General features: G+C 43.6%; 95 protein-coding genes, 1 tRNA gene, 1 pseudogene and 1 riboswitch (2 of these 98 only partly in view). Of the genes and pseudogenes, 52 read left to right on the top strand and 45 right to left on the bottom strand.

What is annotated here, in order from left to right; genetic code table 11:
- Positions 1 to 1035 carry the 3' portion of a bifunctional acetaldehyde-CoA/alcohol dehydrogenase gene (gene adhE / locus IQO02_RS10565; RefSeq protein ID WP_016769062.1) on the top strand. It extends 1671 nt beyond the left edge of the window, so the window shows 1035 of its 2706 coding nt (coding positions 1672-2706); its start codon lies off the left edge, out of view; it ends in the stop codon at positions 1033 to 1035.
- Between the two features lie 151 nt (positions 1036 to 1186).
- Here the strand turns inward: adhE and IQO02_RS10570 are convergent, their stop codons facing one another.
- The 3 genes from IQO02_RS10570 to sodB form a co-directional block, all read right to left on the bottom strand.
- Positions 1187 to 1870, bottom strand: a complete 684-nt coding sequence (locus IQO02_RS10570) for an SDR family oxidoreductase (RefSeq protein ID WP_016769061.1) — start codon at positions 1868 to 1870, stop codon at positions 1187 to 1189.
- Positions 1871 to 2136: 266 nt separating this feature from the next.
- Entirely contained in the window at positions 2137 to 2640 is a 504-nt protein-coding gene (locus IQO02_RS10575) for a VC2046/SO_2500 family protein (RefSeq protein WP_261382782.1), read from the bottom strand.
- Positions 2641 to 2905: 265 nt separating this feature from the next.
- Positions 2906 to 3490, bottom strand: coding sequence for a superoxide dismutase [Fe] (gene sodB, locus IQO02_RS10580; RefSeq protein ID WP_016792783.1), 585 nt, complete (start codon positions 3488 to 3490; stop codon positions 2906 to 2908).
- A gap of 269 nt (positions 3491 to 3759) precedes the next feature.
- Here sodB and IQO02_RS10585 point away from each other — a divergent pair, with 269 nt between their 5' ends.
- Together IQO02_RS10585 and IQO02_RS10590 are read left to right on the top strand one after the other, a co-directional pair.
- Positions 3760 to 4098 (top strand): Grx4 family monothiol glutaredoxin, encoded by a 339-nt coding sequence (locus IQO02_RS10585; protein ID WP_009848715.1) that lies wholly within the window; start codon positions 3760 to 3762, stop codon positions 4096 to 4098.
- Positions 4099 to 4197: 99 nt separating this feature from the next.
- Positions 4198 to 4827, top strand: coding sequence for a DsbA family protein (locus IQO02_RS10590; protein ID WP_010437114.1), 630 nt, complete (start codon positions 4198 to 4200; stop codon positions 4825 to 4827).
- Between the two features lie 209 nt (positions 4828 to 5036).
- Here the strand turns inward: IQO02_RS10590 and IQO02_RS10595 are convergent, their stop codons facing one another.
- Together IQO02_RS10595 and rnt are read right to left on the bottom strand one after the other, a co-directional pair.
- Positions 5037 to 6362, bottom strand: coding sequence for a Na+/H+ antiporter family protein (locus tag IQO02_RS10595; RefSeq protein WP_010437117.1), 1326 nt, complete (start codon positions 6360 to 6362; stop codon positions 5037 to 5039).
- Between the two features lie 58 nt (positions 6363 to 6420).
- On the bottom strand, positions 6421 to 7071 hold the full coding sequence (rnt, locus tag IQO02_RS10600) for a ribonuclease T (protein WP_010437118.1): 651 nt from the start codon (positions 7069 to 7071) through the stop codon (positions 6421 to 6423).
- A 188-nt stretch (positions 7072 to 7259) separates the two neighbouring features.
- Between rnt and motY the strand changes: the two genes are divergently transcribed.
- Positions 7260 to 8141 carry a flagellar protein MotY gene (motY, locus tag IQO02_RS10605; protein WP_010437120.1) on the top strand — a complete coding sequence of 294 codons (882 nt, stop codon included), beginning with the start codon at positions 7260 to 7262 and terminating at the stop codon, positions 8139 to 8141.
- A 115-nt stretch (positions 8142 to 8256) separates the two neighbouring features.
- Here the strand turns inward: motY and IQO02_RS10610 are convergent, their stop codons facing one another.
- The 13 genes from IQO02_RS10610 to IQO02_RS10670 all read right to left on the bottom strand — a co-directional run bounded on the left by IQO02_RS10610 (position 8257) and on the right by IQO02_RS10670 (position 23619).
- Positions 8257 to 8691, bottom strand: coding sequence for a DUF2753 domain-containing protein (locus IQO02_RS10610; protein WP_004734047.1), 435 nt, complete (start codon positions 8689 to 8691; stop codon positions 8257 to 8259).
- Between the two features lie 204 nt (positions 8692 to 8895).
- Positions 8896 to 9312: a lactoylglutathione lyase gene (gene gloA / locus IQO02_RS10615; protein WP_016790351.1), complete on the bottom strand. Its 417-nt coding sequence runs from the start codon at positions 9310 to 9312 to the stop codon at positions 8896 to 8898.
- A gap of 126 nt (positions 9313 to 9438) precedes the next feature.
- Positions 9439 to 10074 carry an endonuclease III gene (gene nth, locus IQO02_RS10620; RefSeq protein ID WP_010437137.1) on the bottom strand — a complete coding sequence of 212 codons (636 nt, stop codon included), beginning with the start codon at positions 10072 to 10074 and terminating at the stop codon, positions 9439 to 9441.
- 183 nt (positions 10075 to 10257) lie between these two features.
- Entirely contained in the window at positions 10258 to 10950 is a 693-nt protein-coding gene (locus tag IQO02_RS10625; RefSeq protein WP_010437140.1) for an electron transport complex subunit E, read from the bottom strand.
- The gene (gene rsxG, locus IQO02_RS10630) at positions 10950 to 11579 is read right to left on the bottom strand and encodes an electron transport complex subunit RsxG (RefSeq protein ID WP_010437142.1); all 630 of its coding nucleotides are present in this window, start codon (positions 11577 to 11579) and stop codon (positions 10950 to 10952) included. The genes IQO02_RS10625 and rsxG overlap by 1 nt, the downstream gene beginning before the upstream one ends.
- Before the next feature lie 12 nt (positions 11580 to 11591).
- Complete coding sequence (gene rsxD / locus IQO02_RS10635; protein ID WP_016767677.1) at positions 11592 to 12638, bottom strand: electron transport complex subunit RsxD; 1047 nt, start codon at positions 12636 to 12638, stop codon at positions 11592 to 11594.
- Positions 12638 to 15439, bottom strand: a complete 2802-nt coding sequence (gene rsxC, locus IQO02_RS10640) for an electron transport complex subunit RsxC (protein ID WP_193838536.1) — start codon at positions 15437 to 15439, stop codon at positions 12638 to 12640. The genes rsxD and rsxC overlap by 1 nt, the downstream gene beginning before the upstream one ends.
- A gap of 11 nt (positions 15440 to 15450) precedes the next feature.
- Positions 15451 to 16044, bottom strand: a complete 594-nt coding sequence (rsxB, locus tag IQO02_RS10645; RefSeq protein WP_004734040.1) for an electron transport complex subunit RsxB — start codon at positions 16042 to 16044, stop codon at positions 15451 to 15453.
- A 2-nt stretch (positions 16045 to 16046) separates the two neighbouring features.
- Positions 16047 to 16625 carry an electron transport complex subunit RsxA gene (gene rsxA, locus IQO02_RS10650; RefSeq protein WP_004734039.1) on the bottom strand — a complete coding sequence of 193 codons (579 nt, stop codon included), beginning with the start codon at positions 16623 to 16625 and terminating at the stop codon, positions 16047 to 16049.
- 264 nt (positions 16626 to 16889) lie between these two features.
- Positions 16890 to 17894 carry a substrate-binding domain-containing protein gene (locus IQO02_RS10655; RefSeq protein ID WP_010437150.1) on the bottom strand — a complete coding sequence of 335 codons (1005 nt, stop codon included), beginning with the start codon at positions 17892 to 17894 and terminating at the stop codon, positions 16890 to 16892.
- A gap of 258 nt (positions 17895 to 18152) precedes the next feature.
- Positions 18153 to 21254, bottom strand: a complete 3102-nt coding sequence (locus tag IQO02_RS10660) for a beta-galactosidase (protein ID WP_016792668.1) — start codon at positions 21252 to 21254, stop codon at positions 18153 to 18155.
- Positions 21255 to 21367: 113 nt separating this feature from the next.
- Positions 21368 to 22270, bottom strand: coding sequence for a MalM family protein (locus IQO02_RS10665; protein WP_016799495.1), 903 nt, complete (start codon positions 22268 to 22270; stop codon positions 21368 to 21370).
- 107 nt (positions 22271 to 22377) lie between these two features.
- Positions 22378 to 23619, bottom strand: coding sequence for a carbohydrate porin (locus IQO02_RS10670; protein ID WP_010437160.1), 1242 nt, complete (start codon positions 23617 to 23619; stop codon positions 22378 to 22380).
- Between the two features lie 844 nt (positions 23620 to 24463).
- Here IQO02_RS10670 and IQO02_RS10675 point away from each other — a divergent pair.
- Both IQO02_RS10675 and melB read left to right on the top strand, forming a co-directional pair.
- On the top strand, positions 24464 to 26581 hold the full coding sequence (locus tag IQO02_RS10675) for an alpha-galactosidase (protein ID WP_102282739.1): 2118 nt from the start codon (positions 24464 to 24466) through the stop codon (positions 26579 to 26581).
- A gap of 477 nt (positions 26582 to 27058) precedes the next feature.
- On the top strand, positions 27059 to 28432 hold the full coding sequence (gene melB, locus IQO02_RS10680; protein WP_010437169.1) for a melibiose:sodium transporter MelB: 1374 nt from the start codon (positions 27059 to 27061) through the stop codon (positions 28430 to 28432).
- A 302-nt stretch (positions 28433 to 28734) separates the two neighbouring features.
- On the opposite strand, the gene IQO02_RS10685 is transcribed toward melB, so the two are convergent.
- Positions 28735 to 28810: transfer RNA gene (locus IQO02_RS10685), tRNA-Asn, on the bottom strand.
- A 509-nt stretch (positions 28811 to 29319) separates the two neighbouring features.
- Between IQO02_RS10685 and uvrB the strand changes: the two genes are divergently transcribed.
- From uvrB to luxU, 3 genes are all read left to right on the top strand, one after another.
- A complete protein-coding gene (gene uvrB / locus IQO02_RS10690; RefSeq protein WP_016767675.1) occupies positions 29320 to 31350 on the top strand; it encodes an excinuclease ABC subunit UvrB in 2031 nt (676 codons plus the stop codon).
- Between the two features lie 302 nt (positions 31351 to 31652).
- Positions 31653 to 33041 carry a quorum-sensing sigma-54 dependent transcriptional regulator LuxO gene (gene luxO, locus IQO02_RS10695; RefSeq protein WP_010437172.1) on the top strand — a complete coding sequence of 463 codons (1389 nt, stop codon included), beginning with the start codon at positions 31653 to 31655 and terminating at the stop codon, positions 33039 to 33041.
- Positions 33042 to 33065: 24 nt separating this feature from the next.
- A complete protein-coding gene (luxU, locus tag IQO02_RS10700; RefSeq protein WP_010437174.1) occupies positions 33066 to 33410 on the top strand; it encodes a quorum-sensing phosphorelay protein LuxU in 345 nt (114 codons plus the stop codon).
- Between the two features lie 80 nt (positions 33411 to 33490).
- Here luxU and IQO02_RS10705 read toward each other — a convergent pair whose 3' ends face one another.
- Positions 33491 to 34378, bottom strand: coding sequence for a YvcK family protein (locus IQO02_RS10705; protein ID WP_010437175.1), 888 nt, complete (start codon positions 34376 to 34378; stop codon positions 33491 to 33493).
- Positions 34379 to 34572: 194 nt separating this feature from the next.
- Positions 34573 to 34725: riboswitch (molybdenum cofactor riboswitch) on the top strand.
- Here IQO02_RS10705 and moaA point away from each other — a divergent pair.
- The 11 genes from moaA (at position 34714) to IQO02_RS10760 (ending at position 45059) form a co-directional block, all read left to right on the top strand.
- Positions 34714 to 35703 (top strand): GTP 3',8-cyclase MoaA, encoded by a 990-nt coding sequence (gene moaA, locus IQO02_RS10710; protein WP_010437176.1) that lies wholly within the window; start codon positions 34714 to 34716, stop codon positions 35701 to 35703. Its footprint overlaps the riboswitch before it by 12 nt.
- A gap of 89 nt (positions 35704 to 35792) precedes the next feature.
- The gene (gene moaB, locus IQO02_RS10715; RefSeq protein ID WP_010437177.1) at positions 35793 to 36305 is read left to right on the top strand and encodes a molybdenum cofactor biosynthesis protein B; all 513 of its coding nucleotides are present in this window, start codon (positions 35793 to 35795) and stop codon (positions 36303 to 36305) included.
- 12 nt (positions 36306 to 36317) lie between these two features.
- Complete coding sequence (moaC, locus tag IQO02_RS10720; protein WP_004734026.1) at positions 36318 to 36797, top strand: cyclic pyranopterin monophosphate synthase MoaC; 480 nt, start codon at positions 36318 to 36320, stop codon at positions 36795 to 36797.
- Complete coding sequence (gene moaD, locus IQO02_RS10725) at positions 36794 to 37039, top strand: molybdopterin synthase sulfur carrier subunit (RefSeq protein WP_016783808.1); 246 nt, start codon at positions 36794 to 36796, stop codon at positions 37037 to 37039. Before moaC ends, moaD begins: the two co-directional genes overlap by 4 nt.
- A 2-nt stretch (positions 37040 to 37041) precedes the next feature.
- Entirely contained in the window at positions 37042 to 37515 is a 474-nt protein-coding gene (gene moaE / locus IQO02_RS10730) for a molybdopterin synthase catalytic subunit MoaE (protein WP_016799415.1), read from the top strand.
- Positions 37516 to 38196: 681 nt separating this feature from the next.
- Positions 38197 to 39828 (top strand): ABC transporter substrate-binding protein, encoded by a 1632-nt coding sequence (locus IQO02_RS10735; RefSeq protein ID WP_016767672.1) that lies wholly within the window; start codon positions 38197 to 38199, stop codon positions 39826 to 39828.
- A gap of 103 nt (positions 39829 to 39931) precedes the next feature.
- On the top strand, positions 39932 to 40852 hold the full coding sequence (oppB, locus tag IQO02_RS10740; protein ID WP_010437199.1) for an oligopeptide ABC transporter permease OppB: 921 nt from the start codon (positions 39932 to 39934) through the stop codon (positions 40850 to 40852).
- Between the two features lie 14 nt (positions 40853 to 40866).
- Complete coding sequence (oppC, locus tag IQO02_RS10745; protein WP_010437200.1) at positions 40867 to 41769, top strand: oligopeptide ABC transporter permease OppC; 903 nt, start codon at positions 40867 to 40869, stop codon at positions 41767 to 41769.
- Between the two features lie 42 nt (positions 41770 to 41811).
- Positions 41812 to 42783, top strand: a complete 972-nt coding sequence (locus IQO02_RS10750; RefSeq protein ID WP_010437202.1) for an ABC transporter ATP-binding protein — start codon at positions 41812 to 41814, stop codon at positions 42781 to 42783.
- Entirely contained in the window at positions 42780 to 43766 is a 987-nt protein-coding gene (gene oppF, locus IQO02_RS10755) for a murein tripeptide/oligopeptide ABC transporter ATP binding protein OppF (protein WP_010437204.1), read from the top strand. Before IQO02_RS10750 ends, oppF begins: the two co-directional genes overlap by 4 nt.
- Before the next feature lie 354 nt (positions 43767 to 44120).
- Entirely contained in the window at positions 44121 to 45059 is a 939-nt protein-coding gene (locus IQO02_RS10760; protein ID WP_010437206.1) for a glutathione S-transferase family protein, read from the top strand.
- A 67-nt stretch (positions 45060 to 45126) separates the two neighbouring features.
- On the opposite strand, the gene pta is transcribed toward IQO02_RS10760, so the two are convergent.
- Both pta and IQO02_RS10770 read right to left on the bottom strand, forming a co-directional pair.
- Positions 45127 to 47292, bottom strand: a complete 2166-nt coding sequence (pta, locus tag IQO02_RS10765) for a phosphate acetyltransferase (protein WP_010437208.1) — start codon at positions 47290 to 47292, stop codon at positions 45127 to 45129.
- 147 nt (positions 47293 to 47439) lie between these two features.
- Positions 47440 to 48636 (bottom strand): acetate kinase, encoded by a 1197-nt coding sequence (locus IQO02_RS10770; RefSeq protein WP_010437209.1) that lies wholly within the window; start codon positions 48634 to 48636, stop codon positions 47440 to 47442.
- A 342-nt stretch (positions 48637 to 48978) separates the two neighbouring features.
- On the opposite strand from IQO02_RS10770, the gene yfbV reads away from it, so the two are divergent.
- From yfbV to IQO02_RS10785, 3 genes are all read left to right on the top strand, one after another.
- Positions 48979 to 49431 (top strand): terminus macrodomain insulation protein YfbV, encoded by a 453-nt coding sequence (yfbV, locus tag IQO02_RS10775; protein WP_010437216.1) that lies wholly within the window; start codon positions 48979 to 48981, stop codon positions 49429 to 49431.
- Positions 49432 to 49719: 288 nt separating this feature from the next.
- Positions 49720 to 50685, top strand: a complete 966-nt coding sequence (locus IQO02_RS10780) for an ABC transporter substrate binding protein (RefSeq protein WP_010437219.1) — start codon at positions 49720 to 49722, stop codon at positions 50683 to 50685.
- A gap of 251 nt (positions 50686 to 50936) precedes the next feature.
- Positions 50937 to 52403, top strand: coding sequence for a sensor domain-containing diguanylate cyclase (locus tag IQO02_RS10785; protein WP_010437221.1), 1467 nt, complete (start codon positions 50937 to 50939; stop codon positions 52401 to 52403).
- Positions 52404 to 52477: 74 nt separating this feature from the next.
- On the opposite strand, the gene dusC is transcribed toward IQO02_RS10785, so the two are convergent.
- Entirely contained in the window at positions 52478 to 53434 is a 957-nt protein-coding gene (gene dusC / locus IQO02_RS10790; protein WP_080572729.1) for a tRNA dihydrouridine(16) synthase DusC, read from the bottom strand.
- A 176-nt stretch (positions 53435 to 53610) separates the two neighbouring features.
- On the opposite strand from dusC, the gene IQO02_RS10795 reads away from it, so the two are divergent.
- Complete coding sequence (locus IQO02_RS10795; protein ID WP_010437227.1) at positions 53611 to 54231, top strand: YecA family protein; 621 nt, start codon at positions 53611 to 53613, stop codon at positions 54229 to 54231.
- Between the two features lie 106 nt (positions 54232 to 54337).
- On the opposite strand, the gene dsbB is transcribed toward IQO02_RS10795, so the two are convergent.
- Positions 54338 to 54847: a disulfide bond formation protein DsbB gene (dsbB, locus tag IQO02_RS10800; protein WP_016789286.1), complete on the bottom strand. Its 510-nt coding sequence runs from the start codon at positions 54845 to 54847 to the stop codon at positions 54338 to 54340.
- A 147-nt stretch (positions 54848 to 54994) separates the two neighbouring features.
- Positions 54995 to 56587, bottom strand: coding sequence for a Na(+)/H(+) antiporter NhaB (nhaB, locus tag IQO02_RS10805; protein ID WP_016767668.1), 1593 nt, complete (start codon positions 56585 to 56587; stop codon positions 54995 to 54997).
- A 637-nt stretch (positions 56588 to 57224) separates the two neighbouring features.
- Here nhaB and fadR point away from each other — a divergent pair.
- Positions 57225 to 58064: a fatty acid metabolism transcriptional regulator FadR gene (gene fadR, locus IQO02_RS10810; protein WP_010437230.1), complete on the top strand. Its 840-nt coding sequence runs from the start codon at positions 57225 to 57227 to the stop codon at positions 58062 to 58064.
- 132 nt (positions 58065 to 58196) lie between these two features.
- On the opposite strand, the gene IQO02_RS10815 is transcribed toward fadR, so the two are convergent.
- Together IQO02_RS10815 and metG are read right to left on the bottom strand one after the other, a co-directional pair.
- Positions 58197 to 58676 carry a DUF1456 family protein gene (locus IQO02_RS10815; RefSeq protein ID WP_016767667.1) on the bottom strand — a complete coding sequence of 160 codons (480 nt, stop codon included), beginning with the start codon at positions 58674 to 58676 and terminating at the stop codon, positions 58197 to 58199.
- 199 nt (positions 58677 to 58875) lie between these two features.
- Positions 58876 to 60936 (bottom strand): methionine--tRNA ligase, encoded by a 2061-nt coding sequence (gene metG, locus IQO02_RS10820; RefSeq protein ID WP_016800726.1) that lies wholly within the window; start codon positions 60934 to 60936, stop codon positions 58876 to 58878.
- A gap of 157 nt (positions 60937 to 61093) precedes the next feature.
- Here metG and apbC point away from each other — a divergent pair, with 157 nt between their 5' ends.
- The 3 genes from apbC to IQO02_RS10835 all read left to right on the top strand — a co-directional run bounded on the left by apbC (position 61094) and on the right by IQO02_RS10835 (position 65303).
- A complete protein-coding gene (apbC, locus tag IQO02_RS10825) occupies positions 61094 to 62170 on the top strand; it encodes an iron-sulfur cluster carrier protein ApbC (protein ID WP_016800727.1) in 1077 nt (358 codons plus the stop codon).
- 258 nt (positions 62171 to 62428) lie between these two features.
- Positions 62429 to 63070 (top strand): uridine kinase, encoded by a 642-nt coding sequence (gene udk, locus IQO02_RS10830; RefSeq protein ID WP_004734002.1) that lies wholly within the window; start codon positions 62429 to 62431, stop codon positions 63068 to 63070.
- A gap of 106 nt (positions 63071 to 63176) precedes the next feature.
- Entirely contained in the window at positions 63177 to 65303 is a 2127-nt protein-coding gene (locus tag IQO02_RS10835; protein ID WP_016790355.1) for an AsmA family protein, read from the top strand.
- A 227-nt stretch (positions 65304 to 65530) separates the two neighbouring features.
- Here the strand turns inward: IQO02_RS10835 and cobO are convergent, their stop codons facing one another.
- Entirely contained in the window at positions 65531 to 66136 is a 606-nt protein-coding gene (cobO, locus tag IQO02_RS10840; RefSeq protein ID WP_010437241.1) for a cob(I)yrinic acid a,c-diamide adenosyltransferase, read from the bottom strand.
- Positions 66137 to 66220: 84 nt separating this feature from the next.
- Here cobO and IQO02_RS10845 point away from each other — a divergent pair, with 84 nt between their 5' ends.
- Complete coding sequence (locus tag IQO02_RS10845; RefSeq protein ID WP_016767663.1) at positions 66221 to 66670, top strand: low molecular weight protein-tyrosine-phosphatase; 450 nt, start codon at positions 66221 to 66223, stop codon at positions 66668 to 66670.
- 133 nt (positions 66671 to 66803) lie between these two features.
- Here IQO02_RS10845 and IQO02_RS10850 read toward each other — a convergent pair whose 3' ends face one another.
- Together IQO02_RS10850 and rne are read right to left on the bottom strand one after the other, a co-directional pair.
- Complete coding sequence (locus tag IQO02_RS10850; RefSeq protein ID WP_029203736.1) at positions 66804 to 68351, bottom strand: SulP family inorganic anion transporter; 1548 nt, start codon at positions 68349 to 68351, stop codon at positions 66804 to 66806.
- A gap of 259 nt (positions 68352 to 68610) precedes the next feature.
- Entirely contained in the window at positions 68611 to 71769 is a 3159-nt protein-coding gene (gene rne / locus IQO02_RS10855) for a ribonuclease E (protein WP_016800729.1), read from the bottom strand.
- A 618-nt stretch (positions 71770 to 72387) separates the two neighbouring features.
- Between rne and rluC the strand changes: the two genes are divergently transcribed.
- On the top strand, positions 72388 to 73332 hold the full coding sequence (rluC, locus tag IQO02_RS10860) for a 23S rRNA pseudouridine(955/2504/2580) synthase RluC (protein WP_016783818.1): 945 nt from the start codon (positions 72388 to 72390) through the stop codon (positions 73330 to 73332).
- Between the two features lie 247 nt (positions 73333 to 73579).
- Here the strand turns inward: rluC and IQO02_RS10865 are convergent, their stop codons facing one another.
- Entirely contained in the window at positions 73580 to 74161 is a 582-nt protein-coding gene (locus IQO02_RS10865; protein ID WP_010437248.1) for a Maf family protein, read from the bottom strand.
- 149 nt (positions 74162 to 74310) lie between these two features.
- On the opposite strand from IQO02_RS10865, the gene yceD reads away from it, so the two are divergent.
- From yceD to IQO02_RS10940, 15 genes are all read left to right on the top strand, one after another.
- A complete protein-coding gene (gene yceD, locus IQO02_RS10870) occupies positions 74311 to 74838 on the top strand; it encodes a 23S rRNA accumulation protein YceD (RefSeq protein ID WP_010437250.1) in 528 nt (175 codons plus the stop codon).
- 48 nt (positions 74839 to 74886) lie between these two features.
- On the top strand, positions 74887 to 75057 hold the full coding sequence (gene rpmF, locus IQO02_RS10875) for a 50S ribosomal protein L32 (RefSeq protein ID WP_004737376.1): 171 nt from the start codon (positions 74887 to 74889) through the stop codon (positions 75055 to 75057).
- Between the two features lie 9 nt (positions 75058 to 75066).
- Positions 75067 to 76092: a phosphate acyltransferase PlsX gene (gene plsX, locus IQO02_RS10880; protein ID WP_010437265.1), complete on the top strand. Its 1026-nt coding sequence runs from the start codon at positions 75067 to 75069 to the stop codon at positions 76090 to 76092.
- A gap of 5 nt (positions 76093 to 76097) precedes the next feature.
- Positions 76098 to 77048: a beta-ketoacyl-ACP synthase III gene (locus tag IQO02_RS10885; RefSeq protein ID WP_010437276.1), complete on the top strand. Its 951-nt coding sequence runs from the start codon at positions 76098 to 76100 to the stop codon at positions 77046 to 77048.
- Between the two features lie 79 nt (positions 77049 to 77127).
- Positions 77128 to 78051: an ACP S-malonyltransferase gene (gene fabD, locus IQO02_RS10890; protein WP_010437278.1), complete on the top strand. Its 924-nt coding sequence runs from the start codon at positions 77128 to 77130 to the stop codon at positions 78049 to 78051.
- A gap of 25 nt (positions 78052 to 78076) precedes the next feature.
- Complete coding sequence (fabG, locus tag IQO02_RS10895; protein WP_010437280.1) at positions 78077 to 78811, top strand: 3-oxoacyl-ACP reductase FabG; 735 nt, start codon at positions 78077 to 78079, stop codon at positions 78809 to 78811.
- 166 nt (positions 78812 to 78977) lie between these two features.
- Positions 78978 to 79211 carry an acyl carrier protein gene (gene acpP / locus IQO02_RS10900; protein ID WP_004737381.1) on the top strand — a complete coding sequence of 78 codons (234 nt, stop codon included), beginning with the start codon at positions 78978 to 78980 and terminating at the stop codon, positions 79209 to 79211.
- Positions 79212 to 79304: 93 nt separating this feature from the next.
- The gene (fabF, locus tag IQO02_RS10905) at positions 79305 to 80549 is read left to right on the top strand and encodes a beta-ketoacyl-ACP synthase II (protein WP_010437291.1); all 1245 of its coding nucleotides are present in this window, start codon (positions 79305 to 79307) and stop codon (positions 80547 to 80549) included.
- Positions 80550 to 80653: 104 nt separating this feature from the next.
- Complete coding sequence (pabC, locus tag IQO02_RS10910) at positions 80654 to 81478, top strand: aminodeoxychorismate lyase (protein ID WP_010437294.1); 825 nt, start codon at positions 80654 to 80656, stop codon at positions 81476 to 81478.
- Complete coding sequence (gene mltG, locus IQO02_RS10915) at positions 81475 to 82491, top strand: endolytic transglycosylase MltG (RefSeq protein ID WP_010437296.1); 1017 nt, start codon at positions 81475 to 81477, stop codon at positions 82489 to 82491. Before pabC ends, mltG begins: the two co-directional genes overlap by 4 nt.
- 10 nt (positions 82492 to 82501) lie before the next feature.
- Entirely contained in the window at positions 82502 to 83134 is a 633-nt protein-coding gene (gene tmk, locus IQO02_RS10920) for a dTMP kinase (RefSeq protein ID WP_010437299.1), read from the top strand.
- A gap of 6 nt (positions 83135 to 83140) precedes the next feature.
- Positions 83141 to 84106: a DNA polymerase III subunit delta' gene (locus IQO02_RS10925; RefSeq protein ID WP_010437302.1), complete on the top strand. Its 966-nt coding sequence runs from the start codon at positions 83141 to 83143 to the stop codon at positions 84104 to 84106.
- A complete protein-coding gene (locus tag IQO02_RS10930; protein ID WP_010437305.1) occupies positions 84097 to 84864 on the top strand; it encodes a TatD family hydrolase in 768 nt (255 codons plus the stop codon). The genes IQO02_RS10925 and IQO02_RS10930 overlap by 10 nt, the downstream gene beginning before the upstream one ends.
- Before the next feature lie 444 nt (positions 84865 to 85308).
- Entirely contained in the window at positions 85309 to 86739 is a 1431-nt protein-coding gene (ptsG, locus tag IQO02_RS10935; RefSeq protein ID WP_010437309.1) for a PTS glucose transporter subunit IIBC, read from the top strand.
- 177 nt (positions 86740 to 86916) lie between these two features.
- Positions 86917 to 87321: a hypothetical protein gene (locus IQO02_RS10940; RefSeq protein ID WP_010437311.1), complete on the top strand. Its 405-nt coding sequence runs from the start codon at positions 86917 to 86919 to the stop codon at positions 87319 to 87321.
- A gap of 73 nt (positions 87322 to 87394) precedes the next feature.
- On the opposite strand, the gene IQO02_RS10945 is transcribed toward IQO02_RS10940, so the two are convergent.
- The gene (locus IQO02_RS10945) at positions 87395 to 87988 is read right to left on the bottom strand and encodes a hypothetical protein (RefSeq protein ID WP_010437315.1); all 594 of its coding nucleotides are present in this window, start codon (positions 87986 to 87988) and stop codon (positions 87395 to 87397) included.
- A gap of 145 nt (positions 87989 to 88133) precedes the next feature.
- Here IQO02_RS10945 and IQO02_RS22575 point away from each other — a divergent pair, with 145 nt between their 5' ends.
- Together IQO02_RS22575 and IQO02_RS10955 are read left to right on the top strand one after the other, a co-directional pair.
- On the top strand, positions 88134 to 88223 hold the full coding sequence (locus tag IQO02_RS22575; protein WP_099049783.1) for a YnhF family membrane protein: 90 nt from the start codon (positions 88134 to 88136) through the stop codon (positions 88221 to 88223).
- Positions 88224 to 88265: 42 nt separating this feature from the next.
- Positions 88266 to 89477 carry a patatin-like phospholipase family protein gene (locus tag IQO02_RS10955; protein WP_010437319.1) on the top strand — a complete coding sequence of 404 codons (1212 nt, stop codon included), beginning with the start codon at positions 88266 to 88268 and terminating at the stop codon, positions 89475 to 89477.
- Positions 89478 to 89611: 134 nt separating this feature from the next.
- Here IQO02_RS10955 and pyk read toward each other — a convergent pair whose 3' ends face one another.
- Positions 89612 to 91060, bottom strand: a complete 1449-nt coding sequence (gene pyk / locus IQO02_RS10960) for a pyruvate kinase (protein ID WP_010437321.1) — start codon at positions 91058 to 91060, stop codon at positions 89612 to 89614.
- 319 nt (positions 91061 to 91379) lie between these two features.
- Between pyk and IQO02_RS10965 the strand changes: the two genes are divergently transcribed.
- Together IQO02_RS10965 and IQO02_RS10970 are read left to right on the top strand one after the other, a co-directional pair.
- A complete protein-coding gene (locus IQO02_RS10965; RefSeq protein ID WP_010437323.1) occupies positions 91380 to 92597 on the top strand; it encodes an ROK family protein in 1218 nt (405 codons plus the stop codon).
- A 169-nt stretch (positions 92598 to 92766) separates the two neighbouring features.
- Positions 92767 to 93708 carry a chemotaxis protein CheV gene (locus tag IQO02_RS10970; RefSeq protein WP_010437325.1) on the top strand — a complete coding sequence of 314 codons (942 nt, stop codon included), beginning with the start codon at positions 92767 to 92769 and terminating at the stop codon, positions 93706 to 93708.
- Between the two features lie 342 nt (positions 93709 to 94050).
- On the opposite strand, the gene IQO02_RS10975 is transcribed toward IQO02_RS10970, so the two are convergent.
- The 4 genes from IQO02_RS10975 to IQO02_RS10990 all read right to left on the bottom strand — a co-directional run bounded on the left by IQO02_RS10975 (position 94051) and on the right by IQO02_RS10990 (position 100313).
- The gene (locus tag IQO02_RS10975) at positions 94051 to 97128 is read right to left on the bottom strand and encodes an error-prone DNA polymerase (RefSeq protein ID WP_016800731.1); all 3078 of its coding nucleotides are present in this window, start codon (positions 97126 to 97128) and stop codon (positions 94051 to 94053) included.
- A gap of 109 nt (positions 97129 to 97237) precedes the next feature.
- The gene (locus IQO02_RS10980) at positions 97238 to 98707 is read right to left on the bottom strand and encodes a Y-family DNA polymerase (RefSeq protein ID WP_016788846.1); all 1470 of its coding nucleotides are present in this window, start codon (positions 98705 to 98707) and stop codon (positions 97238 to 97240) included.
- Between the two features lie 3 nt (positions 98708 to 98710).
- Complete coding sequence (gene imuA / locus IQO02_RS10985) at positions 98711 to 99418, bottom strand: translesion DNA synthesis-associated protein ImuA (RefSeq protein WP_016788845.1); 708 nt, start codon at positions 99416 to 99418, stop codon at positions 98711 to 98713.
- 154 nt (positions 99419 to 99572) lie between these two features.
- Positions 99573 to 100313 (bottom strand): YciK family oxidoreductase, encoded by a 741-nt coding sequence (locus IQO02_RS10990; protein ID WP_010437335.1) that lies wholly within the window; start codon positions 100311 to 100313, stop codon positions 99573 to 99575.
- A gap of 143 nt (positions 100314 to 100456) precedes the next feature.
- Here IQO02_RS10990 and sohB point away from each other — a divergent pair, with 143 nt between their 5' ends.
- Complete coding sequence (sohB, locus tag IQO02_RS10995; protein ID WP_022570679.1) at positions 100457 to 101518, top strand: protease SohB; 1062 nt, start codon at positions 100457 to 100459, stop codon at positions 101516 to 101518.
- Positions 101519 to 101743: 225 nt separating this feature from the next.
- On the opposite strand, the gene IQO02_RS11000 is transcribed toward sohB, so the two are convergent.
- The 3 genes from IQO02_RS11000 to IQO02_RS11010 form a co-directional block, all read right to left on the bottom strand.
- On the bottom strand, positions 101744 to 103306 hold the full coding sequence (locus tag IQO02_RS11000; protein ID WP_010437342.1) for a SpoVR family protein: 1563 nt from the start codon (positions 103304 to 103306) through the stop codon (positions 101744 to 101746).
- 11 nt (positions 103307 to 103317) lie between these two features.
- Positions 103318 to 104589, bottom strand: coding sequence for a YeaH/YhbH family protein (locus tag IQO02_RS11005; RefSeq protein ID WP_016783828.1), 1272 nt, complete (start codon positions 104587 to 104589; stop codon positions 103318 to 103320).
- Between the two features lie 126 nt (positions 104590 to 104715).
- Positions 104716 to 106650: a PrkA family serine protein kinase gene (locus IQO02_RS11010; RefSeq protein WP_010437346.1), complete on the bottom strand. Its 1935-nt coding sequence runs from the start codon at positions 106648 to 106650 to the stop codon at positions 104716 to 104718.
- A gap of 516 nt (positions 106651 to 107166) precedes the next feature.
- Between IQO02_RS11010 and IQO02_RS22580 the strand changes: the two are divergent.
- Positions 107167 to 107337: pseudogene (locus tag IQO02_RS22580) on the top strand (MipA/OmpV family protein); the annotation flags it as partial.
- 109 nt (positions 107338 to 107446) lie between these two features.
- Here the strand turns inward: IQO02_RS22580 and IQO02_RS11020 are convergent.
- From IQO02_RS11020 to IQO02_RS11040, 5 genes are all read right to left on the bottom strand, one after another.
- Complete coding sequence (locus IQO02_RS11020; RefSeq protein WP_010437350.1) at positions 107447 to 107947, bottom strand: YfbU family protein; 501 nt, start codon at positions 107945 to 107947, stop codon at positions 107447 to 107449.
- 224 nt (positions 107948 to 108171) lie between these two features.
- Positions 108172 to 108912 carry a pyruvate formate lyase 1-activating protein gene (gene pflA, locus IQO02_RS11025; RefSeq protein ID WP_010437353.1) on the bottom strand — a complete coding sequence of 247 codons (741 nt, stop codon included), beginning with the start codon at positions 108910 to 108912 and terminating at the stop codon, positions 108172 to 108174.
- Positions 108913 to 109076: 164 nt separating this feature from the next.
- Positions 109077 to 110078, bottom strand: coding sequence for a lipid A deacylase LpxR family protein (locus IQO02_RS11030; RefSeq protein WP_010437355.1), 1002 nt, complete (start codon positions 110076 to 110078; stop codon positions 109077 to 109079).
- 208 nt (positions 110079 to 110286) lie between these two features.
- On the bottom strand, positions 110287 to 112563 hold the full coding sequence (pflB, locus tag IQO02_RS11035; RefSeq protein ID WP_010437357.1) for a formate C-acetyltransferase: 2277 nt from the start codon (positions 112561 to 112563) through the stop codon (positions 110287 to 110289).
- A gap of 307 nt (positions 112564 to 112870) precedes the next feature.
- Positions 112871 to 114412 carry a DUF3360 family protein gene (locus IQO02_RS11040; protein WP_016767646.1) on the bottom strand — a complete coding sequence of 514 codons (1542 nt, stop codon included), beginning with the start codon at positions 114410 to 114412 and terminating at the stop codon, positions 112871 to 112873.
- 790 nt (positions 114413 to 115202) lie between these two features.
- Here IQO02_RS11040 and IQO02_RS11045 point away from each other — a divergent pair.
- On the top strand, positions 115203 to 115343 hold the 5' portion of the coding sequence (locus IQO02_RS11045) for an ABC transporter ATP-binding protein (protein ID WP_004736532.1). It continues 630 nt past the right edge of the window; the window shows 141 of its 771 coding nt (coding positions 1-141); it begins with the start codon at positions 115203 to 115205; its stop codon lies off the right edge, out of view.

A 115343-nucleotide genomic window follows, 5' to 3' on the forward strand; every position in this document is an offset into this window, starting at 1 on the left:
TACGAGCACCCAGAAACTCACTTCGCGGAACTAGCAATGCGCTTTATGGATATCCGTAAACGTATCTACAAGTTCCCTAAAATGGGTAAAAAAGCTGAGCTTGTATGTATCACTACGACTTCTGGTACGGGTTCAGAGGTTACTCCATTCGCGGTTGTTACAGACGACAAGACTGGTGCTAAGTACCCACTAGCTGATTACGAAATTACGCCAAACATGGCTGTTGTTGATGCTAACCTAGTAATGAACATGCCTAAGTCTCTAACAGCATTCGGTGGTTACGATGCAGTAACTCACGCTCTTGAAGCTTACGTATCTGTTCTTGCGAACGAATACTCAGACGGCCAAGCTCTTCAAGCTCTTAAGATGCTTAAAGAATACCTACCATCAAGCTACAAAAATGGTGCAGCTGACCCAATCGCTCGTGAGAAAGTACACAACGCAGCAACTATCGCTGGTGTAGCATTTGCGAACGCATTCCTAGGTGTGTGTCACTCAATGGCTCACAAAATTGGTGCTGAGTTCCACCTACCACACGGTCTTGCTAACGCACTGCTTATCTCTAACGTTGTACGTTACAACGCGAACGATAACCCAACTAAGCAGACTGCATTCTCTCAGTACGATCGTCCACAAGCACGTCGTCGTTACGCTGAAGTTGCTGACCACCTAGGCCTAAGCCAAGCTGGTGACCGTACTGCTCAGAAGATTGAACGTCTACTGACTTGGTTAGAAGAGCTTAAAGTTGACCTAGACATCCCACTATCTATCCAAGCTGCGGGTGTTAACGAGTCTGACTTCATCGCTAAACTAGACGAGCTAGCTGTTGAAGCGTTCGATGACCAGTGTACAGGTGCTAACCCACGTTACCCTCTAATCACTGAGCTAAAAGAAGTTCTAACAACTTCTTACTTCGGCCAACCATACGTTGAAGGCGAAACTTTCGAAGGTACTACAGTTATCCTTAAGAAAGCAGATCAAAAGCCAGCTGACGCGAAAGCGCCAAAAGCTAAAAAAGAAAAAGCTAACGCATAATAAGTAAGCATTAGTTTTGAGATAAGTTTTCGCTAGCACGAACCTTATCTAATCGGGAAAAGAACAAAGCCCCAGTCGAGAGACTGGGGCTTTTTTATGTGGTCGGTTAGGTTAAAACTAACAATATAAAAAGTAAGAAAATAAAAAGGATCTACACTTCGGCAGCGACGACACGTCCGCTGAAGTAGTCATTAGAAATGATGTACTCGGTTGTTCTGGTCAGTTCATCTTGTAGTTGAGCCCAATGACATCGGTTGAGTTTTCCGTCTGCATTGTGAACGGCAGGAACGACCCCACCAACTCGTATCCCGAATGGGGTGAGTTCCTTAGCCCAACTATGGGTAAAGCCGGTAATCATTGAGTTAGCACTTTCTAAACCTGATACATCACTGAAATCATCATGAGAGATCACATTGACGATCACGCCTTCTTTATCTTCTTCTCGTAATCGCTCAGCACTTATCTGGCCAAATGCAAAAAGGGTAGAGGCTTTCGAAGACAAATCATCAATATAACTACTGACGGGTTGGTCGCCAATCAAACTTGGCATTGGAACGCTGATCCAGTTGTTAACTAACACATCAGGTGTCGTATTGAAGGTGTGCTGGACAAAATCGAAGACCGCTAGTATGGCTTGGTTATGATTACTTTCGAGCGTATAGCGGTAGACCGAATCAGAGAGTCGAGAGCATTGGGTATAGGTTTCTTGCAGTGCTGTAGGATCTTTATCACAAAGGATAACGGTGGCTCCAAGGTTAACAAAGTGGTTCGCAATCGTTCCTCCCAAGCGCGAGCCTGCTGATGTCACCAATATGATTGAGCTTTTTATTTCCATCCAAACACCTAAGAAAATAATCTATGTCGTTTAAGGATGGGTTAAATTTCATACAACGGGTGTGAATTGGTTCAAACTAAGACGTACCAATTGATAAGTTTGTATGAACTTAGTGGCAGCTCACATTTTGTAGTAACTTCAAGACGTAACCCACAATTTGTATTTTGAGTGTGCCTAAGACTAGTGGTTCATATCACTCACATCAATTGCTTAAGGGATACAATTTAGGAGCTGATGAGCAGGCAGTGAGGTAAGGTTTGTTGTGACTATACTTGGGCCTGAATTTGATACTGACGTTGAGCGGTAGAGAGATCGTTGTAAAGAGTCGCATTAGGTAATTCAGGTAAGTGCTTATTTGCAAGTTTCCGTCGGTCGTGACCTGAAAGGTTTTGGTAGACGTCTTCGGGAAAATCGCCAGTATCTTCAGGCATAAAAGCCAGTGCTTCTGGTTTTAAGTAATGACTTAGTTTTGCACTAGCAAGGCTTGCTTGATGAAAGTAATTCGACTGTTGTGCAGAAATTTCGTATGAGGATTGATCAGAACGCAATTGTTGAGGTTCAGCGACACCAAATTGTTTGCGCAGGCGATCTTCGCTAGTCTCGGTTACCTCGATAGTATTTATAGGAGTACAATCGCGGACATCATTAGAGAACATGGATAGCAGCAACGCGAAATCTGCACGGCGACCTTGTTCAACCGCTTGGCTGATCCCGATGCCGAACTTTAGTTCGTTTATGATTCCTGCTTTGTCTAAAGTGTGTATTTGCATGTTGCCTCTCATTTGATACACCTTTAACGGCACGGAGTCGGCAAACTTTAGTGTTTAATTACAGACAAATACATAATCTATGTAGAGCAGATAAGAGCTTAGTTTCGATTAGGGGTAACTGAAGGAGTCAGTGATAAAACAAGCTCTGTTAACTCATTTCACCTTCCATGTTCAAGCTGAAAATACGACGGATACAAAAAAGCTCACGCCGAGGCATGAGCTTTTAATAAGTCACTCGCTATTAATAGCGCAGCATAAGTAAAAATTACTTAGCTAGGTTCTCTTCTACGAAAGACCAGTTTACTAGGTTCCAGAATGCAGCCATGTAGTCTGGGCGAACATTGCGGAAATCGATGTAGTAAGCGTGTTCCCATAGGTCAACAGTTAGAAGTGGAGTAACACCTTCTTCTGTTAGAGGAGTTGCAGCGTTAGAAGTGTTAACGATGTCTAGAGAACCGTCAGCTTTTTTTACTAACCAAGTCCAAGAAGAACCGAAGTTGTTGATTGCTGAATCAGTGAATTTTGCTTTGAATTCTTCGAAAGAACCGAATGCGGTGTTGATAGCTTCTGCAACAGCGCCAGTTGGTTCGCCGCCTGCTTTAGGAGCAAGACAGTGCCAGTAGAACGTGTGGTTCCAGATTTGAGCAGCGTTATTGAAAACACCACCAGTAGAAGTCTTAATGATTTCTTCTAGTGTTTTGCCTTCAAACTCAGTACCTGGGATAAGACCATTTAGTTTAACAACGTAAGTGTTGTGGTGCTTACCGTGGTGGAAATCTAGCGTTTCTGCTGAGATATGTGGTTCTAGCGCGTCTTTCGCGTAAGGAAGAGCCGGTAGTTCAAATGCCATTGCTCAATTCTCCATTGATATGAAAGAGTTAACTCTTTCGATTGCTTCCAGTGATATTATTATTCATGGCTGGCTATACTGACAACCATGGTCAATTTGCTGACTTGCGATATAGTTTAGCAAGTTTTTACTTTATTAAAAGCTTAATTCATCACTTTTGTGTGAATTGTTAGCTTAACTTGTTAACCATTTTTTTTATATGGTTTTTATTCTTTTGGTTTGGGGTAGAATAAAGGCAATGAAAGCCGTAATCCATTAACGAGGAAGCAATGGAAACTATCGATAAAATCAAACAGCAAATTGAAGAAAACACCATTCTACTTTACATGAAAGGTTCTCCTAAGCTGCCAAGCTGTGGTTTTTCTTCTCAAGCATCTCAAGCTCTAATGGCGTGTGGCGAAAAATTTGCATATGTAGACATTCTACAAAACCCTGATATCCGTGCAGAGCTTCCAGCTTACGCACAATGGCCAACTTTCCCACAACTTTGGGTTGAAGGTGAGCTAATCGGTGGTTGTGACATCATTCTTGAGATGTTCCAAAAAGGTGAACTTCAGCCAATCGTTAAAGAAGCAGCGGCTAAAGTTGCTGGCGATGACGCTGAGTAAGTTCTCGCTTTTTTGCTTGAATAGATAAAATGAGGGGCCTTAATTAGGCTCCTTTTTTGTTTTAATTGATTGAGTCATTGACTCAATAAGGAATGAACAATGGACGTGAAACTTCATTATGTACATGACCCAATGTGCAGCTGGTGTTGGGGATACAAGCCAACACTTGAGTTATTGAAACAACAATTGCCTGCGAGCATTGAGTTTAATTACGTAGTTGGAGGTTTAGCTCCTGATTCTGATGAGCCAATGTCTGAGGAGATGAAAGGCAAGCTTCAGGCTATCTGGAAGCAGATCGAAGCTAAGCTGGGTACTGAGTTTAACCACGAATTTTGGACTGAGTGCAAACCTGTGCGAAGCACCTATCCAGCGTGCCGCGCTGTGATAGCTGCTGGTTTTCAAGACCACTATGAAGCCATGCTTGAAGCGATTCAACATGCTTACTATTTGCGTGCGATGTTGCCACACAGCCAAGATACTCATCTGCAACTCGCTGAAGAGTTGGGTATGAACGTACAACAGTTTGAAAATGATCTTTCTAGCAAACTATTGGAAAGTGAATTGGATGACCAGTTAGGCTTTAAAGAAGCGATAGGCGTACATTCTTACCCAACGTTAATGCTTGAAGTTAACGGTATCTTCACTGAGGTTGCGTTGGATTACCATTCGTCGGAGACGACGCTTAAATCTATTCGTGAAGTACTTGTGAATAGCGCTCCTACTGCTTAGTTCAATGAGAGCTCTAACTCTCAATTAGTTCACACTACTTTGAAGGCTTACTTACAACAGTAAGCCTTTTCTTTTATCTGGCGCAATGAGTTTATTGAGGTGGTAAAGGGTAAGAGAGAATAAAAGAGCAAGATATATCCCAGATACAAAAAAGACCGCACGAGGCGGTCTTTGTAATAATAGCTTAGGTTCTTTACTACAGAACCTAATTACAGAACCATAGCTGCAATCCAACCGAATACGATCAGTGGGATGTTGTAGTGCAAGAATGTTGGTACGACGGTTTCCCATACGTGTTCGTGTTGACCATCAGCATTTAGACCAGATGTTGGACCTAATGTTGAGTCAGAAGCCGGAGAACCAGCATCACCTAGCGCTGCCGCTGTACCCACTAGCGCGATAGTGGCCATTGGTGAGAAACCAAATGCCGCCGCTAGAGGAACGTAGATAGTTGCAAGGATTGGAATCGTCGAGAACGAAGAGCCAATACCCATTGTTACTAATAAGCCGACTACCAGCATAAGCAGAGCTGCTAGAGGCTTGTTGTCACCGATACTTGTTGAAAGTGCTTCAACTAGAGATTCAACACCACCAGTCTGTTTCATCACTGCTGCAAAACCTGCTGCTGCAATCATGATAAAGCCGATCATTGCCATCATGTGAACACCCTTAGTGAAGACATCGTGTGTCTCTTTCCAAGCAATTACGCCACCGAAGGTGAATACCATGAAACCAGCCAGAGCACCGATGATCATAGAGCCCGTCGACAGTTGAACGGTTAATGCAGCAACGATACCAGCTGCCGCTACTAGGATGTGCTTCTTGTTGATCTCTTTTACTTCTGTTGAAACAACAGTGTGAGACGTTTCTTTGTATTGGCGAGGTTTACGGTAAGTAAAGAATACCGCCGTTAGAAGGCCGAAGATCATGCCGGCTGCTGGTAACAACATTGCCATTGGTACTTGGCTTGCTACTACGCTTTCAAGACCGTTGTCATGAAGGTTTTTTAGTAGGATGTTGTTTAAGAAGATACCGCCAAAACCAATCGGTAACACCATGTAAGGTGTGATTAGACCAAAAGTAAGTACACACGCAACTAGACGACGGTCTAGGTTCATTTTTGCGAATACGCCTAATAGAGGTGGGATTAAGATTGGGATAAAGGCGATATGTACAGGAATCACGTTTTGTGAAGACATGGTCACTAAGATCAAAGACGCAAGGATACCGTACTTAAGACCATTAGATGCCGCGCTGTTCTCTTTGCCGTGAATACGCTTGATTACGCTTTGAGCTAGTAGGTCTGTGATACCAGACCTAGAGATAGCAACAGCAAAAGTACCAAGCATTGCGTAGCTAAGTGCGATAGTTGCACCGCCACCTAATCCACTTTCGAAAGCAGCTACAGCATCGTTCAGACCCATACCAGAGGCTACGCCACCGATAATTGCACTGAACGTGAGAGCAACAACTACATTTACGCGCATCAAAGCTAAAACAAGCATGATGCAAACTGAAATTACAACAGGATTCATATTATTCTCGAGATGTTGTGTTTTTTATGAAGGCAATACGAACGAACGTTTACCGATTCTATTTTTGTTGTTCGTCAACAAGAGGCCAACCACCAAGGGCTTTCCATTTGTTTACAATGCCGCAAAATAACTCTGTGGTTTTTTGCGTATCATACAAAGCAGAGTGTGCTTCTTTGTTGTCAAATTCCATCCCAGCAGTGCGGCAAGCTTTAGCCAAAACGGTTTGACCGTAGGCAAGACCACTAAGAGCTGCAGTATCAAAAGTTGCAAATGGATGGAAAGGGACGCGTTTAAGCTTACAACGCTCACTTGCTGCATTTACGAAGTTTAAATCGAATGTAGCATTGTGAGCGACCATGATTGCGCGACTGCAATCTGAAGCTTTTTGTTCTTTTCTCACTAGCTTGTAGATTTCTTTAAGGGCTTCTTGCTCCGACACAGCACCACGTAATGGGCTAAATGGGTCTTTAATTCCGTTAAAGTCTAATGCTGCCTGCTCTATATTTGCGCCTTCAAAAGGCTCAATGTGAAAATGAAGCGTTGATGCAGGTTGCAGATCTCCGTTCTCATCCATTCTTAATGTAATGGCACAGATCTCTAATAATGCATCTGTTTCTGCGTTAAACCCTGCGGTTTCCACGTCGATGACCACGGGAAAATAGCCACGAAAGCGGTTTTTTAGGGTCAGAGCTTCGTTTTCTACAGTCATGTTAGCCCAAATAAGTGTGATTAAGGCTACATTATTGCAGATAATAGCAGTGATAAAAACTAGGGAACGGCAATAATTAATAAATTAGCCACTCTATTGCGGCTTGATATTTGCATATTTAAACTCGATAGAAATATGCGGCAATTGGCTGCATTGTTAAACGAATTGCTTAAGAGATACTCCACTTTATGAAGAAACAACTCATAACAGGTTCAATGTTATTTTCGCTACTTATGTCGTCATCGGTATTGGCACAAGAAAAGCGTTACGGAGCATCTCCTCAACAGTCGGAATGGGAGATGGTGGCCAATACACCACTCGAATGTCGTTTAGTTCATCCGATTCCCAATTTCGGTGATGCTGAGTTTTCATCTCGTGCAAGCAAAAAAATTATTTTGGACTTTGAACTTAAAATGCGTCGTCCAATGGGAGCAACACGTAATGTTAGCTTGATTTCTATGCCGCCACCTTGGCGTCCGGGCGAGAGTGCTGATCGCATGACAACCATCAAGTTCTTCCAACAATTTGACGGCTATGTAGGTGGTCAAACAGCTTGGGGGATATTGAGCGAGTTGGAGAAAGGTCGCTACCCGACATTCAGTTATCAAGAATGGCAGAGCCGAGATCAGCGGATTGAGGTATCTTTATCGTCAGTGCTATTTCAAGAAAAGTACAATGTGTTTAGTGACTGTATTGCCAATTTGTTGCCTTATAGCTTTGAAGATATCTCTTTTACCATTTTGCACTACGATCGTAACAGCGACCAGTTGAACAAATCGTCACGTAACAGGCTAAGCCAGATTGCTGATTACGTTCGCTACAACCAAGATATTGATCTTGTGCTAGTGGCCACGTATACCGATTCTGCTGACAGTAAAGGCATCAGCCAAAACCTTTCAGAACGAAGAGCTGAATCACTAAGAGAGTACTTTAAGTCACTCGGTTTGCCAGAAGACCGTATTCAAGTTCAAGGATATGGTAAGCGTCGCCCGATTGCTGACAACAACTCGCCAATTGGTAAAGATAAAAACCGACGCGTTGTGATCTCTTTAGGCCGTACACAGGTTTAAACTGAATAGCTTGTCTAGATAAAGATAAAGATAAAGATAAAAATGCCTATCTACGTGATGGGCATTTTTTGTTTGGATAACATGTCGATTTGGCTCTAATTATTCGAGGCAACCATTAATTCAAGCGGAACCGAGCAATCATTTCACAGTTGGTCGCAGTATCGATTTTTTCAACCATAGAGGCTATTTTAGGATTTGGATGACGTTTCATGAAATCGATAAGGGCTTTTTTACAACAACCAATAGAATCTATAAAGCTAGAGCATTGCGTATTAGGGCACTGAGGAATCAGTGTCAGGACCTTTTCAGAGGCAAGCTGAAGGTACTTAAGTTCATATTCTGTATCGCCCGCCCATCGCCAAAACTGAGCAAGGTTGTGGCAAGAGATGACCGAAATCAGTAAGCGTTCATCGGCCTGAATATCAGTACGCTCAGTAATTTCTTCGCTTAAATTCAACGCCTGCTGATAGTGAAGAATGCTTCGTACAGGATCGTCGAGTTGCAATGCAGTATCGGCAAGTAACGTGTGTTTTTCCCATTCGCTAATCATTGTATAACCTCACTAATCAAGATGGGTTTAATTTAAATGATAATCATTATCATGTAAAGTTTCATCGATTAGATTGTGAATAATACTGGGTAAAGAATATTGATTATGAATGAATTGATAAAAAAGAAGCGAGCATAGTGCTCGCTTCTCTTGTGCATTAATTTAGCTTTTGCTTTCAAAGCCTAGTATCGCAATGGTTAGTGACTAACCTTCGAGGCCTGCACTTGCTTGTTTGTTCTGAATAAGCTCAATCATGTAGCCGTCAGGGTCTTTTACGAATGCAATGTGAGTAGAACCGCCTTTTACAGGGCCGGCTTCACGAGTCACGTTACCGCCAGCGGCTTTAATCGCGTCACACGTAGTGTAGATATCATCAACACCGATCGCTACGTGACCGAAAGCTGAGCCTAGGTCGTATTCAGTTGTGCCCCAATTGTAAGTTAACTCAATAACAGCACCTTTAGATTCGTCACCAAAGCCAACAAAAGCCAGTGTGTATTCGTACTCTTTATTTTCGTTCTTACGTAATAGTTGCATGCCCATTACGTTGGTGTAGAACTCGATAGATTTATCTAGATCACCAACTCGTAGCATGGTGTGTAAAATACGACCGTTTGACATGATTTGCTCCTAGCGTTAACTATGTTTACGTTTTTTGTAATTCTGTTTTATGCCGCCAGAAAAGTGCGGCACGGTTTAGCTTCTTAGCTTCTTAGCTTCTTAGCTTTGGGCTAACAGCTTATGAGCTTAGACGTCTGTTTTTTCCTTGAACTCACACAAATCCTCAATGATACAGCTGCCACAACGTGGTTTACGCGCGACACAGGTATAACGTCCATGAAGAATGAGCCAATGGTGGACATCCAGTTTGAATTCTTTGGGAATGACTTTGAGCAGCTTAGCTTCAACATCGTCGACCGTTTTGCCCATCGCTAATTTAGTGCGGTTTGATACGCGGTAGATGTGGGTATCAACGGCAATGGTTGGCCAACCGAAAGCAGTATTCAATACCACGTTGGCTGTTTTACGGCCAACACCAGGAAGGGCTTCTAATGCAGCGCGATCTTCCGGTACTTCACCATTATGTAGGTCAAGCAGCATGCGACACGTTTTAATGGTGTTTTCTGCTTTCGAATTAAAGAGGCCGATTGTCTTGATGTACTCTTTTAAGCCATCGACACCTAGGTCGAAAATAGCTTGTGGAGTATTAGCCACTGGGTAAAGCTTATCAGTGGCTTTGTTGACGCTGACATCAGTTGCCTGCGCAGATAAGAGCACGGCGATCAGCAACTCGAAAGGGCTGTTCCAGTTAAGCTCGGTTTCTGGCTTTGGATTGTTTTCTCTTAAACGCTCAAGTATTTCTACTCGTTTTACATTGTTCATAGCGACATTACTTTCAAATAGTTAGGGCTTGAGCTCCGGAGTTGGTATTCAATAAACTCTAAATGCTCAGGCTTTATCATCGGTTACGCGCTCTTATGAGCGTCATTATTATGTGTACTTGGTCAATCTAATTATCTGCTGAGCGGTTGAGCTACTCAGCAGGGTTTAAGCTACTGTAACTTATTAAGCATTGGTAACGCGAGCGCGTTCAATGGCTGGTTTTTCTTGTTTTGGCTGTCTAGATTTTACTTGGTTGTCGATGATGTTTTTCAAAGCAATCAAGAAACCAACACCAATAAAGGCACCTGGTGGAAGCAGGGCTAGCAAGAAGCTGTTATCAAATTGGAATATCTGGATTCGTAACACTGAAGCCCAGTCGCCAAGAAGTAGGTCTGCACCATCAAAAAGGGTTCCGTTACCAATAACCTCACGCATCGCACCCAATACAACCAGTACCGATGTCATGCCAAGACCCATCCAAAAACCATCTTGAGCAGCAGGTAAAACTGCATTTTTTGAAGCAAAGGCTTCCGCTCGGCCAATGATGATACAGTTGGTTACAATCAGTGGTATGAAGATACCCAAAGATAGGTAAAGGCCATACGCGTAAGCATTCATCAGAAGTTGAACACAGGTTACCAGTGAAGCAATGATCATCACGAATACTGGGATTCGAATTTCTTTTGGTACATGGTGACGAACCAAAGATACACAGACGTTCGAACCGACTAATACAAGCAATGTAGCAATGCCTAACCCAAGCGCGTTGGTCACCGTTGACGACACAGCCAGTAATGGACACAGCCCAAGAAGTTGCACTAGGGCAGGGTTGTTGGCCCACATGCCATTTTTAATTAGTGTTTTATGGTCACTCATTATTCACCGCCACAATTTAGAGGTTGAGCAAGCAATGCTTGGTTGTTTTGGTTAACGTACTGAACCGCTTGTTTCACTGATTTTACGACGGCTCTCGGTGTAATGGTTGCGCCGGTAAATTGGTCAAAATCGCCACCATCTTTACGAACTTTCCAACGCTCAAGGTTAGAGTCAGTTACTTGTTTACCCGAAAATGAGAGTATCCAATCAGTCACTCGTAAATCAATTTTATCACCCAGACCTGGAGTTTCTTGGTGTGAAAGAACGCGAGTACCTAAAATAGTACCGTCGATTTTCATTCCAACAATGACCTTAATCGCCCCGTTGTAGCCATCGGGTGCAATCGCTTCGATCGCAATCGCACTTGGCTCACCATTGAGTTTAGCAATGTAAGCAGGCATCGCTTGTTGCGTCCCCAACTCTTCTGCTTGAACCAGAGTGCAGGCTGAAAATAGTTCATTATCATGCAGGTCGTGCGGAATCACCTGGTTAAGCACAGATAATAGTTGAGCCTGTTCTTGTTGCTTAATCTGATCTTTGGTGAGGTAGTGAGTTACCGCCACTAATCCTGTCGAAGCACAAGCAAAAACCGCGAGTACAAGGCCATTTTTTTTAATTGCATTTAGCATGGTATCCGCTCCTTAGTGGCCGTATGTACGAGGTTTGGTGTAGTAGTCAATTAGTGGAACACACATGTTAGCTAACAATACAGCAAACGCCACACCATCAGGGAAGCCACCCCAACTGCGAATAATAAAGACTAACCCGCCAATCAGAGCACCAAATACCAAGCGACCTTTTACTGTCGTCGAGGCTGAAACCGGATCAGTTGCTATGAAGAAAGCACCAAGCATGGTTGCGCCAGACAATAGATGAATGGTTGGAGAAGCGGTTTCACCCGGAGTTAGGATCAAGAAGACCAAACTAAACAACGTAAGGCTGCCGATAAAAGCGACCGGAATATACCATTGAATCACACGTTGTTTAATGAGCACTAAGCCACCTATTAAATAAGCAAGGTTAACCCATTCCCAACCTACGCCAGCTAACCAGCTGAATTGTGGTTGAGACAGAGCTTCAGAAGCTGTGTTACCCGCCGTTAAAGCGGTTTTGAATGCATCGAGCGGCGTTGCCATCGTGGTGCCATCAATACCAAGGCGCGCTTGTTGCAGTGACAAACCTTCATTATTGAAACCGGTAAAGATCATCAAAAATGAGTCAACAAAGCTTGTTGTTTCAGCGGTTAAGCTAGTCGGCGCATTCCAACTCGTCATTTGAACTGGGAATGAGATCAGCAAAACAACGTAAGCCACCATCGCGGGATTAAACGGATTTTGCCCAAGACCACCGTAGAGGTGTTTCGCAATAACAATCGCGAAAAACATACCTATGACTAGAATCCACCATGGAGAGTGTGGGGGAATCGCGACGCTCAGCAGCCAAGCGGTAACAACCGCACTGTAATCACGCAATGCCATCACTGGCGGACGTTTTCTTAGCAACATTACAGCGGTTTCAAAGGTAACAGCAAGTGCAATAGCAAATACTAATTGGATGAGCGTACCCCATCCAAAGAAGTAGGTTTGAGCTAGTAGACCTGGCAACGCACAAATAGCGACCCATTTCATGAGATCAGGGGTGCTTCTACGATTGTGCGCGTGCGGTGAGCTGGCGATAAAGAAGGCCACTACTCTTTCTCCTCATTATTCTTTTTGTCTTGCTCTTGCTGCGCCTTTCTTGCTTTAGCACGAGCTATTGCGGCAGCAACTGCTGCTTTTTTAGGATCGATTGGTTCTGACTGAATATCAGCTTCCACTTCAATTTCAATTTCAATTTCAATTACAGGTTCAGTAGTCGTTGCTTCTGTTTCGATCTGCTTAGCTTGTTGTGCTTTCTTCGCTTTAGCGCGAGCTATTGCGGCAGCAACTGCTGCTTTTTTAGGATCGACTGGTTCTGACTGAATATCAGCTTCAATTTCAATTTCAATTACAGGTTCAGTAGTCGTTGCTTCTGTTTCGATCTGCTTAGCTTGTTGTGCTTTCTTCGCTTTAGCGCGAGCTATTGCAGCAGCAACCGCATCTTTCTTAGCGTCACCTGATTTTTCAACTGGAGCTTCAGAAGCAGACTCTGTTTGTTGTGCTTTCTTGGCTTTAGCGCGAGCTATTGCAGCGGCAACGGCAACTTTTTTAGGATCGACAGATTCTTCTGGAGCCTCGGGCTCAGGAGTTTCAGTTGTCTCTTCCTGTTTAGCTTGTTGTGCTTTCTTCGCTTTAGCGCGAGCTATTGCAGCGGCAACGGCAGCTTTTTTAGGATCGACAGATTCTTCTGGAGCCTCGGGCTCAGGAGTTTCAGTTGTCTCTTCCTGTTTAGCTTGCTGTGCTTTCTTCGCTTTAGCTCGAGCAATCGCTGCAGCGACAGCATCTTTCTTAGCATCGCCACTACTTTCACTTGGAGCGTCAGAAGCTGATTCAGCTTGTTGCGCTTTCTTGGCTTTGGCGCGAGCTATTGCAGCAGCAACCGCATCTTTCTTAGCGTCACCTGATTTTTCAACCGGAGCTTCAGAAGCAGACTCTGTTTGTTGTGCTTTCTTCGCTTTAGCGCGAGCTATTGCAGCAGCGACAGCATCTTTCTTAGCATCGCCAGAGCTTTCAGCTGGAGCTTCAGAAGTAGATTCCGTTTTTTGAGTTTTCTTCGCTTTAGCGCGAGCTATTGCAGCAGCGACAGCATCTTTCTTACCGTCACCAGAGCTTTCTGTTGGATTATCCGTTGCAGCTTGCTGTGCTTTACGTTCTCGTGCTTGACGTTTACGCTCTTCACGTAGCTTAGACATTTCAGAGTTATCTGGTTCTGCGTCATTTGCTTTCTGGGCCGCAGCTTGTTTTGCTTTTGCTCTAGCAATAGCCGCTGCAACCGCAGGTTTTACAGCCGGTTCCGCATTAGGAGCTTGGTCTGCCGCGGCTTTTTGCGCTTTAACGCGAGCAATCGCAGCTGCAATCGCATCATCACCATCCGTAGACTTCATGTCTTTACGACGGTTGTCAGCGGCTTTCTTGAAGCGGTTTTCACGCTCTGCTTTGTCACGCTCCATGCGAGCGTTTTTTTCTTCGAAACGAATCTTGGCGCGTTCTGCAGCTGTTGCTTCGTCTTTTCTTGTTTTGATTTCTGCTTTCGCTTGGCGATAGTACTGAACAAGAGGAATTTCACTTGGGCAGACAAAGGCACAAGCACCACACTCAATGCAGTCTTTAATATTCAGTTCTTCACACTTATCCAACTCGTTGGCTTTCGCATGCCATTGCAGTTGTTGAGGGAGCAATGACGCAGGACATGCTTCGGCACAAGCACTGCATCGAATACATTCCATTTCATAAGTGCTTGGCGAAATTTCACGGCGTGTCGGCGCTAAAATACAGTTGGACGTTTTGGTAATTGGCACATTAGCATGTGGTAAAGTGAAGCCCATCATAGGGCCGCCCAAAATCAATCGCGGCAGCTTTTTATCCGCTTTGTAGCCAAACTCTTCCAGTAACTCGTGTACTGGTGTACCTAATAGTGCCCATACGTTGCGAGGTTGCTTAAAGGTCTTCCCTGTTAAAGTCACAACACGGTTGATAACGGGCTCGCCGTCAACCACTGCTCTTTTAATAGAGTAGAGAGAACCGACGTTTTGAACCAAAACACCAATATCTGCAGGTATACCACCAGCTGGAACCTCTTTATTGGTGAGGATCTTGATGAGCTGTTTCTCACCACCCGAAGGGTATTTAGTTGGGATAACTCGAATGACGATGTCTTTGTTTTTCGCTGCAACCTCAAGTGCTTTTATTGCATCAGGTTTGTTGTCTTCAATACCGATAACGGTCAGCTTTGGTCGAAGGATATGTTCAACCACTTCAATGCCTTTTAAAACTTCGTTGGCATGCTCTTGAAGCAACTTGTCATCTGAGGTGATGTAAGGTTCACACTCAGCAGCGTTGACGATCAAAATGTCAGTACGACCTAAACCTGATTGAAGCTTCTTAGCCGTAGGGAAGCCCGCGCCGCCCATGCCTGAAATACCGGCTTGGCGAATCACATCCAGCAGTTCGTCAGAGGTTTTTTTAGAAAAGTCTTCAACTGGATTTTTTTCAATCCAAGTGTCTAAGCCATCAGGTTTAATAACCACGCATATTTCGCTCAGACCTGAAGGGTGAGCGGTGGTTCTTGGTTCAATAGCGGTAATCACACCCGAAGTTGGTGCATGTACTGGCAAAGTAAAACCCGTATCTAAGGCCGTCAGTTGTTGACCTTTTAGTACGGTGTCACCAACAGCAACCAATAGGTTACCGGGCTTACCGATGTGCTGTTTCACTGGAAGAACGATTTCTTCAGGAAGCCTTGCATGGGTGATATCGGTAGTATTTGACTGTTTTTTGTTTTCAGCAGGATGCACGCCGCCCGGGAAATCCCAAATAGAGCCCGTGCGAATTTGTTCAATTAAAGAGATCATACCAACTAACCCTATGCTTTCGGCTCTGATGCAGTCGCATCAGTGGCTTGGTTAGTGATATCAGTAACAGGAATGATGTTCATCTGCCATTTCCAATTTTCAGTCGTTGTTGCCACTGGAATCATTTCGATACAGTCAGTAGGGCACGGTGCGACACATAGATCACAACCTGTACATTCATCTTTAATTACTGTGTGTAGTGCCTTGGTACCACCAACAATGGCGTCAACAGGGCAGGCTTGAATACACTTAGTACAGCCGATACACATATCTTCATGAATGAAGGCAACGGTTTTTACTTTGTTATCTAAATCATGAGCGGAGTCTTCAACTTCTACGCCCATTAAGTCTGCTAGCTTCTCAATAGTTGCTTGGCCGCCCGGAGGACATTTGTTGATCTTGTCTCCGTTAGCGATCGCCTCTGCGTATGGGCGACAACCTGGGTAGCCACATTGACCACATTGAGTTTGCGGTAAGATGGTGTCGATTTGATCGACGATAGGATCGGCTTCAACTTTAAAGCGGATAGAAGCAAAGCCCAAAATAGCGCCAAAAACAGCGGCTAAAACGGCTAGCGCAATGATCGCAATTAAAATGGTACTCATGCTTATTTCACCAACCCAGTAAAGCCCATAAATGCCAAAGACATTAAGCCTGCTGTGATCATCGCAATCGATGCGCCTTTGAAGGGCATTGGAACATCAGCAACCGCAATACGTTCACGCATCGCAGCAAATAGGATCAATACAAGAGAGAAACCCACCGCAGCGCCAAAACCATAGATGATCGACTGAATGAAGTTGTGGTTTTCATTGATGTTCAAAAGTGCCACACCTAATACCGCACAGTTGGTGGTGATAAGAGGCAGGAAGATACCCAATAGGCGATAAAGAGTCGGGCTGGTTTTGTGAACGACCATTTCCGTAAATTGAACGACCACCGCGATAACCAAAATGAAGCTCATGGTACGCAGGTATTCAATACCCAGAGGGGTAAGGATGTAGGTTTCTACTAGGTATGCAGATACCGACGCTAACGTCAGAACGAAAGTCGTCGCGAGGCCCATGCCAATCGCAGTCTCCAGTTTCTTGGAGACTCCCATGAAAGGACATAGCCCTAAAAACTTCACTAGCACAAAGTTATTGACCAGCACTGTGCCAACCAACAACAAAAGGTATTCGGTCATAATGGATTAATTCTTGAGATTCCGATCCCGATATTATCCTGCTTTGCTCGCCTAATAACAACCAAGGATCACTAGGGATTTAGATGCTTGGTGAAAAAATAACCAGGTAATCGTTTAATTAAGATGGGTCAGGTTAAGTATAGGTGGGTATTTGATCGTAATAAAAAATAAGATTAACTCAATGATAACTCATCTAATCAATCCTATTTTTTGTAAACAGTATTGAGGGGCAAAATTACGTAGTCTTCAAAAGTTTGAGTTTTCTCAATTAATATTTCGGACAGAGGCTCTACGCACCAAAATTGGCATAAATAATTTGTGCTCCGGATGCTCTTTAGGTTCGTCACTTGCGAGTTGAAGAGAGAGCTTAACTGCTTGGTTTGCCATAACTTGAATTGGATAGCGAATAGTGGTTAATCGAGGATAGATGAAACGTGCAATGTGGCCGTCGTCAAACCCAATAACTGACATATCTTCTGGAATATGAACCCCATTTTCTTGTAATAGTGCCAAACAGCCTGCCGCCATATAGTCGTTATACGTTGCAATGGCAGTTATATCAGTGTTTTTTGCCATCAAGTTAACCATGGCTTGCTCGCCGCCGAGCTCATCAGGTTCTCCATACTCGATGTATTCATCGTTCGATTCAATGCCGTATTCTTTGAGCGCGTCTAAGTAGCCACCTAAACGGTCATGAGCATCTTCAATATTGTGACTCGAGCAAATGTAGCCGATGTGTTTGTGGCCATTTTTAATCAAGTGTTCGGTTGCAATGTAAGAGCCTCGGCGATTATCGAGTGCAATACAGCGGTTTTCGATATCGGGCACAATACGATTGATCAACACCATTCCGGGTACTTCGTTTGCCAGTTTTACTAATTCTTCATCATTAATGCCTTTACTATGAACAACGAGTGATTCGCAGCGGCTGTTAATCAGTAGATTAATGGCATTACGCTCTTTGGTGGCGTCATGATAGCCACTGCCAATCAATAACTGTTTTTCTTGCTCGCTTGCCACGGTATCAATGGCTTTGATCATCGAGCCAAAGAACGGAGCAGAGACATCATTAACTAGTACACCAATCGCATTTGAAGATTTGCTGACTAATGCTCGGGCGTTGGCATTTGGGCGATAGCCGAGTTTTTCCATAGCGGCTTTTACTGCTGCAATCGCGGTTTCACTTGTGTGAGGTGCATTGTTGATTACTCGAGAGGTGGTCGCGATTGATACGCCTGCTTCCTTCGCAACATCTTTGATGGTAGCCATTCCGCTCTCTTATTCTAAATATAATGCTGTGTGCTGATGGTTGGACATTTAACAACGGATAGTTAGGCAATTCAAATGCTAAACATCAAATATGACGAGGTTTAATGGTTTATTTCTGATTGACTTATTCGTTTGAAAATAAAAAGCCAAGCTCTAGTCAAGAGCTCGGCTTTGGAATCACATTGGCGTGTGAATCAAGCTAGTCAGAGCATCGCAAAACCAAGCGGCTTAAGGTCGAGCCGTTGGCTTTAATTTTACTTATGATGTGCTTGTTAGCGTAACCTGATAACGATATTGATTGTCGGTGAGTTGAAACTCTTGGTGAACACTTGGGCTCCAAGAATCATCACCACCAACGCCCATATGTTGGTGATCAACGCGTACATAGATTTTATCTTCACGAGTCAGGTTATTGATATGCTTAGCATCCGTTAATTGTTGCTGGCTGTACTGACTCACACTGAATGAAAAATCGCCTTCGATCCCGATACTTCCCACATTCAAGTTTTTGGTTCCACAACGTAACCCGCTATCGGTTGGGAATATATACGGCGTGTGCATCTGATCCAGTGTTTGTTTGTGTAAACCGAATCGCGCAGCGGCTAAGCGGTCAGGGTAGTTTTCAAACGGCCCTAAACCTTGCCATGAAATCGGTGTTTTATTCGCGGTTTCGATTGGTAAAGGCAGCTCCATTTCAAGACCAATACGCGGCATCGGTGGTAAGTGATCGGCTAAAGTGACATCAACCGCGATATTCATTTCACCTAGGTTATTTAAGGTGTATTGCCATTTTGTAATCGCTTGGATTTGGCCATTAAATTGGTAGGCGAATACTGACGCCACTTGTACTGAATCTGCGAGTGCTTGCACGATACAACTTGTACACTGACGTTCCCATTGACCAATACCTGCAAGTTCCCATCGACAAGCCCATGCGTTCGGGTCGATGTTGTCTATTTCACTGATGCCAATGTCGTTATCTAGTGGCGCACGATAGAAATTATCTTCTGGTGCTTTGAGTACCTGAGGTTGTCCATCGACAATCCAATTCGTAAGTAATCCGCTTTGTGTATCCCATTGCCATTGATGTGTTTCATCTAGGCTAGACACCATCACGTGAGTGTCGTTTTGTTTTACTTGAGGTGCGAGGGCGTTCTTCGGCTCAGGAATTTGTAATCCAGCTTGGTTACGCAAGGCAAACTGTTCCGTTGCACAAACATGGCCTTCTTTCGCCCATTGGGTTGAATGAGTCAGAGTGATATCTGTGTCGAGATGATATTGAGCCTCTGTTTTTGGTACGAACATCAGATCTATTTCAAGAGCTTGCGAGCTGTCTGCCGCAATTGCTAAAATTTGTTTGCCCGATTGAATCGCGATGCCGTTTTCGAGCAATTGCCAGTTCAGTGTTTCATTATCAGTCGCACGGAATAGGTTTTCATTGGTCACCGTTAGGCGGACTTGGTTTTCAGTTTGATCATCCAATGTCACGCTGATCATTCTTTGGCAGTACTTCGCTTCTTCCAAGGTTGGATGTATGCTGCGATCTGGGAAGATCAAACCATTGATGCAGAATTGACGGTCGTTGATCGTGTCACCGAAGTCGCCACCGTATGCCCAGAAGTGTTCACCGTTTTCATCCCATTGGCTTAGGCCTTGGTCAACCCAATCCCAGATGAAGCCGCCTTGCAGGCGAGGGTAGTCTCTGAATGCATCCCAGTAATCGTTAAAGCTACCTAAGCTGTTACCCATTGCGTGCGCGTATTCGCAAAGGATCAGCGGGCGTTGCTCATTAGGTAAAGAAACCCATTTTTTGATAGACCACTTCGGAACCGCATCGTCTTCGATAGTGCTGTTAACACGTGCGTACATTGGAGCAATGATGTCAGTTGCTGTGGTGTTCGAACCGCCGCCTTCGTACTGTATAGGGCGAGAAGGGTCGTACTGTTTCGACCAAGCATACATCGCATTGTGGCTGCTGCCGTGCCCTGACTCGTTGCCCAAAGACCAAATGATAATTGAAGCGTGGTTTTTATCACGCATCACCATTTGTGTGTATCGACTCATATAAGCGTGTGCCCATTGCGGGTCGGCAGACAAGCGGTTCATAGGCTGCATGCCGTGTGTCTCGATGTTTGCTTCATCACACACATATAAACCGTATTCATCACACAGTTCATACCATCTAGGGTGGTTAGGATAGTGAGCTGTGCGTACAGCGTTGAAGTTGTACTGCTTCATTAGACAGATATCACGGATCATATCTTCTTCCGTCATCACATGCCCCAACTCTGGGTGATGCTCATGACGGTTTACGCCGCGAATCAATAGCGGTTTGCCGTTTAGCTTTAGCTGACCGTCGGTCATTTCTATTTTTCGGAAACCAACTTGATAAGCTTCACTTTCTAGGTGTTTACCTTGTTCATCAAGCAATGAAACGACAATTCGATAGAGATTAGGAACTTCTGCGCTCCACTTCTTTGGCTCTCGGACATGAAGAGTTTGGAATACCACATCATTGTATGTCCCACGCTCATCAATGCGGCGATTGTGTGGGCGATCGATAATCGGTTCGGTCACCGCGTGGTTGCCTTCAAACAATTGAACCTGAACTTGGAAGATGTCTGGTGCAGTAATTTTTGTCACGATAGATAGCGAACCATCGCGGTAGCACGAGTCTAAGTCTGGTGTAACGAACACATCTTCAATGCACTGCTTTGGTTTTGCTAGCAAGGTTACATCACGGAAAATACCGCTTAGCCACCACATATCTTGGTCTTCAAGATAACTACCATCACACCAACGCATCACCATTACTGAAAGTGTGTTTTCGCCAACTGTTAGGTACTGAGTTAGGTCAAACTCGGCAGGCAAGCGGCTATCTTGGCTGTAGCCAACCCAGTCACCGTTACACCAAAGATGAAAAGCAGAATTTACACCATCAAAGATAATACGTTGTGTGTTCTCTAAATCTTGTTCCGTTAATGTAACTTGAGTACGGTAACAACCGGTTGGGTTGTCTGCTGGAACGAACGGTGGATTGACTTCAAATGGGTATTTTACGTTAGCGTAAATCGGCTTATCGTAGCCTTGAAGTTGCCAGTTAGCAGGAACAGTTATTTCGTCCCATTGTGAGTCATCAAAACTTGTTTCGATGAACTCACCGTTAACGTTTTCCGGTGTGTCAAAGTATTTGAACTTCCATTGTCCATTAAGAGATTTACGTCGTGATTCAATGCCGTCTCGGGCGTGTTCGAGATTGCGGTAGCTTGATAATGGGCTGTGCGCATTTAGGCAGTGGATATTCACAGACTGCGGGTTTTCCCAATCGCGTCTTTGGATGATGTTTGAAAATGCCTTCATGGTATTCCTACTCTTAAAGTGTTCAATATTGGTAATAATTCTATTAAGTCATCAGTTTTTTAAACCGTGATGACCGTTATCAAATAGTTGGTTCTACGTATTGTTCTGTTGGCTTATTCAGCTAGCTGTTTTAATAAATAACCTTTTGCTTCGGGCATGCCCTGTTCGGCCGCTTGATTAGCAATAAATGCGGCTTGTTTGATGTCATTGTTGTTTAGGGCTTGGTCGATGTCCTTTTGGATATTCAGCCATTGCGCCTTTTGATTGGTTTCAACTGCCTGAGTTGATGGTTGAGAAACTTGCTTTGAACCTAAGGTATCGGGCTCATTGTTGGATGAAACGCCAAGCTCAGCCAATAGAGTCAAAACGGCGTTGTTTGTTGATTTGCTCGCCGTGACATCAATGACACCTACGCTGCTCAACGTGGCAGTCAGAGGCAGTTGCTTATTGCCTATGATTTGCTGAGATTCTGAATACAATTCTTCCGGGCGAATACGGCTGATAGTGCTGTCTAATTTTGTGCTATCGGTACTGACAACAACATATTGTGCATTGTCTCGTTGGGGCATAAGTGAAATGGATACCTCAATTCTTTCTAGGCCTTGCATAGAGGTAGGGTGGTAAGTGAAGTCGTTAGCGTTGTAATGACCTAGCAGTTGCCATTGTTTGTCAAAGACATAAACAGACGGAGCGAAAAGCGCGTCATCTTTAATGTATGAGCGAATTAATAAAGACAGCGATTCTGTCGTGTTACTGATTTGATACGCGATAGTTGGAAAGCGCTGCCTACTTGCCTGTGTATTTTGGTTTAACAATGAAGAGGAGAGGGTCGGTAAATGACCGTCCATAATCACTTGTTGGTGAAATGGAATAGGCAATTGAGTCGTTGGCAGCGCATTTAATTGAGAACAGCATGCACTGTTATTGAAATCAGTATTGAGTTCATTTTCTGGTATTCCGCTGCATGCGCTAACGGTGAGTGCAGCGACAATGGTCACCAATGATTTTAATTTCATCTGATTGCTACCTTAGTAAAGGGGAAAACAGCGGCTTTCCCCGTTAAATTGCTATTCCAGTGTAGAGCGTCAATTCGTTAATTGAATAGACGCTCGGAGGTTGTGGTTTACCACCAAGTTTCTACGTTGAAACCAAAGGTAATCTCATCGACGGTCTCTGCGTTTATGCTCGTCGCCGTGCCATACACTTCGTTACCACGATCCCACTCGTTATTTGATTCAGAGTAAGTTGCAAAGATACGGATTGATGGGCGAGCCCATACCCCTTTGCCAGCTTGGAACATTTGAGCCACGGTCACTTTATACATATCGTTGGTGCCGGCTCCGTTTTGAGCTTCTACCGTTTCGTAACCCACCTCTAATGCTGTCGACATGTAATCTGTCCAAGCATATTGAGGGCGCGCACCCACACTGAACCACTTCTCACCATCGTTGTTATCTAGGTTTTTGTCTTGATAAGCGATGGAGTACATCACTTGAACATCTTCACTGATATTCAAGTCACCGTGGTTAAACAGTCGCCAGCTAGAGCCATCGTGTTCAACGCCCGTGCTGTATTTTCTGTTTGAGCCACCTTCAGCACTCATTAATCCGCCTGCCAACGCATCGGTACCATATTGGAAGGCCAAGGTGTTTGAACCGTAGTTCCAAGCTTGACGGTAAAGTGCAGAGAGCATTGCGCCAGAAGTAGTAATGTCTTTATCGTCGTAGCTCGAGTTCTGCGTGGTTACGTAGTTCAAACCAAGAGTAAGATCTGCTGTGTCACTCAATTCAATGCCGCTCAAGCGAGCATCAATGTTATGAAGACTACGCCCATCGTCACTGGAATTTGGTGCCATCCAGGCTAAGTGAGCATCAGCAAAGCCGAGATCCCAATCTTCAATACCAACACCGGTACTAGATGTATCCCAGTACTTCACATCTATCATGTGGACTTCGTGGCGACGGTAAAAACGTTCACCAGCCCAAATTTTTGCGTTGGGTTGGCCGTCGATAAGGCCATGACCTGCCGACCAAAGTTGGATCGTGCTGACATCCCCCCAGCTATCTCCACTACCCAGGTAGATAGTGGTATCAAAATAGGCGTCATTGTCGCGCCATACATCCGCTTTAACACCGGCTTCCCACCAGTTCAATTCATTGCCTAAACGATAGTTACCGTAACCTTGGCTTGCTCGAATAACGTCGTTTCGTTCTCCTTTTCCATCGTTATGTTGGTCATTGTCGGTGTAGATGTTGCCCCATTTCGCATAACCAAAATACGTTACGTTTTCCACTGCAGCGGAGCTGATTAATGGGGTGAGGGCCAGAGTGAATCCTAATGCTTTAACTAGCATTTTTTGTTTCATGAAGTGTCTCCATTATTTTTTTTATGGATATTTTTATGTTTGAGTCCTAACTCGAGCGAGAGTGTAAATAAACAATGGAAACGTTTTCATGATGAGGTTGGCATTTTTGCTCTATTGATGGGTTTGTGACTATTTTGTGTGATTTTGATCTGATTATTGAGCTTGTAGTGGAGGTTTTATAGCGATTTCTGTGGATTTTTAGTGGAATCGTTTTCTATTTAAGGGGTTGTGGAGGTTGACCGTGCGTTAGAGCTGAAGTTGTTCGTTGTGTTCGGACGTAGGTAATAGTGATGCGAGGCTAGGGCTATCAGTGTCTTGGGGATTTTTTGAGGGGAAAAGCAGCCCAGTCAATGATAACTGGGCATGTGAGACAAGGAAGCAAGTATCAAATTCAATGCTGAAGTTAGGCTACAGGCATTGAGTTCTATACCGTCAAGCTGGAATGTAAAAGTTAGGACCCAGGGAGACACTTCATAGTTGTACTCTAAAGGTTAAGAATACGAGTGTGGTGTGGCGAGTTCAAGAGGAAATGTGTCTGAGCTAATTTTCAAATTACAGCTATATCATAACCCATTGAATTTTATGGGTTTGATTGTTGTTAAACTCCTGTTTATTTTAATATTATAACGCTTTATTTAATGTGGAATACCCCTATTTTTTGGGATCTGGAGTATATGTGTTGAGGTGATTGTTGGTATAAATCTTTGAATTAGGAGGTATTATTTGAACCTATTAATCTTATAATATTTAATGGAAACGTTTTCATGATTTTGGGTTTGATCACAGAAACTCTCAGCTCAATAATTATGATACGGGGTAATTAAACGCCTTAAGGTTAAATAAAATGACGAATAAATCCCTAGTAGAAATTACGGGCAAATACTCGCAACTGATCGTTGAACTTGGTGATTTCGCGGAAATTCTGCATTGGGGAGTTCCAGTTCGTGGCGATCTAGCAAACTTTCGTGTTTCTCTTCAAAGGCCTGTTCCTTACGGTCGCCTTGATAATGATGTTGCTATGTCGCTGAGCCCAGAACTCGGGCGCGGTGTGTTCAGCAGTCCGGCATTAGAAGGACACCGAGACGGATTGGACTGGGCGCCTGTGTTCTCTATTACGGATATTCAACAAACACCATCTAACTTAATCATTGAGAGTGAAGATGTACGTGCAGGCTTACGTTTAACAACCGAGTTATGCCTTGATAAACATGATGTTGTGAAATCTCGTCACACCTTAAGCAACGTTAAAGCCGGCCTTTATCAGGTGAGCCGTCTCGCCAATACATTACCATTACCAGCAAGAGCTAATGAGTTGATGACGTACTACGGCCGCTGGGTACATGAGTTCCAAACGGTGCGTCAACCCTTACAGCAAGGGGGCTATCAACAAGAAAATCGCCGCGGACGAACGTCTCATGAACATTATCCAGCGATGGTTGTTGGTACCGCTAACTTTAATGAAATGGCAGGTGATGTGTGGGGTATTCACTTCGCTTGGAGTGGTAATCACAGACTGCGCGCGGATGTAAAAGCAGACGGTCGTCGCTACGTGCAAGCGGAAGTTATTTATCTACCGGGCGAGATTGCATTGGATGAAGGTGAAAGCTTAACGACACCTTGGTTATATGCCAGTTTCAGCTCGGAAGGCCTAAATGGAATGAGCCACCAATTCCACTCCCACGTGAGAGGTTCCATCTTGCCGGAGTCTTTCGTACAAAAGCCTCGACCTATCCATCTTAATACATGGGAAGGCATCTATTTTGACCATGATCCTGATTATATTATGTCGATGGCTAGCCAAGCTGCGGATATGGGAGTAGAGCGCTTTATCATTGATGATGGCTGGTTCAAAGGGCGCTGTGGAGACAAGGCCGCACTAGGGGATTGGTTCTTAGATGAAAAAAAATACCCAAGTGGTTTAGAGCCGATAGTTGAACACGTTAATCAATTAGGTATGGAGTTTGGATTGTGGTTTGAACCTGAGATGATCAATAAGGATTCTGACTTATACCGAACCCACTCAGACTGGTTGCTCGCGGTGGACGGCTATGACCAACCAACTGGTCGCAATCAATATGTTATCAATCTTCAGAATCAACAAGCATTCGACTTTCTGTTTGAACGTCTTGATCATTTCTTAAGTAAGTACAACATTGCTTACATTAAGTGGGATATGAACCGAGAAGTTGTACAACCTGCGCATTTAGGCAGGGCTGCAGCTCATCAACAAACCGTTCGCTATTATGAGTTGGTCGATAAAGTCCGAGATAAGCACCCTATGGTTGATATTGAATCTTGTGCGGCTGGAGGTGGTCGTATCGATTTTGAGGTTCTTAAGCGTACGCAACGTTTTTGGGCTTCAGATAACAATGATGCATTAGAAAGGCAAACTATTCAGCGCGGGATGAGCTACTTCTTCCCTCCTGAGGTAATGGGAAGTCATATAGGTGCGAGCCACTGCCATAGCACCCGTCGTCGTCATAGTATTGAGTTTCGTGGCCTGACAGCACTGTTTGGTCATATGGGGATTGAATTAGACCCTGTAAAAGAAGTTCAAGAAGAGAAACAGGGTTTTGAGCACTACATAAAGCTACATAAGATGCTGCGTCCGTTACTGCATAGCGGGAGAACTTGGCGAGTTCCAACGGACGATAGTGCCCATCAAATCCATGCGGTCGTTTCCGAAGATGTGTCAGAAGCTGTTGTGATGATTGCACAGCTGGCAATGCCAACTAATTCGTTGAGCGGTCATTTGCGCATACCTGGGCTAGATCCACAAAGCTTATACAAAGTTTCTGTGATTGATAAACCGTTAAACTACGACGATATTGTGAATTATCAACCACCATGGACAGAAGCTGGCTGTGAGCTATCAGGTGCTTGGTGTGCTGAGGTTGGTCTAACGATGCCAATACTTGATGCAGAAACAGCGATGCTGATTAAGTTTGAACGTATCGACTAAGTTTTAGCTTCGACTTTTATATTTGACGAACCGCGTAGGTGCACTTACGCGGTTTTTTATTGCCTTCAATAAGTCATCAATAATTATCTAATAGGCTTAAAGCGACCTTACTAGCGTAAGGGGGCTAGGTAATACACAATTTAATATGACGTAGTGTAATCGTTTTCATGCTTAATCTTGCCTTGTTAGCTGTTTTTAGCGCTTTAATTACCGGTATTTCCTAGAAAATGTTTTTTTTTATTGTTCGATCTCTCACTTTAGATAGTTGACTGAAAACGTTTCCATTTGAATGGTTGTTGATCACAGTATCTGTTCGTTGGAATGGTTACATTAGCGTCGGACTTGATACTTGAGTGTTTTAAGAAGCGACCATAGAGTGGCTCTAAAACAGAACTTGAGTGGATAAATTATTATAAATAAAAGGTAAGCGTTTCAACGTCTGTTAGGAGATGAAGTTACGCGCCTGAAGGAAATACTATGTCTGATCAAATTACTCTACAAACCAAATTATCTTATGGACTTGGGGCTTTAGGTAAAGATTTTGCCTGTGCTCCGATCTACATTTTCTTAATGTTTTACTTTACCGACGTTGCTGGGTTGTCAGCGGCATTTGTGGGTACTATTTTTTTGGCCGCGCGCATTGTCGATGCGGTCACCGACCCAATGATGGGCGTTATCGTTGATAACACGCGCTCTAGATTTGGTAAATTTCGTCCTTGGATTGTTATTGGTACCTTATTAAATGCTGTAGTGCTAGTGGGTCTTTTTAGTACGCATATGTTTGAAGGCACTACGTTATACATTTATGCAGCCGCTGCTTATATTCTGTGGGGGCTTACGTACACCATTATGGATATTCCATACTGGTCTATGATTCCTGCGTTATCTAGCTCTCGTCAAGAACGTGAAAAGCTTGTTGTGTGGCCGAGACTGTTTGCTAGCTTAGCGTGGTTTGTCACTGGTACTTATGGTTTACACATTGTTGGTAAGCTTGGTGATGGTGACCAAGGGCAAGGCTTCTTCAACGTAGCTATTTTGATTGCGGTATTGTTCGTGATGAGTGCGTTTTTGATTGCTCGTAACGTGAAAGAAAAATCTGCACCGGCGAATGCTAAACCAGCAGAACGCTTCAGTTTTAAAGATGTACTGGTTATCATTGGTAAGAATGACCAGCTAAAAGCACTTATTGGTACCGTATTGTCGTTCCAAATAGCAAACTTGCTAGTTGGTGGTTTTGCGATTTACTACTTTTCTTATGCCTTAGGCAATGCTGACCTGTTCCCAGTATATATGATGGTCGCAGGTGTCGCTGAAGTCGCTGGTGTTTTCTTGTTCCCTCGTATTGCATCAGTGTTACCACGCAAGCACTTATGGGTTATTGCTTGTGGCTTCCCAGTGCTGTCTTGTATCACGCTACTTATCATGGGCTTTATCGCACCAGGTAGCGCGATTCTAATCGGTATCGCAGGCGCTGCAATCAAGTTTGGTGTCGGTATCGCTAACGCACTGCAAACTGTAATGCTTGCCGATGTCGTGGATTACGGTGAGCACAAAACAGGTCGTCGCAGTGAGAGTGTTATCTTCTCTGTTCAAACGATGCTTGTTAAGTTTGCAGGCGCGGCTGGTGGTTTTATTGTTGGTATGGGGTTGTCGGTGGTAGGTTATGTACCAAACGTTGAACAGTCTGACAGTACAATTATGGGTTTACAGTTCATGATGGTAGGAGTCCCTGCGATTCTAATGACGGTAAGTGCTCTTGTTTATAAACGTTACTACCATCTACACGAAGGTTTTGATAAAGACCAAGCTGATAAAGAAACTCCGGTAAATGTTATTACTGCAGAAGCATAACCGCTAAAACGACGTCTAATCTAGAATAAAACTCAGTTTAGTCACTAAGCTCCAACGCCTCCTAGTGAGGCGTTTTTTATGGATGTTAATTATTAATACTGAGTTCACCGAGTTCTGCTGTAACTAAAACGCAAAAAGCCGCATCGAGTGATGCGGCTTCTTAAGTTTGGCCTCTCTTCTGAGGCTCGAAAACGGGCGTGTAGCAAGGTCCGGCGATTCGGGTGTGACCTTAACTTGGAACAAGTTAGTCGCAGTTATATACGAGAAGAGCCCAATCTTTCGATTGGGCTCTTTTCTGAATTTGGCTCCCCTTGCAAGACTTGAACTTGCGACATACGGATTAACAGTCCGCCGTTCTACCAACTGAACTAAAGGGGAATTGCTTGTTAGCGATGCGAATTTTAATAATAGTCCGATTTTCTGTCAACAAAAAATAGCAGAAAAAAGTAAGATAAAAAACTTTACTTTCTTGAACACCTTATCGGATTTAGCTTTGCTTTAGTTATCCACCAAAATTGTGGATAAGTGTGTGTGTGAAATCTTAACAACAATAATCGGGATAAATCTGAAAATGTAAAAAATACAAATAAAGTAATGTATTTAAAGAGTTTGTATTGAAATATCGCTGTTGTATAACTTTTTTAGATTATAAAGAAAACAGCAGAACAAGCGGTATTTTTAGATTTTTTGGGGAAAAGTAGTGGATTAAAATTAGAGTAATATAGCTGAAGAAACTTTGCAGGGGCACGGATGATACCAAGTTATAAAAATAAAAGCTATAACTGATATCAGATCTTAAGATGCGTTTCTCTAGATAATAGTTGCAACGACACTCCTCCTAGAGTGACAATGACCTGATTATAAAAACAGTATGGAAATGGCGACCTATGAGTAAACTCTTTGACTTGGTATCGGACTACAGCCCGTCCGGTGACCAGCCGACTGCGATAACCAAATTATTGGACGGACTAGATTCCGGTTTGGCACATCAAACTTTATTAGGGGTAACAGGCTCTGGTAAAACCTTTACTCTTGCCAACGTCATTTCCCAATCTCAAAGACCTGCGATCCTGTTAGCGCCTAATAAGACATTGGCGGCTCAACTTTACGGTGAGATGAAATCTTTCTTTCCAAACAATGCCGTTGAGTATTTCGTTTCTTACTACGATTACTACCAACCTGAAGCCTACGTTCCAACCACGGACACGTTCATCGAGAAAGATGCGTCTGTGAACGCTCATATTGAACAGATGAGGCTTTCGGCAACCAAAGCCTTACTCGAGCGAAAAGACGCCATCATTGTGGCTTCTGTGTCGGCTATCTACGGTCTTGGTGATCCTAAGTCTTACTTGAAGATGATGCTTCATTTGAGTCGCGGTGAGGTGATGGATCAGCGTGATATTTTACGCCGCTTGGCTGAGCTGCAATATTCAAGAAACGATGTCGCCTTTGAACGTGGTCAGTTCCGTGTTCGTGGTGAAGTGATCGATATCTTCCCGGCTGAATCTGACCAAGATGCGGTTCGAATTGAGATGTTCGATGACGAAGTCGATTGTATTAGTATTTTTGATCCACTGACTGGTGCGATTAAGCAAAGAGACTTACCACGCTTTACGGTCTATCCAAAAACTCACTATGTAACCCCAAGAGAAAAAATCCTTGAAGCGATTGAGAAGATTAAAGATGAATTGCGCGATAGGGCTCAATACCTAAAAGACAACAACAAACTGTTAGAAGAACAACGTATCTCTCAAAGAACACAGTTTGATATCGAGATGATGACTGAGCTTGGCTTTTGTTCGGGTATCGAAAACTATTCACGATACTTAAGCGGTCGTGCGGAAGGGGAAGCGCCCCCTACGCTGTTCGATTATTTACCTAACGATGGCCTGCTGATCATCGATGAGTCACACGTAACGGTGCCGCAAATTGGTGCCATGTATAAAGGTGACCGATCTCGGAAAGAAACCTTGGTTGAGTTTGGTTTCAGGCTGCCTTCTGCGCTGGATAACCGTCCTATGAAGTTTGACGAGTTTGAATCGATCGCTCCGCAGACGATATTCGTTTCAGCAACGCCTGGTAACTATGAGATAGAAAAATCAGATGGCGAAATTGCCGATCAAGTGGTTCGTCCGACGGGTTTGCTTGACCCTATTATTGAAGTTCGTCCGGTTGCTACTCAGGTTGATGACTTGTTATCTGAGATAAGAATACGCTCTGTTAAGGAAGAGCGAGTGTTGGTCACGACGCTAACGAAACGAATGGCAGAAGATTTAACAGAGTATCTCAGTGAACACGGGGTTAAAGTGCGTTACTTACACTCAGATATCGACACCGTTGAGCGTGTCGAGATCATTCGAGATCTACGTTTGGGCGAGTTTGATGTGTTAGTGGGTATTAACTTACTTCGTGAAGGTTTGGATATGCCTGAAGTATCGCTGGTGGCGATTCTTGATGCTGACAAAGAGGGCTTCTTGCGATCTGAACGTTCTCTTATTCAAACGATTGGTCGTGCGGCACGTAACTTGGAGGGTCGAGCGATCTTGTATGGAGACTCAATTACTAAGTCGATGAGAAAAGCGATTGATGAAACCGACCGTCGCAGGGAGAAACAACAGGCTTACAATGAAGAGCAAGGCATCACTCCGCAAGCACTGAAACGTAATATCAAAGATATTATGGAGCTGGGTGATCTCACTAAGTCGAAACAGCAGCGACAATCTAAGCAGGTTCCACTATCGAAAGTCGCCGAGCCTTCTGAAAATTACACCGTGCTTACCCCGCAGCAGCTTGATAAAGAGATCAGTAAGCTAGAAGCTACGATGTATCAACATGCTCAGAACTTGGAATTTGAATTAGCGGCGCAAAAGCGTGATGAGATAGAGCAGTTGAGAAAGCAGTTCATTACCAACAGCTAATCTCAATTCTTATTCAAGAAGTTTATATCGGAAAAATTTAAAGTGGAGAGTGTTTCAGACAAAAAACAGCCAGTAGTAAATGTTCTACTGGCTTACGTTTGTGAACACTGAGTCCACTAACAACGTCAGTTGGCTAGGTGACCCGAAGGTCAATCTAGCCGTTGCATCGTTCGTGCCATGTAGCTAATACATTGATTATTTGAAGCAGGTAGAGAAATATAATACAAATACCGTGGTTGATTTGCATAATGCAAAGCGGAATGCGACTATAATAAGAAATGCAAATTATAAATGGCTAGGATATGCAATCAAAAACGCTAGATAACAAATCAAAGTATTTGTTGATGGTGGAGGATACGGCTTCGGTCGCCGCTTTATATCGCTCGTATCTTACACCGCTCGAAATTGATATCAACATTGTCGGCACAGGTCGCGATGCAATTGAGAGTTTGAATCATCGAATCCCTGACCTCATCTTATTAGATCTGCGCCTTCCTGATATGACGGGTATGGACGTACTATTTGCTGTAAAACAAAAATACCCAGAAGTCCCCGTTATCTTCATGACGGCTCACGGCTCTATCGATACCGCAGTAGAAGCCATGCGTCATGGTTCTCAAGATTTCCTTATTAAACCTTGTGAAGCCGATCGACTCCGTATAACGGTGAATAACGCGATACGCAAAGCCACTAAACTGAAGAACAGTTCTGAAAACCCGGGTAATCAAAACTATCAAGGATTCATCGGTAGTAGCCAAACCATGCAGCAGGTTTATCGAACTATCGATTCCGCGGCATCGAGTAAAGCGAGTATTTTCATTACCGGTGAAAGTGGTACCGGAAAAGAGGTGTGTGCAGAAGCGATTCACGCGGCGAGTAAGCGTGGTGATAAGCCATTCATTGCGATTAACTGTGCGGCTATTCCTAAAGATTTAATCGAAAGTGAGCTGTTTGGTCACGTAAAAGGTGCCTTTACTGGCGCTGCAACCGATCGTCAAGGTGCGGCTGAACTTGCCGATGGTGGAACCTTGTTCCTCGATGAGTTGTGTGAGATGGATCTTGAGCTACAAACCAAGCTTTTGCGTTTTATTCAAACGGGTACTTTCCAAAAAGTAGGCTCTTCGAAGATGAAGAGTGTGGATGTTCGTTTTGTATGTGCAACCAACCGAGACCCTTGGAAAGAAGTCCAAGAAGGTCGCTTTAGAGAAGATTTATACTACCGTTTATATGTAATTCCACTGCACCTACCGCCATTGCGTGAGCGTGGCGAGGATGTTATCGAGATTGCATATTCACTGCTGGGCTACATGTCTGTTGAGGAAGGTAAGGCCTTTGTTCGTTTTGCTCAGGAAGTGCTGGACCGCTTTAACCAATACGAGTGGCCGGGTAACGTTCGTCAGCTACAAAATGTGTTGCGAAACGTGGTGGTACTGAACAATGGTAAAGAGATTACCCTGAACATGCTTCCACCTCCACTGAACCAGCCGATTGAGAGCAGTCTGCGGTTGAAAGAGATGCAAAATGAAGACATCACTGTAAAAGACATTTTCCCATTGTGGATCACTGAAAAAACAGCGATTGAACAGGCCATAAAAGCATGTGATGGCAACATCCCTCGTGCGGCAGGCTTCTTAGATGTCAGTCCATCGACGATATATCGTAAGTTACAAACGTGGAATGCGAAGCAGTAGTCACTAAACAATAAGAAAAGAACAATGACGAAAGTATTAAATCAGCAAAAAGTTGATGAGCTTGCCAGTGAAATAGGGCCAGAGAATGTGCCAGTTTTATTGGACATCTTTTTAGGTGAATTGAAAGGTTATTATGAGCATCTAGAGCTTAATAAAGATAACGATACTTCCAAATATTTGGCTGATATTAGCCATGCACTTAAAAGCAGTGCGGCGAGTTTTGGCGCAGATTCATTGTGCAGTTTTGCGATCAGCTTGGATGCAAAAGTAAAACAAGCCTTGCCTGTGACAGAGGTTGATTTTCAAAATATGCAAGAACTGTTGCTAACAACTTATCAGGAATATCAGCAGTTGATGACCGACATCTAAAACCGCTGATGGCGACGTATACTAGATACAGGCACAAAAAAAGGAGCGTTATGCTCCTTTTTTACATCATCAATATGGACCTAGGCTAGCTGGAATCTAATTGCCTGCTGAAGCTTTACACGGTCATGTCGCCAATCTCGATTGGGAGAAGCAAGGTCAGTGGTTATACAGTTCCAGAGTCCTTCAAGTTCAGGGTGTGGAGCATTGCCCAGCACGACATCGATTTTTCTCGCTTTACAGGTGCGCTCACACCACTCTAATTGTTCTTGAAGGGTCATTTTCCCTGCAGGGCCGTGCTCTGGCGAAAGGTTTTCAACGAAGATAACTTTAGCCTTAGCGTTCTCCGAGATTGCTTTACCAATTTCAGGCAGAAGAAGCGGGGGCATCACACTGGTCAGAAAGCTGCCAGGACCAAGAACGATACAGTCTGCTTGTTCGACGGCCGCAACGGCTTCTTTGGTTGCGGGGACTTCTGGCGACAAATCCATCATGCGTAGCTTTTCGGTCATGTCATCAACATTGGTTTCGCCGGTTACCCAACGACCGTCCATGGATAGGGCTGTGAGGTCAGAAGGGTGCTCCGTCATTGGGACGATATTGACATCGACCTTGAGCATATTTCGAATTAGGTTAATCGCTTCTAGTGGGCGAACCGAGAGGTTGTCTAATGCAGTGAGCATTAGGTTACCTAAGTTATGACCGTCGAGTTCGCCTTGGCCGCGAAAGCGGTATTCGAACATCATCGAGCTAATTGAAGGTTCTGTTATTAATTGGTTGATACAGTTGCGTGTATCTCCCCAAGCGATACCACCTTGGCAGTCTCGAATTCGTCCTGTTGAGCCGCCATTATCCGTTGTTGCAACAATGCCAGTTGCGTTGTTACCAAAGTCTTTTAGTGCAGCAAGCATACGACCTAAGCCATGGCCTCCACCGATTGCTACGACTTTCTTTGAAGCGTAAATATTCATTTTTTATTCTTGTTAGATTATTACCAACTATAATTTAGGTTAAATACTTCTCGCTATATACTCAACAAGAGTTATTTTGAGCGTTTGATACGTTTTTTTTGCCGATGTGGCCCGTTTTTTACCATCAGAGCTAGATTCACGTACAAATATTAAGTATTTTATTACTCAGCTACTGCGCGTGTGAATATAACGTGCAGTTGCCATAACTCCGAGCTCTCGCATGCTAAGTCGCACAGTGGTATTTGCTGTACCGATACGCATCAAGAGCCAGTGACATGTTGTCACAAGGGCTTAATTGGAAATGATTATGCCTCCCGTGTTTGGAAAGGTGTTCCGTGGCGCAACAATTCGAAGATAGATTCCATCGCAAGTTTTATTACTTGCGCTTGTCGGTTACAGACGTCTGTAACTTTAAATGTACTTACTGCTTGCCAGATGGTTATAAACCGTCAGGGCAAAAAAATTCGTCTTTTTTAAGTGTTCCCGAGATCAAACGCGTTGTTAAAGCGTTTGCAGATTGTGGTACCTCAAAGATCCGCATTACAGGCGGAGAGCCGAGCCTGCGTAAAGACTTTCCTGAAATCATACATACCGTCGCTTCTACTCCTGGCATCGAAAAAGTAGCCACCACAACTAATGGCTACCGCATGGAGAAACAAGTAGAGCAATGGCGTGATGCTGGTTTAACCCACATAAACGTTAGCGTGGATAGTTTAGATTCGCGTATGTTCCATCAGATCACTGGTGAGAATAAGTTTACAGAGGTTATGCGAGGTATTGATAAAGCGTTTGAGGTTGGCTTTGAACAAGTCAAAGTAAACGTCGTATTAATGAAAGACCTCAATAGTCAGGAGTTACCAGCCTTCCTTAATTGGATCAAAGACAAACCTATTCAATTACGTTTTATCGAGCTTATGAAAACCGGCGAGATGGACGAGTTGTTCGATAAACACCATGTTTCTGGCGTTGCGATTCGCAATCAGCTTATTGCTAATGGTTGGCTATTAAAAGTCAAAGCCGTTAATGATGGTCCGGCACAAGTGTTTGTCCACCCAGACTACAAGGGTGAAATCGGTTTAATCATGCCTTATGAGAAAGACTTTTGTGAGAGTTGTAACCGACTGCGCGTTTCAGCGACCGGTAAACTTCACCTATGTCTGTTTGGCGACCACGGTGTTGAACTGCGAGATCTGATTCAAGAAGATCAACAAGAGCAAGAGCTCATTGATCGAATTCAGGCTCAGCTTCAAACTAAGTCCGTTAGCCACTTCTTACACGATGGCAACAGCGGCATGACTCCAAACTTGGCGTCAATCGGCGGTTAACCCGCTACACACTCTAAAGCATTTTATCGCTCAGCTTCCTTAGGCTGGGCGAATCAGTCTAATCATTGAAAATTTATATAGGTGAACAAATGGGTCACGCAGAAAGCAAATTCCAAGCAGCAAACATTGCAGTACTAACGGTTTCAGATACACGTACAGAAGAAAATGACACGTCAGGTGGTTACCTAGCTGAGCATGCTAAAGAAGCGGGTCACAACGTGGTTGATAAGCAAATCGTTATTGACGATATGTACAAGATCCGCGCGATCGTATCTCAGTGGATCGCTGATGACAGCGTGCAAGCGATCATGATCACTGGCGGTACGGGTTTCACTTCTCGTGACAGTACACCTGAAGCACTTAAGCCACTATTCGACAAAGAAGTAGAAGGCTTTGGTGAGCTTTTCCGTCAAGTGTCTTACGAAGAGATTGGTACTTCGACAATTCAGTCGCGTGCGATTGCGGGCTTTGCTAACCACACAGTAATCTTTGCGATGCCAGGTTCTACAGGTGCTTGTCGCACCGGTTGGACGAAGATCATCAAGCAACAAATGGATGCTAGCCACCGCCCTTGTAACTTTATGCCACATCTTTCTGTATAAGGTGGTTTGAGTATGAGCCAATTTACACACATTAATGCGTCTGGCGAAGCGAACATGGTCGATGTATCGGCTAAAGCGGAAACTGTACGCGAAGCGAGAGCGGAAGCTTTCGTTCAAATGTCAGCAGAAACGCTAGAGCTGATTGTTTCTGGTAGCCACCATAAAGGTGATGTTTTTGCGACGGCACGTATTGCTGGCATCCAAGCGGCGAAGAAGACCTGGGACTTGATTCCACTGTGCCACCCTCTACTACTAACTAAAGTAGAAGTGCAGCTAGAAGCTATCGAATCTGAAAACAAGGTTCGCATTGAATCTGTTTGTAAGCTTGCAGGTAAGACGGGCGTTGAGATGGAAGCGCTAACGGCTGCTTCTGTTGCTGCGCTAACGATTTACGATATGTGTAAAGCTGTTCAGAAAGACATTGTTATCGAGAACGTACGCCTGTTAGAGAAGACGGGTGGTAAATCAGGTCACTTCAAGGTGGAATCATGATTACGGTACTTTTCTTTGCACAAACTCGTGAACTTGTCGGTGTTGATAGCCTAGAAGTCGATGCGCAATACAATACTATTGAAGCGATTCGCAGCCACCTTGTAACAAAAGAAGGCAAATGGGATATCGCATTGGAAGAGGGCAAGCTGCTGGCAGCACTTAACCAATCAATCGTACCTTTGACGACTGAAGTGAAAGACGGCGATGAAGTGGCTTTCTTCCCACCAGTTACTGGAGGTTAACCATGAGTGACTCTCGAGTTATTGATCCAAGAGTAGTAGTTACTGCTGAAGACTTTTCTGTGGGTGACGAATACGATTATCTAGCTCAAGGTACAGCTGCAGGAGCGGTAGTGACGTTTGTTGGTAAAGTTCGCGACATGAATCTTGGCGACAACGTAATTGGTTTGTCTCTAGAGCATTATCCGGGTATGACAGAGAAGTCGCTGAGCGAGATTTGCGACCAAGCTGAAGCTCGCTGGCCGATTGAGAAGATGCGAGTGATTCACCGCGTGGGTGACCTAGATATCGGTGACCAGATTGTTTACGTTGGTGTATCCAGTGCGCATCGTGACGCTGCCTTCGAAGCGTGTGAGTTTGTTATGGACTTTCTGAAAACCAAAGCGCCGTTTTGGAAAAAAGAACGTACTACTGAAACCACTCGTTGGGTAGATTCGCGAGATTCCGATGCTAAGGCTGCAGAACGTTGGGAAAAATAGCCCGTTAATATTTCGTCACGTCTTTAAATAGTGGAACTGATATATACAGTCCTGACGAAATTAGTAGTCCTTATTTAAATAAACGAAGCCGACTCCCTAAGTCGGCTTTTTTGTATTTGTTATAGCGTTATATATAAATAAATTGTATTTTAATAAATGATTAAGCACTTCCTGTGAATATAAATTCTAATGACAAACTAGCCCTTATTGGTGCAGTATTTCTTCTGTTTTGGTGCAGTGTATTATGCTGTTTTGTATAAAGTGATAACCCTCACAAATAGTGCAGTCTGTTTAGGGGATATGTGATGTGCAATTAGATTTGATGTGGCATTAATGTTAATTTGTTGGCCGTGTTCTAGCATAAGATGCTAAAAAAAAGTATCAGTACAGATACATCAACACTAAAGGCTATTTTTTAATAAATCCCTATGCGTAACTCACTATGTATTGGAGTTTTATTAGATTAATACACTGACACCTTGAATATTTCGGAGAATTATCCGATTTTTTGCGGCTTGTTTATGGCAAATTACTTCAATGGTTGATAGTGTGTGCCTCAATCTTTGTAAGGTTTTAGGTTTTTATGCTTATATTTTGAGCTAAATAAATCTAAATCACTGCCGTTCAGTGAACCTAGCAAAGAAGTCATGGATGCAATACGAAAAACTTGGAGTTTATTAAATGTACAAGAATAAAATCACTCAAGCCCTTCTTCTAGGTGCTGGTTTGGCAGTGGCTGCCACTTCTACTCTTTCTATCGCTGCTGAAGTTCCAGCAGGCACTGAACTAGCAAAAGTTCAGGAACTGGTTCGTGGTAACGGTACTGAAGTAGCAACACTCGACCCTCACAAATCTCAAGGTGTACCAGAATCTCACGTAATTCGTGACCTTCTAGAAGGTTTAGTGAACCAAGATGGCGACGGCAATACTATCCCAGGAGTAGCTGAAAGCTGGGAAACGACAGACAACAAAACATTTACTTTCCACCTGCGTAAAGACGCTAAATGGTCTAATGGCGATCCTGTAACGGCGAATGACTTCGTTTACAGCTTCCAACGTGCCGTTGATCCTTTAACTGCTTCTCCATACGCTTGGTATATGGAATATACCAAGATGGCGAATGCGAAAGATATCGTCGCGGGTAAGAAAGACAAGAGTGAACTAGGCGTAAAAGCTTTAGATGACTACACGTTAGAAGTGACATTAGATACAGCTGTCCCATATTTCGTAATGATGATGGGTCACACAACAGTGAAGCCAGTACATAAAGCAACTGTTGAAAAATTCGGTGACCAGTGGACTAAGCCTGAAAACTTTGTTGGTAATGGTGCATTTGTTCCAAATCAATGGGTAGTTAACGAGCGTCTTGAACTAGTACGCAACGAAAATTACTGGGATAACGAACATACAGTTCTTAACAAAGTAACATTCCTACCAATTGAGAACCAAGTTGCGGAAATGAACCGCTTCCTTTCTGGCGAACTAGATTTCACATACGAAGTGCCTAACGAGCACTTCCGTCGCTTACAGAAAGAGTATCCAGAAGATGTAAACATTAAGGGTAACCTGTGTACTTATTACTACCAATTTAATGCACAGAAAGCACCTTTCGACGATGTACGTGTTCGTAAAGCAATGTCTTATGCGATGGACCGTGACATCGTGACGAAAGCGATTCTTGGTCAAGGCCAAAAACCAGCTTACTTCTTGACTCCTGAAATTACTGCTGGTTTTGACCCGGTAACTCCAGAGTATGGTCAACTTTCTCAAAAAGAGCGTATTGCTGAAGCGAAGCGTCTTCTTGAAGAAGCTGGCTACACGAAGAGCAACCCACTTGAATTCAACCTGCTTTACAACACGTCTGAAAATCACAAGAAGCTTGCTGTAGCAATCGCATCAATGTGGAAGAAAGAGCTTGGTATTAACGCGAAACTCGAAAACCAAGAGTGGAAATCATACCTAGACAGTAAAGATACTGGTAACTTTGACGTTGCTCGTGCAGGTTGGTGTGGTGACTACAATGAAGCATCTTCATTCCTAACATTGATGGTTAGCCAAAATACAACTGCTGGTCAGCACTATAAGAGCGCAGACTATGACAAGATTATCGATAAAGCACTAAGCTCTACTTCAGAAGAAGAGCGTACTAAGCTATATATCGAAGCAGAAAAATTGCTAGCTAAAGACATGCCAATTGCTCCAGTCTACCAGTACGTTACAACACGTCTTGTATCACCTCAGCTAGGTGGTTACCCAGAAGGTAACGCCGAAGATAAGATCTATTCAAAAGATCTTTATATCAAAGCAAAATAACCTCCTATAAAAATAAAATATAACTAACTTAGACCTGTGTGCGAGAAATCGCACGCAGTGTCTATTTAATTTTTAATTGTCACAGACTGAAAAGAGTGAGTTTATGCTTAAATTCATTATGAAAAGGATATTCGAAGCGATTCCAACCATGTTGGTGTTGATCACTATATCTTTCTTTCTCATGCGTTTCGCACCGGGTAACCCGTTTTCGAGCGAACGCCCATTACCGCCAGAAGTTATGGCTAACATCGAAGCTAAATACGGCTTAGATAAACCTGTATTTGAACAGTACACAACGTACTTGACTAACATCGTTCAAGGTGACTTTGGTCCATCATTCAAATATCAAGATTACACCGTAAATGAGCTGATCGCAGTTGCGCTTCCTGTATCTGCGAAGGTCGGTTTTGTTGCCTTTATCTTTACCCTGATTATGGGGGTATCGGTCGGAACCATTGCCGCATTGAAACACAACACCTGGGTCGACTACACCATAATGTCGACTGCCATGCTCGGGGTGGTCATGCCGTCCTTCGTGTTGGCACCAGCGCTTATTTACCTATTCTCTCTACACTGGCATATATTTCCAGCAGGTGGTTGGCACGGGGGTACTTATATGTACATCGTCCTGCCAGTTATTGCGATGTCTCTTCTGTACGTAGCCACTTTTGCTCGTATCACTCGTGGTAGCATGATTGAAACTCTAAACAGTAACTTTATTCGAACGGCTCGCGCAAAAGGTCTAAGTTACCGTTACATTGTTCTTAAACATGCACTTAAACCAGCCCTGCTTCCTGTTGTTTCTTATATGGGACCTGCGTTCGTAGGTATCATTACAGGTTCAGTTGTCGTTGAAACCATCTTCGGCCTACCGGGTATCGGCAAACTGTTTGTTAACGCCGCGTTTAACCGTGACTATTCGCTAGTAATGGGTGTAACCATTTTGATTGGTTTCCTATTTATCTTATTCAACGCGATCGTTGATATTTTACTAGCGCTTATAGACCCGAAAATTCGCTACTAGCAGGACGCATGGTTATGTTGAAGAAAAAAGAAAACTTAGAAGCGATCGAAAAATTCTCTGAGAGTTTGGAAATTGAAGGTCGCAGTTTGTGGCAAGATGCGCGTATTCGTTTTATGCGTAACAAAGCGGCAATGGTCAGTCTATTTATCCTTACGCTCATGGTGCTATCGGTCATTTTCTTACCGATGCTAGCACAGCATGCTTATGATGATACTGACTGGTACGCAATGCATGCAGCACCAAGCGTGGATCATTGGTTTGGTACCGACAGTTTAGGTCGTGACCTATATGTTCGTACGATGATTGGCGGCCGTATATCTCTTATGGTAGGTGTGATGGGTGCATTCGTAGCGGTACTGATTGGTACGCTTTACGGTGCAGCTTCAGGCTTCATTGGCGGTCGCACTGACCGAGTAATGATGCGAATCCTGGAGATCCTATACGCGGTGCCATTCATGTTCCTAGTAATCGTACTGGTAACGTTCTTTGGTCGTAACATCGTACTGATCTTTGTTGCTATCGGTGCTATTGCTTGGCTCGATATGGCGCGTATTGTACGTGGCCAAACATTGAGTTTACGTAGTAAAGAGTTCATTGAAGCTGCTCACGTATGTGGTGTCAGCAAATGGAAAATCATTACACGTCATATCGTACCGAACGTATTGGGTATTGTTGCGGTTTACTCAACGCTACTTATTCCAAGCATGATCCTTACAGAATCATTCTTATCTTTCCTTGGTCTTGGTGTTCAAGAGCCTATGACAAGTTGGGGCGCGCTGTTACAAGAAGGCTCGCAAACAATGGAAGTTGCTATCTGGCAACTGGCATTTCCAGCAGCATTCATGGTAGTTACCCTGTTCTGCTTTAACTACGTAGGTGATGGTCTGCGCGACGCGCTTGATCCAAAAGACAGATAACGAAATAGCAATTAAAAGCTATAAAAGATTAAGGAAGCAATAATGAGCTTATTAGATGTCAAAGATCTGCGCGTCGAATTTACCACGCAAGATGGTACCGTAACCGCAGTAAACGACCTGAATTTCTCACTCAACCAAGGCGAAACGCTAGGTATCGTTGGTGAGTCAGGTTCGGGAAAGTCTCAAACGGTATTTGCACTGATGGGGTTGCTGGCTAAGAACGGCATCATCTCAGGCAGTGCAAAGTTTGAAGGCAACGAAATTCTCAACCTACCTGAGAAAGAATTGAACAAAGTTCGCGCTGAACAGATCGCGATGATCTTCCAAGATCCAATGACCTCACTGAACCCTTACATGAAAGTATGTGATCAGTTGATGGAAGTTCTCATGCTGCATAAAGGTATGGGTAAAGCGGAAGCGTTCGAAGAATCAGTACGCATGCTTGAAGCGGTGAAAATCCCTGAAGCACGTAAACGTATTACCATGTATCCACACGAATTTTCTGGCGGTATGCGTCAACGTGTGATGATTGCAATGGCCCTGCTGTGTCGTCCGAAACTGCTTATCGCGGATGAACCAACAACGGCGTTGGATGTAACTATTCAAGCGCAAATCATGGAATTGCTGAACGAGCTTAAAGATGAGTTTAATACTGCGATTATCATGATCACCCATGACTTGGGTGTGGTTGCTGGTTCTTGTGACAAAGTATTGGTGATGTACGCAGGTCGTACTATGGAATACGGCACGGTTGATGAAATCTTCTATGAGCCAAGCCATCCCTATGCGGAAGGCCTGCTTAAAGCAATTCCTCGTTTGGATACCGAAGGTGAAATTTTACCGACGATTCCAGGAAACCCACCCAACTTACTTCGCCTACCGACAGGTTGTCCTTACCAAGACCGCTGTCACCGCGTAATGGACCGTTGTAAGCAAGAAGCACCGATTTTGCAGCCATTTGCTAAAGACCGTCAGCGTGCTTGTTTTTCTGATTGGGAGACTTGGACAAAATGAGTAAAGAATTACTATTAGATATTAAAAACCTTAAGGTTCACTTTAGCATTGCGGCTAAGTCTGCTTGGCCTTGGGCGAAACCATCAAACCTTAAAGCGGTTGATGGTGTGGATGTTCACCTTTACGAAGGTGAGACTCTGGGTGTAGTAGGTGAGTCTGGCTGTGGTAAATCAACATTTGCCCGCGCAATTATTGGTTTAGTTGAGGCAACTGAAGGCGAAGTTATGTGGTTAGGTCAAGACCTGACTAAGATGCAGGAAGTGAAGCGTCGTGAGACTCGTAAAGAGATTCAGATGATCTTCCAAGACCCGCTAGCATCGCTTAACCCGCGCATGTCAGTTGGAGACATCATTGCTGAGCCTCTACAAACTTTCTATCCTGAGCTTTCTAAACAGGAAGTGAAAGATCGAGTTAAAGAGATGATGGCAAAGGTTGGTCTACTGCCCAACGTAATCAACCGTTACCCACATGAATTCTCTGGTGGTCAGTGTCAACGTATCGGTATCGCGCGTGCACTTATCTTGAAGCCTAAGATGATCATCTGTGATGAGCCGGTTTCTGCTCTGGATGTATCTATCCAAGCTCAAGTAGTAAACCTTCTAATGGAACTACAGAAAGAGCTAGGTTTGTCTTTGGTATTCATCGCGCACGATTTGTCGGTTGTGAAACACATCTCTGACCGTGTATTGGTGATGTATTTGGGTAATGCGGTAGAACTTGGTGAATCAGATGCTTTGTTCTCCGATCCTAAGCACCCATACACCAAAGCGTTGATGTCTGCTGTTCCTATTCCAGATCCTCGCTTAGAGCGCAGCAAAACGATTCAGATGTTGGAAGGTGATTTACCTTCACCAATCAATCCACCGTCAGGTTGTGTGTTCCGTACTCGTTGCCCACAAGCAACTGAGGCTTGTGCTCAAACTAAGCCAACAATTCAAGGCGATGACGTACACGCAGTATCTTGCTTGCACGTACAAGTCTAGAACCCATTTAAAACGGTTCAGCCTGTGACAGGCTTAAGCGCAACTTTTTTATGAGTTGCGCTTTTTTTGTGTCTAGACTTTCACGCTGAACAAGCTTCATCAAATAATTCGAACAACTAAGCCAACTTCTTCTGGTTTTGAAACCGTGGGCTTTTTTTATACTAATACTAATCGTAGTAAATAACTGCTCATCCTAGCTTGTTAAAACGCTTGATAACGGCGTTAGAATTTTTGATTGTAGAATAACTACTAACAGAAAAATTCTGCCTTGTTCTCAAGCCTTTTTCTGCGCTATTTCTGAACATTTACTTACTGTGATTGGTATATAAAATTTTGGATGACAGAGGTTTGGATATGGGTAAGTTAGTTGAAGGTGTGTGGCATGATGTTTGGTACGACACTAAGGAAAGTGGCGGCAAATTTGTTCGTGAAGATGCTGGCTTTCGAAGCTGGGTAGAGAACAAGTCGGGCGCACAATTTCAGCCAGAAAGCGGCCGTTATCATTTATATGTATCATTAGCTTGCCCTTGGGCGCACCGAACTCTGATCTTTCGTGAGCTGAAAGACCTAACCGATCATATTGATGTGACGGTAGTCTGTCCAGACATGATGAGTGAAGGTTGGCAAATGGGGTTACCTGAACCTCTGTTCGGTCATACTCGTATGCACCAAATCTACACTCAAGCTAAGCCTGATTACTCTGGCCGGGTAACGGTACCTGTGTTATGGGATAAGAAAACAAACACCATTGTAAGTAACGAGTCCTCTGAGATTATCCGCATGTTCAACTCAGAATTTAATGAGTTAACGGGCAACACAGACGATTACTACCCGTGGGAATTAGCGAGCAAGATTGATCAGTGGAACGATTATATTTATCCGAATATCAATAATGGTGTATACCGAACGGGCTTTGCGACAACACAAGAAGCCTACGAAGAAGCGTATGACTCGTTGTTTGAAGCTTTAGATAAAGTTGACGCCCACCTTAGTGAGCACCGTTATCTAGCGGGTAACGAGATTACAGAAGCAGATTGGAGATTATTTACCACTCTGGTTCGATTTGATGCGGTCTATGTCGGGCATTTCAAGTGCAATAAACAGCGCATTGCTGATTACGTCCATATTCAAGGTTATCTAAAAGAGTTGTATCAAGTGAAGGGAATCAAAGAGACGACCGACTTTTACCATATAAAGCGTCACTATTACTACAGTCACACAGGTATCAACCCAACTCAAGTTGTACCAAAAGGACCAACGCTAGATTTAGAATCAGCCCACGGGCGAGGTTAGATTAATCCTCGACATAAAAAAACCCTAGATAAGAATCTAGGGTTTTTTGCTTTCTACAAAAGAAAAATTAGTTAATTACTTTTTCTTCAGCTTGAGCGGCTTGGTCTGCTTGGATAGCTGTTAGAGCTACTGTGTAAACGATATCGTCTACTAGAGCACCACGAGACAAGTCATTTACTGGCTTGCGCATACCTTGAAGCATTGGACCGATAGACACTAGGTCTGCTGAACGCTGTACCGCTTTGTAAGTCGTGTTACCCGTGTTTAGGTCTGGGAATACGAATACTGTCGCTTTACCTGCAACTGGAGAGTTAGGCGCTTTAGAAGCGGCTACGTTTTCCATGATTGCTGCGTCGTACTGAAGAGGGCCGTCGATCACTAGATCAGGACGTTTCTCTTGAGCAAGTTTCGTTGCTTCACGTACTTTATCTACGTCTGCACCTTTACCAGATTCACCAGTAGAGTAAGAGATCATAGCAACACGTGGGTCGATACCGAATGCCGCAGCAGAATCTGCAGATTGGATAGCGATTTCAGCAAGCTGTTCAGCTGTTGGATCTGGGTTGATCGCACAGTCACCGTATACAAGCACTTGATCAGGCAGAAGCATGAAGAAGATTGAAGATACGATAGAAGCATCAGGAGCAGTCTTGATGATCTGGAACGGAGGAACGATTGTGTTCGCCGTTGTGTGAACAGCACCAGAAACTAGGCCGTCAACTTCACCAGCTTCAAGCATCATAGTGCCTAGGAATACTGAATCTTCTAGCTTCTCACGAGCAACAACTTCAGTCATACCCTTAGCGCCACGAAGTTCTACTAGACGAGCTACGTAGTTTTCGCGAACTGAAGCAGAATCGATGATCTCAACGCCAGCGCCTAGCTCAACACCTTGCTGTGCAGCAACGCGACGGATTTCTTCAGGGTTACCAAGAAGTACACATGTTGCGATACCGCGTTCAGCACAGATAGATGCAGCTTTAACAGTACGTGGCTCATCACCTTCAGGAAGAACGATGCGCTTAGCCGCTTTACGAGCGAATTCTGTTAACTGGTAACGGAATGCTGGTGGGCTTAGACGGCGAATACCTTGAGTGCCTTCAGATAGAGAATCAATCCAAGGGCCATCAATGTGGCTTGCAACGTGATCGTTAACGAACTCGATACGCTCTTTATCGTCTGCAGGTACTTCTAGGTTGAAGCTCTGTAGGTTAAGAGACGTCTGCCAAGTGTTACCTTGCGCCTTAAAGATCGGTAGACCTGAAGCGAATGCAGGTGCGCAAAGGTTAGCAATACTTTCTGGAATGTCGTAACCGCCAGTCAGTAGGATTGCGCCAATTTCAACACCGTTTTTCGCAGCAAGAGCCGCAGCAACGATAACGTCAGGGCGGTCTGCAGAAGTTACTAGCAGTGAACCTGGCTTGAAGTGCTCAATCATGTGCGGTAGAGAACGTGCACAGAAAGTGATGCTCTTAATACGACGAGTAGAGATTTCACCTTCGTTAACGATTTCAGCGTTAAGGTGTTTAGCCATATCAACCGCACGAGTTGCGATTAGATCGATGCTCCATGGCACACAGCCAAGAACACGGATAGGACTAGAGTTGAAGATTTGCATTACTTCAAGGTTCGCTTGTTGAGCGCTATCTGCATCGTCAAAGATTTCAGATAGGTCAGGGCGAGTACGGCCAGCTTCATCAACAGGAGCGTTAAGCTTGTTGATAATCACGCCTTTGATGTTCTTGTTCTTAGTACCGCCGAAGTTAGAACATGCTACTTCGATACGCTCTTTAAGCTGAGTAGGGTTATCAGTACCAGGAGTCGCAACGAATACGATCTCCGCACCAAGTGTTTTCGCGATTTCCGCGTTCACTTGGTTAGCAAATGGGTGCTTACGAGTAGGAACTAGGCCTTCGATTAGCGTTACTTCTGCGTCTTTGTTGATCTTGTTGTATTGCTCAACAACTGACTCAAGAAGCTCGTCCATTTTTTCACTACCGATCAAAGCTTCAGCTTTAGTCATTGCGATTGGCTCACCAATCTTAATGTCGCTGTTTGCGCTGATGATAGTAGACGTTAGATCTGGTTGGTTACCACCGCTACGAGGCTGAGCGATTGGCTTGTAGAAAGAAACACTTACGCCTTTACGCTCCATAGCGCGAAGAACACCCATGCTAACACTAGTAAGACCAACACCAGCGCTTGTAGGGATAAGCATAATAGTACGGGACATTGACGAACACCTTTAACTATTGGAAATAAAAAAAGCTCAACTGCTATTCCCACCGATATTAAAATTGGGGTAGGAATAGAAGTTGAGCCCCATTTTCTTGATATGAAAAACTGACTAGCTTCGAGTGAAGCTAGTCAGGAAAATCAATTAAAGACCTGCTAGTTTCGCAGTGTCTTCAGCAATTACTAGCTCTTCGTTAGTAGAGATAACCATTGCAGGGATACGGCTGTTAGCTGTAGTGATAGTACCTTCGCCGCCGAAACGAGCTTTAAGGTTAGCTTCACCGTCAACTTCGATGCCGAAGATGCCTAGGCGGTTAAGAACCATTTCACGGATTGGGCCAGAGTTCTCGCCGATACCGCCAGTGAAAGTGATTGCGTCTAGACGACCTTCTAGAGTTGCAGTGTAACCAGCAACGTACTTAGCTAGACGGTGACAGAACACGTCCATTGCACGAGTTGCTTCTTCTTTCTCACCGTAGTTGTCTTCAACGAAACGACAGTCAGAAGTCACTTCAGTTAGACCAGCAAGACCAGACTCTTTAGTCAGCATGTTGTTGATTTCTTCAACAGAGTAACCAAGAGCATCGTGTAGGTGGAAGATAATCGCAGGATCTAGGTCACCACAACGAGTACCCATTACAAGACCTTCAAGAGGAGTAAGACCCATAGAAGTATCTACAGATTGACCGTTCTTGATTGCACATACAGAAGCGCCGTTACCTAGGTGACAGTTGATGATGTTAACTTCTTCAACTGGCTTGTTTAGTAGGCCTGCAACTTCACGAGTGATGAATAGGTGAGAAGTACCGTGCATGCCGTAACGACGGATGCCGTGCTCTTTGTACAGGTTGTACGGCAGAGCGTATAGGTAAGACTCAGAAGGCATTGTTTGGTGGAATGCAGTGTCAAAAACAGCAACGTTTTTAAGGCCTGGGAAGTTTTGTTGAGCCGCTTCAATACCGATAAGATGAGCTGGGTTGTGAAGAGGTGCGAAAGTCGCAGCGTCTTGAATACCCTTAAGCACTTCATCAGTGATAAGTGCAGAAGAAGTGAACTGCTCGCCACCGTGAACGATACGGTGACCGATAGCGCCAAGGTTAGCTTTAAGCTCAGGCTTAGAAGCAAGAATAGTTTCTACCATGAAAGATAGTGCTTCTACGTGAGCTGCGCCCGCACCTAGTTGTGCTTCGTGCTTGCCGTCAAGTTTCCATTTCATACGAGCTTCTGGAAGACCAAGACATTCAGCAAGACCAGTTAGGTGCTCAGCACCTGTTTCTGCATCAACAACAGCAAATTTAAGAGAAGAACTACCACAGTTTAAAACTAAAACTAGCTTAGACATTAATGACTACCTGTTTATTTTTCTGATCGAAATCAGTTAAGGATGAAAATTAATCTCAAGAATAGACGAAGCACTGTTGCTTGCGTACTAACCTTGGTCAAAAAAACGTTAATTTCCGTATTAAAGTGAAAGCCACTTTTTAAGAAAAGAGGCTCTTGCATTCCTTGCAGAAGTCGTCCCAAAGTTGCTTAAATTGTAAATAAGGGCAACAATGAGATTGAGGTCTGCAAATAATAGCGATATTGTGCAAATATAACAAAAAAATTTGAAAGAATATTATTTTTCGTCAAATTTTTGTGTTTTTAGTTGATGATTTCAACTTTTTTTTAACGGGAGACTCATATGAGCAATAGAGTTGGTTTAGCGAGCAGTTTAAAAGATGGCCAAAAGTACATGGATCTCTGGCCTGTTCGAAAAGAGTTAAACGCTATTTTCCCTGAGCAACGCATTATCAAGGCGACGCGCTTTGGCGTAAAGGTGATGCCAGCAATAGCCGCTATTAGCGTTCTTACGCAAATGGTCTTTAATAATTATCAAGCGATGCCGCAAGCTGTGGTTATGGCTTTGTTCGCTATTAGTTTACCGCTTCAGGGTATGTGGTGGTTAGGCAACCGCTCAAACACGCAACTTCCACCAGCATTAGTATCGTGGTATCGCGAATTACACGAGAAAATTACTGAGACAGGTTTTGCTTTAGAACCAATAAAGCCACGTCCTCGTTATAAAGAATTGGCGATCATTTTAAATCGCGCATTTCGTCAGCTAGATAAGTCCTCTATGGAGCGTTGGTTCTAAAAGAGCAGTTTGTTTCCTCCGTTTGTCTGAGAACGACTTTGTATCAGTAGCTCGTTCTCAGATTCGTTCTCTACTTTAGTTGTTTAGTTACTCCCTTATTCATTTTGTTTCTTACCTTTCAGTTAACCTAATCTGGCCTTTTCTCGCATAACTCGAACTTTGTTGTATTTTTGTTAAATATCACTTCAACTTATCAATAGTTACTGGTAATAATGTCAATAGTGATTATTTTGATGTTGTTCTCTTCGAGCGATTAATAACGAGTAGAGCTTGATGTAGGGAGCGATAATGGGTTCTGTAAGAAAGGTATTGGCAGCGGTTTTAGGCTGTCTGTTGTTGCTGTGGACTGGCAACGTAATGGCGAATGTCGCCAAAGTATCGGTTTCACAAGTTGTTGACCACCCAGATCTGAATGCGACACGTCTAGGGCTTATCGAAGGATTGAGAGCGAAAGGCTATGAAGCAGGTAAAAATTTAGAGTTTTCCTACGAAATGGCCAATGGCAGTCCTGTCCAAGCGGCCAAGATCGCTAGAGAGTTAGTGAGCGAAAATCCCCATGTGTTAGTGGGCATTGCTACCCCGACCTCACAAGCGTTAGTCTCAGCTACTCGTTCAATTCCTATTGTATTTACGGCAGTTACCGATCCAATCGGTGCAAGGCTAGTTAAACAATTGGAAATGCCGGGGCGAAATGTCACCGGTCTTTCTGATTTATCTCCGGTTTCTCAACATGTCTCACTGATTAGAGAGCTTCTTCCTCAGGCAAGCTCTATTGGGGTTGTTTATAATCCTGCAGAAGCAAATGCCGTTGCGTTAGTTGGTTTGTTGAAAGAGGCTGCGAGAGATTTTGGTATTACTCTTTATACTGAAAAAGCGTTGACCATTGATGATGTTGAATCAAAAGCAGGGTTTGTTGCCAAGAAGTCTGATGTTATCTATGCGTTGACCGATAACACGGTTGCAAGTGGTATAGAAGGTCTTATTGAAGCAGCGAATCAAGCGAATACTCCCGTCGTCGCAGGGGCTACTTCTTACGTTGGTAAGGGAGCTATTGCGGGCTTAGGGTTAGATTATTATGACGTAGGTGTCCAAACTGCAGACTATGTAGCGGCGATTCTGAACGGACAAAAACCTGGAAAGTTAAGTGTTAAAACAGCAAAGAGTTCGAAACTGGTCATTAACTTAGACGCGGCTCGCGAACTTGGTGTGACACTGCCGAAGTCCGTCATTGATCGTGCGATAATCAGTCGTTGATAAGGTTAATTATCAATTGTTTGACGGTATTTAAGTGATTGTTGTTAACAGTATTGAATTTGCTTAGATGAACAAAACTCATCGATTCTATATCTGGCTTGCGTTCTACTTTATTCATTTTTAAGCAGTTATCTTACCATTAGTCATATCGTTAATATCAATTTACATCATTTTACATCGAGGGAAATGACAATTAATGCCATAATATTAATGGTATAAATGAAAATAGCTGAGCACTAAGAGCACATTATATGAAAGTAAACAGGCACTTTAGCCTTCGCTTTGTCTTTGGATTCCCTGCCGTGATCGCCATAATGTTGCTAGGTCTAATTGGTAAGAATCATTTTGATGCGGTAAAAAAAGATATCAACGTTGAGTTTCATCGCATTGAAGAGGTGTTCACACGAACGACGAAGGTGGTTACTGCTTTAGATTACAGCTTCTCAAACTACTACAAATCCGGAAATCCACTTTTTCTCGACCATAATAAGCAGGTAGTTAATGGCCTATGTCGCATTTGGCCTATCGACGTCCTGCTTCTCGCAGATGGTAAAACCGGCGATATCCCTTCAGTTGACATCGACTATATGCTGGTTGGTGAAGAGTCGTTGTGCTCTGAAAGCAGCGATAGCTATAAAGGTGCATCAGAGAAGATCGCTTTAGCTCCTATCCTTTCATTTCTATCTCAACTTGATGAATATCATGACGGTGTGCACTTCATTGATGCGAGTGGTTATGTCATTTCATCACCTGAAAATTTTGCCAAAGGATTAAGTAAGGCGCTTCTTTCCACCATCAAAAGTCGACCTTATTGGCAAAAAACTGCTAATAATCCAGAACAACTTACGTTAACTGGGCCTGTGTACCGATTCGATTCACTGGACCGAATTATCAGTATGACTATTCCTGTATTTCACAAAGGCGTCCATCAAGGGATGCTATCTGTCGATATTGATGCGGACAAACTGTTAGAGGCTTCTAATCAGCATTTAGCGGGAAGAGTGAACATTATTGATACGACTCTGGTGGATCCAAGCGATTCTGCAATCTTTTATCGTGAGATTTCCTTAGAAGGCGTCGCGTCACATCATGCGATGTATTACGAGTTAAATCTAGCTAAGGAAATCGAGCATTTCTTTATTTATGAAAAAGATAGCTTAATTGTTGCGATTATCGTTTATCTGTTCTCCGTGACCATTTTCTTTTACGTTAATTCCAATATTGAACGCGGTTACTTTAAAGAGCTTGCTGCCAAAGATCCGATGACAGGGTTATTGAATCGACGTGGTTTAGAAGTGTTTTGGCAAAGCGTAGAGCATGACCAACTATTTGCTCTAACGGTGCTTGATATTGATGATTTTAAGTCAATCAATGACACCTATGGGCATGATAAAGGCGACGATGTGATTCGCTTTATGTCTCGTCAGATAAATAACAGCATTCGAAGCAGTGACGTGGCAGCTAGGTTTGGTGGAGAAGAGTTTGTTGTTTACATGAAAGGCGAGGATCGTGAGACACTGATGAGAACGTTAGAGCGTGTGAAAAATGCGATTTGCGCGACATCAGCCGATGTTATTCCCAATGGATTTACAGTATCAGGTGGTGTCTGTCTCGTTGAAACAGAGCAAAACAAACTTAACTTCGAAGAGATATTTAAATACGCAGATGAAAAGCTGTACGTGGCTAAGACGACAGGTAAAAACCGTCTCGAATTTTAGCCACGCGATTGGACAAGTGTTTTGAGGAGTAAGTAAGCAGTGATGCGTTTTTTGAATAAAACGTGCCTAAAGAATTAATGGAATTGGCAGTGTTGCTCTTGGTAAAGCTGCAGGCGTTCTACTATCGGTGGCGCCTTCTTAAAGGTACGAATTTCTTTAAATAGTTCGTTTGCTTCAGGGTAGCCTTTACTTAAATAAACAAACCACTGCTTCACTCTATTGGGGTAGTACATGCCTTTATCCCCTTTAATTTGAAACTCTGAGTAGCGCAGTAAAAGTTCAATCACTTTATTCCACGGCATTTTAGGGTGGTTGTGCTTAACGACATTACCAAGGTTCGGAATGTTGAAAGCACCACGGCAAACCATCAATGAATCGATTCCTGTTGTTTCAATGCAATCTTGACCATCTTGATAGTTCCAAATTTCTCCATTCGCAATCAACGGTAAAGAGGTCCGCTCTCTTATTTGATTGATGTAATCCCATTTGATTTCGCTGGCTTTGTAGCCGCCAACTTTGGTACGAGCATGTACAGTCAGTTCATCCGCTTTCGCTTGTTCGATAGCGTCGACAATCTCAAAGCACTCATCCGGGTGCTCCCAACCCAAGCGAATTTTAGCTGAAACGGGAATATGCTCAGGCACTGCTTCTCTGCATGCTTTTACTACTTGGTAAATAAGTTCTGGCTCTTTGAGCAATGAAGCCCCACCATTACTTTTGTTTACCGCTTTGGCTGGACAACCGAAGTTTAGATCGATCCCTTTCGCGCCAAGATTTGCTGCTTGAATAGCATTCTCTGCCATCCATTTAGGATGTTGACCCAGTAGCTGAACATGGACAGGCACACCAGACATGGTTTGAGAGCCCTGAAGTAATTCTGGACAAATACGGTGGAAAACATGCGGGGGAAGAAGTTGATCAACGATACGCACAAATTCTGTGACACAGAGATCGTAATCATTGATCTCTGTAAGAATTTCACGCATTAGGTGATCTAGAACGCCCTCCATAGGGCCAAGTATTACTCGCATATTGCTCTACCGAAACTGAGTGTATCGAAAATTAAGAGGCGTGATTGTACGGTTTGATCATAGAGATGTCACTATGCGTGTAGTAGGTGTCGGCATAACGGCTTCAGCGGTTAATAGCGACAGGTTAAGCCTGATAACGTTATAATGGGATAAATGATCTAATAAATAGAGCTTTCATGACATATCAATTATTAAACTTACCTGAATCTACGACTGACATTACTCCTCAATTTATCGAAGGGGCAATTCTTGCTTCTAACCTTGCGACTAAGCCATTAGATCCAGAAGCGTGGCTGGCTGTCATTGCTCCTGAAGCTGGCAAAGAATTGGTTTCAATGGTGACTGAGCAAATTAACCGTCAACATAATCTAATTCAGCGTAATGAATATTTACTGACTGATGTGTTGGCTGATGGCGATTTTAATGAGCAGTTCGCCGATTTCGCTGAAGGTTTTATGATGGTTTGGCCTACTGTGGAAGAGCAATGGCAAACAGTGACGATGGCTGATGGCACTCTGCGTATGTTACAAGCGCTCCTAACAACTCTCATGTTAGCGATTGATGAAGAACAAACTCAGCAGCAAATGATTGCGGCTGGGCTTGAAAACCCACCATCACTTCAAGATTTAGTGGGGCAGGTTGATCTAATGATTTCAGAGGTGGCATTGGCGGCTGATGAAGCTATGTTAGGCAATAAATCGCAGAGCGTGAACCCATTCAAAGGTATTGGTCGCAACGACCCTTGCCCATGTGAAAGTGGCAAAAAGTTTAAGCAGTGCTGTGGCAAAAACAGCTAATCACGGCTTGTTGAGTAACTCAGCTTGAGTGAGTAGTTAACTTCCTTTAAGCGATAAAAAAGTCGACCTTGTAGTCGACTTTTTTGTTCTATTTTAAAGGTCTGTATTAGTCGTTTTTCGATTTGAAAAATTGAGAAATGATAACAAAACCACAAGCAATTAAGTTACCGGCAAAGATAATCACTAGCCATTGAGGCATCGACAGGTCTAAGAGTTGCCAAACGACTTTACTGCAGTCGCCGTAAGCTTCGAACATCCACGGGGCCCATTGGTTTAATGGTGCCCAACTAGGGAAGGTTACGAATAAATCACAGGTAGCGAAAGGAGACGGATTAAACTGGTAGTCAACGTGCTCTAACGCAAGCATTAAACCTTTATAAGCACCAAATCCCCAACCAGCAAGGCCTAGCCAGCGTGATACTGGGTTATTAGGAGCAACAGCGCCAATGATTGCCGCGACGCCGATAGAAAGCATAGCAACGCGCTCATAGATACACATTACACAAGGGCCAAGCATCATCACATGCTGAAAGAAGAGAGCGCATGCTTCAAAAAATACAATAAAAGCCAGCAATAAAAGCCAAGATAAACGTCCCTTAGAGAAGTCTTTGAGCATTACAAAAAAATTCACGAATTTAATCCTGTCTATAAAATAAAAAAGCCCTGAATACTCAGAGCTTTTTATCTTGGATAAGTTTCCTAATCAACTAATATTTTTGATTAGTTAGTTATACTTGTTGTGGTTTGTGACACAGTGTTTAGCTTAGTGACCGCCAGAGATAACTGGAGCAATGACTTCACCAGTTCGGTGAATAATCCAACCTGCATCATAAAACCATGCTGTCATTGGTTCAACGAAGAACACAATACCGGCAAGGCCAACCAGTGCCAACACGATAGTATATGGCAGAGCCATGATGACCATGCGGCCATAAGACAGTCGAATTAACGGAGCAAGTGCTGATGTTAATAGGAATAGGAATGCAGCTTGGCCGTTTGGTGTAGCAACCGAAGGTAAGTTAGTACCTGTGTTGATAGCAACAGCAAGTAAGTCAAATTGGTCACGAGTTATGATGCCTTCAACGAGCGCTGTTTTCACTTCGTTGATGTAAACCGTACCTACGAACACGTTATCCGAAACCATCGATAAGATACCGTTGGCTACATAGAAGAGGGCTAACTGTGCGCCTTTATCTTCAACGTGAAGTACTGCATCGATCACTGGCTTAAATAGTGATTGGTCGATGATTACCGCAACTACAGCGAAGAAGACAGCCAGAAGTGCTGTAAATGGTAGCGCTTCTTCAAAGGCTTTACCCATTGAATGCTCTTCGATAACGCCAGTAAATGCCGTTGCTAAAATAATAACTGAAAGACCGATCAAACCCACTTCAGCGACGTGAAGCGCCAAGCCTACAATAAGCCAAACTGCGATTGCACCTTGAACCCATAGTTTTGCAACGTCTTGCTTGGTACGATTTGCTCGTTCTTTGTTGTCGAACTCAACTAAGATTTGGCGAACGTTATTTGGCAATTTTGCACCGTAGCCGAACACTTTGAATTTCTCTACAAGCGCACAAGTTAGAATACCGCAGACGAATACAGGCAGTGTTACTGGTAGCATACGGATAATAAACTCACCGAATTCCCAACCTGCTTGTTTAGCAATTACTAGGTTTTGCGGTTCGCCTACCATAGTCATTACACCACCTAACGCGGTACCAACACCAGCGTGCATAAGCAGTGAACGTAAGAAAGCGCGGTAGTTTTCTAAATCATCACGTGTTAGTTCGGAGATCTCTTCATCATGAGTATGATCGTGCGCAGACGTTGTGCCTTTACCTGATGCTACTTTGTGGTAGATAGAGTAGAAGCCAACTGCAACGCTAATAACGACCGCGATTACTGTCAGTGCATCTAGGAAGGCAGACAAGAAAGCAGCGGCAACACAAAACGCAATAGAGAGTAAAACTTTGGACTGGATGCCGAGCAGTATCTTCGTGAAAATGAACAGAAGCAGTTCTTTCATGAAGTAGATACCAGCAACCATGAACACCAATAAGAGTAATACAGGAAGGTTTGCTTGTAGCTCGTGATAAACCATTTCAGGCTTGGTCATACCAATGGCGATGGCTTGAATTGCTAATAAACCACCAGGTTGAAGAGGGTAGCATTTTAGCGCCATAGCTAGCGTGAAAATAAACTCAACCACCAATAGCCAGCCCGCAACAAATGGGTCAACTAGGAAGAAAACAAACGGGTTGATGATTAAAAAGGAAATGATGGCAAGTTTATACCAATCAGGAGCCTTACCAAGGAAGTTCTTGATAAAAGCGTTTCCGAGAGACATCGGCATGTTAATACTCTTTTATGTTGATTATGAATAGACAAGCAATACAACATTTGAGAATCGAGTTATGTATTTGTTAAAACACATAACTAACAGTGACTTAGAAAAACTACATTCCATGTAATGTTCTGTGGTCTTGCCAAGTCACTCCCTTAGAAACTCAAGCACTGCTAATTTTTGAGCGCAACTCTACTCTTAGATAACATTTAGTCAACAGGAAAAGCCCTGCTGCACTAAAAATACCCCTTTTTTATCGAGAAACGCGATCAAAGTAGCGCAAGCATACCACTTAAAATGTGATAAAAACCGACTAGAATCAATATTTGAGCGAAATGATTGAAATTTACATGATAGAAGCGGTTTATATATGATTATTACAACTTAACATTGCAATTTAGTGGTTTTAAAAATATGACCAACATCATTGATTTAAAAGGAAATTTGTTGTGTTAATAATTTGTTGAAATGGTGGTTTGTAGTTGCTTGCTTTCTAAAGCTAAGTTGCAAACGTGTGCTGAACTTTAGAGTTTTAACTCTACTCGTGTTTTGGGGGAGTAAAACTTTTGAGGGTGTTTCCGCTAGGTGTGACTAGTGGTATGATGAGTAAATTAAAACAGAATAATTAAATTGGATTGAAGTGTAGATGGTCATTAAGGCGAAGAGCCCGGCAGGATTTGCAGAGAAGTATATTATTGAAAGTATTTGGAATGGCCGTTTCCCTCCAGGTTCTATCTTGCCAGCAGAGCGTGAGCTTTCCGAGCTGATTGGCGTTACACGGACTACGCTTCGTGAAGTACTTCAGCGTCTTGCACGTGATGGTTGGTTGACAATCCAACATGGCAAGCCAACGAAAGTTAATCAGTTTATGGAAACCTCAGGTCTTCATATTCTCGATACATTGATGACGTTGGACGTGGATAATGCAAGTAAGATGGTAGAAGACTTGCTTGCTGCTCGAACGAATATCAGCCCTATCTTTATGCGTTACGCATTCAAATCAAATAAAGAAGCTTCAGAGCGTACGATCAGTAATGTGATTGAATCTTGCGAAGCGCTACTTGCGGCACCAACGTGGGACGAGTTTTTAGAGTCTTCACCTTATGCTGATAAGATCAAACAATCAGTGAAAGAAGATGTAGAAAAAGATGAAGCGAAACGTCAGACGATACTAATCGCGAAGACTTTTAACTTTTATGACTACATGCTTTTCCAACGCCTGGCATTCCATTCAGGCAACCAAATCTATGGCCTGATTTTTAATGGTGTGCGTAAATTGTATGACCGAATTGGCAGTTACTACTTCTCTAACCCAGAAGCTCGACGCTTGGCGATGGACTTCTATAAAGAGTTGTTCATTATCTGCGAGAGCGGCCAACGTGAAAACTTGCCATTAGTGATTCGTAACTACGGCATCGCAAGTGCACAAGTTTGGAATGAAATGAAAACGACATTACCAACGAACTTCACTGAAGACGACAGCTAAGCCATAGGTTTACTATTGTTGTTCCTGTTTAGTCGGTGACGTAAAGAAAACGAAAAAGCGGCGAGATAATCAAATTATCTCGCCGCTTTTTATTCATCGATAGTTGGTGAAAACTTATCAATAGGCAGTAACTTACCCTGAAAACTCTTCTGAGTCTGGACGGTTAGTAAATTGCACGCCATTTAGAAAATCGCAAAGTAGTTGGTCTTCACATACTTTGTAGTTCTTGTTCTCTGGCTTGCGGAAGTAAGCGCCGATTTCGTATTTGCTTAAGCTAATGCCAACTACTTCTAGTACGTCCAAAACATCTTCTGCTTTCATGTTTAATGCGATACGAAGCTTCATGAAGATCATGTTGTTCGTCAGTGCAACTTCAGGTTTAGGTTGCTCGCCTTCTTTCTTGCCACGCTTAAGGTTGATGAAACCATTTAGGAATACCGCTAACTCTTTATCTTTCATCTTAGAGCATGACTTGTCGTTGTCGTCTTTTAGCCAGTTAATCACTTGGTCATGAGCAACGGTCACATCAGCTTGTTCGATAGCTTTGATGATTTGTGCATTTTTAAGGTTTAGTGCGTGTTGAATACGACGCAAGATTTCGTTGTTAGTCACTGGGGATTCCTAAAAAGGGTTTTAGAGTAAAGAGGTGTTTATCGTCGACAAACTAATTTCTACTCTACATAGGGCGACTCTAACAGAGAACGCTTATTTTCGGTAGATATAAAAAATCCCCAATGCTGATTAACTCTTTCAAGTTAAAAATGCATTAGGGATTTAGTGATGAGTGCTTGTTATCTGACTGAAGCCAGAATTACATTACACGCATACCAGGTTGAGCACCTTCGTGTGGCTCAAGGATCCACAGGTCGCTACCGCCAGGGCCAGCTGCCAGGATCATGCCTTCAGACATACCAAACTTCATCTTACGAGGTTTTAGGTTAGCTACCATTACGGTTAGCTTGCCTTCTAGCTCTTCAGGTTTGTATGCTGATTTGATGCCAGAGAATACTTGGCGAGTCTCACCACCGATGTCCAGTTGGAACTTTAGTAGTTTGTTCGCTTTTGGTACTTCTTCACAAGAGATGATACGAGCAATACGCATGTCTACTGCAGCAAAGGCATCGAACTCAATCTCGTCTGCGATTGGCTCTTTGTCTAGCTCAGTTTGGCTTGCTTGTTCTTTTTCAGCTTCTGCTTTTTCTTTCGCTGCTGCCTCTGTGGCTGCATCTTCTTTAGAAGACTCAACCATTGCTTCCACTTTCTTAGGATCAATGCGGTTGAATAGCGCTTTGAACTTAGTGATCTCGTGATCAGTTAGCGGAGTCGCAATCGCTTCCCACGTTAGTTCTTCGTTTAGGAAAGCCTCAGTGCGAGCTGCAAGCTCTGGCATTACTGGTTTCAGGTAAGCCATTAGTACGCGGAATAGGTTAATACCAACAGAAGAAACTTCTTGAAGCTCTTTCTCTTTACCTTCTTCTTTTGCAAGAACCCAAGGTGCTTTCTCATCGATGTACTGGTTAGCTTTATCCGCTAGTGCAGTGATTTCACGGATAGCACGGCTGAACTCACGAGTTTCGTATAGCTCGCCGATACGCTCAGCAGCAGCAACGAATTCGTTGTATAGCTCAGGTTCTGAAAATTCAGCAGCTAGCTTGCCTTCAAAACGTTTAGTGATGAAGCCAGCGTTACGAGAAGCTAGGTTAACAATCTTGTTTACTACATCAGCGTTTACACGTTGAGTGAAGTCTTCAAGGTTAAGGTCTAAATCATCGATACGGCTGTTTAGCTTAGCTGCGTAGTAGTAACGCAGACACTCAGGGTCTAGGTGGTTTAGGTACGTGCTTGCTTTGATGAATGTGCCTTTCGACTTAGACATCTTTGCACCGTTCACTGTTACGTAGCCGTGCACGAATACGTTGTTTGGCTTACGGAAGCCTGCGCCGTCTAACATTGCTGGCCAGAATAGGCTGTGGAAGTAAACGATGTCTTTACCGATGAAGTGGTAAAGCTCAGTTGTGCTGTCTTTCTTCCAGTATTCATCGAAGTTTAGAGCGTCACGCTTGTCACATAGGTTCTTGAAAGAAGCCATGTAGCCAACAGGTGCGTCTAGCCATACGTAGAAGAACTTGTCTTTTTCACCTGGGATTTCAAAGCCAAAGTAAGGTGCATCACGTGAGATATCCCACTGTTGCAGACCAGACTCAAACCATTCCTGCATTTTGTTTGCAGTTTCATTCTGTAGAGAGCCAGAACGAGTCCATTCTTTAAGCATACTTTCGAACTGAGGTAGGTCGAAGAAGAAGTGCTCAGAGTCTTTCATTACTGGAGTTGCGCCAGAAACCGCTGATTTAGGGTTAATCAGTTCAGTTGGGCTATATGTCTCACCACAGTTATCACAGTTATCACCATACTGGTCTTCTGATTTACACTTAGGGCAAGTACCTTTTACGAAGCGGTCTGGTAGAAACATCTCTTTCTCAGGGTCGAAAAGCTGAGAAATAGTACGGCTAGAAATGAAGCCGTTCTTTTTAAGTTCTAGGTAGATGTGAGAAGCCAGTTCACGGTTCTCTTCGCTGTGTGTGCTGTGGTAGTTATCAAAGCTGATATCAAAGCCAGCGAAGTCTTTTTGGTGCTCTTCACTAACAGCAGCGATCATCTCTTCTGGTGTGATACCCATCTGTTGAGCTTTAAGCATAATTGGCGTGCCGTGAGCATCGTCAGCACAGATGAAGTTTACAGTGTTGCCACGTAGACGCTGGTATCGAACCCAGATATCAGCTTGGATATGCTCAAGCATATGACCAAGGTGAATAGAGCCGTTAGCGTACGGAAGCGCACAAGTTACCAAAAGTTGTCTTGGATCAGTTGCCATACTTAATAATTCGCTTTTTTGATAGGTATAAATTTTGAGAGGTAATACTACTTTATAACGTGTGATACGCCAAGGTATCAGACAAAGGATTCCCCTAGTTTTTTAGGGGTTCAGTCTTTATCTCGTGGGTGATAGCATAAATAAAAAAGGAGCCTCAATGCGTAACTTTACTTCTAAGCAAGATTTCTGTTCATGGTTGAATGAGTTCGAATCACCAATCCTCATTCCTGAGTGGGCGCAACACCAAAATATTGTATCGGTTGATCCGCGTGGATCATTTGTTATTACTTTACCTTTTGCTGCGAATCAACTGGCTGCTGATCTTAAATACTGGATTAACGCTCAGATCGAACAGCAACTTGTCAGCGCTTTTCAATTCGAAGTGAATGTGAAGCCATCAGCGCTTGAAACTACCGTCGCTACACCATTGAAAGGCGTTAAGAACATTATCGCGGTAACGTCTGCCAAGGGAGGAGTGGGTAAATCAACAACTTCGGTAAACCTTGCGCTCGCGTTATCTAAGTCAGGTTCAAAAGTCGGTTTGCTGGATGCAGATATCTATGGCCCGTCAGTGCCTATGATGCTTGGCCAATTAGACGCAAGACCACAAGTACAGAATAATAAATGGATGATGCCAATTGAGGCGCATGGCATTTTTACACATTCTATTGGGTATCTTGTGTCGAAAGACGATGCGGCAATCTGGCGTGGCCCTATGGCAGCTAAAGCTTTAGGCCAACTTGTTAACGAAACCGTATGGCCAGAGTTGGATTACCTTGTTATCGATATGCCACCGGGCACGGGTGATATTCAGCTAACGTTGTCGCAGCAGATCCCAGTAACGGGCGCGGTAGTCGTGACGACTCCTCAAGATTTGGCTTTAGCCGATGCACGTAAAGGTGTAGCGATGTTCGATAAAGTGAACGTACCTGTGGCGGGTCTCGTCGAAAACATGAGCTACCATATTTGTAGTCATTGTGGTGAGAAAGAGCATATCTTTGGCGCTGGTGGCGCAGAGGCTATGTCTGAAGAATTTTTCCTCGATATCTTAGCGCAAATTCCACTGCATATTGATGTACGACAAGACATTGATGCTGGCTGCCCAACGGTAATACGTCGCCCAGACAGCGAACATACTCGTCATTATCTAGAGCTTGCTGAAAATGTTGCTGCGAAGATGTTTTGGACGGGAAAAGCGAGACCGGAAGCTATTAACTTCTCTATGGTTGAATAAAGTTGGCCACTCTCAATGTCTTGTAAATAATGGTTGGTAAGATAAATGGCTTTTTGGATTTAGGAAATAGCCATTGGGGGTTGTGCAAATAGTTGTAGGTAAGTTATTTGAAAGCAAACGATTGTATTCATTAAATGCATTGATATCATCAATTTGACTGCAATTAGCTAAAATGGCGACTAGAATCTATGTTGTTTAGCCCCTATAATCAGGCGGTTTATCTCTTCCCACCACCAAACCATATCGGGTGCAAAATTAATGTCTGATAATAATCAATGTGTCATCGTAGGTATCGCTGGCGCTTCAGCTTCAGGAAAAAGTCTGATTGCTAGTACAATTTATAATGAATTGCGCGAAAAAGTAGGCGACCATCAAATTGGTGTTATCACGGAAGATTGCTATTACAGCGACCAAAGCCACTTGAGTATGGAAGAGCGTGTTAAAACTAACTACGATCACCCAAATGCACTAGATCATGATCTTTTATGTGAACATCTACAGCAGCTAATGAGTGGTAATGCAGTAGAAGTTCCGGAATACAGTTACACAGAGCATACACGCACTTCTGAAACGACTACACTTACTCCTAAGAAAGTGATCATTTTAGAAGGTATTCTGCTTCTAACTGACCCGCGTCTCCGTAAACTAATGCACGCAAGTGTGTTTATGGATACGCCATTAGACATCTGTCTACTACGTCGTGTTAAACGTGATGTAGAAGAGCGTGGTCGTACAATGGACACGGTACTTAAGCAATATCAAGAAACAGTGCGCCCAATGTTTATGCAGTTTATCGAGCCTTCAAAACAACACGCAGACATCATCGTTCCTCGTGGTGGTAAAAACCGTATTGCGATTGATGTGCTAAAAGCGCACATTGCGAAGTTGTTGAAGTCTTAATCGAATAAAATTTTGCCTAAGTGACTCACTTAGCTTTATTTTTTACCGAATCAGTGGCACTTTTATAGTGCCACTTTCTTTTGGAATCTAAGCAAGGAATATGCGGATGAAGAAACTACTCATTTTCATAGCTGTACCAGTGTTTGTTGTTATTGCAGCAATTCTGGCACTAGTGCTGTTAGTGAATCCCAACCAATTTAAGCCATTAATTGTCGAACAAGCCCAAAAACACACCGGCCTAGAGCTCGTGATCGAGGGTGATATCAGCTGGCAATTCTTCCCATCTATTGGCTTTGCTCTTGGTCAAACTGAATTACGTAACCCTGAAGGATTTACCCAACCTAACCTATTTAAGGTTGATAACGTTGGTGTTGATGTGTCGGTTACTCCGCTATTTAGCAACCAACTAGAAATCGGCAACGTGACTCTGGATGGTGCAGAATTCTATTTAGAAACCCTTAAAGATGGTCGTAAGAACATCGATGCGTTAACGCAGGCATCAGCGTCTCAAGAGCCTGAGTCTGTTGCAGATACCCGTTCTGAATCCGCGCCAACGACCGAAGAACAAGGTACGACAGAAGTATCAGGTTGGACGATAAACCTTGCGGGCGTTACTGTCTCAAACGCATTGTTTGAAATGGACGACAAGCAAGCCGGCTCATTCACTAAGTTATACGATGTGTCTTTAAACTTGTCTGAATTTGCGGTTGATACGTGGACCACTGCGACCTTTGCTGCCTCTGGTGAAAACAATCAGCAGAAGTTCTCTGCAGAAGGTAGTGCTGAGTTTAAATTAGCGGAAGGTTTTGCAAGTTACGCACTTCGCAATATTGACCTAAACGCTAAGTTCAATGATCCTGCGACGTCGATTGAATCTGCAAAAATTGGTTTGAACACGTTTGAGTTCGATAAGGTAAACCAACTTACTTATGCTGTAGTTGGTAACGCCGCAGGCCTTGACCTTGATCTTAAAGGTGGTGGTGAACTAACGGTAGATAGTGCGATTTCAAAAGTCACATTGAATAAGCTAACGTTAGATTCAACACTCAAAGGCGATGCGCTTCCACAATCACCAATGAAAGTGGATATGTTGTCTGACCTAAGCTTTGATCTTAATAAGAGCCACTTGAGCTTTGTGCTAGAGAAGTTGCAAGCAAATGCTATCGAGCTAGACGGTAAAGCAGACGTCACCTTATCTGAAATACCAAAGGTTCGTTTCTCTCTCCATAGTCCAAATATCGATTTAGATGAGTTCTTAGGTTTGGGTAAGACAACAGAAACAGCGAGCACAGCGCCTTCTGATTCTGCTGGTGGCTCAACGTCAAATTCTGATAGTTCAGCTCCTACTAAAGAAGTAGAACCTGATCTTTCGGCTCTGAAAACGTTAGACGTGAAAGGTGACATCACGATTGATAAGTTCAAAGCGAACAACGCGAAGATGCAGAATGTTAAAACAGCATTTTCTGTTAATCGTGGTATCGCGGAGCTAACCTCATTTACATCGAATCTCTACGATGGGTCTATCTCTGCAACAGCTAGATTAGATGCACGTAATACACCGGCGACTTACACCGCTAAGAAGAAAATCAAAGGTGTGAAAGTTCAGCCGTTACTGGTTGATGTCGCTGAAAACGATATGCTAGAAGGTACTGGTAATATCGATGTTGACGTCAAAGGTAAAAGCTTGACACCAACAGGAATTAAACAGAACTTAGTCGGTACGATTGCGATTAATTTCGAAGATGGTGCGGTTAACGGTATTAATGTCGCTCAGCTGATTCGAGAAAACTACGCCAAGATCAAGGGTGAGAAGGTCGAAAAAGTTGATGGCGCACAGAAGACTGATTTCAGTGCAATGAAAGCGACACTCAAAGTGGATAAAGGCTGGGTTTCAACGAATGACTTGTCAGCTCAATCACCGCTTTTAAGAGTGACGGGCCAAGGTAAGGCAAACTTCATCAATGAGACAGTCGATTTCCTTGTGAGAACATCGATAGTTGGGTCTTTAGAAGGTCAGGGTGGTAAGAGTATCGATGACCTGAAAGATGTCACTATCCCAATCAAGGTCACTGGCCAGTGGGCAGAACCGAAATTTGCGCTTGTTTTTGATGATGTGTTGAAGCAAAAAGCGCAGAAAGAGATTGACCGTGGTGTGAATAAGTTAACGGATAAGATCAAAGACGAAAAAACGAAAGAAGCGGTTGATGGTTTATTGAAAGGCTTCTTTAACTAATCTCTGCTCGCTTGAACTAGCATAGAAAAAAGCGCCATTCCTTATTGCAGGGAATGGCGCTTTTGTTTGGGTGCTTATGATACTTTCGAGAGATTCTCTATGACACTCGTCCCTCGTTCTAGGGAATGACGATCGGTGCTCATCCTTTATTTAGGGGAGTAACACTGAAGAGTCGTCATCCTCGAGAGGGAAGAATGACCGAGTCGGGGATCTCTAATTGAACGGGATTACCAATCCACACCTTGCAGAGCTTTAACGCCAGATTCGAAAGCGTGCTTCACGTTACGAACTTCAGATACCGTATCAGCCATGTCAGTCAACGTTCGATGCGCACCACGTCCAGTAATAATTACTGATTGCATTTTCGGGCGATTATTTAGAGCTTCTACTACTTCGTCCAATTCGATGTAGCCATAACTCACCATGTACGTCAGCTCATCAAATAAAACTACATCAATCGACTCGTCGGTTAGCATACGTTGACACTCTTTCCATACGCGCTGCGCAGCTTCGATATCTTGAGCCTTGTTTTGGGTTTCCCAAGTAAAGCCGGTTCCCATCACTTGGAACTCTACATCCAGCTTTTGAAGAACGTTTTTTTCGCCATTATCCCAAGTGCCTTTAACAAATTGAGCAACGGCACATTTCTTACCATGGCCTACAGCTCGAGTGATGGTACCGAAACCTGATGTTGATTTACCTTTACCGTTACCAGTAATAACCAACAATAAGCCTTTCACTTCTTGTGCTGCAGCCACTCGTGCATCGACTTGTTCTTTTACTTTCTGTTGTCTTGCCTTATGGCGTTGTTCTTTGTTGTCTTCGGTCGACATAACAAATCCTTTTAAGTTGTGATTGCGTCTATCATAGCCTAACTTAACGATAGCAAAAACCATCGGAAGAACAGGTGATTACGGATGAAAAAGATACTCGTTGTTTGCATGGGGAATATTTGTCGTTCGCCAACAGGTGAAGCGGTGCTTCGAAAGAAAGCTCAGCAGATAGGGATTGATGTTGTGGTCGACTCTGCGGGTACAATTGGATTCCACCAAGGCAATCCACCGGATTCACGCTCAAAGTCGGCAGGAGAGAAGAGAGGGTACAGTTTTAAGGGAATAACCTCCCGCAAAGTAGTTATGAATGACTTTGAAGAGTTTGACCTGATACTTGCAGCAGATAGAGCTAATTTGGAAGACTTAATGAGCCAGTGTCCAGTTCACCTCCAATACAAGCTCGCGCTGTTTTTGAGTTTTGGAGAGTCACAGTATCAAGAAATTCCCGATCCTTATTATGGTGAGGGGAATGGCTTTGAATTAGTGTTGGATTTAATCGAAGAGTCGAGTGATGCAATATTAAATTCGATTTAACGTCGAAGTGATGTTCGGTCTTTGAGCAAAAAAGAACAAGATCAACACGATCAAGAATATCAAGAATTATAGATATAAAAAGGCCGACATCGAATGTCGGCCTTTCTAAATCTAATTTAAGCGATAGCTAAGATTACTTAGACATTACTTTGTAGATAGGGTCTTCTGCAACGTTCGCTTCAACTAAGCTCCCGGCTTTGTGCAGCATAGCGACACAGTCTTTGCTTAAGTGGCGAAGGTGAAGAGTTTTGCCTAATGCTGCGTAACGGTCAGCAATCGTGTCGATTGCTTCAATCGCTGAGTGGTCAGTAACGCGTGAGTTTGCAAAATCAACGATGACATCTTGTGGATCGTTGTATGCGTCAAACAACTCTAGGAAGTTAGCCGTTGAACCAAAGAAGATTGGGCCGTTAACTTTGTACTCTTTTGAGCCTTCTGCGTTTACTGAGGTGTCTGCGTAGATGTGTTTAGCATGTTGCCAAGCGAACATTAACGCTGAAGCTACAACACCAACACCAACGGCTACCGCAAGGTCAGTTAACACCGTTACTACTGTTACAAGAATGATAACGAAGAAGTCTTGCTTAGGTACACGACGCGCCAGCTTGAAGGTAGCCCATTCAAACGTGCCGATAACAACCATGAACATTACACCCACTAGTGCCGCTAGAGGAATCATCTCGATAAGCGCGGAGCCAAACAGGATGAACATCAGAAGTGCAACTGCAGCTACGATACCTGAAAGACGACCACGACCACCTGAGTTTACGTTGATCATCGATTGGCCGATCATCGCACAACCACCCATCGCGCCAAATACTGAACACGTTACGTTAGCCATACCTTGACCTACACATTCACGGTTAGATTGACCACGAGTGTTTGTCATTTCGTCTAGTACCGTTAGTGTTAGTAGAGACTCAATCAAGCCGATAGCCGCAAGGATAATGGCGTATGGCAGAATGATTTGCAGTGTTTCAAATGAAAATGGAACCGCAGGAATCGAGAACGTTGGTAGAGAACCTGCTAGTGTCGCTGCTTCATCACCAGACATAGTACGTAGGAAGTCGACAACAGTACGAGTTTCAAGATCAAGACCAACAACCAAAGCTGTTACCGTAACAATAGCAACCAATGAAGAAGGCACTGCTGTTGTGAGTTTAGGTAGGAAGTGGATGATACCCATAGTCAGTGCTACTAGGCCTAACATCAGAGTCATTTGACCGCTTGGTAACCAAGTTAATGCTCCCGTTACATCAGGCGCTTTAAATTGGCCAAGCTGTGCCAAGAAGATAACGATCGCTAAACCGTTCACGAAACCAATCATTACTGGGTGCGGAACGATACGGATAAATTTACCTAGCTTAAATACACCAGCTGCAATTTGCAGAAGACCGGCTAACATTACGGCTGCAAATAGGTATTGAACACCATGGGTTGCCACTAGGCTTACCATTACTACAGCCATTGCGCCAGTTGCACCAGATATCATACCTGGACGACCGCCAAAGACAGAAGTGATTAAACCTACGATGAATGCTGCGTAAAGACCAACCATTGGGTCAACGCCAGCAACAAAAGCGAATGCTACGGCTTCAGGTACCAGAGCTAGGGCTACTGTAAGACCTGAAAGCACGTCATTCTTTACAGAGTGCCTTGAAAATTGTGGGAATTCGAACATGTTTGCTCAGCTATGCTAAAAATGGATTTACCGACACGAGTGTATTGCGTAGCCAAACAGTGATGGAAAAGAGCGGCAATAGCGAAGTGTCGAAAAGATAAGTGCGCGAATGCTACCCAAAAATGTGATTAAGTTCAAGGTTGAACCCCACTTTGAGTAATATATCTATTATAAGTTATCGGAAGAATAGATATAAAAAAGGGCTGCTTATTAATAAGCAGCCCTTTGGTGTTATCTACGGATTAATCCGTGAAACTTATTAGTATTGAGGCTTAGTCATGCCTGCGCCAGCTTTGTTTGACGCTGCTTGGCTACCCGCACCTTTCGGTACAAAACGCTCAGTACGGAAGGGAGCTGCAACAACTTGAATCTCTTTGATCTCTTGAGGACCCGGCGCTTTAGTCATTGGTGAACCTGCTTGCTTTTTAGCAACCACAGCCTTTGGTGCCGCTTTAGGAGCTTCTGCTTTTACAACAGGAACTTCTTCAACTTTTACACTTTCAGCGTTAGGAGTTTCAACAGCGACTTCAGGTTCAACAACGGGTGTTGCTTCTTCTGATTGTACAGGTTTAGCTACAACAGGAGCTTCTGCTACTGGAGTTTCAACTTTCGTCGTTTCAACAGCGATAGGAGCTTCTTTAATAACGGCTGGAGCTTCAGTTACCTGAGCTTCAACGTTAACTTGTTGAGTTGCAGTTTGCTCAATAATAGCAGCATCGTCACGACGAATGATTACTTTACCCATAGCCAGTTCAGGACACGCAAAGCCACCTGCCATAACTACGTTGCTTTGTGGTGCTGTATCTTGAGCAACATTTTGCTCTTGAACAGCAACTTTAGTCTCTGTACTCACTTGAACTTCGGTCACTTCAGGTTTTGCCTGTTTGTGATGAGGCTTTGGTACGAAGCGAGGCATTACTTTACCCATAGCCATCTCAGGAGAAGCTACGCCACCTTTACGTAGGCGGAATGGGTTAGGGCGACGATCACGACCACGACGACGACGTTGACCACTTGCACGTAGATGACGTGGAGAACGACGGTTACGACGTTGTTTTGGCTCTTCCTGTTCAGTTTGCTCAGAGTTTGCTTGAGTTGCTTCTACTTGTTCCGCAACTTTTTGCTCTTTTGCTACTGACTGTTCTTTTGCGACAACTTGCTCTTTAGATGAGTTGTCTGCTTCAGCTTGAGCTTGTTGGTCTTTAACTCGAACTTGTTTGTTCAGTTTACGACGCTGACGACGCTCTTTAATCTTAACAGCTTTAGCTTCAGGTTTTGCCTTAGGCGCTTCAGGCTTGTCAGCTTGAGCTTCTGCCGCCAGCTGTAGACCTTCTTCTGCTAATTTAGATGGTACTTGCTCTTCGCGTTGCTTCTGCTCATCACGTGGCTTGTTGCGACGATCTTGCTTTGGCTTACGAGGTTGACGAGTTTGCTGTGGAGCTGCTTCTTTTTGCTCTTCAGGTTTCTCATCACGTGCAGGTTTGCGACGACGTTTGTTGTCACGGTTTTCGTTACGGTTGTCACCACGTTCGCCGCGTTGTTCACCACGGTCACCACGTTGGTTACGACGGCGGTTGTCGTTACGATCACGGCGTTGACGGTTACCGTTGTTACGATTGCTTTTAGGTTTCTCTTCTTCTTGCTTCTCTTCTTTTTTCTCTTCTTGAGTCGAAGAGCCAAATAGGAAGCTACCGATAGCCTTGAAGAAACGACCGATTAGACCTGGTTCTTGAGTTGTTACTGGCTCAGCTTTCTTCTCTTCTACAGCTTTTGGAGCTGGAGCTGGAGCTGGAGTCGGTGCTGATTGAGCTGGAGCTGCAAAGCCTTTTAGAGCCGGCTCTTCGAGCTTCTTAGGGCGAATAGTCTGTTCTGCAGGTTCTTTGCTTTCCGCTTCTTTAAGCGCATCTAGCTTTTGAGGAAGTAGGTAAGACAGTAGATCAAACTCTTCACCTTCACGAACACGGATAACCTCAAAGTGTGGCGTTTCCATGTCTGAGTTAGGAACAACAGTGATCTTAACTTCTTGGTTCTTCTCAATGTGGTTTACTGAGCGACGTTTTTCATTCAGAAGGTAAGAAGCGATTGGAACAGGTACAACAGCAAGTACTTGCGCTGTATTGTCTTTCAGGGCTTCTTCTTCAATCAAACGTAGAACAGACAGTGCTAGAGATTCGTTATCACGAACAACACCAGTACCTGTACAACGAGGACAAATGTGGTGGCTTGCTTCTGCTAGTGATGGGCTCAAACGTTGACGAGACATCTCTAGAAGACCAAAGCGAGAAATACGGCCAATCTGAACACGTGCGCGATCTAAACGAACGGCATCACGTAGACGGCTTTCTACTTCGCGTTGGTGGCGAACCGGAGTCATATCGATGAAGTCGATAACAACAAGACCACCTAGGTCGCGTAGACGTAATTGACGTGCAATTTCATCGGCCGCTTCTAAGTTAGTATTTAGCGCAGTTTCTTCAATATCGCCGCCCTTTGTTGCACGAGCAGAGTTGATATCGATAGAAGTCAGAGCTTCTGTTGGATCGATTACGATAGAACCACCAGAAGGAAGGCGAACTTCACGTTGGAAAGCAGACTCGATCTGGCTTTCAATCTGGTAATGGCTGAATAGAGGCACTTCACCATCGTATTTCTTAACGCGATTCATGAAATCTGGGCGTATTAATTGAATGTGCGCTTGTGCACGTTCAAAAATAGTGTTGCTGTCGATTAGAATCTCGCCAATATCACGACGTAGATAGTCACGAATCGCACGAACGATTACGTTACTTTCTTGGTGAATAAGGAAAGGGGCTGCGTTTGAATCAGAAGCTTGCTTGATAGCGCCCCAGTGATTCAATAGAACATTCAAGTCCCACTCTAGCTCTTCTGCACTTTTGCCAACACCCGCTGTACGCACGATTAAGCCCATACCTTGAGGAAGTTCAAGAGTGCTTAATGCTGCTTTCAGTTGAGTGCGTTCATCACCTTCGATACGACGAGAAATACCGCCAGCGCGAGGGTTATTAGGCATAAGAACTAAGTAACTACCGGCCAAAGAGATGAAAGTCGTCAGTGCAGCACCTTTGCTACCACGTTCTTCTTTCTCTACTTGTACGATCACTTCCTGGCCTTCTCTTAGCACTTCTTTAATGCTAGGGCGGCCTTGGTATGTATAACCTTCAGGGAAGTATTCGCGGGCAATTTCTTTAAGAGGGAGGAAACCATGACGTTCTGCGCCGTAATCAACAAATGCCGCTTCTAGGCTTGGTTCAATACGGGTAATACGTCCTTTGTAGATATTCGCTTTCTTTGACTCGTGACCTGGACTTTCGATATCTAGATCGAACAGTCGCTGGCCATCAACCAAAGCGACACGCAACTCTTCTTTTTGAGTTGCGTTAATTAACATTCTTTTCATTTAGAAATTCTCATTGTCTTTTCTTATTTTCATCATTGTTCTTATCGCTTTATTTCGTTTCTCATGGTGCCAGATCCCATGGCTTTATCGGTGCAGCCTCCCGGCTGGAGAGGGATGCTCTGGGGCACGTCAGTCATCATAGGGAGTTAGCCTATGATCCGCGATGTGGCGGTGAATACTCAACATGAGTGTACGTGAGTAGAGCGATAAGGAGCTCAGTTGACCGTGTCTTACGCCGATTGCAGCACTGTCTAATCTGAGTTATCTACTCATTTACTTGCTTATGAATGGTTAGCTGTTTAAATAATAGTCAAACCACTGATAGCAGCTGTGAACTATAGCAGCGGTCGGTAAACACAGCAATCTGCTTTGTCGGAATGCTGTAAAAAAAACAGTTTTTGTTTGGGTTTTGATAGCTCTAACTCACTGTCTATAAATAATTTATCATTTGATATTTTAATTTGCAGGAATCTTGATGCTTTTTTGTTCGAAGAATCAAAGAAATATAGAACTTCGAGTGCAATTTAGTGATGGATTCGAGACTATTAAGCGTAAATTAGTGCGGAATAGTGCTAAGAAAATCTCAATTATCAAAAGTGACAGTGATACAATAACCGCATGAGCGAAATTAGAACCCAAGTCCAGTTTGTCGACATCGACGAAGATATGGCTGGTCAGCGTATTGATAACTTCTTACGCAACCAATTAAAAAACATCCCGAAAAGCATGATTTATCGAATCGTGCGTAAAGGCGAAGTCCGCGTAAACAAAAAACGCATTAAAGCTGAGTACAAACTAAAAGCTGGTGACTTAGTTCGTATCCCACCAGTAACGATTGAAGAGAAAACAGAAGAGAACATACCGAGCACAAAACTCAACAAGGTTTCTGAACTAGAACAGTGCATCATTTATGAAGATGATCATCTGTTGATTCTTAATAAACCGTCGGGTACTGCTGTTCATGGTGGTAGTGGGCTAAAGTTTGGCGCGATTGAAGCATTGCGTGCACTTCGTCCTGATGCTCGCTTTCTTGAGTTAGTGCATCGGATTGATAGAGATACGTCTGGCATTCTACTTGTTGCTAAGAAGCGCTCTGCACTAAGACATCTTCAAGCGCAGTTCCGTGAAAAAACGGTTCAGAAATACTATTTCGCTTTGGTGATGGGTGAATGGAAGAACAGTTGTAAAGTGGTCAATGCACCTTTGTTGAAAAATGAAGTAAACAGCATTGTTCGTGTTAACCCAAATGGTAAGGCGTCTGAAACTCGTTTTAAGGTTTTAGAAAAATTCCAAGACGCGACTTTGGTTCAAGCGAGCCCTATTACCGGCCGCACCCACCAAATTCGTGTGCATGCTCAGTATACTGGTCATCCGATTGCTTGGGATGACCGTTATGGCGATCGTCGATTCGATGCTTATACGGGTAAAGTTGGATTGAATCGTTTGTTTCTTCACGCAGCAAACATCAAGTTTACTCACCCAGGTAGCGAAGAGAAGATGGATATCTCAGCGCCAATGGAAAAAAGGCTAGAGAAGGCCCTGACTGGTTTACGTAAGCTTTAGAAATATACGAGTTCACAAATTTTTCGTGAATTGAGTATCTGAGCTTTAATTAGAAAAGGTTGACGAATATCGTCAACCTTTTTGTTTTCATATGTTGTCGAAGATCCTTAACTCGCTCATCCCTTCTCTTGAGGATGACGAAATTTACTGAAAGACCGTTTCGCTACTTATTTCACTTTTCTTTCTCGTCGTTTCTTAAACGGACGAAGGAAGGAGTAGGGGACCCTTAGCAAAGAGAGAGTATTTGTTACAGCACTCTCATTCCTTGCGCTTCTAACATATCGACTAAATCGATCAGAGGTAACCCGATCAAGGTATTTGGATCTTTGCCTTCCATTTGTTTGAACAAAGCAATGCCTAATCCTTCACACATAAAACTGCCTGCGCAGAAATAAGGCTGCTCTTTCTCAACATACGAAATGATTTGTTGCTCTGTTAGATCGCGGAAATGCACCACGAAGGTGTCGAGACGCGTGTCAGCTTTATTGGTTTCGCTGTTCCAAACGGAAAGTCCAGTATAGAAAGTGATGCTTTTACCACTTTGGCGAGATAGTTGCTGAATTGCTTTTTCACGAGTGTGTGGCTTACCAATGATCTCATCGTCAATCACACAAACCTGATCAGAACCAATCACTAATCCTGGTTGTTCAATTGTACAAGACTTGGCTTTCGTCTCAGCTAAACGCATCACTAACTGCTGAGGTGTCTCTTCTGGAAACGGTGTTTCATCGCAGTCAGGCTTGGCTGTTATGAAGTCTAAGTGTAGTTTTTTGAGGATCTCTTGCCTAAATGGTGAGGTAGAGGCTAAAACTAGTTGGTAATTTCTCATTTTAATTTACAATTCACGGAAGCATTTATCTCAGGATAACGTAACTTGTCCTGCTATTCATAATGCTCTGAATAGGAAAGGCAGGAAAGTACATTTTTTTTGCCATTTCCTTTGACTAAACATGATTTGGAAGATAAGATTCGCGCCCTATGCAAAAGGAAAAAATACCGCGTACAGTTGATCCGGCAAGAACAGCTCAAAAACGACTCGATATGGATGGTATCATCCAAGTCAGTCTTTTAAAGCGTCTAACCGAAGCAACTGAAGGCGTAAAACGTGACGCGCAAGTCTCAATGTCATTTGGGCTTGATGAACAACGATTAGTCGTTATCTCTGGTAAAGCTAACGTCGAAGTCGATTTAGAGTGTCAACGTTGTAATGAGGTTTTCGCGCATGAGTGCGATGTCCAATTTACTTATACTCCTGTTTACAGCGAGAAAAGTGAAGAGGAAGCACCGGAAGAGTACGATTTGGTAGATCTGAACGAGTACGGTGAGTTAGACCTGATTCAATTAGTTGAAGACGAGTTCATCCTTGGATTGCCACAAATAGCAATGCACGACGATGCGAAATGTAGCGTTAACTCAAATAACTTGGTGTTTGGTGAACTTCCTGAAGAAATTGAGGAAGACAAAAAGCCGAATCCATTTGATGTTTTAAAAAACTTGAAGAAGTAACTTATTAACAAATAAGTATCTTTAAGAATTTACATAGGAGTAGGGTCAATGGCCGTACAAAAGAGCAAGAAATCACGTTCAATGCGTGGCATGCGTCGTTCACACGATGCGCTAACTACAGCTGCACTTTCTGTAGACGCAACTTCAGGTGAAACTCACCTACGTCACAACGTGACTGCCGAAGGTTTCTACCGCGGCAAAAAGGTTATCAACAAGTAAGGTTGACCTTTGCAAAATCTAACCGTTGCGCTTGATGCAATGGGCGGAGACTTCGGTCCCCGTGTAACAGTGCCTGCCGCCGTGCAGGCACTGTCGTATTTCCCAGAGCTAAAAGTCATTCTCATAGGTGATCGAAACGCGATCACATCTCAATTATCTTCATTAGGTCAAATGCCTGATTCTCGTTTGAGTATCCAGCACTGTGACCGAGTTATCTCCAATTCTGAAAAACCGTCACTAGCCTTACGTAATAGTCAGGGTAGCTCTATGCGTGTCGCTATCGATCTGGTTGCCGAATCACAGGCTGATGCTTGTGTGAGTGGTGGTAACACTGGTGCATTGATGGCTTTGTCTCGTTTCCGACTCAAACTCCTCCCTGGTATTGATAGGCCTGCATTGGTTTCCGCTTTGCCTACTGCCTCTGGTAACCGGACGTGGATGCTTGATTTAGGAGCAAACGTATCTAGTGATGCGGATTCACTCTTTCAGTTTGCCGTGATGGGCAGTGCATTAGCAGAACAACATTTAGGGCGAGCTCCACGCGTCGCTATTTTGAATATTGGTGCAGAAGAAATTAAAGGCAACGACCTTGTAAAACGATGCGCCGAAATGTTGGCTAATACTCAATCCGTTAACTTCATAGGCTATATTGAAGGTAATCAACTACTTCAAGATGCAGCTGATGTCGTCGTATGTGATGGTTTTGTGGGCAATGTCTGCTTAAAAACGTGCGAAGGTACAGCTCAGCTCTTTATTGATAAGCTAAAAACGCGCATGATGGCTTCAACAATAAAGGGTTGGATTGCCAGAAAGCTATTTTCTGAGCTATTTACTGAATTAAAAACCTTGAACCCCGACCAGTATAACGGCGCAAGTTTGTTAGGATTGCGCGGCATTGTCATTAAAAGTCATGGAAGTGCTGATGTGTCTGCAGTCGTCAACGCGATTGGTGAAGCAGTACACGAGGTCAAACGACAAGTCCCCAGCCGCATTAGCGATCGTTTGGAAGCGGTTTTACTCGAGAGGCATTATTAGTCTTCATGTATAGCAAAATTTTAGGTACTGGCAGCTACTTGCCATCTCAGGTGCGTACTAACGCAGACTTAGAGAAAATGGTAGAGACTAGCGATGAGTGGATCGTTGCTAGAACAGGTATTAAAGAGCGTCGTATTTCAGCGGAAAACGAAACCGTTGCTGATATGGCGTTTTACGCTGCTGAAAATGCCATTGAAATGGCAGGTATCGACAAAGAAGATATTGATTTAATCATCGTTGCGACAACCAGCAGTAGCCATACATTTCCGTCTTCGGCATGTCAGGTACAAGGCAAACTTGGTATCAAAGGTTGCCCTGCGTTTGATTTGGCTGCGGCATGCTCTGGCTTCGTCTATGCATTGTCTGTTGCTGATCAACACATCAAGACTGGCATGTGTAAAAATGTTTTGGTGATTGGTGCTGATGCACTGTCAAAAACCTGTGATCCGACTGACCGCTCTACTATCATCTTATTTGGTGATGCAGCAGGTGCGGTGGTTGTAGGCGCAAGCGAAGAGCCAGGTATTTTGTCTACTCACATATACTCTGATGGTAAATACGGTGAGCTTCTAAGCCTAGAAGTACCAGAGCGTGGCGGTGATGCAGACAAATGGCTGCACATGGCGGGCAACGAAGTATTTAAAGTAGCTGTAACTCAGCTTTCTAAGCTGGTAAAAGACACATTGGCTGCGAACAATATGGATAAGTCAGAGCTTGATTGGCTAGTTCCACACCAAGCGAACTACCGTATTATCTCGGCAACTGCTAAAAAGCTGACGATGTCACTTGATCAAGTGGTGATCACCCTTGATAAGCACGGCAATACGTCGGCAGCTACCGTACCTACAGCACTTGATGAAGCTGTGCGTGACGGGCGAATTAAACGTGGTCAAACGCTTCTACTTGAAGCATTTGGCGGCGGCTTCACTTGGGGTTCTGCGTTAGTTAAATTCTAACCTCAAGCGAAAATCAACAAACAAGGCACATAACTTATGTGCCTTATTCAATTTTTGCTTTGCTTAAAGGAAAATTACAATGAGCAAGTTTGCTATCGTATTCCCAGGCCAAGGCTCTCAAGCTATCGGTATGCTTGCTGACCTAGGCGAACAGTATGATGTTGTAAAACAGACATTTGCTGAAGCTTCAGAAGCACTTGGTTACGATCTATGGGCATTGGTTCAAGATGGTCCAGTAGAAAATCTAAATGAAACTTTCCGCACTCAACCGGCTCTATTAACAGCGTCTGTTGCAATTTGGCGTGTATGGCAAGAGCTTGGCCTAGAGCAACCTGCAAACTTAGCAGGTCACAGCTTAGGTGAGTACTCTGCACTGGTTTGTGCTGGTGTCATCGATTTTAAAGAAGCGATCAAATTGGTTGAGTTACGTGGTCAGCTGATGCAAGAAGCCGTTCCTGCAGGCGTTGGAGCAATGTACGCAATCATCGGTCTTGACGATGAAGCGATTGCTAAAGCGTGTGAAGAAGCTGCGCAAGACGAAGTTGTGTCTCCAGTTAACTTTAACTCTCCTGGCCAAGTTGTTATCGCAGGTAACAAAGCGGCGGTAGAGCGTGCTGGTGCACTATGTAAAGAAGCCGGCGCAAAGCGTGCGCTTCCTTTGCCTGTTTCTGTGCCATCTCACTGTGCACTGATGAAGCCGGCAGCAGACAAACTAGCGGTTGCTCTAGAAGCGCTAGAGTTCAATACGCCAGCACTGCCTGTTATCAATAACGTTGATGTTATTGCTGAGACAGACCCTGCGAAAATCAAAAATGCACTTGTTCGTCAGCTATACAGCCCAGTTCGTTGGACTGAAGGTGTACAGGCAATGAACGAACAAGGCGTAGAGAAACTACTAGAATTAGGTCCAGGTAAAGTTCTTACTGGCCTAACAAAACGAATCGTAAAAACTATGACAGCTGCTGCAGTTAACGACACTGCATCACTAGAAGCTGCTAAGTAAATAACCACTTAATAGAGAAGTTATGATGAATTTAGAAGGCAAAGTTGCACTAGTTACAGGCGCAAGCCGTGGTATCGGTCGTGCAATCGCTGAACTTTTAGTTGAGCGTGGTGCTAAAGTTATCGGTACAGCTACTTCTGAAGGCGGCGCAGCTGCAATCAGTGAGTATCTGGGTGAGAACGGTAAAGGTCTTGCTCTTAATGTCACTGATGTTGACTCAATTGCTGCTACACTGAAAACCATCAACGATGAATTTGGTGCGATTGACATTCTAGTTAACAACGCTGGTATCACTCGTGATAACCTACTTATGCGTATGAAAGACGATGAGTGGAACGACATCATTGATACTAACCTAACGCCTATTTTCCGCATGTCTAAAGCTGTATTGCGTGGCATGATGAAGAAGCGTCAAGGCCGTATTGTTAACGTTGGTTCTGTAGTTGGTACTATGGGTAACGCTGGTCAAGCTAACTACGCAGCTGCAAAAGCTGGTGTAATTGGCTTTACTAAATCAATGGCTCGTGAAGTTGCGTCTCGTGGCATTACAGTAAACACTGTAGCGCCTGGTTTTATCGAAACAGACATGACTAAAGCGCTAAATGATGACCAACGTGCAGCAACTTTGGCGAATGTACCAGCAGGTCGACTAGGTGACCCTCGCGAAATCGCTGAAGCTGTGGTATTTTTGGCGTCACCTGCGGCAGCTTATATCACAGGTGAAACACTTCACGTCAATGGCGGTATGTACATGGTGTAAATTATGTGCAACATTTGTGCATGATTTAAGTCAAGATCATACGTAATTTCGGTTAAAATCGTGAAAATTGTGGTTTGACCAGAAAAGTTGACCTTGCAACTTTCAATAGATTGAATAAACTACGGAAAACATCGCATAAAGCGAACTCTGTAAAGGAAAAGAAAAAATGAGCAACCTCGAAGAACGCGTAAAGAAAATCATTGTTGAACAGCTAGGTGTAGACGAAGCTGAAGTTAAAAACGAAGCTTCTTTCGTTGATGACCTAGGTGCAGATTCTCTAGACACAGTTGAGCTAGTAATGGCTCTAGAAGAAGAATTCGACACTGAAATCCCAGATGAAGAAGCTGAGAAAATTACTACTGTTCAAGCAGCTATCGATTACGTAACTAGCGCTCAGTAATAATCTCTCCCAGGCGGTCACCTCGACCGCCTGTGTTTTATCTAACTCATCTATCCTCATCTTAAATCACCTCAATCTCCGGAGTGTAAAATCGTGTCCAAGCGTCGTGTAGTTGTCACTGGCATGGGTATGTTGTCACCGGTAGGCAACACTGTAGAATCTTCTTGGAAAGCCCTGCTAGCTGGTCAAAGTGGTATCGTTAATATCGATCATTTTGATGCAACCAATTTCTCAACTCGTTTTGCAGGTCTAGTAAAAGACTTTAACTGCGAAGAGTATATGACTAAAAAAGATGCTCGTAAGATGGACTTGTTCATCCAGTACGGCGTCGCAGCAGGTATTCAAGCTTTAGATGATTCAGCCCTAACTATTACTGAAGAAAACGCTCCACGTGTGGGTGTTGCTATTGGTTCTGGTATTGGTGGTCTTGGTTTGATCGAAGCCGGTCACCAGGCTCTAACTGAAAAAGGCCCTCGTAAGATTAGCCCGTTCTTCGTACCGTCGACGATCGTGAATATGATTGCTGGTCACATGTCTATCATGCGTGGCCTACGCGGTCCAAACATCGCGATTTCTACTGCATGTACGACTGGCCTACATAACATTGGCCATGCAGCTCGTATGATTGCATACGGCGATGCTGACGCAATGCTAGCGGGTGGTGCTGAAAAAGCATCAACTCCACTAGGTATGGGCGGTTTTGGTGCGGCTAAAGCATTATCTACTCGTAACGATGAGCCTCAAAAAGCTTCTCGTCCATGGGACAAAGGCCGTGATGGTTTCGTTCTTGGTGACGGTGCTGGCATGATGGTTCTTGAAGAGTACGAACATGCGAAAGCTCGTGGTGCTAAGATTTACTGTGAGCTAGTTGGCTTCGGTATGTCGGGTGACGCTTACCATATGACATCTCCAAGTGAAGATGGCTCTGGTGGTGCATTAGCAATGGAGGCGGCTATGCGTGATGCAGGCATTACTGGTGAACAAATCGGTTATGTTAACGCACACGGTACTTCGACTCCAGCAGGTGACGTAGCGGAAGTTAAGGGCATCAAGCGTGCTCTTGGCGAAGCAGGCAGCAAGCAAGTATTGGTATCTTCTACGAAATCGATGACTGGTCACCTTTTAGGTGCTGCTGGTTCTGCTGAGGCTATCATCACAGCGATGTCTCTGGTTGATCAAATTGTTCCACCAACAATCAACCTAGATGATCCTGAAGAAGGTTTAGATATTGACTTAGTACCTCACACTGCGCGTGAAGTTAGCAACATGGAATATGCTGCATGTAACTCATTCGGTTTCGGTGGTACAAACGGCTGTTTGATCTTCAAAAAGATTTAATCATCTTATTAAAGACGTAAACACTCGTAGATAGTCACAATTAGACTTGTTTTTAAACGGCTTGATGCTTTAGCATTGAGCCGTTTCTTTTTATGGGGAAAAACATGTTTTGGGTTGATGGGGAAAGCCAGCAAACTATCGATATTTTGGATCGCTCGTTTCAGTACGGAGACGGCTGTTTTACGACAATGCTCGTGAGTGATGGTGAGATACAACATTTTCACGATCATCAGCGTCGTGTCGATGATTGCCTTAAAGCGTTACGCATTTCCGCACTTGATTGGGATGTGGTTAACCTTTGGCTCGATAATGCGCTTCGACATATCCAAGATAACGCTCTTCATAATGAAAAAGCAGGGATTAAGCTGCATGTTAGCCGTGGAGCCGGTGGGCGAGGCTACAGTACTAAGAATATCGTCAAACCGACAATAACCATCACTATCTTTGATTACCCCTGTCATTATTCAGCGTGGCAAGACTCCGGTGTTGAACTCGGTATCTGTGATCAAGCGCTAGGTTTGAGTCCGCTGCTTGCTGGCCATAAGCACAATAACCGTCTTGAGCAGATTTTGATGAAAGATGAAATGGATCAGGCGAATGAAGTGGATGGTGTGGTGCTTGATATTTCAGGCAATGTGATTGAAACCACCATGGCAAATCTATTTTGGCTCAAAGGTCAGTCGATATACACACCTCAACTCACGCAAAGTGGTGTAGAGGGGGTTATGCGTAAGCAAGTGTTAACCGCGCTGAATCAAGCTGAACTTTCCGTTACAATTAGTGATTATTGCTTATCTCAACTCATGCAAGCTGACGAAGTTTTCATGACCAACTCCATTTTAGGGGTTGCTCCCGTTATCCGTATTAGTGATACCCAATTTAACATTGGAACCGTTACTCGTAGCCTTCAAGGACAACTAAACTCGTGATCAAAAAGTTATTTATTTTTATTATCTTGTGCCTAATCGCAGTCGCTGCTGCTGGGTTCTATGTATACAATCAAGCACAAGATAACCTGAAACAAGTTATTCAATTAGAAAAACCGCAGGTGGTGACAGTTGCTTCAGGAAGCAGCTTTAATCGTGTTTTAGCACAGTTGATTAATGAGGGGCTTTTTGAGGCTTCTCCTTACGAGAAATTAATCCGTAAGTTGCACCCTGAGCTTGTAGACGTAAAAGCGGGTACATTCCTGCTTGAGCCTGGTTTAACCCTCGAGCAAGCGCTACAAGTGCTGGTCGAAGGGAAAGAGCATCAATTCACGATTACTTTCGTAGAAGGCAGTCGCTTTGATGAGTGGCTTGTTCAGCTGAAAGATAACGAATTCATTCAACAGACGTTGGATGGTGCCTCTGAAAAAGAGATCGCTCAAAAGCTCGGTATTGAAAACGAAAAGCTAGAAGGACTTTTTTTAGCAGAAACGTACCACTACACCTACGGTACAACGGATTTAGATTTGTTGAAGCGCGCGCATCGAGACCTAATGAGCGTGGTGAATGAAGAGTGGGTAAATCGAGCGGATAAACTGCCTCTTAAATCGCCATACGAAGCGCTAATTCTTGCATCTATCATTGAGAAAGAGACCGCCGTTGCGTCAGAACGTGAGCGTGTTTCTTCTGTGTTCGTTAACCGTCTGAACAAGCGTATGCGTTTGCAAACTGACCCAACGGTTATCTATGGTATGGGTGACAGCTACGATGGCAATATCCGTAAGAAAGACTTACGCACGCCAACGGCATACAACACCTATACAATGAGTGGTTTGCCACCGACACCTATCGCCATGGCAGGTAAAGCGTCTATCAACGCGGCGTTGAATCCAGAGAAGAGCAACTACTTGTATTTCGTTGCGAGTGGTACTGGCGGTCACGTATTTTCAAAGAGTTTGACTGAGCATAACCGTGCAGTACGAGCTTACTTAAAACAATTAAGAAAAAACAAATAAAGAACAAATTATGAATCAGTCGAAATTTATCGTGGTCGAAGGCCTTGAAGGCGCTGGCAAAAGCACAGCAATCAATGCCATCGTTGAGACATTAAAAGCGTCGGGTGTCGAGAATATTGTTAATACTCGCGAGCCGGGTGGTACTGTCTTAGCTGAAAAGATGCGCTCATTGGTTAAAGAAGAGCACGAAGGCGAGAAGCTTCAAGACATGACTGAATTGCTTCTGATGTACGCAGCACGTGTTCAATTAGTAGAGAACGTTATCAAGCCCGCACTCGACAGTGGTCAATGGGTATTGGGTGACCGTCATGATATGTCTTCACAGGCATACCAAGGTGGTGGTCGTCAGATCGCACGCACGACTATGGAATCACTGAAAGCAACTACACTAGGCGGCTTTAAGCCCGATCTAACGCTATATTTGGACCTAGACCCTAGAGTTGGGCTAGAGCGTGCTCGAGGTCGTGGTGAGCTTGATAGAATTGAAAAGATGGACATCTCATTTTTCGACCGCACGCGTGAGCGCTATCTAGAAATTGCAGAACAAGATGATTCTGTACTTGTGATTAATGCGCAGCAAGAAATTGAGCAAGTAGCCGCTGATATTAAAGTCGCGCTAAGTGCTTGGCTAGATAAACAGTAGGTAGTCATGGCTGAAGTGTATTCTTGGCTTGCTCCCGTATGGAGTGAGTGGAAAAAAAGTCTCGATGCAGAGCGCTTTCCCAATTCTGTTATTGTTAATGCGCCGGAAGGGCTTGGCGTTGATGCGCTGATTGGCCAACTTACTGCGTCATTAATGTGTACTAATTATGAAAGTGAGTCTTGTGGCTTTTGTCACAGCTGTGAGTTAATGAAGTCGGGAAGCCATCCTGACTTCCATGTACTCTCACCAGAAAAGGAAGGTAAGTCGATCACGGTTGACCAAGTGCGTGCGAGTAACCGCTGGGCCCAACAGTCTTCACAGCTAGGGGGGGTACGTGTCATCTTGCTTGAGCCTGCTGAAGCAATGAACGAATCTGCATCGAATGCGCTTTTAAAAACGCTGGAAGAGCCATCAAGCAAGTGTATTTTCATTCTTTCTACGCGTAACAGCCATCGCTTGATGCCAACTATCCTAAGTCGTTGCCAGCAATTTAATGTGGTGAGTCCTCAATTAGACGTTGGTTCTGCATGGTTAGATAATGAAGTGGGTAAAGCCGTTCCACCGTATGTTCTAACACTGAATGACAACGCGCCTTTAAAAGCAAAGGTGATGTTTGAACAAGGTGGTGTTGATACTTCAACTAAAGCGCTAGATGGCTTTGTGAATGTTATCAAAGGTACTCAACCTGACATGTTAAAATTCTCTACAGAGCTTGGTAAAGACCCTTTGATTCAACTTGGTTGGTTATGGCATTTACTCTCCGATGTACAGAAGCTGCATTTCGGCTTGACCAATAAAGCTATTACACCAGGTGCGAAAGCACTGTTTGAGGTGATGTCTTACCAAAGTGCTTATGCCGCCTCGAATAAACTGCTGACATTGATTGAGCAGTTAAAACAACACCCTGGGCTCAATACGGAGCTACTCATAATGAATTGGCTAATTGCCACTTGCGAGGAAACATGTTCGTAGATTCCCATTGTCATTTAGACAAGCTAGATTACCAAGATTTACACACTAGTGTAGAAGATGTCGTTAACAAGGCAAAAGCAGCAAACGTTGAGCAGCTGCTTTCTGTTGGTGTGACACTAGATTCGTTCGAAAATATGCTCGATATGATCGCACCGTTTGATAACGTGAAAGCCTCTTGTGGTGTTCATCCTCTCGATGTAGAAAGCGATTTCTGTTTAGAAAGAATGCGCGAGTATGCGAGTAATCCAAAGGTTGTGGCGATTGGTGAAACTGGCCTTGATTATCACTATCAGCCTGAGACTGCAGAGCTACAGCAACTACGATTTAAGCAACATGTAGAGCTCGCTGTAGAGCTTAATAAGCCATTAATCATTCACACTCGTAACGCTCGTGAAGACACGTTGGCTATTTTACGTGATGGCGGTGCTGAAAAGTGTGGCGGTGTTATTCACTGCTTCACTGAAGATCAATCGTTCGCTGAAGCAGCGATGGAGTTAGGTTTTTATATATCAATTTCAGGAATTGTTACCTTTAAACAGGCCACAGAACTGAAGGAGGTTGTCAAGAATCTGCCTCTCGATAGGCTATTGATTGAGACTGATTCTCCATACTTGGCACCAATTCCATATCGTGGCAAACAGAATCAGCCTGCATATGTAGTAGAAGTTGCCGCATATATCGCGCAATTGAAAGGTTTATCGATGAAAGAGGTTGCTGAACAAACGACCAGAAATTACCAAAAACTTTTTTTGCGATAAAAAACTACGTAAGTAAATAAAAGGGAGCGAAAGCTCCCTTTTTGTGTTTTTGATCACCAAAAGTGCGTTTTTTTTTAATGTTTACGAATTATGTTGAACTTGAGAGGGCTATTTATAACATTTGTAATTTTGTTACTAAAAATAACATTCACTCCTATTTTATTCACTCAGTAAAATAATAAGACCTTCAAAAAATATATTTATTTTTCAATACATTAGGCTCTTGTAAAGGATTGCATTTCTAGATTTGACATGTGATCCAAGACGTGTTTTGAAACTAAATTTCGTAAGTGACTAGAAAGTTAGTTCCCCATCAATATATATTTAGCGGCAGAAAATATAATGCAATACATGGTTACATTTTCGCAGGGTGCTAACATAAAGGCTACGGGGGTGTGCCGTTAGAACCCATATAATTATTTTATCTTTATCAGGAGCATAAACATGTTTAAGAACCTTTTTGCTAGCCTGCAGAAAGTTGGTAAGTCTCTGATGCTACCAGTATCAGTTTTACCAGTTGCGGGTATTTTGCTAGGTGTCGGTGCAGCAGACCTTCCTTTCATTCCAGAAATTGTTTCAAACTTAATGGAACAAGCTGGTGGTTCAGTATTCGGTCAAATGGCACTACTGTTCGCAGTAGGTGTGGCACTTGGCTTTACTAACAACGATGGTGTAGCGGGTCTAGCTGCTATCGTTGGTTACGGCATCATGACTGCTACACTAGGCGTAATGGCCGGTGTAATGGGCGTTGATAAAATCGATACTGGTGTACTAGGTGGTATCCTAGTCGGTGGTGTTGCTGCTTGGGCATTCAACCGTTTCTTCCGTATTCAACTACCAGAATACCTGGGCTTCTTCGCTGGTAAGCGTGCTGTGCCAATCATCACAGGTTTCTCTGCGATTGGTCTAGCAATCCTACTTTCTGTAGTTTGGCCACCAGTTGGCGGCGCTATCTCTGCGTTCTCTGATTGGGCAGCTCACCAAAACCCACAAGTGGCGTTTGGTATTTATGGTATCGTTGAGCGTTCTCTGATTCCATTTGGTCTTCACCACGTTTGGAACGTACCTTTCTTCTTCGAAGCTGGTACTTGTGTAAACGCAGCTGGCGAAACTCAAAACGGTGTTCTTACTTGTTACCTAGTTGCTGATGACGCATCTCGTGCTGCGGGCAATGGCTTCGGTCAGCTAGCTGGTGGTTACATGTTCAAGATGTTCGGTCTACCTGCTGCTGCAATCGCAATTGCACATTCGGCTAAACCTGAAAACCGCGCTAAAGTAATGGGCATCATGGCTTCTGCTGCGTTGACTTCATTCCTAACGGGTATCACTGAACCAATCGAATTCTCATTCCTATTCGTTGCTCCTGTACTGTACGCAATCCACGCTCTACTAGCTGGTTCTGCTTACGTTCTTGCGAACACTCTAGGTTTTGTACACGGTACATCTTTCTCTCACGGTCTAATCGACTTCCTAGTTCTATCTGGCAATGCGTCTAAGATGGGTCTAATGGTTGTATGTGGTATTGGTTACGCTGCGATTTACTACATCGTATTCCGCACTGTGATTAAAGCTCTTGACCTTAAAACTCCAGGCCGTGAAGACGAAACTGAAGAAGAGTCAGTTGCTACTGGTTCTGAACTTGCTGGTGAGCTAGTTGCTGCATTTGGCGGTAAAGCTAACATCACTGGTCTTGACGCTTGTATTACTCGTCTACGTGTTGCAGTTGCTGATACAGCTATTGTTGACCAAGACAAACTGAAGAAACTAGGTGCTGCTGGTGTAGTCGTAGTAGCTGGTGGCGTACAAGCTATCTTCGGTACTAAGTCTGACAACCTTAAGACAGACATGGATGAGTGGATCCGTAACAACGGTTAATCACTGATTCAATAAATTGAAAGGAGGCCTTTAGGCCTCCTTTTTGGTTTTTTGCTCTATGAAAGATCTTGATACGTTTAATCTCTGTGAGCTCAATCTGCTATCTTTAACTTTACGATGACACCACTGTTTGTGATTCATGTAACCTATCGTTTTTTAAAACAGTCTGAGAATATTATGAAACATCGTTACTTGATCGGCCTTATGTGTTGCAGCGGGGTCTCGTTTGCCCATGCTTCTGAAGCTCCAGATTTAGAAGTTGGTCTCGCTATTGACCAAGACCTAAGTGTCGTTGTGGAGTTTGATCAGAAGTATCGCGCAACTATTGGCAATGACGGCGCTGCATTTGACTACATTTGGAAGCGTGGTCAGTTTGAGACGGAAGCTCCGTTGAGCTGGTATGTCGGTGCAGGTGCGTGGGCTGAATGGAATGATGACTTTGGTTTGCGAGTACCTTTAGGCGTGAAAGTGAATTTCTACGAAGGTTGGAATGCGTACGCACAAGTTCATCCTGAACTCGACATGTATAAAGGTGTTGAGCTGCAAGTCGGTGGTGCACTGGGTGTGACTTATAAGTTCTAAAATGAACTTACACCGTTTTTAGAATGAAAAGGCCAGCATCGAGCTGGCTTTTTCGTTTTATCAGCTACCGTAATTAGAACGTAAAACTGAGTCCGACATTGGCTTGGAATTGGTTCATCCAATCAGTATCAAAGCGGATAATACACTCTTGACCCGTACTAGGGATGTTACACACACCAGATGTGTCGTTATCGACAACCGTACCTAGCCAACGCACCTGGGTGTTCAGCGCTAAGCGGTCGCTAAACTTGTATTCCAAGCCGCCAAAGATTGAGGTTGAGAATCCATACTTGTCCTTCGCCCAATCCACATCAACGTATGATGCCCCGAGACCTAGCCCTAGGTAGCCAGATAACATAGGCGATGCAGGGTAGTAGATACTGCTTTGAAAGTGCAAGTATTGGATTGAGGAGCTAAGATCCAGCGATTCTAACTCAGAGCTTTGGTTGGAATAGAAAAAACCGATACGTCCTTTTTCTAATGGGGTTTCTATTGCGAAGGTGAAGTTTTCTGAGCCTTCCATGTCAAAGGTTTTACCATCCTGGTCTTCGACACTGCCACCACCGGTATAACCTACCATGGGAGTAATGATGATCTCTGGAGACGCATATACGCCCGACACGGAGAAAAACGCAATTAATGCCATCATATTTACTTTGTTATTCATGAGTATATCCTTATCCATACACTTACTAATTGTGATGGTTACATCAATATTGTGCGACTAATTTCGACGATTCTTGAAGATACTTCACACACCTGATAGTACTTAAATAGTGACTCAACAAATTAATAATAAGCCAGAGGTGTCTATGGACCATAATCTGAAAAATGCCCTACAAATAACGGTGTTAATTTACACAATCATTCTTTCATTTGGTTTTATTGCGATTGGTAGTTAATACCATTTATCGTGAGGCTGGGTTTTCATACTCAGGGTATTAATGAATAGTGGGCTCATAACCAATATTGATACAGCAATAGACTTGGATTATTACGCTAAGTTTATTGCTGGAAAAACAGCACTGGTCGCTCAAGGTGGCGGACAGAGAAGTATTTTTACTTCTGGAGTGCTGGATGCCTTTCTTCTTTCTAATTTTGACCCCTTTGATGAATTTTTTGGTACTTCCGCAGGTGCTTTAAATTTATGTGCCTATCTGTGCCGTGATAAAGGCCTAGGCCGTTCTTTTGTTCTCGATCTCACCACAGCACCAGAATTCTTTAATCTGTTTTCTTACATAAGACATCGTAAGAACTTAGGGTTAGAGTGGGCGTTGGAGCAGATCATGGCTTACCCATATAAGCTCGATCTTGATTTGGGGCGACAAACCCTGGGCGCTCGACAACTCTTTGCTGCGGTAACCGACTCGAAAGACCTTCAAGACCATTACTTCCCTTTGCTGGGTGAAGATTGGTATAAAGTGATGATTGCAACGTGCGCCATCCCTCGTTTATACAATGATGAAATACTGATTGGTAATGGAACATACGTAGACGGTGGTGTTTCGGCTGCTATTCCTGTGCAAGAAGCTTGGCGCCGTCAGGCTCGATCTATTGTTGTCATTAGAACCGAACCTACCTTTGAGTCGAATGTTGACTTACCCATTCAGGATCACAATAAGCCAATTTTAGCGAAGAGCAACAGAGCCTCTGTAGAAGAACTTGAGTGGTTTCGTGGTTCGTTGAATAATGTTCAAGGTCATTGGCAACAAAAAGTAGACCAATGGAAAACCGATTGGAGCTCGTTCTTTCAACAACAAATTTTGAGTTCAAAAGAGCAAAAGCGCGACAGGGTACATTTGGATCTTTTAAATGGCGGTCGATGGTTGTTTGGTGCTGATGATATCTATCGTTTAAGCCATTTGATTGGTGATAAGTTTGATTCAGGCTTAGCTGATATGTTGATGGTTCATTATCAAACTTACTCGCTAACTCAAAACTTTCTTAACTCACCACCCGATGATGCGTTTGTGGTCCAGATAGCACCTAGTCAGCCGCTTAAATCGAGTTCATTAATGAGTGACAAAGAAGATTTGCTACATGACTACGAATTGGGTTTAGAGGCGGGTTACCGATTTGTCGAAACTTATACGTCAACAGAGAACGCTCGTAGTTCACACATGTCACAGCTTGCCACCAGCGTTGTTGATAAATAATGCTCGCAGGCAATAAGTAGTTAGACCGACAATATTTTGAAGTGAAAAAGGGTTATTGAACTTGGTTCGATAACCCTTTTTTGTTTTCTTAATTTTATGCCTAAACCTAGGATTCTAGACTCTAGTGATTAGACTTATGTGACCGGTAGGATTCTCATACAGTTGGTTGACCCCGCCACATCCATAATATCGCCTTGGGTGACGATCACGAGGTCGCCAAATTTAAGGTATCCTTCTTCTTTCAGGCAATCTAATGTTGATAGTGCAATATCAAAGCTGTCTTTGGCCTCTGTTTCAAAGTAAATAGGCGTCACGCCTCGGTATAAAGTACAACGATTAAGCGTTCCTTCGTTACGAGACAGGGCATAGATAGGCATGTCGGCACTCAGGCGAGACATCATCAGTGCAGTTCGCCCTGACTCGGTGAGAGTGACTACGCCTTTAATGCCTTCCATATGGTTTGCTGAGTAGATGGTCGCCATCGAAACGGTTTCTTCGGCGGTAACAAAGGTGCGGTCAATACGGTAATTAGATTGGTTATTAATGCCCGCCATTTTCTCTGCACCAATACAGACTTCTGCCATTGATTTCACGGTTTCTACTGGGTAATCGCCCGCCGCTGTTTCCCCCGAAAGCATGACAGCATCGGTGCCATCAAGTACGGCATTGGCTACATCCATCACCTCTGCGCGGGTTGGCATTGGCGCGGAAATCATCGACTCCATCATTTGCGTTGCGGTGATTACGGTTCTGTTAAGCGCTCTAGCACGACGTATAAGCTGTTTTTGTACTCCTACCAACTCAGGGTCACCAATTTCCACTCCGAGGTCACCACGGGCCACCATGACCACATCTGAGGCTAATATGATGTCATCCATGTTCTCAACTGTTGCTACTGTTTCTGCTCGCTCTACTTTTGCTACAAGGTGAGCTTCTAAGCCAGCTTCCCGTGCAAGCTGGCGAGCGTAATGCATGTCTTCACCGTTGCGAGGAAAAGAAACGGCCAAATAATCGACTTTGATTTGAGCTGCAGTGACGATATCGCGCTTGTCTTTTTCTGTCAGCGCTTCTGCGGAAAGCCCCCCCCCTTTTTTGTTAATGCCTTTGTTATTGGAAAGAGGACCACCGATGATGACTTCTGTGTGAACGCGACAGCCTTCCACCTTGGTGACTTTTAATTGAACACGACCATCGTCGAGTAACAGAATGTCGTTAGCGGATACATCGTTAGGGAGCTCTTTGTAATCAAGACCGACGGCTTGTTGATCGCCTTCACCTAAACCTAGGCTGCTGTCGAGCGTAAATTGGTCACCGACGGTAAGTTGTATTTTGTTATCTTTGAATGTCGACACACGAATCTTGGGACCTTGTAAGTCACCGAGAATAGCGATTTGAGTGCCGAGTCTTTTTGCTATCGCTCTGACGTTTTCTGCGCGTTGTATATGGTCTTCGCTAGTGCCGTGCGAGAAATTCATACGGACGACATTGGCACCTGCTTTGATGATTTCTTCAAGCACGTTACCTTTATCAGTAGAGGGGCCTAGCGTTGTGACTATTTTCGTTTTTCTTAATTCGGCTGTCATGAATACTCCTAGAGTGAGACCAAGTAATCTTTCAAAAGACTGAATTAAGTATATGCATTAATTGATAATTTATTGGGAGCTAGGGAGATATTTCTTTATTTGTCTCCAATTATTGAATTCAGAGCAAAAATGCGATGTTTCATTCTGAAAATTAAGTCTCAATTTATCGATATGGGTGTTAATTTTTCTCAAACTATTTGACTAGATACACAAAGATTCATGTATATACGTGATACTGGTCACGGCGATATACCAAGTGACTTCACAATTACTTCGCAAAGTAAAAAAATTAACCTGTTGATGATTTCTGGAGCGTAAAATGTACATGGCTCAACCGGGCCATATTGATCATATCAAACAGGTCAATGCTGGTCGTGTATATAAACTAATTGACCTTAGAGGTCCTATTTCTCGTATCGATCTGTCCAAGCAAAGTGAGTTGGCTCCGGCGAGTATTACTAAAATTACCCGTGAACTCATTGAAGCTCACCTCATTCACGAAACCACGGTTCAAGAAGCCACGACTCGTGGGCGTCCTGCTGTCGGTTTGCAAACCAATAACGAGGGTTGGCAATTTTTGTCAATGCGTCTTGGTCGTGGATATTTGACCATCGCACTTCATGAGTTGGGTGGCGACGTGCTTATCGATACTAAAATTGATATTCATGAACGTGATCAAGATGATGTACTTGCACGTCTTCTGCATGAGATTGATGAGTTTTTCCAAACTTATGCTGAACAACTCGACAGGGTGACGAGTATTGCAATCACATTGCCAGGTTTGGTCAATTCTGAGCAAGGTATTGTGTTGCAAATGCCGCACTACAACGTTAAAAATTTAGCGTTGGGTCCTGAGATCTACAAAGAAACGGGGCTACCTGTCTTTATCGCCAATGATACCCGAGCTTGGGCATTAGCAGAGAAGCTGTTTGGTCACTCACAAGATAACGATAATTCTGTTCTTATCTCAATTCACCACGGTGTAGGTGCCGGGATCATTCTCGACGGCCGAGTGTTGCAAGGTCGACATGGTAATATTGGTGAACTTGGGCATATCCAGATCGATAAGCAGGGCAAACTTTGTCACTGCGGTAACCGAGGCTGCTTAGAAACGGTCGCGAGTTCCCAGGCGATCCGTGATCAAGTAAAAGAACGATTGGCGAATGGTGAAGCATCGACACTGACAGTGTTTGAAGATGTAACTATTGAACAGATTTGTGCTGCCGCTGCCGATGGAGATCCTCTTGCAGTAGAAGTGATCGAACAGTTAGGTCGTTACTTAGGTGCTGCGATAGCGATTGTGATTAATCTTTTCAATCCAGAGAAAGTCTTGGTTGGTGGCGTTATCAATCAGGCAAAGAGCGTGTTGTATCCTGCGATCCAAAAGTGTATCGAAGAGCAGAGCTTGTCGGTTTACCATCAAGACTTAGAGTTAGTGGAGTCTCGATTCTATAAGCAGGCGACCATGCCAGGTGCCGCGCTTATCAAGCAGGCCTTATATGATGGTCAATTATTAATGAAAGTGATTGAAGGCTAACTTCTTTTTACCCGTCTTTTAGCTTTACCTGAAACCTTTCCATGTACTTAAGCTTTGTATAACATTATTTGTTGTACTTAGTTTAAGCATTCTGTGCATTGGCGCTTTGCTTTAACCTATTGAAGTAGGCTATTGTAGCCACAGTTATTATTTGTCCCTAAGGTGTTGTATGTCTGGCGTTTTAAATTCGGTTGATCAGAGAACCAAGCTAGTTGGTGAAAACCGTCTGGAACTCTTATTATTCAGCTTAAATAGTCGTCAATTATTCGCGATTAACGTATTTAAAGTAAAAGAAGTCTTAAAAGTACCAGTACTCACTCGCTTACCGGGCTCTCACCATCACATTACAGGGGTTGCCTCTTTACGTGGCGAATCTGTTCCTGTTATTGATTTGCGCAGTGCGATTGGCTTTCCTCCATCACGTGCTGAGTCTCAAGAAAGTAACTTGATCATTACGGAATACAACCGAACGGTACAAGGTTTCTTGGTTGGGCAAGTCCGTAATATTGTGAATACGACTTGGACTGAAATTCAGCCACCACCGAAGACGGCGGGTCGTGCAAATTACCTTACAGCTATCACACATATTCAAGAAGAAGATCAGCATAAAATTGTTGAGATAATCGATGTCGAGAAAGTGTTGGCCGAGATCATTGATTACGACGTTTCTATTTCTGAAGGTGTTTTAGACGAGCAGCTAGCCAATGAAATGGTTGGGCGTAACGTGCTTATCGTTGATGATTCTTCAACCGCTCGTAATCAGATTAAAGGTACCTTGTCACAACTGGGTTTGAACATTATCGAGTGCTGTGATGGCTTAGAAGCGCTAACCTTACTTAAAGGATGGTGTGATGAAGGCAAAGACATTAATCAAGAAATCCTGCTGATGATCACTGATGCCGAAATGCCTGAAATGGATGGCTATAAGCTGACTCATGAAGTACGTACTGACCCTAGAATGCATGATCTATTTATCACACTAAATACCTCATTAAGCGGAAGTTTTAATGAAGCTATGGTTGAAAAAGTAGGGTGTAACCGCTTCATTTCTAAATTTCAACCTGACCTCTTAGTTGAAGTGACTCAAGAGAGAATGCGTCAGTTATTATAATTAAACCTGCTGTACGGTTATTTTTAATGATCTTATAGAAAACGTTTGTTAACATTGATGAAGCATATTTATCGTAACGAAATATGCTCAACGATTAGCGTAACTTTTCACACACAATCTAAGGCAGTTTCTCTTAATGATATGGTTAACTTCTAAAGTTGTAATGACTTTGAGTTTATTACTATATAGGGAATTTAAGAAAAGACGTACGGAAGCTGACGTTGAGTGATAGCTCAACAATTTTTATTGAAGGGAGGCTGAAGGCTCCCTTTTCTGTTTTTTACGTCTCTTTCGTTGGTCTTTGATGGCATGGCTATTTTTACCGTTACTGATAATTCACAACTAATGAAAATCTCGTGATTTGGTGTTCAAGCCAGTAATTTCATCGGTAATATCGATGAGCTTTCCCGCAATCACATGCACGACTTCGCCTTCCTTCTCTAAGACCCCTTGCACCTTTAAAGCCTTCGCTGTCAGATAAGCTTGTTGCTGTGCGCGTGCGGTGGCTCCCCATACCACAACGTTAATATTGCCCGTGTTATCTTCTAATGTGACAAAGGTGACACCGGCTGCGGTGCCGGGTGACTGCTTACCAGTGACTAAACCAACGACCGTGACCATGGATTTATGTCTTTGTTGTTTTAAGTCTTTCATATGTGTGAAGCGGCCTAATCGATTAGTTTCTTCTAGTAAGGTGATAGGGTGCTTATTTAGCGAAATCCCGACACTACTGAAATCCTCTAATAAATTTTGCATTTCACTGGGTTGATGAAGTGAGTGTTTTATGTCGTCGTGAACTTGACTAAATAACGGTAAGTCAGATGCTGAATCCATCATTGCCCAGCGTGTCTGAAAACGGTCACCAGAAACATTGTGTAACGCATTAGCTGACGCGAGTAACTCTATGTCCTTCTTATTCATCGACAACTGTTTCACTTGGCTCGGATGGCGATAACCGGAATGTGGGCGATTGGCGAGCACGCTTTGGATTCCATGCTCGCTGAACCCTTTGATTTGTCGTAGCCCTAAGCGAATCGCTAAACCATTCTGATGTTCAACGACTATGTGGTTGTCTTGTGAGGTGTTCACACATACTGGAAGAATCGCCACATTGTGTCGTTGTGCGTCTTGTACCAACTGTGAAGGGCTATAAAAGCCCATGGGTTGGCTATTGAGCAAAGACGCGTAGAAACATTCTGGGTAGTAACATTTCAACCAAGCTGAGCAATAGGCTAAAACGGCAAATGAGGCGGAATGGCTTTCTGGAAAGCCGTATTCACCAAAACCACATATTTGTTTAAATATCTGCTCAGCAAACTCTGTCTCATAACCGCGATTTTGCATGCCCTCGATGAGCTTGTTTTTGAACTTAAAGACGTTACCATTTTTCTTCCAAGCCGCCATGGCGCGTCTGAGTTGATCCGCTTCTCCACCTGTAAACCCTGCTGCCACCATCGCGAGCTTAATCACTTGTTCTTGGAATATCGGCACACCTAAGGTGCGCGACAGTACCGATTTAACATCCTTAGATGGATAGCTGATTGGCTCAATACCATCTCGACGCTTTAAGAATGGGTGAACCATATTGCCTTGAATAGGCCCAGGACGCACGATAGCGATTTGAATCACCAAGTCGTAATAAGTCCTTGGTTTGAGCCTTGGCAGCATGCTCATTTGCGCGCGTGACTCAATTTGGAATATACCGACCGTGTCTGCTCGTTGAATCATGCCATAAACCTGAGGATCGTCCTTGAGGCGAGTGATCTCTGCGATGGTGAGTGATCGCCCGTGAATGCGTTTGATCAGGTCGAAGCACTTACGAATCGCAGAAAGCATACCAAGCGCGAGTACATCGACTTTAAGCAGCCCTAAGGTTTCAAGATCATCTTTATCCCATTGAATGATGGTTCGATCGTGCATAGCTGCATTCTCGACGGGAACCAATTCGTACAAAGGCCCAGAAGAGATCACAAAGCCACCAACGTGCTGAGATAAGTGACGTGGAAAGCCGATGATCTCATTAACTAAATGGATAAATTGCTGACCTTTCAAAGAGTCCGGTTGCAGCCCCAATTGAGTTAATTGAGCCTGCCAACCTAAGCTTTTGTCTCTGCGGTTGGTGTTCTTTATGAAGTAATCCAGCTGAGTTTCTTGTAGCCCTAAAGCTTTGCCGACATCTCTTACTGCACTTTTGAAGCGATATGAAATGACAGTTGCGGCAAGTGCTGCGCGTTCTCTACGGTATTTTTTGTAGATGTATTGGATGACTTCTTCACGGCGCTCATGCTCAAAATCGACATCAATATCCGGCGGCTCATCACGTTCTTTACTGATGAAGCGTTCAAATAATACTGAGATCTGTCTTGGGTCGACAGAGGTGATTTCTAAGCAGTAACAGACCACGGAATTGGCCGCTGAACCTCGACCTTGGTAAAGAATGCCTTGGCTTTTGGCAAACATGACGATGTCGTGGATCGTGAGAAAAAAGAAAGGGTAGTCAAGCTCGTCAATCAGCCCCAGTTCTTTCTCTATGATTTGTTGAATGTCGTTAGGCACGCCTTGCGGGAAGCGAGCTCGTTTTCCTTTTTCGACTAACATGCGTAGATAACTCATGGGTGTCTCACCTTGAGGAATCAGCTCGCTTGGGTATTCGTAGCGCAAGCTGTCTAACTCAAACTCGCACAGCTCTGAGATTCGGTTGCTCTCTTCTAGCCACTCAACTTTGAATATATGAGAGAGCTTATTAATACTTCGTAAACAGCGCTCGGCATTAGCGAGTAAGTGACTGCCCACTTCGGTAATAGGTTTTTGGTATTTTATCGCAGTGAGTGAGTGCTGTAAGGGTAAGCGGTTAGCATTGTGCATCAGCACGCCACCACAAGCGGTTATCGGCAGTTGATGATGGTGTGACATCTCGACGCAATAGTCGATGTACTGCTGATCGGTTTGCTTTAGGTGTCGTTGTAAGCCGATCCAAAGCCGGCCTGAATGATGCTGAGAAAGCCATTGCCCCCAATGCGCGTCTTCATTTTTTTGTTGAGGAAGCCAAAGAATAAAGCAGTGCTTAGCCGACATGATATCCCACTCAGAGAGCTGATAATGCCCCTTACTGCTACGACGTCTCGCGTTGGTAATAATACGGCACAGCTCGGCATAGGCTTGTCTGTTTGGGCATATCAAGATCACTTGGCACTCTTCATTTAACCAAAACATGCTCCCGACAATTTGTTTGAGCGACAGTTCATGTTGCTTGATTGCTGAGTGAACCTTAACGATGCCCGCCAGCGAGCACTCATCAGTAACTGCGAGCGCTTTGTAACGTAAGAAGTCGGCCTGTAAAACAAGCTCCTCTGCGTGTGAAGCTCCTTCAAGGAAGGAGTAATTACTTTGGCAAAATAGCTCTGAGTATTGCTGAGACATAACGTAATCTCACTTAACCATTGCGAGTGAATATGATTGAAAAAGGATGTTGAAGTTCAATAAGCAGAACGGACGAGATAGCGAAGTTTCTTACTTTCTGTCTTACAAACTAGCTAAATAAGCCGTGCAAAAACCACTGTTTATCTGGTGTTCTAAATATCCAGAGCCATCGACCGTTTTCACTGTGAGCAATAAAGTAGTCACGAATGATCTTCTCTCCGTCCCACCAGCCAGACACAATGCGCTCAGGGCCTTGAGATAAGGTGACGCTTTCGGTTAGTGCTTCGGGCTCTGGCAGTAAAATACTGGGCCTGAGTCGTTGTTGGTTGACGCTGAGAGCTATGGTTTGTTGCTCGCTCCCTGAGGGAGTTTGTCTCTTTGACACAGGTTTACTCAGTGTTGGGAGTGAATACTGATTGGCCTTTTCTGGCCTTGGGTCGTATTGTATTTTCGGTGTTTGAATGCAGGCTTGCCCAAGCTTTGCTTGCAGTAGTGAGAGCAAATCTAACGTGGCAAGTGTTCCGGTGTTACCATCAAAAAGATCATGGTAGGCCATTTGCGGTTCTCCATGACGAACCAAGGATAGGGTCAGCCCCTGAACCGGTGCTGTGAGCTTTAGTGATTCTAAGGTGAGATGCGTGAGATTTGCCCACTTTGTCGCAAGGTAATCACCTTGTGCTGAATAAAAAGAGACAGGGTGGTCGTCTTTATTTCTTAGGTGCAAAGTCAGCGTTAACTCGAAAGCCACTCGGTCACGTAACCTCAAAAAGCATTCGAGCTGATTCAACAATTTCAGCAAAGGCTTTTCGATGAATAGGATGTTTTCAATATCAAACAGCAGCTCCAAATATTGTTGGAAACTCTCTGGTGGATGATAAAAATCAATAGGGTGCTTGAACTGCCCATTAAGACGACCCACATAGTTCACCAAGTCGATATCAAAGCGGCGCGCGACATCTTGCAAAGGCAGCTTTAATAGGTCTTCTACGACATTGATACCAACACGATTCAGGCGCTCAACTTGTTTAGCAGGAAGCTCGCTTGAACTCAGCGCCTGCTGACTTACCCAAGCTTTCATTTGCTCAACATTGTTCGTCGCTTGGTTGATGGATTGCTTGCCTAAAAGGATTGCAGAAAGCGGCGAATAACCCGTGGCAAAGCTGAACTGGATATTGAGCGTTTCTAAATGGCTTTTGAGTTCATGCCAGTAGTTATCTAGCCCATCGTAAAGCGACAGCATGTTAGAGGCCTTAATCAATAATCCATTAGGTGGCAGTAAGGCCATGTCGGATGTAACCAGATAGGCCCATTGAGCAATCTCTTTCAGCTTATTTTTCTCTAGCTCAATGATGTAAGGGTGAACGTGTAAGTTATGGCAAAGCGCCGCTGCAGATCCTAGCCCCATACCTAGTGTTATGCCTGATTCCAGCGCGGCTGGGTTAGCTTGCAGCACATGGTGATCTTTTTCATCCACGATGATAATAGGTTGTTCGCGTGAGTCTTCGCTTGAACTCAATTCATTAGAGTTAAACAAGGTATCCAACTGCAGAGATGGAAAGTGCAGATAAAGCCACAACATACGCTAGCCTTGCTTTGCAATAGGAAAAGCAAGCACAGTGTTACCTGACAAAGCACGGTCTAAGTTGTCTTCATAAACGACTTGCTCTGTGAGTAACGGCCAGTTATGTGTCATGTCTAGAATAAAGCTGCCATACGACCAACTGCCTTTTCTTTTGGTGATCTCAACCTTTAACCCTTGAGCGTGAGAAGACAGCTTCATGCTTAAAGAAACGGGTAGGGATAACTGATTATGGCTGGTGGCTTTAAAATGAAATTGCAGACACTTACCCGTTTCGCTTGCTGCTTGCAGGCGCTTGGTTTGGTGGATTTCGAGATTGGTTCCCCATAACAATACAGAATGACAGGCACCACTCTTGAGGCACTGTTCAGCGGCCCATAATGCATCGAGGTCGCGTTGAGGCTCGATAACGAGAATATTTTCTAGTTGAATCCTTTGGTTGCTAAAAAACTCGGCACCTATTTTCCCTGGCGGGTTAATGAATATGGCCAGTTTCTGTGAGTTTTGTTGAGCTAAATAAGGAGTGAGTAGACGAAGTTCACCGATCCCTTGTTGTGACTCAACTTCAATAACGCCGTGCGTTGGGAAGCCGCCATCAAGTTGCTTATCCAATTGAGGATAGCCTGTCGAAGTGGTACTTCCTAGCGTTGTTGATTGTAATCCTTTCCAGATTAACTGGCGGTCTTGTAAGTTTTTTATTAGTTCATGCATAATTAAATACCTGTATATACATACAGTATATTTAACAATGAAAAAGATGCAAAGCAAAATGACGAAAATTAGCGGAAGTAAGCGTTAGATGATTGATTTGGATATAAAAAAAGCCGCTATTAAAGCGACCTCTTGTTATTGCTCATAATATCAGCTACTTAGGTTGAGCATCGATACATTGGCCATTAATGTCTGTCACACTTGGGTTCATTAAGTGTAGATAAAGCGGGATGATGTCGAGTGGCGTTTTTAACTTGTTCGCATCTTCACCTGGGTACGCTTTTGCACGCATGCGTGTTTGAGTGCCTCCTGGGTTAATTGCGTTTACACGGATGTTAGTGTCTTCAAGCTCGTCCGCTAGGATTTGCATCATGCCTTCTGTTGCAAACTTTGAAATTGCGTAAGTGCCCCAAAACGCACGGCCAGAGTGACCAACCGTTGAAGAGGTAAAGACAATACGACCGGCTTCCGCTTTTTTAATAACTGGCAGTAATGCTTGAGTCATTAGAAATTCAGCTTTAACGTTGATTTGCATGACGCCATCAAACGTTTCTTCATCGATTTGATTAAACGGACTTAACGTGCCAAGCACACCTGCGTTATGCAGTAGACCATCTAAGCGACCGAACTGAGATTCAATGGTTTCAGCCATGTCGATGTAGTTCTGTTTCGTCGCGCCTTTTAAATCCAGTGGGATAATCGCAGGTTGCGGGTAACCAGAACTTTCGATTTCGTCGTAAATCAATTCAAGGTTTTTGACATTGCGGCCTAACAGAATGACAGTTGCGCCATGTTGAGCGAAACTTAGTGCGGCTTGGCGACCAATGCCAGCACCGGCACCTGTAACCAAAATTACTTTATCTTTGAGGGCATCTGTAGAGATTGGGTAATCCACTGTGCTTATCCTTCTTTCTTTTATTATGTTCGTCATTCCATTGATGTTAAATCACACAGATAACCGCAGGAATGATGAGAAATTCTTGGTAATCGTGACAAGATGGTTACAATACACTAATTCATACAATAGGGGATATGACATTGGAATTTTTGTTGGACTACGGCTTGTTTTTAGCCAAGATTGCGACAGTTGTAATCGCCATCATTGCAATTTTAGTGATTGCTAAATCGGTGGGTGGAAAATCAAGCGCGATTAAAGGTGAGCTGGAAATCACGAACCTATCTGAACATCACAAACAGACGATTGAGCAACTTGAGCACCATCTACATGATGATGCTTTCATCAAAGCCCGTGATAAAGCAGAAAAGAAAGCGGAAAAAGAAAAAGTAAAATCACGTGGCAAAGAAGTGAAAAAAGCAGCGAAAGAGGGTGAGCTTGATAGCAAGCGTGAACCACACCTATTCGTTCTCGATTTTAACGGCAGCATTGATGCGAAAGAAGTTGCTTCGTTACGTGAAGAGGTAACGGCGGTGTTGGCTGTGGCTCGTGAAGGTGATGAAGTATTGCTTAAGCTTGAGTCTGGCGGTGGCATGGTTCACGGCTATGGTTTGGCGTCTTCTCAACTTGATCGCATCAAAGCAGCAGGTTTGCCTCTAACTATCTCGGTAGACAAAGTAGCCGCGAGTGGTGGTTACATGATGGCATGTATTGCGGACAAAATTGTATCTGCACCGTTTGCTATTGTTGGCTCTATTGGTGTTATTGCTCAACTGCCAAACTTCAATAAATTGCTTAAAAAGCATGACATTGAGTTCGAACAGCTAACGGCGGGTGAGTACAAACGCACGCTTACTATGTTTGGTGAGAACAGCGATAAAGCACGCGAGAAGTTTAAAGAAGAGCTCGAAGAGACGCATGGCTTATTCAAAGACTTCATCCGTGATCACCGCCCAGCACTCGATCTTGAAAAAGTAGCAACGGGTGAGCACTGGTTTGGCACACAAGCGCATGAACTTGGGCTAGTGGATGAGATCAGGACTTCTGATGATTTAGTCGTAGCAGCATGTAAAGACAAGACGGTTCTAGCGATTCACTACGTACAAAAGAAAAAATTATCAGATAAGCTAGCAGGCGTTGCAGGTAAATCTGCAGATAGTGTGCTGATGAAGTTGATTGAACGTGGCCAAAAGCCGATTGTTTAAGCTTATTTAGCTTATTTAGCTTATTTAGCTTATTTAGCTTATTTAGCTTTTTAGCTCTAGTATCTAGGTTTAGTGCCTTGCGTCTATTGAAGACGTTTGAGCCTTAAAAAGAAAGCGCATAAGTCATCAAACTTATGCGCTTTTTATTGCTCCACTTCCGAGCGGGTTGACCACTATGTTGTAGGGGGAGCGGAGTCTTATACCAATCACTTACTTTGATTGGTATTAAATCTTGGATCCATAATCGTTACGTTTTGGACACGTCGTGAGGATTTCTCTATGGCCTGTGTCTTTGAGCTCTTCCAAAATGACATCAAAGCCCCATAAGCGATAGAGATGCTTCATCACTTCATCGTAGCCTTTATCAAGCGGGATACGGTCATGAGGGACATATTGCAATGTCATTGAACGGTCACCACGAACATCCACATTAAACACCTGAATATTCGGTTCAAGGTTACTTAGGTTGTATTGTGCAGCCAGTTTTTCTCTAATCAAGCGATAGCCAGGATCATCGTGAATTGCACTAACTTCGATGGTATTTTTACGGTCGTCGTCGAGTACTGAGAATAGCTTAAAGTCACGAATGATCTTTGGAGAAAGGTATTGGCTGATGAAGCTTTCATCTTTGAAGTTGTGCATCGCAAAGTGAACCGCCTCTAACCAATCACTGCCGGCTAATTCAGGGAACCACTCCTTATCTTCATCGGTTGGCTCTTCACAGATACGTCGGATGTCTCTAAACATCGCAAAGCCAAGTGCATAAGGGTTTATCCCACTGAAATAAGGGCTGTTGTAGGCGGGTTGAGCAACCACACTGGTGTGACTGTGTAGGAACTCTAAGATGAACTTATCACTCACCAAACCTTCATCGTAAAGGTGGTTCAGAATGGTGTAATGCCAGAAGGTAGCCCAACCCTCATTCATTACCTGTGTTTGTTTTTGAGGATAGAAATACTGGCTTACCTTACGAACGATACGAACACATTCACGTTGCCAAGGTTCAAGCAGTGGCGCGTTCTTTTCAATAAAGTAGAGGATGTTTTCTTGAGGCTCACTCGGGAAACGAACTTTTGTTGTTTCTTCCTTACTTTTATTTTGAGGAACGGTTCTCCATAGCTCATTCACTTGAGATTGCAGATAAGCTTCACGCTCTTCTTGTCTCGCCGTCTCTTCAGCAATCGAGATCTTTTCTGGGCGTTTGTACCTGTCTACACCGTAATTCATCAGCGCATGACAAGAGTCGAGAAGTTGTTCTACTTCTGAAACACCGTATTTTTCCTCACAATCCGCGATGTATTTTTTAGCGAACAATAGATAATCAATAATCGAACTTGCGTCTGTCCAAGTTTGGAACAGATAGTTACCTTTAAAGAATGAGTTGTGGCCGTAACAAGCGTGAGCCATAACGAGCGCCTGCATAGTGACGGTGTTCTCTTCCATCAAGTAAGCGATACATGGATCCGAGTTGATCACGATCTCGTACGCTAACCCCATTTGGCCATGTTTATAGTTTTGTTCGGTTTGAATGAACTTCTTACCAAATGACCAATGGTTATAGTTGATAGGCATACCAATACTTGAGTAGGCATCCATCATCTGTTCAGAGGTAATGACTTCAATCTGGTTCTGGTAAGTATCTAAACGGTAATGCTGGGCCACACGCTTAATTTCAACGTGGTATTGTTCTAACAGGTTAAAGGTCCAGTCAGGGCCGTCAGGCAGCATCTTGTCGTTTTTCTTCTGCGTAGCCTTGTCTCTATCTGCAATGTTTGATTTCGCTGTCATGGCAAGCCCCCTTATGCTGTCTCTTTCTGGAACAGCTCTCTAAATACTGGAAAGATATCTTCTACGGTCTTGATGTTTTTCATTGCGAAGTTATCAAAGCTACTTTCTAGTTTTTCGTATTCATGCCAAAGCGTTTGGTGAGAGCGGCGTGTAATTTCGATATAAGAGTAATACTGACAAGTTGGCAGAAGCGTGTTGACCAACAGCTCTTTACAGCGAGGTGAGTCATCAGCCCAGTTATCACCATCAGATGCTTGTGCCGCATAGATATTCCACTCATTAGCTGGGTAACGGTCGGCGACAATTTCTTTCATTAATTTCAGTGCACTAGAAACGATGGTGCCACCGGTTTCTTGTGAGTAGAAGAACTCATGTTCGTCGACTTCTTTTGCCTGAGTATGGTGACGAATAAACACCACATCGACGTTCTCGTAGGTACGATTGAGGAATAGATAAAGCAGTACGTAGAAGCGTTTTGCGATGTCTTTAGTCGCTTGATCCATTGAACCGGACACATCCATTAAACAGAACATCACGGCTTGGCTAGATGGGATAGGGCGCTTCTCGTAGTTTTTATAACGTAAGTCAAAGGTGTCAATGAACGGTACGCTTTCGATTTTCTTACGTAACTCGGCAATCTCTTCTTTTAATCGACTCTCTTCAAATGGTTGAGCGGGTTCTGTCATCTTAACTTGGTCAAGTTGTTCCATCAGTAGATTCAGCTCGCGTCTTTTCCCTGCTGTCATGGCAGTTCTACGCGCGAGAGATTGCTGTAGAGAACGTACAATCGCAATGTTGGACGGAATCCCTGCACTCTGATACCCAGAGCGATGGGTTTTCCATTCAGTGATTTTATTGACCTGATTTTTTTCAAGGTTAGGGAGTGCCAAGTCTTCAAAGAGAATATCAAGATACTCATCTTTGGAAATTTGGAAGGTAAACTCGTCTTGACCTTCGCCATCAGGGCTGGCGTCACCTTCGCCAGAGCCACCACCTTGTCCACCACCTTTAGGGCGCTCGATTTTATCGCCGGTAATGAACTGATCGTTACCTGGATGAACGCGTTCTCTTCGACCTCCTTGGCCTTGATGAAAACTAGGTTCTTTTATGTCTTTATGAGGAATCGTAACATCCTCACCCGTTTCAGTATTGGTGATTGAGCGTCGGTTGACTGCATCGGCCACAGATTCTTTGATTTGCTCTTTATGGCGTCTTAAGAAGCGCTGTCTGTTTACAGCACTCTTATTTTTGCCATTGAGCCTCCGATCGATAAATTGTGCCATAAGAACTCCCTCTCAGCTGATGTCGCGATCCTACTTTTTATTCGGGTATAAGAGTTATTGGTTTATTAACGTATAAAGTTATTGATTAGTACGAGCTGCTCACCTGAACAGCTCAAAACCGTTTCATTATGAGGATTTGCGAACTCTTAGGTACCACTCGGATAGCAGTCTGACTTGTTTTTCGGTGTAGCCTTTTTCCATCATACGAGCAACGAAGTCGTCATGTTTTTTTTGGTCATCCGTTGAGGTTTTAGCATTGAACGAAATAACAGGAAGCAGCTCTTCTGTGTTGGAGAACATTTTCTTCTCAATCACAGTGCGAAGCTTCTCGTAACTGGTCCAGACTGGGTTTTGACCGTTGTTGTTGGCTTTGGCACGAAGCACAAAGTTCACTATCTCGTTTCGGAAGTCTTTCGGGTTGCTGATACCGGCTGTTTTTTCGATTTTCTCCAGTTCACCATTCAGTGAAGCTCGATCAAATAGCTGGCCTGTTTCTGGATCGCGGTACTCTTGATCTTGAATCCAGAAATCAGCATAAGTCACATAGCGGTCGAAGATGTTTTGACCATACTCAGAGTAAGACTCTAGATATGCGGTTTGAATCTCTTTGCCGATGAACTCGACGTAACGAGGTACTAGGTATCCTTTCAAGAACTCAAGGTACTTCTCTGCGGTTTCTTGAGGGAATTGCTCACGTTCGATTTGCTGTTCAATTACGTAGAACAGATGAACTGGGTTAGCAGCGACTTCGGCTTGGTCGAAGTTAAACACACGAGAGAGGATCTTAAAGGCGAAACGTGTTGATAGCCCAGACATGCCTTCGTCAACACCAGCATAGTCTCGATATTCTTGGTAGCTTTTCGCTTTTGGATCGGTGTCTTTTAGAGTTTCACCATCGTAAACACGCATTTTTGAGAACAGAGAAGAGTTTTCCGGCTCTTTCAGTCTGGACAGGATGCTGAATTGCGATAGCAGATCGAGTGTGCTTGGCGAACAAGGGGCTTTGGATAGCTCACTGTGTTCAAGCAGTTTCTTGTAGATCTTAACTTCTTCAGAGACGCGCAGACAGTAAGGGACTTTTACAATGTACACACGGTCGAGGAAGGCTTCGTTGTTTTTGTTGTTACGGAAGGTCTGCCACTCAGATTCGTTCGAGTGAGCTAAAATCATACCGTCAAATGGCAGTGCAGAAAGCCCTTCGGTACCGTTGAAGTTGCCTTCTTGTGTTGCCGTTAGTAGAGGGTGCAGTACCTTGATTGGCGCCTTGAACATCTCTACGAATTCCATAACACCTTGATTTGCTTTACATAGAGCCCCCGAGTAGCTGTAGGCATCAGGATCATCTTGGGAGAAGTGCTCAAGTTTACGAATATCCACTTTACCAACCAAAGAAGAAATATCTTGGTTGTTTTCATCACCTGGCTCAGTTTTCGCGATCGCAACTTGATCGAGAATAGAAGGACGTAACTTGATGACTTTGAATTTGGAAATATCACCGCCAAAATCGTGCAGGCGTTTTGCTGCCCACGGAGACATAATTGAGCGAAGGTAGCGTTTCTCAATGCCATATTCGTTCTTCAATAAGTCGCCATCTTCGTTTACATCGAACAGGCAGAAAGGATGATCGTTAACTGGGCTTCGTTCACCGTCAGCAGACAATACATAGATTGGCAGTTTTTGCATCAGTGCTTTAAGCTTTTCAGCAAGAGAAGATTTACCACCGCCCACAGGGCCAAGGAGATAAAGGATTTGTTTACGTTCTTCTAAACCTTGCGCAGCATGTTTTAGGTAAGAAACAATCTGTTCAATCGCATCTTCCATGCCGTAGAAATCTTTAAATTCGCTGTAGCGTGAGATGACTCGGTTCGAGAAAATACGACTGAGGTGAGGGTCTTGAGCGGTGTCAATGACCTCTGGTTCACCAATGGCCAGTAGTAAGCGCTCAGCAGCATTAGCATAAGCACTCTTATCGTCTTTACACAGCCCCAAGAATTCTTGCAGTGTCAGCTCTTCTTCCTTGGCTGCTTCATAACGTGATTGATAGTGGTCAAAAATACTCATAGTCACATTCCCCTTGTTAACCAGTCAAAACTGACGAGCGATTGAAAAATAGGCTCTCCCTACAATTTAAGGTTAGACCCGCTTCCACAATTTTGCTTAACAATTATGTATTTATTTACAATTTTGCGTGTGGAAAGTGTTGTGAAAGCAATGGGCAACTTGAGGTGAGTAGAATGAAATTATTTTGTATTCGAGGTGGCTAAGCGTTTGTTTTGTGATTTTAAGAAGATTTCCAATTCTCATACTGTATTTATACCTATTCGACGTATAACTGAGCTCTATTAATTCTATGGGATTGAAAACCATATAAGGCGTGGCGTTATCAAAAATTGTTCAATAAATAGGTAGATGTAGCGAAGAATAATGGATTAGAAACGGTCGTCATCGGCGCCGCAATATTAGTAACGACAAATGTATACGCGAGAGTCTCATAGTGGTCGCTTGGCGTTACAGCTTCTTATTCATCAACGGTCTATAAAAATACACCGTCAAACCGTGTTGTGATCCCTATGTGTAGACTGGGATGGTCAGTACTTTATTGGTTTAGGTGGTTACTTACATTTGACGCCAATTATCCGAATCACTGGTGGCGTTCGTAATACCAATCTTGAAAGAGATATAGAGCATAGCCCAATACTTGAAAGTGGTATCAACATGGCCGTGAACGTCGGTGTTGCTTACGTCTTCTCGTTGCTTTGGTTTTTCTTTCTAAATGCTGACATTAAAAAAGGGTTACTCATGATGATTAACCCTTTTCTTGAAACTTTTTAAAAGTTATCGCTGATCTATTAACGTATTAAGCGCTAAAGATCTGAGATAGTTCTGTCGAACATAGGTGGTACTGACGAGGACAGTTGCGCCATGTTGTTAACATGCGGCGGTATTTCTCTAACATCGGCATTTGGCTGTTGAAATGGTGATCAGCTTTGTCGAATTGAGGGTAAAGACCTTCAGAATCTACAAGGAAACGCACGTAATGCACGATTTGAGCTTCAGATGCTATATCAAAACCTAGGAACTGAAGACGACGCTGGTCAACTTCAGCACGCTCTTGCTCTGCAAGCATTTTGTTCGACTCTTGCATAGCATGGTACATTTCCATGATGTCGATAATTTCACGACATTCAGCTTCAGTCAAACAACCGAATTCTTTGTTAAGTTCACGCATTTGGAGCTCGTAACCACGTTCTACAATCGTTTGTAGACGCTGGTATTTCGCCGAGTTCTCAGGGTTCATTTGAGACATTAGGTAGTATTGATTTGATAGAATTAGACGCTGAGCATTGGTCATTTCCATGGGATGAGCCTCACTAAAAAACTAAATGTTATATTCTTTTGTTGCAGTAAGAGTAACAGCATTCCTACGCGTGGAAACATGATCTCAACACGGATTTAATATGATTTTTTTAATTGATAAACAAAAGTTGTAAAGAAAAGTGAAAGGATAGTTAGCGCTAGAAAAGAAAACGCCCCAATCGAAATTGAGGCGTTTAAAATAGAGGTTGAGCATCGTCTGCAGTATTAGTATTTTACGTTTGAATGATACTGGCTAAGTACTGCAACAATCTCGTCCATTTTCTCTTTACTTGGCGGATTTGTACCTTCAAGAGGGTAGTCAAAGCCAAGCGCTTCCCATTTATGAGCACCAAGCTTGTGGTACGGAAGAAGCTCGACTTTCTCGATGTTATCCATGTCTTTAATGAATTCACCTAGAAGATGAGCATCTTCTGGTGTGTCGGTGTAGCCCGGAACAATCACATAACGAATCCAAGTTTTCTTGCCAATCTTGTGTAGGTAGCGTGCAAAATCCAGTGTACGTCTATTGGATACACCAATGAAATCGTGGTGAATCTCATCTCGCATGTGCTTTAGATCTAACATTACGAGATCAGAAGCTTCTAGAACTTCGTCAACCACTTCTGTGTGCTTACGAATGTAGCCGTTAGTGTCGAGACAAGTATGAATGCCTTCAGCTTGAGCTGCACGGAAAAAATCACGAACAAACTCTGGTTGTAGCATGGCTTCACCGCCAGAACATGTGATACCACCACCGGAAGCTTTCATAAAGTGACGGTATGATTTTGCTTCGTTGATGATCTCTTCAACTGTTACTTCTTTTCCATCATGAAGATCCCATGTATCGCGGTTATGGCAGTACATACAACGCATTAAGCAGCCTTGAAGAAACACAATAAAGCGGATACCAGGGCCATCGACAGTACCACAAGATTCGAATGAGTGAATGCGACCAGTTGTAGACATGAGCTATTCTCGTAGAGGAATTTATACCGTTTATTTTATTACAAAAACGGTACATAAAATAGGGTCAAATGGTAACGAGGCCCTTAAAAATAAAGGCAATCACCGGTCAAGGTGATTGCCTTTAATAAACTTGGAAAGTAAAGGATGAAAGCCCTTACTAGTGGCTAGAAAAAAGCAAACATGGTGATACCACCAGTGGTGTACACTGACTCTTTTGCTTCTTTGTAATCTGGTGTTTTTGCTGTTAGTGCGAAAGATGCACCAACGTATTGATTATACCAAGCAACACCCAATACAGCCGTTGCTTGAATGTTCTCTAAAGTAACATCGTAAATAGCTGGGTCTTGGTTATTTTTATTAGCGTACTCGTCAACACCTGAACGATCACCTTCGATAGTCAGGTCATTGAATCGGTAACGACCCTCAAGGCCTGCGTAAGTAAACCAACCATTGTTTGATGCACCAATCATACCCGGTCGGAATGGGTTTTCAGTAGTGATATTGGCCGCGCCAAAGTTGCCGCCTAAATCGGTACCCCAACGGAACATAAAGCCTGTTTGGATATCACTTCTAAAGTTACCTACATTGATTTCTGAGATGTTTGATATTTCAAAGTCTGTGTTCGCAATAGATTGGTTACGCATAAGATTGAAATGGCTTAAGTAACCGACGCTGCCAGCGTACTCGTCATCTATTTGATATTCCCAGCCCATAGGCTCGTCCGATTTCGTGATCGAGTGAACCAGTTTTTGAGCGTCTTCGGAAAGTGCACGCTCACCCGTTGTACCAAAGGTGATGTTAAAGCGTTGGGCTTGCTGTGGATGCAGGCTGATGTAATTGAACTCGGTATGCAGGTAACCTGCATATGGACGATCATTGGCTGAAGGTGTTTCTAGTTCAATATCCGAAGGCGTATACATTTTGTGGCCAATGGTGATTTCCCACTTATCTAAAGAACTTGCGCCCCAATAGGAAAGACTTAGTGGTTTGGCCCAATTGTAAGGAGTAATACTTGATGATGTGTAAGCCAGAAATAAACCGTTGGTATAGTCTTGGTCGACGCCAAAGATGCCATCGTTGTCTAACGCAAAAGTTAACGTAGAACGTTCAGATGCCAATGATGAAAAAGAGAGAAGGATCAGTGGTAAACAACGAAGGTATTTCATGTAGCAGTTACTCTAAAATTATGAACCGAGATAGTATCGTAGTTTGCATGAATTTGTGGAAAAAAAGTGAATGGAAGGGGGCTTTTTTGCTCAATCTAACACTTTGAGAGGTTGGTTAAATCAGTACGATTTATGTCAGATATAAAAAAGCCCCGCACATTGGCGAGGCTAATTAATATTACTGAATGGTCAGTTTAAGCGTTTAAGCTTATAGAGACTCAGTAAATGTACGTGCGATTACGTCAGCTTGCTGCTCTGAAGTCAGAGAGTTGAAGCGTACAGCGTAACCAGAAACACGAATCGTTAGCTGAGGGTACTTCTCAGGGTGCTTAACTGCGTCTTCAAGAGTTTCGCGGTTAAGAACGTTAACGTTAAGGTGTTGACCACCTTCAATGCCAGCTTCGTGGTGGAAGTAACCATCCATTAGGCCTGCAAGGTTAGCACGTTGGCTGTCTTGTTCTTTACCTAGTGCGTTTGGCACGATAGAGAACGTGTAAGAGATACCATCTTGTGCGTCAGCAAACGGTAGTTTACCTACAGACGTTAGTGAAGCTACAGCGCCTTTCTCATCACGACCGTGCATTGGGTTAGCACCAGGAGCGAAAGGAGCACCAGCACGACGACCGTCTGGAGTGTTACCTGTTTTCTTACCGTATACCACGTTAGATGTGATAGTAAGAACTGACTGTGTAGGGATAGAGTTACGGTAAGTCTTAAGCTTACGGATCTTGTTCATGAACGTAGAAACTAGTTCACAAGCAATGTCATCTACACGAGAGTCGTTGTTACCGTATTTAGGGTAATCACCTTCGATTTCGAAGTCAGTTGCAATGCCATCTTCGTCGCGGATTGGTTTAACAGTCGCGAATTTGATTGCAGACAGTGAGTCAGCTGCAACAGATAGACCAGCAATACCACAAGCCATAGTACGACGAACGTCACGGTCATGAAGAGCCATTAGAGACGCTTCGTAGCTGTACTTATCGTGCATGTAGTGGATGCTGTTTAGTGCAGTCACGTATTGCTTCGCTAACCAGTCCATGAAGTGATCTAGACGGTCCATTACTTTATCGTAATCAAGAACAGCGTCAGTCATTGGAGCTTCTTTAGGACCAACTTGCATCTTAAGTTTTTCGTCCATACCGCCGTTGATTGCGTAAAGCATTGTTTTCGCAAGGTTAGCACGAGCACCGAAGAACTGCATTTGCTTACCAACGATCATTGGAGATACACAACAAGCGATAGCGTAATCATCAGAATCAAGGTCAGGACGCATTAGGTCATCATTTTCGTACTGGATAGAAGAAGTATCGATAGATACCTTCGCACAGAAACGTTTGAAGCCGTCAGGTAGTTGCTCAGACCAAAGAACAGTGATGTTTGGCTCTGGAGAAGGACCCATTGTGTATAGAGAGTTTAGGAAACGGAAGTTCGAACGCGTTACTAGCGTACGACCGTCGATACCCATACCACCCATAGACTCTGTTGCCCAGATTGGGTCGCCAGAGAATAGCTCATCGTACTCAGGAGTACGTAGGAAACGAACCATACGTAGCTTCATTACGAAGTGGTCGATCATTTCTTGAGCTTGGTCTTCTGTAATCTTACCAGCAGCGATATCGCGCTCGATGTAGATGTCTAGGAAAGTCGAAGTACGACCGAGAGACATTGCAGCACCGTTTTGAGATTTAACAGCAGCTAGGTAGCCGAAGTAAGTCCACTGGATAGCTTCTTGAGCAGTTTGAGCTGGCTCAGAGATATCGAAACCGTACTTCTCAGCCATTTGCTTGATTTGACCTAGAGCACGATGTTGCTCAGAGATCTCTTCACGCAATTGCATTGTTGCAGTAAGATCTTCGCCGTTCTCGAAACGCTCTTGTAGAGAAGCGAATTGAGCAGCTTTGTCTTTCATTAGGAAATCAATACCGTAAAGTGCAACACGACGGTAGTCACCAATGATACGACCACGGCCGTAAGCATCAGGAAGACCAGTCAGAACACCAGACTTACGACATTTTAGGATATCAGGAGTGTAGATATCGAAAACGCCAGCATTGTGTGTTTTGCGGTATTCTGAGTAGATTTTTGAAACCATTGGGTCAAGAGTTTCACCGTATGCTTTACAAGAACCTTCAACCATACGTACACCACCGTTAGGGATGATTGCACGTTTTAGTGGCTTCTCTGTTTGTAGACCAACGATAGTCTCAAGATCTTTCTCAATGTAACCTGCATCGTGAGCAGTAATGGTAGAGATAACAGAAGTATCGAAATCTACAGGTGCTTTAGTTGCGTTTTCCTGTTTGATACCTTCCATTACCGAAGACCAAAGCTTGTTAGTCGCTTCAGTACCCTCAGAAACTAGGAAAGACTCGTCGCCTTCATACGGCGTGTAGTTCTTTTGAATGAAATCACGAACGTTTACTTCGCTTTGCCACTCACCTGCAGCAAAATCTTCCCAAGCTTTAGCAAATTGCTCTGCCATGACATACCTACCTTTTTAGTAGAAAAAATACGTACATTAACACTGTTGAGCCAGCGCCCCTCGTAAGGGTAGTACACTCTTATTAATAACAATATATATGAGCATATAAGCGTCATATGGTTATATATATTGTCACTACCTTTTATATGTTGTCTTTACTCTATGCATTTAAGACTACGCTAAAAAATTCCTGCAAACCTTAAACTAAATCAATAAATACCAAAAAAAGTTGAAAAAATTTGAGTGACAAGGGTTGCCACCCAAACTTTTTTTTAATCCGAATACTACTTATGTGTAGTAAGGACTATTATAGCCAAGCTTTCAGGCCATATTGACTTTCTAGCATACCAACCGCAAGCATTGCTACCAGACAGATAACCAAAACGCCGACAGGGATAACAATCTTGTCTACAAATGATAGACGCTTCGCACGTTCTTTATCACCAATTAGACCGTTGTTATCAAGAAGCATCGTTAATGCCCATGCTAATACTGGGTTAACAACCGCTGAACCGAAGATACAGATACCCGCTGCTTGAGAATCTTTTGAATCCTTGACCATTTGCATACCCGCTTCAAGTAGAGGTAGTGATACACCTACAAGTAGTGCTACACGCATTACTGGTGGCCATACTGCAACGTCCATTGGGAAACCAAGGATTGCAACAATAATACACAGAGAACCAAGCAAGATAGCGCCGCCAGGGATTGGACGTTTCGCGATTGCTGCTGGGATCATGTAAGTACCCCAAGAAGATGTGATGTTACCACCACCTACTGCAGTACCGACCATTTGACGAACAGAACACATCGTCATTGTGTCATCTACGTCCATCAGAACTTTTTCAGAACGTTTAGGGTAGTTCAGCTCTTGGAAGATACGGTGACCTAGGAAGTCTGGTGACCACATTGCTACTGCAAGAATAGCGAACGGTAGCGAAGCGATGAAGTGCTCAACATTTGGCAAGCCAAGCATCCAACCTTCAGAAGTCGAACCCCACCAGTAAACTGGGTTTAGGTTTGGAATGCCCATTTCAGTTTCGAACACGATATCGAAACCAGCGCCTAATGCTAATGCAATAGCAAGGCCTGTAAACGCACAAACTGGAATAGCTAACCAACGCTTGTTCACTTTTGCTAAGAAAGCGTAGATAGCAATAGTAATAGCAAGAACGATAAGACCCACGTAACCCATGCTACCCGCTTCAACAGTAGAAGATTGAAGACCAACCGCCCATGCTTGAATTGAGTTGATTTGGCTCATGGTACCGGTTAAGCCTAAGAATATGAGCAAGCCACCTGCTGTACCTTCAGAAGTTAGGTTAACAAGTTTAGATCCGCCTTTTAGGAAACTTAGGATGAGACCGAACACACCGATCAGGATGGCCAATGCAAGAGGGTGAGCACCAGCGAGAGCGATGGTACCGATAAGAGGGATCATTGGGCCGTGGTTGCCGGCAAGGTTTGCTTTAGGGTTAAAGAAACCAGAAGCAAGGATACAAAACAGTAGTGCAGGAATAAGCATTTCTACACGAGCGACTTCAATTGCGAAGTCTTTACCTAGGTTTACGTGATCCCAAGCTTGAGTTAGGCCATCAGCCCACGACATCATTACTGCAGAGTACATCGCAATGATACCAATAGTACCAGCAAGTGCAGGAACAAGATCTTCAAGTTCAAAGCGGAAGTCACGACCTGGAAGGTTTAAACCGAAGCGGCGAGGCTTCATGATTTGAAGTTCGTGATCTAGATAATCTGAGCGGCTCTCAAATTCAGAAGCAGGACGGTGTAGCTCTTTATAGCTTTTCTCTTCTACTTCAGAGTTCGCATTATTGACAACGTCTGACATAGATTCCTCATATTTTTATGTTAGTAATTCTAAAATTGAATTCTATAAGTTCGCGTAATTGCGTTATTTCTTAGTTATAACTCATTAACATTATGTTGCACGGTTTTGCTGTGCTTTATGCAGTTAAGTTAAAAGAAATGTTTGGCATTTTTAATGCCTTATTTTGTGTTGAGGAGTCTAACAAGCTTACCCTTTAGGGTGATTGATCTTGATCACTTTATGAGTGTATGTGAAAGAAAGCTACAAAACGCAGCGATTCATTAACGTACCATTGATAAAAAGTGTAATTTGTTTTCACAAACTGACGTTAACCTCTATTACTCGAGCCTTGGTGGTTAAAGCATATGCTGCAAACCTAAATCTTATTGAGTTATTTCACTATTATTGGATTACCTTCGATCGCTAGAGAAATACTTACAATGTAATAACCTTAAAATTACTGTGCCTTATAGTGTGTTGTGTATGGCTCTATGAGCGTTATATTTTTTGTCAGCGACATTTTCTAGCACACAAAATTTGTTTTGCTAGTAAGACATCGAGCTACGTAAATCTCATTTTGATTAACTTTATGTAAACAATGTAAGAGTGGTAATTACGACTTATTGATAGAACTCATTCATTAAATTGAGGGGAAAACGCTACCTTTTGCATAATAAGTCAGAGTGAATCGCTATTTATTCCAAATTCTTAGGTTAATAATTTGTTGCATGTTAATCCGTGTGGTGCTAGTTTGTATCGCATGAAAAGGTCGGAGTACCTTGCATTTTCACAAACTTGGGAGAGAAAGCGCATGAAAGATGTACCAGCGCTGGACATAAAGGATTTACACAAGACGTTTGGTCAAAATGAAGTTTTAAAGGGAATTTCACTTTCTGCGCATAAAGGCGATGTAGTATCGATTATCGGATCTTCAGGGTCGGGTAAAAGTACT

Source organism: Vibrio sp. OPT24 (genome assembly GCF_015163545.1).
In the GTDB taxonomy this organism is placed as follows: Bacteria; Pseudomonadota; Gammaproteobacteria; order Enterobacterales; family Vibrionaceae; genus Vibrio; species Vibrio cyclitrophicus.

Bases quoted from the DNA above. Each gene is read 5' to 3' on its own strand.
- IQO02_RS10570 (WP_016769061.1), bottom strand. From the start codon at position 1,870: ATGGAAATAAAAAGCTCAATCATATTGGTGACATCAGCAGGCTCGCGC.
- IQO02_RS10575 (WP_261382782.1), bottom strand. From the start codon at position 2,640: ATGCAAATACACACTTTAGACAAAGCAGGAATCATAAACGAACTAAAG.
- sodB (WP_016792783.1), bottom strand. From the start codon at position 3,490: ATGGCATTTGAACTACCGGCTCTTCCTTACGCGAAAGACGCGCTAGAA.
- IQO02_RS10585 (WP_009848715.1), top strand. From the start codon at position 3,760: ATGGAAACTATCGATAAAATCAAACAGCAAATTGAAGAAAACACCATT.
- IQO02_RS10590 (WP_010437114.1), top strand. From the start codon at position 4,198: ATGGACGTGAAACTTCATTATGTACATGACCCAATGTGCAGCTGGTGT.
- IQO02_RS10595 (WP_010437117.1), bottom strand. From the start codon at position 6,362: ATGAATCCTGTTGTAATTTCAGTTTGCATCATGCTTGTTTTAGCTTTG.
- rnt (WP_010437118.1), bottom strand. From the start codon at position 7,071: ATGACTGTAGAAAACGAAGCTCTGACCCTAAAAAACCGCTTTCGTGGC.
- motY (WP_010437120.1), top strand. From the start codon at position 7,260: ATGAAGAAACAACTCATAACAGGTTCAATGTTATTTTCGCTACTTATG.
- IQO02_RS10610 (WP_004734047.1), bottom strand. From the start codon at position 8,691: ATGATTAGCGAATGGGAAAAACACACGTTACTTGCCGATACTGCATTG.
- gloA (WP_016790351.1), bottom strand. From the start codon at position 9,312: ATGTCAAACGGTCGTATTTTACACACCATGCTACGAGTTGGTGATCTA.
- nth (WP_010437137.1), bottom strand. From the start codon at position 10,074: ATGAACAATGTAAAACGAGTAGAAATACTTGAGCGTTTAAGAGAAAAC.
- IQO02_RS10625 (WP_010437140.1), bottom strand. From the start codon at position 10,950: ATGAGTGACCATAAAACACTAATTAAAAATGGCATGTGGGCCAACAAC.
- rsxG (WP_010437142.1), bottom strand. From the start codon at position 11,579: ATGCTAAATGCAATTAAAAAAAATGGCCTTGTACTCGCGGTTTTTGCT.
- rsxC (WP_193838536.1), bottom strand. From the start codon at position 15,439: ATGATCTCTTTAATTGAACAAATTCGCACGGGCTCTATTTGGGATTTC.
- rsxB (WP_004734040.1), bottom strand. From the start codon at position 16,044: ATGAGTACCATTTTAATTGCGATCATTGCGCTAGCCGTTTTAGCCGCT.
- rsxA (WP_004734039.1), bottom strand. From the start codon at position 16,625: ATGACCGAATACCTTTTGTTGTTGGTTGGCACAGTGCTGGTCAATAAC.
- IQO02_RS10655 (WP_010437150.1), bottom strand. From the start codon at position 17,894: ATGGCTACCATCAAAGATGTTGCGAAGGAAGCAGGCGTATCAATCGCG.
- IQO02_RS10660 (WP_016792668.1), bottom strand. From the start codon at position 21,254: ATGAAGGCATTTTCAAACATCATCCAAAGACGCGATTGGGAAAACCCG.
- IQO02_RS10665 (WP_016799495.1), bottom strand. From the start codon at position 22,270: ATGAAATTAAAATCATTGGTGACCATTGTCGCTGCACTCACCGTTAGC.
- IQO02_RS10670 (WP_010437160.1), bottom strand. From the start codon at position 23,619: ATGAAACAAAAAATGCTAGTTAAAGCATTAGGATTCACTCTGGCCCTC.
- IQO02_RS10675 (WP_102282739.1), top strand. From the start codon at position 24,464: ATGACGAATAAATCCCTAGTAGAAATTACGGGCAAATACTCGCAACTG.
- melB (WP_010437169.1), top strand. From the start codon at position 27,059: ATGTCTGATCAAATTACTCTACAAACCAAATTATCTTATGGACTTGGG.
- uvrB (WP_016767675.1), top strand. From the start codon at position 29,320: ATGAGTAAACTCTTTGACTTGGTATCGGACTACAGCCCGTCCGGTGAC.
- luxO (WP_010437172.1), top strand. From the start codon at position 31,653: ATGCAATCAAAAACGCTAGATAACAAATCAAAGTATTTGTTGATGGTG.
- luxU (WP_010437174.1), top strand. From the start codon at position 33,066: ATGACGAAAGTATTAAATCAGCAAAAAGTTGATGAGCTTGCCAGTGAA.
- IQO02_RS10705 (WP_010437175.1), bottom strand. From the start codon at position 34,378: ATGAATATTTACGCTTCAAAGAAAGTCGTAGCAATCGGTGGAGGCCAT.
- moaB (WP_010437177.1), top strand. From the start codon at position 35,793: ATGGGTCACGCAGAAAGCAAATTCCAAGCAGCAAACATTGCAGTACTA.
- moaC (WP_004734026.1), top strand. From the start codon at position 36,318: ATGAGCCAATTTACACACATTAATGCGTCTGGCGAAGCGAACATGGTC.
- moaD (WP_016783808.1), top strand. From the start codon at position 36,794: ATGATTACGGTACTTTTCTTTGCACAAACTCGTGAACTTGTCGGTGTT.
- moaE (WP_016799415.1), top strand. From the start codon at position 37,042: ATGAGTGACTCTCGAGTTATTGATCCAAGAGTAGTAGTTACTGCTGAA.
- IQO02_RS10735 (WP_016767672.1), top strand. From the start codon at position 38,197: ATGTACAAGAATAAAATCACTCAAGCCCTTCTTCTAGGTGCTGGTTTG.
- oppB (WP_010437199.1), top strand. From the start codon at position 39,932: ATGCTTAAATTCATTATGAAAAGGATATTCGAAGCGATTCCAACCATG.
- oppC (WP_010437200.1), top strand. From the start codon at position 40,867: ATGTTGAAGAAAAAAGAAAACTTAGAAGCGATCGAAAAATTCTCTGAG.
- IQO02_RS10750 (WP_010437202.1), top strand. From the start codon at position 41,812: ATGAGCTTATTAGATGTCAAAGATCTGCGCGTCGAATTTACCACGCAA.
- oppF (WP_010437204.1), top strand. From the start codon at position 42,780: ATGAGTAAAGAATTACTATTAGATATTAAAAACCTTAAGGTTCACTTT.
- IQO02_RS10760 (WP_010437206.1), top strand. From the start codon at position 44,121: ATGGGTAAGTTAGTTGAAGGTGTGTGGCATGATGTTTGGTACGACACT.
- pta (WP_010437208.1), bottom strand. From the start codon at position 47,292: ATGTCCCGTACTATTATGCTTATCCCTACAAGCGCTGGTGTTGGTCTT.
- IQO02_RS10770 (WP_010437209.1), bottom strand. From the start codon at position 48,636: ATGTCTAAGCTAGTTTTAGTTTTAAACTGTGGTAGTTCTTCTCTTAAA.
- yfbV (WP_010437216.1), top strand. From the start codon at position 48,979: ATGAGCAATAGAGTTGGTTTAGCGAGCAGTTTAAAAGATGGCCAAAAG.
- IQO02_RS10780 (WP_010437219.1), top strand. From the start codon at position 49,720: ATGGGTTCTGTAAGAAAGGTATTGGCAGCGGTTTTAGGCTGTCTGTTG.
- IQO02_RS10785 (WP_010437221.1), top strand. From the start codon at position 50,937: ATGAAAGTAAACAGGCACTTTAGCCTTCGCTTTGTCTTTGGATTCCCT.
- dusC (WP_080572729.1), bottom strand. From the start codon at position 53,434: ATGCGAGTAATACTTGGCCCTATGGAGGGCGTTCTAGATCACCTAATG.
- IQO02_RS10795 (WP_010437227.1), top strand. From the start codon at position 53,611: ATGACATATCAATTATTAAACTTACCTGAATCTACGACTGACATTACT.
- dsbB (WP_016789286.1), bottom strand. From the start codon at position 54,847: ATGCTCAAAGACTTCTCTAAGGGACGTTTATCTTGGCTTTTATTGCTG.
- nhaB (WP_016767668.1), bottom strand. From the start codon at position 56,587: ATGCCGATGTCTCTCGGAAACGCTTTTATCAAGAACTTCCTTGGTAAG.
- fadR (WP_010437230.1), top strand. From the start codon at position 57,225: ATGGTCATTAAGGCGAAGAGCCCGGCAGGATTTGCAGAGAAGTATATT.
- metG (WP_016800726.1), bottom strand. From the start codon at position 60,936: ATGGCAACTGATCCAAGACAACTTTTGGTAACTTGTGCGCTTCCGTAC.
- apbC (WP_016800727.1), top strand. From the start codon at position 61,094: ATGCGTAACTTTACTTCTAAGCAAGATTTCTGTTCATGGTTGAATGAG.
- udk (WP_004734002.1), top strand. From the start codon at position 62,429: ATGTCTGATAATAATCAATGTGTCATCGTAGGTATCGCTGGCGCTTCA.
- IQO02_RS10835 (WP_016790355.1), top strand. From the start codon at position 63,177: ATGAAGAAACTACTCATTTTCATAGCTGTACCAGTGTTTGTTGTTATT.
- cobO (WP_010437241.1), bottom strand. From the start codon at position 66,136: ATGTCGACCGAAGACAACAAAGAACAACGCCATAAGGCAAGACAACAG.
- IQO02_RS10845 (WP_016767663.1), top strand. From the start codon at position 66,221: ATGAAAAAGATACTCGTTGTTTGCATGGGGAATATTTGTCGTTCGCCA.
- IQO02_RS10850 (WP_029203736.1), bottom strand. From the start codon at position 68,351: ATGTTCGAATTCCCACAATTTTCAAGGCACTCTGTAAAGAATGACGTG.
- rne (WP_016800729.1), bottom strand. From the start codon at position 71,769: ATGAAAAGAATGTTAATTAACGCAACTCAAAAAGAAGAGTTGCGTGTC.
- rluC (WP_016783818.1), top strand. From the start codon at position 72,388: ATGAGCGAAATTAGAACCCAAGTCCAGTTTGTCGACATCGACGAAGAT.
- IQO02_RS10865 (WP_010437248.1), bottom strand. From the start codon at position 74,161: ATGAGAAATTACCAACTAGTTTTAGCCTCTACCTCACCATTTAGGCAA.
- yceD (WP_010437250.1), top strand. From the start codon at position 74,311: ATGCAAAAGGAAAAAATACCGCGTACAGTTGATCCGGCAAGAACAGCT.
- rpmF (WP_004737376.1), top strand. From the start codon at position 74,887: ATGGCCGTACAAAAGAGCAAGAAATCACGTTCAATGCGTGGCATGCGT.
- IQO02_RS10885 (WP_010437276.1), top strand. From the start codon at position 76,098: ATGTATAGCAAAATTTTAGGTACTGGCAGCTACTTGCCATCTCAGGTG.
- fabD (WP_010437278.1), top strand. From the start codon at position 77,128: ATGAGCAAGTTTGCTATCGTATTCCCAGGCCAAGGCTCTCAAGCTATC.
- fabG (WP_010437280.1), top strand. From the start codon at position 78,077: ATGAATTTAGAAGGCAAAGTTGCACTAGTTACAGGCGCAAGCCGTGGT.
- acpP (WP_004737381.1), top strand. From the start codon at position 78,978: ATGAGCAACCTCGAAGAACGCGTAAAGAAAATCATTGTTGAACAGCTA.
- pabC (WP_010437294.1), top strand. From the start codon at position 80,654: ATGTTTTGGGTTGATGGGGAAAGCCAGCAAACTATCGATATTTTGGAT.
- tmk (WP_010437299.1), top strand. From the start codon at position 82,502: ATGAATCAGTCGAAATTTATCGTGGTCGAAGGCCTTGAAGGCGCTGGC.
- IQO02_RS10925 (WP_010437302.1), top strand. From the start codon at position 83,141: ATGGCTGAAGTGTATTCTTGGCTTGCTCCCGTATGGAGTGAGTGGAAA.
- IQO02_RS10930 (WP_010437305.1), top strand. From the start codon at position 84,097: ATGTTCGTAGATTCCCATTGTCATTTAGACAAGCTAGATTACCAAGAT.
- ptsG (WP_010437309.1), top strand. From the start codon at position 85,309: ATGTTTAAGAACCTTTTTGCTAGCCTGCAGAAAGTTGGTAAGTCTCTG.
- IQO02_RS10940 (WP_010437311.1), top strand. From the start codon at position 86,917: ATGAAACATCGTTACTTGATCGGCCTTATGTGTTGCAGCGGGGTCTCG.
- IQO02_RS10945 (WP_010437315.1), bottom strand. From the start codon at position 87,988: ATGAATAACAAAGTAAATATGATGGCATTAATTGCGTTTTTCTCCGTG.
- IQO02_RS22575 (WP_099049783.1), top strand. From the start codon at position 88,134: ATGGACCATAATCTGAAAAATGCCCTACAAATAACGGTGTTAATTTAC.
- IQO02_RS10955 (WP_010437319.1), top strand. From the start codon at position 88,266: ATGAATAGTGGGCTCATAACCAATATTGATACAGCAATAGACTTGGAT.
- pyk (WP_010437321.1), bottom strand. From the start codon at position 91,060: ATGACAGCCGAATTAAGAAAAACGAAAATAGTCACAACGCTAGGCCCC.
- IQO02_RS10965 (WP_010437323.1), top strand. From the start codon at position 91,380: ATGTACATGGCTCAACCGGGCCATATTGATCATATCAAACAGGTCAAT.
- IQO02_RS10970 (WP_010437325.1), top strand. From the start codon at position 92,767: ATGTCTGGCGTTTTAAATTCGGTTGATCAGAGAACCAAGCTAGTTGGT.
- IQO02_RS10975 (WP_016800731.1), bottom strand. From the start codon at position 97,128: ATGTCTCAGCAATACTCAGAGCTATTTTGCCAAAGTAATTACTCCTTC.
- IQO02_RS10980 (WP_016788846.1), bottom strand. From the start codon at position 98,707: ATGTTGTGGCTTTATCTGCACTTTCCATCTCTGCAGTTGGATACCTTG.
- imuA (WP_016788845.1), bottom strand. From the start codon at position 99,418: ATGCATGAACTAATAAAAAACTTACAAGACCGCCAGTTAATCTGGAAA.
- IQO02_RS11000 (WP_010437342.1), bottom strand. From the start codon at position 103,306: ATGACAGCGAAATCAAACATTGCAGATAGAGACAAGGCTACGCAGAAG.
- IQO02_RS11005 (WP_016783828.1), bottom strand. From the start codon at position 104,589: ATGGCACAATTTATCGATCGGAGGCTCAATGGCAAAAATAAGAGTGCT.
- IQO02_RS11010 (WP_010437346.1), bottom strand. From the start codon at position 106,650: ATGAGTATTTTTGACCACTATCAATCACGTTATGAAGCAGCCAAGGAA.
- IQO02_RS11020 (WP_010437350.1), bottom strand. From the start codon at position 107,947: ATGGAAATGACCAATGCTCAGCGTCTAATTCTATCAAATCAATACTAC.
- pflA (WP_010437353.1), bottom strand. From the start codon at position 108,912: ATGTCTACAACTGGTCGCATTCACTCATTCGAATCTTGTGGTACTGTC.
- IQO02_RS11030 (WP_010437355.1), bottom strand. From the start codon at position 110,078: ATGAAATACCTTCGTTGTTTACCACTGATCCTTCTCTCTTTTTCATCA.
- pflB (WP_010437357.1), bottom strand. From the start codon at position 112,563: ATGGCAGAGCAATTTGCTAAAGCTTGGGAAGATTTTGCTGCAGGTGAG.
- IQO02_RS11040 (WP_016767646.1), bottom strand. From the start codon at position 114,412: ATGTCAGACGTTGTCAATAATGCGAACTCTGAAGTAGAAGAGAAAAGC.